The sequence below is a fragment of the Solwaraspora sp. WMMD791 genome (assembly GCF_029581195.1).
In the GTDB taxonomy this organism is placed as follows: Bacteria; Actinomycetota; Actinomycetes; order Mycobacteriales; family Micromonosporaceae; genus Micromonospora_E.
Map to the genome: position 1 here is coordinate 634,179 of NZ_CP120737.1, position 115,343 is coordinate 749,521.

General features: G+C 71.2%; 96 protein-coding genes and 1 pseudogene (2 of these 97 cut by a window edge). 62 read left to right on the forward strand and 35 right to left on the reverse strand.

What is annotated here, in order from left to right; translation table 11 throughout:
• The 3 genes from O7623_RS02730 to O7623_RS02740 all read left to right on the forward strand — a co-directional run.
• Nucleotides 1–367, forward strand: the 3' portion of a protein-coding gene (locus O7623_RS02730) for a 3-deoxy-7-phosphoheptulonate synthase class II (protein ID WP_282226992.1). Its footprint begins 1,034 nt before the window's first position; only the last 367 of its 1,401 coding nucleotides appear in the window; its start codon lies off the left edge, out of view; it ends in the stop codon at nt 365–367.
• A 65-nt stretch (nt 368–432) separates the two neighbouring features.
• Nucleotides 433–1,170 (forward strand): class I SAM-dependent methyltransferase, encoded by a 738-nt coding sequence (locus tag O7623_RS02735; protein WP_282226993.1) that lies wholly within the window; start codon nt 433–435, stop codon nt 1,168–1,170.
• A 64-nt stretch (nt 1,171–1,234) separates the two neighbouring features.
• Nucleotides 1,235–2,149, forward strand: coding sequence for a prephenate dehydrogenase (locus O7623_RS02740; RefSeq protein WP_282226994.1), 915 nt, complete (start codon nt 1,235–1,237; stop codon nt 2,147–2,149).
• On the opposite strand, the gene O7623_RS02745 is transcribed toward O7623_RS02740, so the two are convergent.
• The 3 genes from O7623_RS02745 to O7623_RS02755 are packed head-to-tail and all read right to left on the reverse strand — an operon-like array spanning nt 2,122 to nt 6,121.
• Nucleotides 2,122–4,239 (reverse strand): iron ABC transporter permease, encoded by a 2,118-nt coding sequence (locus O7623_RS02745; RefSeq protein ID WP_282226995.1) that lies wholly within the window; start codon nt 4,237–4,239, stop codon nt 2,122–2,124. The two genes, O7623_RS02740 and O7623_RS02745, sit on opposite strands and share 28 nt — an antisense overlap.
• A gap of 5 nt (nt 4,240–4,244) precedes the next feature.
• Nucleotides 4,245–5,276, reverse strand: a complete 1,032-nt coding sequence (locus O7623_RS02750) for an iron-siderophore ABC transporter substrate-binding protein (RefSeq protein ID WP_282226996.1) — start codon at nt 5,274–5,276, stop codon at nt 4,245–4,247.
• A gap of 26 nt (nt 5,277–5,302) precedes the next feature.
• A complete protein-coding gene (locus tag O7623_RS02755) occupies nt 5,303–6,121 on the reverse strand; it encodes an ABC transporter ATP-binding protein (protein WP_282226997.1) in 819 nt (272 codons plus the stop codon).
• A 220-nt stretch (nt 6,122–6,341) separates the two neighbouring features.
• Between O7623_RS02755 and wecB the strand changes: the two genes are divergently transcribed.
• From wecB to O7623_RS02770, 3 genes are all read left to right on the forward strand, one after another.
• Nucleotides 6,342–7,466 (forward strand): UDP-N-acetylglucosamine 2-epimerase (non-hydrolyzing), encoded by a 1,125-nt coding sequence (gene wecB, locus O7623_RS02760; protein WP_282226998.1) that lies wholly within the window; start codon nt 6,342–6,344, stop codon nt 7,464–7,466.
• A gap of 55 nt (nt 7,467–7,521) precedes the next feature.
• On the forward strand, nt 7,522–8,748 hold the full coding sequence (locus O7623_RS02765; protein ID WP_282226999.1) for a glycosyltransferase: 1,227 nt from the start codon (nt 7,522–7,524) through the stop codon (nt 8,746–8,748).
• A 126-nt stretch (nt 8,749–8,874) separates the two neighbouring features.
• Complete coding sequence (locus tag O7623_RS02770; protein ID WP_282227000.1) at nt 8,875–9,414, forward strand: acyltransferase; 540 nt, start codon at nt 8,875–8,877, stop codon at nt 9,412–9,414.
• Nucleotides 9,415–9,500: 86 nt separating this feature from the next.
• Here the strand turns inward: O7623_RS02770 and O7623_RS02775 are convergent, their stop codons facing one another.
• Nucleotides 9,501–11,531, reverse strand: coding sequence for a hypothetical protein (locus O7623_RS02775; protein ID WP_282227001.1), 2,031 nt, complete (start codon nt 11,529–11,531; stop codon nt 9,501–9,503).
• 303 nt (nt 11,532–11,834) lie between these two features.
• Between O7623_RS02775 and O7623_RS02780 the strand changes: the two genes are divergently transcribed.
• The 4 genes from O7623_RS02780 to O7623_RS02795 are packed head-to-tail and all read left to right on the forward strand — an operon-like array spanning nt 11,835 to nt 16,726.
• Nucleotides 11,835–12,791, forward strand: a complete 957-nt coding sequence (locus O7623_RS02780) for an NAD-dependent epimerase/dehydratase family protein (protein WP_282227002.1) — start codon at nt 11,835–11,837, stop codon at nt 12,789–12,791.
• Nucleotides 12,788–14,224, forward strand: coding sequence for an oligosaccharide flippase family protein (locus O7623_RS02785; RefSeq protein ID WP_282227003.1), 1,437 nt, complete (start codon nt 12,788–12,790; stop codon nt 14,222–14,224). The genes O7623_RS02780 and O7623_RS02785 overlap by 4 nt, the downstream gene beginning before the upstream one ends.
• Complete coding sequence (locus tag O7623_RS02790; protein ID WP_282227004.1) at nt 14,205–15,446, forward strand: glycosyltransferase; 1,242 nt, start codon at nt 14,205–14,207, stop codon at nt 15,444–15,446. Before O7623_RS02785 ends, O7623_RS02790 begins: the two co-directional genes overlap by 20 nt.
• A 5-nt stretch (nt 15,447–15,451) precedes the next feature.
• A complete protein-coding gene (locus O7623_RS02795; RefSeq protein WP_282227005.1) occupies nt 15,452–16,726 on the forward strand; it encodes a glycosyltransferase in 1,275 nt (424 codons plus the stop codon).
• Nucleotides 16,727–16,788: 62 nt separating this feature from the next.
• On the opposite strand, the gene O7623_RS02800 is transcribed toward O7623_RS02795, so the two are convergent.
• From O7623_RS02800 to O7623_RS02810, 3 genes are read right to left on the reverse strand one after another with little or no spacing between them, the layout of a single operon-like run.
• Nucleotides 16,789–18,285 (reverse strand): O-antigen ligase family protein, encoded by a 1,497-nt coding sequence (locus tag O7623_RS02800; protein WP_282227006.1) that lies wholly within the window; start codon nt 18,283–18,285, stop codon nt 16,789–16,791.
• A 58-nt stretch (nt 18,286–18,343) separates the two neighbouring features.
• The gene (locus O7623_RS02805) at nt 18,344–19,336 is read right to left on the reverse strand and encodes an SDR family oxidoreductase (protein WP_282227007.1); all 993 of its coding nucleotides are present in this window, start codon (nt 19,334–19,336) and stop codon (nt 18,344–18,346) included.
• Nucleotides 19,333–20,376 carry a polysaccharide biosynthesis protein gene (locus tag O7623_RS02810; protein ID WP_282227008.1) on the reverse strand — a complete coding sequence of 348 codons (1,044 nt, stop codon included), beginning with the start codon at nt 20,374–20,376 and terminating at the stop codon, nt 19,333–19,335. Before O7623_RS02810 ends, O7623_RS02805 begins: the two co-directional genes overlap by 4 nt.
• Nucleotides 20,377–20,648: 272 nt before the next feature.
• On the opposite strand from O7623_RS02810, the gene O7623_RS02815 reads away from it, so the two are divergent.
• The 4 genes and pseudogenes from O7623_RS02815 to O7623_RS02830 all read left to right on the forward strand — a co-directional run bounded on the left by O7623_RS02815 (nt 20,649) and on the right by O7623_RS02830 (nt 24,111).
• A complete protein-coding gene (locus tag O7623_RS02815) occupies nt 20,649–21,902 on the forward strand; it encodes a glycosyltransferase family 4 protein (RefSeq protein WP_282227009.1) in 1,254 nt (417 codons plus the stop codon).
• Nucleotides 21,877–22,461 carry a sugar O-acetyltransferase gene (locus tag O7623_RS02820; RefSeq protein ID WP_282227010.1) on the forward strand — a complete coding sequence of 195 codons (585 nt, stop codon included), beginning with the start codon at nt 21,877–21,879 and terminating at the stop codon, nt 22,459–22,461. The genes O7623_RS02815 and O7623_RS02820 overlap by 26 nt, the downstream gene beginning before the upstream one ends.
• Before the next feature lie 109 nt (nt 22,462–22,570).
• Nucleotides 22,571–23,248 (forward strand): annotated as a pseudogene (locus tag O7623_RS02825) (MarR family transcriptional regulator); the annotation flags it as partial.
• 101 nt (nt 23,249–23,349) lie between these two features.
• On the forward strand, nt 23,350–24,111 hold the full coding sequence (locus tag O7623_RS02830; RefSeq protein ID WP_282227011.1) for a YwiC-like family protein: 762 nt from the start codon (nt 23,350–23,352) through the stop codon (nt 24,109–24,111).
• Nucleotides 24,112–24,263: 152 nt separating this feature from the next.
• Here O7623_RS02830 and O7623_RS02835 read toward each other — a convergent pair whose 3' ends face one another.
• Nucleotides 24,264–25,478, reverse strand: a complete 1,215-nt coding sequence (locus O7623_RS02835; RefSeq protein ID WP_282227012.1) for a globin domain-containing protein — start codon at nt 25,476–25,478, stop codon at nt 24,264–24,266.
• A 585-nt stretch (nt 25,479–26,063) separates the two neighbouring features.
• On the opposite strand from O7623_RS02835, the gene O7623_RS02840 reads away from it, so the two are divergent.
• The 6 genes from O7623_RS02840 (at nt 26,064) to O7623_RS02865 (ending at nt 33,704) form a co-directional block, all read left to right on the forward strand.
• Entirely contained in the window at nt 26,064–29,057 is a 2,994-nt protein-coding gene (locus O7623_RS02840) for a family 16 glycoside hydrolase (RefSeq protein WP_282227013.1), read from the forward strand.
• 260 nt (nt 29,058–29,317) lie between these two features.
• Complete coding sequence (locus O7623_RS02845) at nt 29,318–30,289, forward strand: ABC transporter substrate-binding protein (RefSeq protein ID WP_282227014.1); 972 nt, start codon at nt 29,318–29,320, stop codon at nt 30,287–30,289.
• 67 nt (nt 30,290–30,356) lie between these two features.
• Complete coding sequence (locus O7623_RS02850; RefSeq protein WP_282227015.1) at nt 30,357–31,157, forward strand: ABC transporter permease; 801 nt, start codon at nt 30,357–30,359, stop codon at nt 31,155–31,157.
• Nucleotides 31,154–31,987, forward strand: coding sequence for an ABC transporter permease (locus tag O7623_RS02855; RefSeq protein WP_282227016.1), 834 nt, complete (start codon nt 31,154–31,156; stop codon nt 31,985–31,987). Before O7623_RS02850 ends, O7623_RS02855 begins: the two co-directional genes overlap by 4 nt.
• Nucleotides 31,980–32,780, forward strand: coding sequence for an ABC transporter ATP-binding protein (locus tag O7623_RS02860; protein WP_282227017.1), 801 nt, complete (start codon nt 31,980–31,982; stop codon nt 32,778–32,780). Before O7623_RS02855 ends, O7623_RS02860 begins: the two co-directional genes overlap by 8 nt.
• Nucleotides 32,781–32,816: 36 nt before the next feature.
• Complete coding sequence (locus O7623_RS02865) at nt 32,817–33,704, forward strand: PaaX family transcriptional regulator C-terminal domain-containing protein (protein WP_282227018.1); 888 nt, start codon at nt 32,817–32,819, stop codon at nt 33,702–33,704.
• On the opposite strand, the gene O7623_RS02870 is transcribed toward O7623_RS02865, so the two are convergent.
• From O7623_RS02870 to O7623_RS02885, 4 genes are read right to left on the reverse strand one after another with little or no spacing between them, the layout of a single operon-like run.
• Complete coding sequence (locus O7623_RS02870; protein ID WP_282227019.1) at nt 33,628–35,163, reverse strand: long-chain fatty acid--CoA ligase; 1,536 nt, start codon at nt 35,161–35,163, stop codon at nt 33,628–33,630. The two genes, O7623_RS02865 and O7623_RS02870, sit on opposite strands and share 77 nt — an antisense overlap.
• A gap of 37 nt (nt 35,164–35,200) precedes the next feature.
• A complete protein-coding gene (locus O7623_RS02875) occupies nt 35,201–35,653 on the reverse strand; it encodes a MaoC family dehydratase (protein ID WP_282227020.1) in 453 nt (150 codons plus the stop codon).
• A 31-nt stretch (nt 35,654–35,684) separates the two neighbouring features.
• The gene (locus tag O7623_RS02880) at nt 35,685–36,566 is read right to left on the reverse strand and encodes an amidohydrolase family protein (protein ID WP_282227021.1); all 882 of its coding nucleotides are present in this window, start codon (nt 36,564–36,566) and stop codon (nt 35,685–35,687) included.
• Between the two features lie 39 nt (nt 36,567–36,605).
• Nucleotides 36,606–37,532 (reverse strand): SDR family NAD(P)-dependent oxidoreductase, encoded by a 927-nt coding sequence (locus tag O7623_RS02885; RefSeq protein WP_282227022.1) that lies wholly within the window; start codon nt 37,530–37,532, stop codon nt 36,606–36,608.
• Between the two features lie 84 nt (nt 37,533–37,616).
• On the opposite strand from O7623_RS02885, the gene O7623_RS02890 reads away from it, so the two are divergent.
• Nucleotides 37,617–38,084, forward strand: coding sequence for a MarR family winged helix-turn-helix transcriptional regulator (locus O7623_RS02890; protein WP_282227023.1), 468 nt, complete (start codon nt 37,617–37,619; stop codon nt 38,082–38,084).
• A gap of 54 nt (nt 38,085–38,138) precedes the next feature.
• Here the strand turns inward: O7623_RS02890 and O7623_RS02895 are convergent, their stop codons facing one another.
• The 8 genes from O7623_RS02895 to O7623_RS02930 form a co-directional block, all read right to left on the reverse strand.
• Nucleotides 38,139–38,891 carry an IclR family transcriptional regulator gene (locus O7623_RS02895; RefSeq protein ID WP_282227024.1) on the reverse strand — a complete coding sequence of 251 codons (753 nt, stop codon included), beginning with the start codon at nt 38,889–38,891 and terminating at the stop codon, nt 38,139–38,141.
• Nucleotides 38,892–38,935: 44 nt separating this feature from the next.
• Nucleotides 38,936–39,940: a PDR/VanB family oxidoreductase gene (locus O7623_RS02900; protein ID WP_282227025.1), complete on the reverse strand. Its 1,005-nt coding sequence runs from the start codon at nt 39,938–39,940 to the stop codon at nt 38,936–38,938.
• Complete coding sequence (locus tag O7623_RS02905; protein WP_282227026.1) at nt 39,937–40,173, reverse strand: hypothetical protein; 237 nt, start codon at nt 40,171–40,173, stop codon at nt 39,937–39,939. The genes O7623_RS02900 and O7623_RS02905 overlap by 4 nt, the downstream gene beginning before the upstream one ends.
• A complete protein-coding gene (locus O7623_RS02910; RefSeq protein ID WP_282227027.1) occupies nt 40,170–41,210 on the reverse strand; it encodes an aromatic ring-hydroxylating dioxygenase subunit alpha in 1,041 nt (346 codons plus the stop codon). The genes O7623_RS02905 and O7623_RS02910 overlap by 4 nt, the downstream gene beginning before the upstream one ends.
• A gap of 113 nt (nt 41,211–41,323) precedes the next feature.
• Nucleotides 41,324–43,666, reverse strand: coding sequence for a glycoside hydrolase family 3 N-terminal domain-containing protein (locus O7623_RS02915; RefSeq protein WP_282227028.1), 2,343 nt, complete (start codon nt 43,664–43,666; stop codon nt 41,324–41,326).
• A 72-nt stretch (nt 43,667–43,738) separates the two neighbouring features.
• On the reverse strand, nt 43,739–44,536 hold the full coding sequence (locus O7623_RS02920; protein ID WP_282229294.1) for a carbohydrate ABC transporter permease: 798 nt from the start codon (nt 44,534–44,536) through the stop codon (nt 43,739–43,741).
• Nucleotides 44,537–44,618: 82 nt separating this feature from the next.
• On the reverse strand, nt 44,619–45,617 hold the full coding sequence (locus O7623_RS02925; protein ID WP_282227029.1) for a sugar ABC transporter permease: 999 nt from the start codon (nt 45,615–45,617) through the stop codon (nt 44,619–44,621).
• Nucleotides 45,614–46,921: an extracellular solute-binding protein gene (locus O7623_RS02930; protein ID WP_282227030.1), complete on the reverse strand. Its 1,308-nt coding sequence runs from the start codon at nt 46,919–46,921 to the stop codon at nt 45,614–45,616. Before O7623_RS02930 ends, O7623_RS02925 begins: the two co-directional genes overlap by 4 nt.
• 163 nt (nt 46,922–47,084) lie before the next feature.
• On the opposite strand from O7623_RS02930, the gene O7623_RS02935 reads away from it, so the two are divergent.
• The 6 genes from O7623_RS02935 to O7623_RS02960 all read left to right on the forward strand — a co-directional run bounded on the left by O7623_RS02935 (nt 47,085) and on the right by O7623_RS02960 (nt 58,913).
• Complete coding sequence (locus tag O7623_RS02935) at nt 47,085–48,173, forward strand: LacI family DNA-binding transcriptional regulator (RefSeq protein ID WP_282227031.1); 1,089 nt, start codon at nt 47,085–47,087, stop codon at nt 48,171–48,173.
• Between the two features lie 88 nt (nt 48,174–48,261).
• Nucleotides 48,262–50,295, forward strand: coding sequence for a bifunctional aldolase/short-chain dehydrogenase (locus O7623_RS02940; protein ID WP_282227032.1), 2,034 nt, complete (start codon nt 48,262–48,264; stop codon nt 50,293–50,295).
• Nucleotides 50,292–51,722 (forward strand): rhamnulokinase family protein, encoded by a 1,431-nt coding sequence (locus tag O7623_RS02945; RefSeq protein WP_282227033.1) that lies wholly within the window; start codon nt 50,292–50,294, stop codon nt 51,720–51,722. The genes O7623_RS02940 and O7623_RS02945 overlap by 4 nt, the downstream gene beginning before the upstream one ends.
• A 191-nt stretch (nt 51,723–51,913) precedes the next feature.
• Entirely contained in the window at nt 51,914–52,639 is a 726-nt protein-coding gene (locus O7623_RS02950) for a hypothetical protein (RefSeq protein ID WP_282227034.1), read from the forward strand.
• Between the two features lie 118 nt (nt 52,640–52,757).
• Nucleotides 52,758–58,220 (forward strand): carboxyl transferase domain-containing protein, encoded by a 5,463-nt coding sequence (locus O7623_RS02955; RefSeq protein ID WP_282227035.1) that lies wholly within the window; start codon nt 52,758–52,760, stop codon nt 58,218–58,220.
• 183 nt (nt 58,221–58,403) lie between these two features.
• On the forward strand, nt 58,404–58,913 hold the full coding sequence (locus O7623_RS02960) for a dual specificity protein phosphatase family protein (protein WP_282227036.1): 510 nt from the start codon (nt 58,404–58,406) through the stop codon (nt 58,911–58,913).
• On the opposite strand, the gene O7623_RS02965 is transcribed toward O7623_RS02960, so the two are convergent.
• Nucleotides 58,898–59,842, reverse strand: a complete 945-nt coding sequence (locus O7623_RS02965) for an acyltransferase domain-containing protein (RefSeq protein WP_282227037.1) — start codon at nt 59,840–59,842, stop codon at nt 58,898–58,900. The two genes, O7623_RS02960 and O7623_RS02965, sit on opposite strands and share 16 nt — an antisense overlap.
• 189 nt (nt 59,843–60,031) lie before the next feature.
• On the opposite strand from O7623_RS02965, the gene O7623_RS02970 reads away from it, so the two are divergent.
• On the forward strand, nt 60,032–60,667 hold the full coding sequence (locus tag O7623_RS02970) for a TetR/AcrR family transcriptional regulator (RefSeq protein ID WP_282227038.1): 636 nt from the start codon (nt 60,032–60,034) through the stop codon (nt 60,665–60,667).
• A 15-nt stretch (nt 60,668–60,682) separates the two neighbouring features.
• Here the strand turns inward: O7623_RS02970 and O7623_RS02975 are convergent, their stop codons facing one another.
• Nucleotides 60,683–61,831: an acyl-CoA dehydrogenase family protein gene (locus O7623_RS02975; RefSeq protein ID WP_282227039.1), complete on the reverse strand. Its 1,149-nt coding sequence runs from the start codon at nt 61,829–61,831 to the stop codon at nt 60,683–60,685.
• A gap of 150 nt (nt 61,832–61,981) precedes the next feature.
• Between O7623_RS02975 and O7623_RS02980 the strand changes: the two genes are divergently transcribed.
• Nucleotides 61,982–62,467: a MaoC family dehydratase gene (locus O7623_RS02980; RefSeq protein WP_282227040.1), complete on the forward strand. Its 486-nt coding sequence runs from the start codon at nt 61,982–61,984 to the stop codon at nt 62,465–62,467.
• Nucleotides 62,468–62,510: 43 nt separating this feature from the next.
• Here the strand turns inward: O7623_RS02980 and O7623_RS02985 are convergent, their stop codons facing one another.
• The 3 genes from O7623_RS02985 to O7623_RS02995 are packed head-to-tail and all read right to left on the reverse strand — an operon-like array spanning nt 62,511 to nt 64,574.
• Entirely contained in the window at nt 62,511–63,026 is a 516-nt protein-coding gene (locus O7623_RS02985; protein ID WP_282227041.1) for a flavin reductase family protein, read from the reverse strand.
• Nucleotides 63,027–63,030: 4 nt separating this feature from the next.
• Nucleotides 63,031–63,840: a VOC family protein gene (locus O7623_RS02990; protein WP_282227042.1), complete on the reverse strand. Its 810-nt coding sequence runs from the start codon at nt 63,838–63,840 to the stop codon at nt 63,031–63,033.
• Nucleotides 63,837–64,574, reverse strand: a complete 738-nt coding sequence (locus O7623_RS02995) for an enoyl-CoA hydratase/isomerase family protein (protein WP_282227043.1) — start codon at nt 64,572–64,574, stop codon at nt 63,837–63,839. The genes O7623_RS02990 and O7623_RS02995 overlap by 4 nt, the downstream gene beginning before the upstream one ends.
• A 198-nt stretch (nt 64,575–64,772) precedes the next feature.
• On the opposite strand from O7623_RS02995, the gene O7623_RS03000 reads away from it, so the two are divergent.
• The 11 genes from O7623_RS03000 (at nt 64,773) to O7623_RS03050 (ending at nt 76,953) form a co-directional block, all read left to right on the forward strand.
• Complete coding sequence (locus O7623_RS03000) at nt 64,773–66,290, forward strand: ABC transporter substrate-binding protein (RefSeq protein WP_282227044.1); 1,518 nt, start codon at nt 64,773–64,775, stop codon at nt 66,288–66,290.
• A 2-nt stretch (nt 66,291–66,292) separates the two neighbouring features.
• Nucleotides 66,293–67,132, forward strand: a complete 840-nt coding sequence (locus tag O7623_RS03005; protein WP_282227045.1) for an ABC transporter ATP-binding protein — start codon at nt 66,293–66,295, stop codon at nt 67,130–67,132.
• Nucleotides 67,129–68,052: an ABC transporter permease gene (locus O7623_RS03010; protein ID WP_282227046.1), complete on the forward strand. Its 924-nt coding sequence runs from the start codon at nt 67,129–67,131 to the stop codon at nt 68,050–68,052. The genes O7623_RS03005 and O7623_RS03010 overlap by 4 nt, the downstream gene beginning before the upstream one ends.
• Nucleotides 68,053–68,057: 5 nt before the next feature.
• Nucleotides 68,058–68,945 carry an ABC transporter permease gene (locus O7623_RS03015; RefSeq protein ID WP_282227047.1) on the forward strand — a complete coding sequence of 296 codons (888 nt, stop codon included), beginning with the start codon at nt 68,058–68,060 and terminating at the stop codon, nt 68,943–68,945.
• Nucleotides 68,942–69,733 carry an ABC transporter ATP-binding protein gene (locus O7623_RS03020; RefSeq protein ID WP_282227048.1) on the forward strand — a complete coding sequence of 264 codons (792 nt, stop codon included), beginning with the start codon at nt 68,942–68,944 and terminating at the stop codon, nt 69,731–69,733. The genes O7623_RS03015 and O7623_RS03020 overlap by 4 nt, the downstream gene beginning before the upstream one ends.
• A gap of 14 nt (nt 69,734–69,747) precedes the next feature.
• Complete coding sequence (locus tag O7623_RS03025; protein WP_282227049.1) at nt 69,748–71,160, forward strand: hypothetical protein; 1,413 nt, start codon at nt 69,748–69,750, stop codon at nt 71,158–71,160.
• Nucleotides 71,160–72,344, forward strand: a complete 1,185-nt coding sequence (locus tag O7623_RS03030; protein ID WP_282227050.1) for an acetyl-CoA acetyltransferase — start codon at nt 71,160–71,162, stop codon at nt 72,342–72,344. The genes O7623_RS03025 and O7623_RS03030 overlap by 1 nt, the downstream gene beginning before the upstream one ends.
• Nucleotides 72,341–73,261, forward strand: a complete 921-nt coding sequence (locus tag O7623_RS03035; RefSeq protein WP_282227051.1) for an SDR family NAD(P)-dependent oxidoreductase — start codon at nt 72,341–72,343, stop codon at nt 73,259–73,261. Before O7623_RS03030 ends, O7623_RS03035 begins: the two co-directional genes overlap by 4 nt.
• A gap of 94 nt (nt 73,262–73,355) precedes the next feature.
• Nucleotides 73,356–73,850: a VOC family protein gene (locus tag O7623_RS03040; protein ID WP_282227052.1), complete on the forward strand. Its 495-nt coding sequence runs from the start codon at nt 73,356–73,358 to the stop codon at nt 73,848–73,850.
• Entirely contained in the window at nt 73,850–75,373 is a 1,524-nt protein-coding gene (locus O7623_RS03045; protein WP_282227053.1) for an AMP-binding protein, read from the forward strand. Before O7623_RS03040 ends, O7623_RS03045 begins: the two co-directional genes overlap by 1 nt.
• On the forward strand, nt 75,370–76,953 hold the full coding sequence (locus O7623_RS03050; protein ID WP_282227054.1) for an AMP-binding protein: 1,584 nt from the start codon (nt 75,370–75,372) through the stop codon (nt 76,951–76,953). The genes O7623_RS03045 and O7623_RS03050 overlap by 4 nt, the downstream gene beginning before the upstream one ends.
• Before the next feature lie 3 nt (nt 76,954–76,956).
• Here O7623_RS03050 and O7623_RS03055 read toward each other — a convergent pair whose 3' ends face one another.
• The gene (locus O7623_RS03055) at nt 76,957–77,946 is read right to left on the reverse strand and encodes an MBL fold metallo-hydrolase (protein WP_282227055.1); all 990 of its coding nucleotides are present in this window, start codon (nt 77,944–77,946) and stop codon (nt 76,957–76,959) included.
• Between the two features lie 69 nt (nt 77,947–78,015).
• Here O7623_RS03055 and O7623_RS03060 point away from each other — a divergent pair, with 69 nt between their 5' ends.
• The 10 genes from O7623_RS03060 to O7623_RS03105 all read left to right on the forward strand — a co-directional run bounded on the left by O7623_RS03060 (nt 78,016) and on the right by O7623_RS03105 (nt 88,948).
• Nucleotides 78,016–79,563: an AMP-binding protein gene (locus tag O7623_RS03060; RefSeq protein WP_282227056.1), complete on the forward strand. Its 1,548-nt coding sequence runs from the start codon at nt 78,016–78,018 to the stop codon at nt 79,561–79,563.
• A 39-nt stretch (nt 79,564–79,602) separates the two neighbouring features.
• Nucleotides 79,603–80,754 (forward strand): acyl-CoA dehydrogenase family protein, encoded by a 1,152-nt coding sequence (locus O7623_RS03065; RefSeq protein WP_282227057.1) that lies wholly within the window; start codon nt 79,603–79,605, stop codon nt 80,752–80,754.
• Nucleotides 80,755–80,767: 13 nt separating this feature from the next.
• Nucleotides 80,768–81,829 carry an acyl-CoA dehydrogenase family protein gene (locus O7623_RS03070; RefSeq protein ID WP_282227058.1) on the forward strand — a complete coding sequence of 354 codons (1,062 nt, stop codon included), beginning with the start codon at nt 80,768–80,770 and terminating at the stop codon, nt 81,827–81,829.
• An 80-nt stretch (nt 81,830–81,909) separates the two neighbouring features.
• Nucleotides 81,910–83,037: an LLM class flavin-dependent oxidoreductase gene (locus O7623_RS03075; RefSeq protein ID WP_282227059.1), complete on the forward strand. Its 1,128-nt coding sequence runs from the start codon at nt 81,910–81,912 to the stop codon at nt 83,035–83,037.
• A complete protein-coding gene (locus O7623_RS03080; RefSeq protein WP_282227060.1) occupies nt 83,034–84,041 on the forward strand; it encodes an LLM class flavin-dependent oxidoreductase in 1,008 nt (335 codons plus the stop codon). Before O7623_RS03075 ends, O7623_RS03080 begins: the two co-directional genes overlap by 4 nt.
• A complete protein-coding gene (locus tag O7623_RS03085; RefSeq protein ID WP_282227061.1) occupies nt 84,038–85,648 on the forward strand; it encodes a class I adenylate-forming enzyme family protein in 1,611 nt (536 codons plus the stop codon). Before O7623_RS03080 ends, O7623_RS03085 begins: the two co-directional genes overlap by 4 nt.
• Nucleotides 85,645–86,637, forward strand: a complete 993-nt coding sequence (locus O7623_RS03090; RefSeq protein WP_282227062.1) for an LLM class flavin-dependent oxidoreductase — start codon at nt 85,645–85,647, stop codon at nt 86,635–86,637. The genes O7623_RS03085 and O7623_RS03090 overlap by 4 nt, the downstream gene beginning before the upstream one ends.
• 14 nt (nt 86,638–86,651) lie before the next feature.
• Nucleotides 86,652–87,623: an enoyl-CoA hydratase/isomerase family protein gene (locus O7623_RS03095; RefSeq protein ID WP_282227063.1), complete on the forward strand. Its 972-nt coding sequence runs from the start codon at nt 86,652–86,654 to the stop codon at nt 87,621–87,623.
• A 9-nt stretch (nt 87,624–87,632) separates the two neighbouring features.
• On the forward strand, nt 87,633–88,616 hold the full coding sequence (locus O7623_RS03100) for an LLM class flavin-dependent oxidoreductase (RefSeq protein WP_282227064.1): 984 nt from the start codon (nt 87,633–87,635) through the stop codon (nt 88,614–88,616).
• Complete coding sequence (locus O7623_RS03105; protein ID WP_282227065.1) at nt 88,613–88,948, forward strand: VOC family protein; 336 nt, start codon at nt 88,613–88,615, stop codon at nt 88,946–88,948. The genes O7623_RS03100 and O7623_RS03105 overlap by 4 nt, the downstream gene beginning before the upstream one ends.
• A gap of 5 nt (nt 88,949–88,953) precedes the next feature.
• Here the strand turns inward: O7623_RS03105 and O7623_RS03110 are convergent, their stop codons facing one another.
• A complete protein-coding gene (locus O7623_RS03110; protein WP_282227066.1) occupies nt 88,954–89,556 on the reverse strand; it encodes a prolyl oligopeptidase family serine peptidase in 603 nt (200 codons plus the stop codon).
• Between the two features lie 296 nt (nt 89,557–89,852).
• Here O7623_RS03110 and O7623_RS03115 point away from each other — a divergent pair, with 296 nt between their 5' ends.
• The 5 genes from O7623_RS03115 (at nt 89,853) to O7623_RS03135 (ending at nt 94,729) form a co-directional block, all read left to right on the forward strand.
• Nucleotides 89,853–90,677 carry a helix-turn-helix transcriptional regulator gene (locus O7623_RS03115; RefSeq protein WP_282227067.1) on the forward strand — a complete coding sequence of 275 codons (825 nt, stop codon included), beginning with the start codon at nt 89,853–89,855 and terminating at the stop codon, nt 90,675–90,677.
• Nucleotides 90,678–90,761: 84 nt separating this feature from the next.
• Complete coding sequence (locus O7623_RS03120; RefSeq protein ID WP_282227068.1) at nt 90,762–91,733, forward strand: PaaX family transcriptional regulator C-terminal domain-containing protein; 972 nt, start codon at nt 90,762–90,764, stop codon at nt 91,731–91,733.
• Between the two features lie 144 nt (nt 91,734–91,877).
• The gene (locus O7623_RS03125) at nt 91,878–93,098 is read left to right on the forward strand and encodes a cellulose binding domain-containing protein (RefSeq protein ID WP_282227069.1); all 1,221 of its coding nucleotides are present in this window, start codon (nt 91,878–91,880) and stop codon (nt 93,096–93,098) included.
• Nucleotides 93,099–93,341: 243 nt separating this feature from the next.
• On the forward strand, nt 93,342–94,112 hold the full coding sequence (locus O7623_RS03130) for a thioredoxin domain-containing protein (RefSeq protein WP_282227070.1): 771 nt from the start codon (nt 93,342–93,344) through the stop codon (nt 94,110–94,112).
• Nucleotides 94,109–94,729, forward strand: a complete 621-nt coding sequence (locus tag O7623_RS03135) for a vitamin K epoxide reductase family protein (RefSeq protein WP_282227071.1) — start codon at nt 94,109–94,111, stop codon at nt 94,727–94,729. The genes O7623_RS03130 and O7623_RS03135 overlap by 4 nt, the downstream gene beginning before the upstream one ends.
• A gap of 6 nt (nt 94,730–94,735) precedes the next feature.
• Here the strand turns inward: O7623_RS03135 and O7623_RS03140 are convergent, their stop codons facing one another.
• Both O7623_RS03140 and O7623_RS03145 read right to left on the reverse strand, forming a co-directional pair.
• Nucleotides 94,736–95,521, reverse strand: a complete 786-nt coding sequence (locus tag O7623_RS03140; protein WP_282227072.1) for a fused MFS/spermidine synthase — start codon at nt 95,519–95,521, stop codon at nt 94,736–94,738.
• A gap of 50 nt (nt 95,522–95,571) precedes the next feature.
• Nucleotides 95,572–95,706 (reverse strand): hypothetical protein, encoded by a 135-nt coding sequence (locus O7623_RS03145; RefSeq protein WP_282227073.1) that lies wholly within the window; start codon nt 95,704–95,706, stop codon nt 95,572–95,574.
• Nucleotides 95,707–96,181: 475 nt separating this feature from the next.
• Between O7623_RS03145 and O7623_RS03150 the strand changes: the two genes are divergently transcribed.
• The 5 genes from O7623_RS03150 to O7623_RS03170 all read left to right on the forward strand — a co-directional run bounded on the left by O7623_RS03150 (nt 96,182) and on the right by O7623_RS03170 (nt 100,122).
• Complete coding sequence (locus O7623_RS03150) at nt 96,182–97,291, forward strand: glycosyltransferase (RefSeq protein ID WP_282227074.1); 1,110 nt, start codon at nt 96,182–96,184, stop codon at nt 97,289–97,291.
• Entirely contained in the window at nt 97,288–98,598 is a 1,311-nt protein-coding gene (locus O7623_RS03155; protein WP_282227075.1) for an aromatic ring-hydroxylating dioxygenase subunit alpha, read from the forward strand. The genes O7623_RS03150 and O7623_RS03155 overlap by 4 nt, the downstream gene beginning before the upstream one ends.
• The gene (locus O7623_RS03160) at nt 98,595–99,116 is read left to right on the forward strand and encodes an aromatic-ring-hydroxylating dioxygenase subunit beta (RefSeq protein WP_282227076.1); all 522 of its coding nucleotides are present in this window, start codon (nt 98,595–98,597) and stop codon (nt 99,114–99,116) included. Before O7623_RS03155 ends, O7623_RS03160 begins: the two co-directional genes overlap by 4 nt.
• A 78-nt stretch (nt 99,117–99,194) precedes the next feature.
• Nucleotides 99,195–99,587, forward strand: coding sequence for a carboxymuconolactone decarboxylase family protein (locus tag O7623_RS03165; RefSeq protein ID WP_282227077.1), 393 nt, complete (start codon nt 99,195–99,197; stop codon nt 99,585–99,587).
• Nucleotides 99,577–100,122, forward strand: a complete 546-nt coding sequence (locus O7623_RS03170; RefSeq protein ID WP_282227078.1) for a hypothetical protein — start codon at nt 99,577–99,579, stop codon at nt 100,120–100,122. Before O7623_RS03165 ends, O7623_RS03170 begins: the two co-directional genes overlap by 11 nt.
• On the opposite strand, the gene O7623_RS03175 is transcribed toward O7623_RS03170, so the two are convergent.
• The 5 genes from O7623_RS03175 to O7623_RS03195 form a co-directional block, all read right to left on the reverse strand.
• On the reverse strand, nt 100,068–100,721 hold the full coding sequence (locus tag O7623_RS03175) for an NAD(P)H-dependent oxidoreductase (protein WP_282227079.1): 654 nt from the start codon (nt 100,719–100,721) through the stop codon (nt 100,068–100,070). The genes O7623_RS03170 and O7623_RS03175 overlap by 55 nt on opposite strands.
• The gene (locus tag O7623_RS03180) at nt 100,718–102,223 is read right to left on the reverse strand and encodes a condensation domain-containing protein (RefSeq protein ID WP_282227080.1); all 1,506 of its coding nucleotides are present in this window, start codon (nt 102,221–102,223) and stop codon (nt 100,718–100,720) included. Before O7623_RS03180 ends, O7623_RS03175 begins: the two co-directional genes overlap by 4 nt.
• On the reverse strand, nt 102,220–111,225 hold the full coding sequence (locus O7623_RS03185) for a MupA/Atu3671 family FMN-dependent luciferase-like monooxygenase (RefSeq protein ID WP_282227081.1): 9,006 nt from the start codon (nt 111,223–111,225) through the stop codon (nt 102,220–102,222). Before O7623_RS03185 ends, O7623_RS03180 begins: the two co-directional genes overlap by 4 nt.
• A complete protein-coding gene (locus tag O7623_RS03190; RefSeq protein ID WP_282227082.1) occupies nt 111,222–112,472 on the reverse strand; it encodes an MFS transporter in 1,251 nt (416 codons plus the stop codon). The genes O7623_RS03185 and O7623_RS03190 overlap by 4 nt, the downstream gene beginning before the upstream one ends.
• Nucleotides 112,473–112,776: 304 nt before the next feature.
• Entirely contained in the window at nt 112,777–113,709 is a 933-nt protein-coding gene (locus O7623_RS03195; protein WP_282227083.1) for an alpha/beta hydrolase, read from the reverse strand.
• 63 nt (nt 113,710–113,772) lie between these two features.
• Here O7623_RS03195 and O7623_RS03200 point away from each other — a divergent pair, with 63 nt between their 5' ends.
• Together O7623_RS03200 and O7623_RS03205 are read left to right on the forward strand one after the other, a co-directional pair.
• A complete protein-coding gene (locus O7623_RS03200; protein ID WP_282227084.1) occupies nt 113,773–114,765 on the forward strand; it encodes a WYL domain-containing protein in 993 nt (330 codons plus the stop codon).
• Nucleotides 114,766–114,841: 76 nt separating this feature from the next.
• Entirely contained in the window at nt 114,842–114,988 is a 147-nt protein-coding gene (locus O7623_RS03205; RefSeq protein WP_282227085.1) for a hypothetical protein, read from the forward strand.
• Here O7623_RS03205 and O7623_RS03210 read toward each other — a convergent pair.
• A protein-coding gene (locus O7623_RS03210) for a tetratricopeptide repeat protein (protein WP_282227086.1) crosses the window boundary here: on the reverse strand, nt 114,960–115,343 show its end. Its footprint extends 981 nt past the window's final position; 384 of the gene's 1,365 nt are visible here — the last part of the coding sequence; the start codon falls outside the window, past its right edge; it ends in the stop codon at nt 114,960–114,962. The two genes, O7623_RS03205 and O7623_RS03210, sit on opposite strands and share 29 nt — an antisense overlap.

The window sequence follows — 115,343 nt, forward strand, 5'->3', positions numbered from 1 at the left end:
ACGGGTGCAGGACGTGCTGCCGCCCATCGTGGAGAAGGTGACGGGTGTCGGTGCCCGGGTGGTCTGGCAGTGCGATCCGATGCACGGCAACACCTACTCGACCAGCAACGGCTACAAGACCCGGCACTTCGACCGGATCGTCGACGAGGTACTCGGCTACTTCAAGGTCCATCGGGACCTGGGCACCCATCCGGGCGGAATTCACATCGAGTTGACCGGCGAGGACGTCACCGAGTGCGTCGGTGGCGCGCAGGCGATCGAGGACCTGCACCTGCCGGAACGCTACGAGACGGCCTGCGATCCGCGCCTGAACCCCCAGCAGTCCCTCGAGCTGGCGTTTCTCGTCGCCGAGGCCCTGCGGGGCTGATGACCACCGTGCCCGCCAGCCGCAGTGGACCGACCCGTAGACCATCAACAGAGGAGAGGAAGCTCGTGGACAGCTTCGAGTTCCCCGGCGCCTGCTACGAGGTGATCCGCCGGGACATGCGCGACGTCGCCGCAGAGGCCGATTTCGTGGCCTCGTACCTGCCGCCGGGAGGTCGGGTCCTGGACCTGCTCTGCGGCACGGGTACGACGTTGCGGGCGTTGGCCGCGCGCGGTCACCGCGGCACCGGCGTCGACCGTAGCGCCTCGTTCGTCGACTTCGCCAGCGGCAGCGCGACGCCGGGGGTCGAGTACGTGTGCCAGGACGTCGTGACCTTCCGCCGTGCGGCGACGTACGACGTCGTGACCTGCCTGTTCGGGTCCCTCAACCTGGTGCCGTACGCGGAGTTGCCGGCGTTGCTGACCCGCGTCGCGGACTGGCTGCGCCCGGGCGGACACCTCGTGCTCGACGCGGCGCACCTGCTCAGCTTCGTCGACGTGTACCAGCCGGTCGTGGTGGCCCACCATCGTGGCGACGACATGCTCGTCACCCGACTCGCCCGGCAGGCCCTGCGGCCGCACGACGGCAGTTGGGTCAACGACGAGACGCTGCTGGTCCGCAACCCGGATGGCACGGTGAGCATGTACGAGAACACCTTCGTCCAGTCGGTCCTGACCGCGCCGCAGATCCGGCAGTTGCTCGGGTCGGCCGGGTTCACCGTGGTGGACGAGTTCGGTGGATTCGGCAAGGAACCGCCACCACGGTTCGGGCGCGGCCCGCTGGTGACGGTCGCCCGGGTCGATTGAGCGGCGCCGGTCACCGGGCGGGACCCGTCCCCGCCGAGGTCCGCACGGAAGAAAGGATGGTCGGTTGACCGAGCTTGTCGCGGTGCCGGCGACGCGTCCGGCCTCCCTGCTCGTCGTGGGCACTGGCCTGATCGGTACGTCCATCGCGTTGGCGGCCAGGTCGGGCGGACTTCGGGTGGCGTTGGCGGACACCGAGCCTGCCGCGCTCGCCGCAGCCGTTGCCCGGGGCGCCGGCCGCGCCGCCGCCGACACGGATCCGCCAGCGGATCTCGCGGTGCTGGCGGTTCCGCCGGATCGGGTGCCCGGCGTGCTGCGCGACGCACAGCACCGGCGGCTGGCCACGGTCTGGACCGACGTGGCGAGTGTGAAGGCGCCGGTCCTGGCCGGCGCCGAAGCCGCAGGTTGTGACCTGGCGTCGTTCGTGCCCGGGCACCCGATGGCGGGCAGCGAGCGGGCCGGGCCGGCCGCCGCCGACGGACGTCTGTTCGCTGGACGGACCTGGGCGTTGTGTCCGGTGAAGGGGACCGACCCCGGGGCGGTCGACGCCGTACGTGGCCTGGTACGGCTGTGCGGCGCGACACCGGTGACGCTCAGTCCGCAGGCCCACGACCGGGCGGTGGCCGCTGTCTCGCACACGCCGCACCTGGTGGCCGCCGTGCTCGCGGCGGTGCTGGCGCGGGTCCCGGCCGAGGATCTGCGGCTGGCCGGTACCGGGGTACGCGACACCACCCGGATCGCCGCCGGTGATCCGGAGCTCTGGACGCAGATCCTCGCCCTCAACGCGACGGAGGTCGGCGCGGTCGCCGAGGCGGTCGCCGCGGACCTGTGCCGGGCCGCCGCCGCGTTGCGGGCAGGGCCACCGGATCTCGCGGTCCTCGCCGAACTGCTCGCGGCGGGTCGCGCCGGTCGGGCCGCCCTGACCCGGACGACGCCCGCCGGTCCACAGCCGGCTCAGGCGCGGGACCTGGCCAGCAGGTAGATGAAGTACGGCGCGCCGATCAGCGCCACCACCAGTCCGGCCGGCAGCTGGGCCGGTGCCAGGACCGTGCGCCCGACGGTGTCGGCCAGCCCGAGTCCGACCGCGCCCAGCCCGACCGCCACCGGGATGATCCGGGCGTGCCTGCCGCCCACCAGGGCCCGGGCGGCGTGCGGCGCGACCAGGCCGACGAAGCCGACCACTCCGATCGCCGTGACGCTCATCGCGGCGAGCACGGCGGCGACGGTCAACACCAGCAGACGCAGGCGTTCCAGACCGACCCCGACGAGCCGGGGGGTGTCCTCGTCGAGGGCGAGCAGATCGAGTTCGCGACGGGCGGCGAGCGCGACCGGCAGGGCGACCAGCAGGGCGATCGTCGCCGGCACTACCTGCTCCCAACTGCGGCCGTAGGTGGTACCCGACAACCAGGTGTAGATCTTCGGGGTGTCCCACGGATTCGACCGCACCAGCAGGTACGTCGTCAGGGCGGTCGTCGCGTACCAGACACCGATTCCGACCAGGACCAGCCGGTCGGTGTGCAGCCCGCCACGCCAGGCGATCGCGTAGACCAGGCCGAAGGCGGCCACCGCGCCGACGGTCGCGGCCACGGCCAGCGCCGTGTTCCCGCCGCCGCCGGCAGCGGTCACGACGATCACCGCGGCCAGCCCCGCGCCGCCGGTGATCCCGAGAATCCCCGGCTCGGCGAGCGGGTTGCGGCAGGTGGCCTGGACCATGCAGCCGGACAGCGCCAGCGCGCCACCGGCGACGAGGGCGGCCGCCACCCGGGGGGCCCGTTCGTCGAGGGCGAACCGGACCATCGGAGGGCCCTCGCCGGACGCCCACAGCGCGATGTCCCCGGTGAGCAGCCAGGTGTTGCCGGCGAGCAACCCGAGCAGGGCGGTTCCGCCGGTGGCGGCACCGACGACGACCAGTACGGCCCAGAACCGACGCCGGCCGCGCGGTCCCATCCCACTGCCTGGCGGCTGCCGGGTCGGCCCGGAGTCGCGCACCCGGCGGGCGAGCAGGACGAGCACGATGGCCCCGACGAGGGTGGTGGTGACACCGGTCGGCACCTGACCCGCCCGGTCGGCACCGAGCAGGGCCCGGACGGCCAGGTCCGCGCCGATCACGGTCAGCGCGCCGACGAGGCCGGCAGCCGGGACACCGACGGAGTGTCGGTGCAGCGCCGGCACGACCCGGGCCAGCAGCCGGGTGATCGCCGGTGCGCAGAGTCCGACGAAGCCGATCGGTCCGGCCAGGGTCACCGCCGCTGCGGTCAGCAGGACCGCGAGGACGATGCCGGCCGCGCGGGTCGTCCGCACCGGTACGCCGAGCGCGGCGGCGGTGTCGTCGCCGACGCCGAGCACGTCGAGTCGCCGGGCCAGCAGCAATGCGCCGACGGTGGCCGCCGCCACGACCGGCGCGGCGTACTGGAACGTGGTGAGTCCGAGCTGGCTCAGTGAGCCACTGCCCCAGGCGAACAGCCCGGTGGTCTCCTGCTGGAAGCCGATGAGCAGCGCGGCCGTGGCCGCCTGCAGCGCCATCGCCACCACGGAGCCGGCCAGGACGAGCCGGGTCGTCGAGCTGCCCGCGCCGCCAGCGAGGCCGAGCACCACGGCGGCCGCCAGCAGTCCACCGACGAAGGCGACGGTGCCCGAGGCCCACAGCGGAACCGCCAGCCCGAAGGCCGCGACGGCGCTGACCGCGAAGTAGGCGCCGGCGGTCACCGCGAGGGTGTCCGGTGCGGCGAGCGTGTTGCGGGCCAGGGACTGGAACATCGCCCCGGCGACGCCGAGGGCGAAGCCGACCGCGATCCCGGCGGCCAGCCGGGGCAGCCGGGAGCCGAGGAGAATCTCCCGGGCCGGGCCGCCGTCGTCGCCGAGCGCGCTGAGCACGTCGCCGAGGCCGAGGCCGGCGGTGCCCTGGGTGAGGTGCCAGCCGGCCGCGACGATCAGGGCGACGGCGAGTGACAGCAGGGCGCCGACCCCGCCGAGTAGGGCCCGGCCGGTCCGATCGGGTGCCGCCACCGGGGAACTGGTGGCGGCACCCGGCGCCGGCCGGTTCCCGGCCGGCGGCGCGGCGTCGGTGCGCACGGGACTCAGCTGGTCAGCAGGTCGACGTACGCGTCGAGCACCTGCTGCGACGAGCGTGGCCCGCCGAAGGTCCAGATGCCCGGTGGGAACGCGTGGGCCCGACCCTGCGCGACGGCGGGCAGTGACGCCCAGACCTCGTTCTTCTGCAGCTCGGTGATGACGCTGCCGGCCGGATCGGTGGTGCCGGTGTGGAAGAAGGTGGCGTCGCCGACGGTGCTGATCCCCTCGATGTCGGTCTGCCCGAGGCCGTACGACGGGTCCACCTCGCCGGTCCAGGCGTTGGTCAGGCCGATCGCCTCGCCGAGTTCGCCGACCAGGGAACCCTGGCCGAACGGCCGCAGTGCGACGTTGCCGCCCTGGATCCAGCCGTCGAAGTAGATGAACTCGGTGGTCGACGGCGCGTCGGCGGCGACGTCCTGCTTCGCCTGCTCGAGTCCCGCCTGGAACTGCTCGACGACGACCTCGGCCCGGTCGGTGCGTCCGACGGCCTCGGCGATCAGGGTGAAGGTGTCCAGCATGTTCTGGATCGGGTCGGCGGTGTCCGCGCCCCGGGTGGCGAGCACCGGGACGTCGTACTCGGCCAGCTGGGTGATGATCGGGTCGTCGGCGGTGGTGGCCTCGACGATGACCAGGTCGGGGTTGGCGGCGAACAGGGCGTCCAGGTTGGGTTCGCCCCGTCCGCCGACGTCGGCGACACCGTCGGGCAGTTCCTCGGCGGTCACCCAGGTGCGGTAGCCCTCGGGGTCGGCGACCGCGACCGGAGTCAGGCAGAGGGTGAGGACGTCCTCGATCTGCTGCCATTCCAGCACGGCGACCCGCTCGGCCGGGGCGTCCAGGCTGACGGTGCGTCCGAGCACGTCGGTGATCTCGACCGGCCCGGTCGAGGTCGTCGTGGTGTCGTCGGCGCATTCACCGGAGGCGTTGGCCGGCGGCGTACTGTCCGTGGTGGCCTGCGGGTCGCTGGTGCCGCAGCCGGCCAGGAGGGTGGGAACCAGCGCGGCGGCCGCGAGGGCAGCCGTGATCGATCGGGTTTTCATCGAATCCTCACTGTGGGTGGTGGCGCTCATCGGCGCCGGTGGTGGTGCCTACCCCGGGGCTCGACCCGTACCAGGCCGGTGTCGGGGTCCATCGTGGTGTCGATCGGCAGCCCGTAGACCTCGCTGAGATGGTCCGCGGTCAGCACCTCGGCGGCGGTGCCGACGGCCCGGACCCGGCCCTGGTGCAGCAGGACGATCTGGTCGGCGACGCTCGCCGCCTGGTTCAGGTCGTGCAGGACGACGCCGAGCGCCGTGGTGTGCTGGTCCGCCAGATCGCGGACCAGGTCGAGGATCTCGACCTGGTATCGCAGATCGAGATGGTTGGTCGGTTCGTCGAGCAGCAGGACGCTGGTGTCCTGGGCCAGGCAGGTGGCGAGCCAGACCCGCTGCAACTCGCCACCGGAGAGCTGGTCGATCGCCCGTGTCGCCATCGCGGTGATCCCGGTCAGCCGCATCGCGTGGTCGATCATGGACTGGTCGGCCTCGGTGAGGGCGCTGAACCGGCGTCGGTGCGGGTGTCGGCCGAACGCCACGACGTCGCGGATCCGCAGGCCGGACGGGTGTGGCCGGGACTGCGACAGCAGGGTGACCCGGCGGGCGAACTCCCGGGCGGTCAGCGGCGCGGTGTCCTGTTCGACGCCGTCGTCGCGGCGTAGCAGGACCCGGCCGGACTCGGCCTTGTGCAGTCGGGCGAGCGACCGCAGCACGGTGGACTTGCCGCTGCCGTTCGGGCCGATCAGGGCGGTCACCGAGCCGGGCCGGATGGCGACCGACACCCCGTGGACGACGGTGGTGCGGTGGTAGCCGAGCACCAGGTCGTCGCCGTGCAACGCGGTCGCGATCATGTTAGGTGAGGCTACCCTAAAGCGTTCCGATGACAAGATCCGGGTGACCGGGACCTCGCGATGCGCGGGTACGGACAGCTGGTGGTGTCGACAGCGCTTGACTGGAGAACCGTAACTTTTTGGGCAAAAGCGTGTTTATCAGGCGGGTATCACCGTGGAGTCGACGATGTGGTGCTTGCCCGCACCTGTTCTTCCGACGGACGGCAGCGAGAGGAGCGCGATGACCCGCGTGATGACGGTGGTCGGCACCCGGCCGGAGATCATCCGGCTGTCCCGGGTGATGGACCGGTTGGACCGTACGGTCGAGCACGTGCTGGTGCACACCGGCCAGAACTGGGATCCGTTCCTGTCCGAGGTCTTCTTCACCGAGTTGCGGCTACGCCCGCCGGACCGGTCGCTCGGCGTCGACACCACCTCGCTGGGCCGGGTGCTCGGTGGGGTGCTGGTCGGTGTCGAGGAGGCGATCGCCGACCACCGGCCGGACGCCCTGCTGGTGCTGGGCGACACCAACAGCGCCATCGCCGCCCTGATGGCCCGCCGGATGCGGGTGCCCGTCTACCACATGGAAGCGGGCAACCGCTGTTTCGACCTCAACGTGCCCGAGGAGACCAACCGGCGGCTGGTCGACCATGTCAGCGACTTCAACCTGGTCTACAGCGAGCACGCCCGACGCAATCTGATCGCCGAGGGCCTGCACCCGCGCCGGATCCTGCACACCGGCTCGCCGATGCGCGAGGTCCTGGACCACTACCGGGCCGACATCGCCGCCTCGACCGTGCTCGATCAGCTCGGCCTGACCCCCGGTGGGTACGTGGTGGTCAGCGCGCACCGCGAGGAGAACGTGGACCGGCCGGACCGGCTGCACCGGCTGCTCGACTGCCTGCGGGCGGTCCGCGACGAGTGGGCGTTGCCGGTGCTGGTCAGCACCCATCCGCGTACCCGTAAGCGGTTGGAGGCGCTGGCGAGCGACCCGACCAGCCTCGACCGGATCACCTTCCACGAGCCGTTCGGCCTGTTCGACTACGTGAGCCTGCAGCGTGCCGCCCACTGCACGTTGTCCGACAGCGGCACGATCAGCGAGGAGGCCGCGATCCTCGGGTTCCCGGCGGTGACCCTGCGCGAGTCGATCGAGCGGCCGGAGGCGTTGGACGCCGGCGGCATCGTCATGACCGGGCTGGAACCTGCCGGGGTGGTCGAAGCGGTCCGTGCCACCGTCGAGCAGGTCGCCGCCGACGGCGTGCCCTGCCCGGCGGACTACCAGGTGCCGGACACCTCCCGACGGGTGGTCGACTTCATCCTGTCGACCGTCCGGCGGCACCACGAGTGGGCCGGTCTGCGGCGCTGACCGGCGCCGGCGCGACCGCGTACCCGATCGAGGACGATCGAAAGGTGAGTCGACCGTGCACGACGTGACGACCGCCCGGGCCGCCGACGGCACCGGGGCGGCCCACCCGGAACCGCCCGGACCGCCCGCACCCGTCACCACCTACCGGATCCTCGCCACCGCCGGGGTGTTCGAACCCGGCTACCGGGGCGGCGGGCCCATCCGTTCGCTGCGGTTCATCCTGGACACCCTCCCGACCGACATCGACGTCACGCTGATCACCCGGGACCGGGACCTGGGGGCCGCCGCGCCGTACCCGGGTCTGTCCGGTCGCCTGATCCGCCGCGACCCCCGGTCGTCGGTGTTCTACCTGGATCCGACCAGCCCGCGCCAGTGGGTCAGGCTGCTGTGTCACCTGCGGTCCCACCCGGCCGATCTGCTCTACGTCAACAGCCTCTGGTCGATGTTCTCGGTGCTGGCGATCACGGCGGCGGCGCTGCGGTTGCTGCGCGTACCGGCGATCCTGCTCGCCCCCCGCGGCGAGCTCGCCCCGGCGGCGCTGGCGATCAGACGACGCAAGAAGCGGCTGTTCCTGGCGGTCTGGGCACCGGTGCTGCGCCGCCTCGACGTGCGGTGGCAGGCGTGCAGCTGGCGGGAACAGCGACAGATCCTGGCCGCGTTTCCGTGGGCACGGGTGATGGTCAACGGCAACGAGTGCCCCGTCCCGGACCGCGCCCCGCCGCCGGTGACCCCGCACGACGGGCCGCTGAGGCTGGTCTTCGTCGGTCGGATCTCGCCGATGAAGAACCTCGTCACGGCGTTGGCTGCCCTTGCCCGGGTGAGCCGGCCGGTCCACTTCGACATCCACGGCCCCCGGGAGGACGAGGCGTACTGGGCGCGGTGCCGCGACCTGATCGCCGCGATGCCGGCCCACGTCCAGGTCCGTTACCTGGGCGAGCTCGCCGCCGACGAGGTGCTGACGACCTTCAGTGGCTACGACGCCTTCCTGTTCCCGACCCTGGGTGAGAACTACGGTCACGTGATCCTGGAGAGCCTCGCCGCCGGCTGCCCGGTCGTCTGTTCCGACGAGACCCCGTTCAGCGATCTGATCGCCAGCGCCGGTGGGGTGGTGGTCGACCCGGCGACGGTACCCGCCGTCGCGGCCGTGCTGGACTCGCTCGCCGACCGGTCGGCGAGCGAGCGGGCGGCGGCCAAGGAGGCGGCGGGCCGGCGGTACCGGCTCTGGCGCCAGCAGACCCGGGAACTGCACGTCCTCGACCACGCCCGCCGGTTCTGCCGCTGAGCGACCCGGCGGTGGTGACCGTGACCGGCGGCGGGAGCGGATCGTTGGGTGTCGTGACCGGACCGGATCGGGGCCGGCCACCCGACCGCCGGCCGCGGCCACACCTGCCGGGAGTGAGGACAGCACGTGCCCAGTCGCATCCGTCCGCTCGTCCAACGGGTCCGGGACCACCTGGCGGCGTCCCGGGACCCGGCGGCGTTCGCCAGGTCGCTCGGGGTCAACCTCACCGGCCGGGTCCGGTTCTACGGCGTCAACCGTGCGATGTTCGGCTCGGAACCCTGGCTGATCACCATCGGCGACAACGTGTACGTCACCTCCGAGGTGCAGTTCGTCACCCACGACGGCGGCACGTTGATCCTGCGCAAGGAACACCCGGACCTCGACTGGACGGCACCGATCACCATCGGCGACGACGTCTACATCGGGATGCGGGCGATGATCCTGGCCGGCGTCACCATCGGCAACCGGTGCGTCATCGGCGCGGGCGCGGTCGTCACCCGGGACATCCCGGACAACACGGTGGCGGCCGGGGTGCCGGCCCGGCCGATCCGCACCACCGACGAGTACCTGGAACGGCTGCGCGCCAAGTCGCTGGGCATCGGGCATCTGCCGGTGCCGGCCAAGCACGAGGCGATGAAACGGATCTACCGGGTCGGCGCCGGCTGAGCCGGGGCGACGGTGCTGCGCCTGGACACGGCACACGGTCGGCGGCAGCGCGACCGCGGCGCACGGCCGTTGGTACGGGCGGGCGACTAGGCCCGGCGGTAGGCGAGCCGGGGCGGCGGGTACTGGTGCACGCCGGCGAGGGTGACCGGCCCGAGCGGGCCGCTCACTCCGGCCATGTCGTAGCCGTACCGGTCACCGGACATGGCCGCCGCGACCGGCCCCAGGGCCAGGGGCGTCGCGCTGCCGGCGTCACTGGTGCGCAGCGCGGGTGGCGTGGCCCCGCTGACCTGCCACACGACCGCGTACCAGTGCCAGCCCGCCGGTAGCGTCACCGGAGTGCCGAGAACTGATTCCCTGAGCCCGACGGGGGCGACGGCGACGGTGCCGAAGTCGGCGATCGGGCCGCGTAGCGCGGGTCGGCCGGTCATCGGATCATGGGCGTACACCCCGTGCCGCAGCACCCCGCTGCCGGCGGCGGTCACCTCGATGCACACCCGGTCGACCGGGGTCGCCTCGGCCAGGTGGACCGGCCAGAGCAGCAGCCGGTGGAAGGCACCGGTCCAGCCGGTACTGCGCGACGCCCCGGCCAGCAGCAGAAAATAGCTGCCGACGGTGCCCGTCGCTCCGGGCAGCGGCTGCCGTTGCTCCGGCTGCCCGGCCGCCGCCTGCCACATGCCGTACCCAGGGGAGACCGGCACGCTGTAGGTGACTCCGTCGGCGGCGACCCGGTCGGCCACGGCGAGGTTCGTCGGTCCGGCCGGCACCAGCAGCCGGTGGTACAGCTGTGGCGCCGCCATCCGGGCCTGCGCGACGGTGCCGACCCGCTCGATCATGACGAAGTCGCGGCCGCCGGCGGAGACGACGATCTCGGTGGCCGCCGAGTACGGGGCCAGGTAACGGCGGTACGCCGTACCGGTCACCGACTCGCCCGCCGCCATGGTGCGCCCCCAGACCAGCTGCGGGTAGTTCTTCTTCAGGCTGGAGCTGATGAACCAGCCCTTCGCGGTGGTGTACCGCGACCGGACAGCGGGATGCCCGTCGTCGACCGGCAGCAGGCCGACGGCGAGCCCCCACAGCTGGATGCTGCCGCTGCTCACCGCCCACTGGGTCATGCTGGCCGCCGGCGTCGCCGGCTCGCGCAGGGTCGCCGGGGTGAAGTCGGTGAGCGCGGTGAGCGTGTCGATGGGGGCCCAGGCCGACCAGTTCAGGCCACCGGTGTAGCCGACGTTCGGCATGAACTGCCGACGGCTGCCACCGGCCGGTACGGTCAACGGCGCGCACTGGGTCACTCCGGCGTTGAGCGTGAACCGGCTCAGCGCGGTCACCGTCTGGCTGACCACCAGGCCGCCGGTCACCCAGCGGTAGACGTTGTGGACGCGGCACAGCGAGGGGATCCGGTTCATGATCGTGGCGATCGGGGTGCCGATGTTCGCCTGCGCGGTGTCGATCATTCCCTGGTAGCTGGGGATGACGTACGACTCCCGGATCTGCAGTTCCTGGCCGGTGGAGCGGCCGTCGGGCACCGGCCGGCCGTCGAGTTCGACGGCGACGGTGTGCGAGTGGGTCGCCGGCCGGATCTGGACGTCGGGGGTGACGGCGGTGACCGGGACGGTGGTCCGGTTGGTGGCGCCGGCGACGTGGGTCAGTGGTGCCGCCGGTCTGACCCGGACGCCCTGGGCGATGCCGTCGACGACCGTGTACGGGTTGCCGAACAGCAGGCTGCTGGGGCTGGTGACGGCGAGCAGGGTGAAGGTTCGTACGCCGTCGGTCCACCGTGACCCCACGTCGGCGGTGGTCTTGCCGTGGTTGGTCACGGCGATCTGGGTGCCGACGTTGTAACCGTGGTTGCCGCCGACGTACGACCAGCCGGTGTTGATCGGGCAGTTGTCGTCGGAGGTGTCGTGGATCCGGGTGCCGACCGCGGACATGACCGGCCACACCTGGGCGTCGGTCGCGGTCGACGCGACGATGCTGACCTGGGGGAGCCCGGAGTGCCACATGCCGACCATGGCCTCGGCGTACGCAAGGTTCGCCGGCATCACCAGGTCCCTGGTGGCGTCGAACCTCGAGCGGATGGACATCAGGGCGTTGGACCGGTAGACGATCAGTTCCGGCATGGTGACCACCTCCACGCGAATGTCGCGACGCTGCTGTCAGCGTGCGCCTGTGCGCAGGTCACAGCGGTTCTTGGTCGCCTGGGTGACAGAGGGACGAACCGTTCGGCCGCGCCCGGAGCCGGATGATCGGCCGCAGGCGCGCCACATGATCGGCCGCGCGTGGACCGCACGATCGGCCGGCTGGCCCGGCCGGTCGGGCGACCGCCGGTACGACGTACTGGACAATTAACACTATTGCCCCGTAACGGATGGTGGTCGCCGCTCGATGAACAGGTGATCGGGCCACACACCGAGGGGTTGACCATGCGCATACTGATCACCGGAGGCGCCGGTTTCATCGGCAGCCACCTGGCCCGCGCCGCCCTGGGCGAACCCGCCGTCAAGGAGGTCACCGTCCTGGACGACCTGTCGGTCGGACTGCGCGGCAACCTCGACGGCCTCGACGTCGAATTCGTCGAGGGGTCGATACTGGACCCGGCGGCACTGGCCACCGCGATGGTCGGCCGCGAGGCGGTGGTCCACCTGGCCGCGCTGCCCAGCGTGCCCCGGTCGCTGCGCGACCCGGTCGCCTCCCACCACGCGAACGCCACCGGCACGCTGCTGGTGCTCGAAGCGGCCCGACGCCACGACGTCGAGCACGTGCTGGTCGCCTCGTCGTCGTCGGTGTACGGGCTGAACCCGGCCCTGCCGAAACCAGAGCTGACCTGGACCCGACCGATGAGTCCGTACGCGGCGAGCAAGCTCGCCACCGAGGCGTACGCCCTGGCCCACCAGGCGTCGTTCGGGCTGCCCACGCTGGCCCTGCGGTTCTTCAACGTGTTCGGCCCCGGGCAGCGCCACGACCATGCCTACGCCGCAGTCATTCCCCGGTTCGTGCACGCGGCGCTGCGCGGTGAACCAGCTGTGGTGCACGGCGACGGTACCCAGTCGCGCGACTTCACGTACGTGGGCACCGTCTGCGACGTCATCCTCGACGCGCTGCGCCGCCGGGTGCACCACCCGCACCCGGTGAACCTCGCCTTCGGTGCCCGGGCGAACCTGCTGCAGGTGCTCGACGAGATCGGCACGCTGCTCGGCCACGAAGTGACCCGCGAACACCAGGCACCGCGTACCGGTGACGTACCGCACTCGTTGGCCGACAACAGCACCCTGCGGCAACTGTTCCCCGACGTGGTGCCGGTGGCCCGGATCGACGGCCTGCGCGCGACCATCGACTGGATGGCCCGACGGCGCGACGCCGGCACCGCCACCATCCGGTGACGACGACAGCGCCCGGCCGCCCCACCGCCGGGCCGGTCGCCGCACCCGACCGTCCACCGGGCCCCGCAGGTCCCGGTCGTGACCGCGCGGTCGGCATCGGCATCGTCACCGCGATGGCGGCCCGCGGGGTCGGGATGGCCGCGCCGTTGGTGATCACCCCGATCTGCTTCCGCTACCTCGGCGATCAGCGGTACGGACTGTGGATGGCAGTCACCGCGTTGACCGGGATGGCCTGGTTCGCCGATCTGGGCCTGGGCAACGGCCTGCTCACCCGGCTCAGCCACCTCGGTGCCGACGTACGACAGCAGGCCCGGGAGATCTCCAGCGCCTTCGCCACCGTCGGTGCGCTGGCCCTGGCTCTGCTCGGTGGCCTGGCCGTGGTCGTCGGGCTGGTGCCGTGGGACCGGCTGTTCGGGGTCACCGACCCGGCTGTCGCCGCCGAGGCCGCCGCCGTCGTCCTGCTCTGCTTCGCTGCGTTCGCGATCAACATCCCGTTCGCCCTCGTCCAGCGTGTCCAGTACGCCGCCGGCCAGGTCGCCCAGAGCAGTGCCTGGCAGTCGGCCGGCTCCCTGGCCAGCATGGTGGCGGTGCTCGTCGCCGTCGCCGCCGGTTGGCCGCCGGTGACGGTCATCGCCTGCGCCGTGTTCGCGGTCCCTGCGGTCAACCTGCTCAACACGATGGTCTACTTCGGTGTCCAGCGGCCGGCGACGCGACCCGCACCACGGCTGGTGCACCGGACGACCGCCGCCGGGCTGCTCCGGCTCGGCCTGAGGTTCTTCGTCCTCACCACGATTTCGTCGATCGCGCTCAACGTGGACAGTCCGCTGGTCGCCAACGTCCTGGGGCTGACGGTGGCGGCACACTACGCCGTCGTCGCCAAGCTGTTCGGCGTCCTGTCGGTGTTCGTCGGAATCGTCGGGATGACGGTCTGGCCGGTCAACGGCGCGGCACTGAGCAACGGCGAGGTGGCCTGGGTGCGCCGGCACACCCGCCGGATGGTGCTGCTCTACGGCACGGTCGTGGGTGGGGCCGGACTGGCGCTGGTCGGCTGGGGTCACCGGGTGGCCGACCTGTGGGTCGGTGGCGTCGACCGCACCATCGTCCCGGTGACCGTGCTCGCCGCTCTGGCCTGCTGGTCGTTCGTGGTGGCGGTGACCTCTCCGCTGATGCTCGTGCAGAACAGCGTCGGTCTGCTCCGGCCGCAGTTCGCCGGTTGGGCGGCGTTCCTGCTGCTGGCCACCGGACTGAAGGTGTGGGGCGTGCACCGCTTCGGTTTGGTCGCCGTGCCGATGGCCGCCTGCGTGGCCTATCTGGTGACGCTCTGTCCGGCCGCGGTGGTCGGCTACCGGCGCGCCCTGACCGCCGCCGTCGGCGTCGGTTGCCGTACCACCGCCGTCGACGAGGAGGAACCCGATGTCCGGGTCCGTGGCTGACCGCACGACCATCGGTTCCGGTGTCGGGGAGACCGGCCCCGCCAGTGCCCGCCGGGTGCTGCGGGTGGTCGGCGAACTGAACTTCGGCGGCACCGAGATGCGCACCGCCGAGCTGCTGCCGTACCTGGCCGCCGCCGGCATCGAGGTGCACCTGGTGACGCTGGCCGACCGGGTCGGTCCCGGTCCACTGTCCGGGGCGATCACCCGGTACGGCGGTTCGGTCACCGCCGTACCGCTCGACGCCCGGTTCCCGGCCCGGTTCCATCGGCTGCTGCGCCAGCTACGGCCGGACGCCGTACACGTCGACTGCGCCAACTTCTCCGGTGTCCCGCTCGCCCTGGCCGGGCTCGCCGGGGTGCCGGTGCGCGTCGGACACTTCCGGGGCGACGACGACCAGCACCGCGGCCTGCCCCGCCGGGTGTCCCGGTGGCTCTGCGGCCAGCTGCTACGTGGCTGCGCCACCGACATCCTCGGCGTCTCACCCGGATCGCTCGGGGTCGGCTACCGCCGCGACTGGCACACCGACCCTCGCTGCCAGGTGGTGCTCAACGGACTCGACGTCGAGCGGCTGCGCCGGCCGAGTCCGCTGGACCTGCGGGCGGCGATCGGTGCCCGCCCGGGGGAGCTGGTCTGTGTGAGTGTGGGGCGGGCCTCGGCCGAGAAACGGCGATGGCTGCTCCCGCCGATCCTCGCGGCGCTGCGGACCCGGGGGGTGTCGGCGCACGCCGTACTGGTCGGCCCGGGTGACGCCGCCGACGACGCCCGGGTCGCCGATGCGGCGTCCGCCGCTGGCGTCGCCGAACGGGTGCACCTGCTGGGTGCCCGCGACGACGTCGGTGGCCTGCTGCGCCAGGCCGACGTGGTGATCCATCCGTCCTGTCTGGAAGGGCTGCCCGGCGGGGTGTTGGAACCGGTCGCGCTCGGGATCGGCACGGTGGCTGCGGATCTGCCGGGCGTCCGGTTCATCAGCGGGCACCTGCCCGGTGTCACCGTTGTCGACACCGACGCGCCGCCGTCGGAGTGGGCGGCGGCGGCACAGGCCGCGGCGGCGTACACGGCGGCGACCGACACCGCGACGGCCGTCGCACGCTTCGCTGACAGCGTCTTCGCCATCGACACGGCGGCCGCCACCCACCTGGCGATCTACCGTCGGCGGCCGGCCCGCCGGCACACTGCGTCCCCCGGCGGCCGGGTGCGGCCGCCGGCCGATCCGAAACGGTGAGACAGATGCACGACCAGACCATCGCGCCCGGCCGACCGGTGCCGGTGTCGGCACCCGAGGCCGACACCGGCGCCGGGACCGCCGGTGCGGGCCGGCCGCGTCCGCTGCTGATCGGTGCGTACGCCTTCCCGCACGGCGACGCCACCTCGAACCGCCTGTTGCAGTTGGCCCGCTGCGCGGCCCCGGCCGGGGCGCGCACCCTGGTCGTCAACGACTGGCCCTGTGAGCTGCCCTTCCCTGCCGCGTCCGGTGAGGTGGCCGGCATCGAGCTGATCACCCTGCGGGTGCGGGGGAGGAACCATCTCAGCCGGATGTCGGCCCGACTGGCCCGCCCGGTGCGGGTGCTGCGGGTCCTGCGGGCCCGCCAGGTGCGGCGCGGCGACGTCTCGGTGGTGCTGCTGCCGATGGCGATGCTGACCCTGGGCAACTGGGCCGTGCTGCGGCTGGCGTTGGGCGCCCCGGTGGTGGTCGACGCCAGCGAACGCCACGACCGCCGTCAGTTCCAGCGTGGCTGGCGGGACCCGTACTTCGTCCGCCACCGCTGGTCGACGTTCTTGGCGACGCGGCTCATCCACCGGGCCACCGTGGTCTCCACCACCCTCGGCGGCTACCTTCGGCGGCACGGCCTGCAGGTGCTGGTGGTGCCGCCGCAGGTCGACTGCGCGGAGTTCGCGCCACCACGGCCGCCGTCGCTGGCCGCCGGGCTCCGCCTACTGTACGCCGGCACACCGGGCCGCAAGGACATGCTTCACGTCATCCTCTGTGGGATCAGTCGGCTCACACCGGAGCAGCAGCGTCGGGTGCACCTGACCATCGCCGGGATCACCCGCTCCGACGCCGCCCGATTGTCCGACCTGAATCCGGCGGTGCTGGACGGACTCTCCGCCGAGGTGACCTTCCTCGGCCGGGTACCCCGGCAGTCGGTGCTGGACCTGCTGGCCGGGTCGCACTTCTCGATGCTCGTCCGCCCGACCGGCGGCTACGCGGCCAACGGGTTTCCGTCGAAGGTGCCGGAGAGCCTCGCCGCCGGTTGTCCGGTGCTGCTCAACCACACCAGCGACCTGGCCGACTACATCCAGGACGGGGTCGAAGGGCTGGTGCTGGCAGGCAACGGCCCGGACGACGTACGCCGGGCGGTCGAGCGGGCCCTGGGACTGGACGACGCCGACTGGGCGACGATGAGCCGGGCCGCCCGGTCCAGGGCCCGTCGCTCCTTCGACCACCGTGCCTGGCGGGACCGGGTCTCGACGTTCGTGGCCGGCGGCGACGCGCGGCACTGAGGCACTGACCCGGCGGCCACGTCGGTGCGGTCACCGGGGCGCGTCGCCCGCCGGGCCGGCGGTCAGCGCAGGGCGGGCAGGCGGCGTCGGGATGGTCCGTCGGGAGCGTCCCCGCCACTGCGGGCCGGGCGCGGCCGGTGACCGACCGGCCCGGCGCCGACCCGGACGTCCGCCGGCCGCCGTCGCGGTGTCGGCTGCCCGGTGGCGTCGCCGGTCCGCCGGTCGGTCGGCAGGTGCAGCAGCACCGCCGCGACGGCGAGCCAGAACACGTACGGATAGGTCTGCCCGGTGCCGAACATGGCCGATTCGGTGATCTGGATCAGCAGTCCGGTGACGATGAGCCAGATCAGGCCCGAGTTGATCCGGGTGACCGGGGCCCGTACGGCGGCGCGGAACACGGCCAGCAGCAGCATCAGCAGCGGTACGACCGCGACCAGACCCAGCTCCAACAGCAGCTGCAGGTAACTGTTGTGCACGACGCCGATGTCCAGTCCGAGGAACCTCTCGTAGCTGGTCAGCTGGGTCAGGTGGTCGCGGGAGGCGTACCCGAACCCCAGCGCCGGCCGGTTCTGCCACCACAGGTCGACGGTCGCCTGCCACATGGCGACCCGGCCGTTGGACAGGTCCTCCTGGGCGGTGAACCGCGCGACGATCTGCTGCATCCACGGCGCGGCGGCCACGGCGGGCAGCAGGTTGAACAGGTAGGCGGTGAGCAGCCCGGCGGCTGCGGCGGTGACCAGTCGCGCCACCGGGCCGATACCGTGGCGCAGCACCACCCAGAGGGCCCCGACGGCGACGGCGACCAGCGCGGTGCGGGACTGGGACAGCACGAGCGCGCCTGCGGCCGGCACCATGCCGAGCATCTCGATTGGGCGGCGGGTCTGCCGGTAGACCGCCCAGCCGAGGGGGATCGTCAACGCGCAGACCATGCCGAGCATGTTGGGGTTGTTGTACAGCCCCTGGAACCGTTGGCTGCCGGACAGCGCGGCCGCCAGCGTGGCGTCGGTGAGCCCGTAGCCCAGACTGACCACGGCGGACAGGCTCAGCACCAGGTAGATGACGCGCAGGTCGGCCAGCATGACCGTGCGGTCGGGCCAGCGGCGACGGATCAGCAGGTGCACGAGCGCGGCCAGCAGCAGTAGCGCGACGCCGCGCTGGAAGGTTTCCAGCGCGACGATCGACCAGGTCGCGCTCACCGTGGCGAGCCCGGCGACCAGCCACAGGGCACCGACGAACGTCCCGGTCCACGGGGTGAACCGGGACGACGGCGGGCGCCGCACACACAGCAGCCACACGACCAGCATGCCGACCGCGGCGTACCGGGGGTAGAAGCTGGCGTCGACGAGTGCCTGCACGTCCGAGGAGGCGGCGACCAACAGGCCCATCGTCAGGGCCAGCATCGCCCGCCAGCCGTCCATCCGGCAGGCACAGCCGACCAGCAGCAGCAGTGCCGCCACGGCGCACGCGATCAACAGGTCGTGCATGGCGAGAATGATCGTGACCACCACGAGGCACGCCGCGCCGACGAGACTCGCCAGTTGGCTCACACGGTCTACCACTTGTCGTCCTTCGGCTTGCGGCCGGCCGGCTCACTGCCAGCGGTCTGTCGGTGCGTGGTCAGGCCGGGATCTGCTGCCGGCGCGTCGGCAGCGGTTCACCGGACCAGCGGGCGCGGGCGGCGTACAGCGTCCGGATCATGTCCGGCCAGTCCGGCGGGCGGTACCCGGTCGCCTCGGCCAGCGCGTCGGCCCGCATCGACCGGTCGCAGACGAACTCGTTCTCCGCCACCAGGTCGCCCTGCCATCCGTAGACTTCGGCGACCAGTCGCAACAGGTCGTACTTGGTGATCGGCGTGGCGGCCACGTGGTAGAGCCCGGTCAGGTCAGGGCGGGGCAGCACGACGGTACGCAGCAGCCGGGCGAACTCGACGGTCGTCACACCGCTGTAGACCGCCCGGGTGTAGCCGCGCACCTGACCGGACTGGCCGAGGAACCAGTCCACCAGCGACCGCCGGGTGGTCAGTTCATGACCGACGATCGAGGTACGCAGCGTGAGCGCACTGCCGGTGGTCACCTCGCCGAGCAGCTTCGACCGGCCGTACAGGTCCGGCGGGTCCGGCAGGTCGTGCTCGACGTAGCCGCCCCGGCTGCCGGAGAAGACGCAGTCGGTGCTGACGTGGATCAGCCGGCCGCCGTGTCGGGCAGTGGCGTCGGCGAGCAGGTGCGGCAGTAGCGCGTTGAGGGTCACGGTGGGGACGGCGTCCTGCACGTCCGGCCGTTGTTTGATCACGCCGACGCAGTTGACCACGACGTCGGGTCGGAGCCCGTCGATGACGGTGCGGACCTGGTCGAACCGGGTGGCGTCGACGCCGCTGGTGATCCGGCGCAGCAGCCCGGCGGGATAGTGACGCTCCCGGCCGTCGAGGCTCCTGGCGACCCCGTGCACCTCCAGTTCGGGTGCGTCGGCGAGTTCACGCAGCAGCGCGTGGCCGAGCATCCCGGTGGCGCCGACGATCAGCACCCGACGTACGGCCGGTGCGGTGGCGGTCGCCACGGTGCGTCGCCGGGGGACCATGTCGGGCCGGGGCCGGTCGCCGGCCGCCGCGCTCATGCGGGCACCGCTGTCAGAGCGAGGGCGTCGACCTGCGCCCGGACCTCCGGCAGGGTCAGCAGCAGCGCCTCGATCTCCGGTACGGTCAACCGCCGGGCGTTGTGTGAGTTGTAGTCGGCCAGGCCGCCGCTGTCGAGGTCGCCCTCGTCGACGTACAGGGCGTAGTTGAGGTCGCGGCTGTCGACCGGTACCCGCAGGAAATCGCCCAGGTCCTCGGCGTGGGACAGCTCCTCGCGACTGGCGAGCGTCTCGTAGAGCTTCTCGCCGTGCCGGATCCCGAGAACGTGGAACTTCGCCGGAACGCCGAACAGGTTGCAGACCGCCTCGGCCAGGTCGCCGATCGTGCAGGCGTCCGCCTTGCGGATGAAGACGTCGCCTGACTGGCCGTACCGGAACGCGTGTTCGACCAGCTCCACCGACTGCGGCAGGGACATCAGGAACCGGGTCATTGTCGGCTCGGTCACCGTCGGTAGCCCGCCCCGGCGGATCTGGTCGATGAACAGTGGGATGACGGACCCGCGGGAGTACATGACGTTGCCGTAGCGCACGCAGCAGACCCGGGTCCGAGCGGCCGGGTTGTTGCGGCTGTGTGCCTGGGCGACCTTTTCCATGATCGCTTTGGTCATGCCCATCGCGTTGACCGGGTAGACCGCCTTGTCCGTGCTCAGCAGCACCAACGCCTCGACACCGACCCGCTCGCAGGCGTCGACGACGTGGGCGCTGCCCAGGATGTTGGTCCGTACCGCCTCGAGGGGAAAGAACTCGCAGGACGGCACCTGTTTGAGCGCGGCGGCGTGGAAGACGAACTCGGTGCCCCGGGCCGCCTTGAGCACGCTGTCGTAGTCCCGGACGTCACCGACGTAGTAACGGATCCGTTCGTCGCCGAGCCGGTGACGCATGGCGTCCTGCTTGGACTCGTCCCGGCTGAGCACCCGGATCTCGGCGGCGCCCGCGTCGAGCAGCCGGGAGACCATCGTCTGCCCGAACGATCCGGTACCTCCAGTGATCAGGAAGCGTCTGTCCGATAGTGAGGGAAGCACCACTGCCCCTTAGTCCTGTCACTCCCGTCGGACCAGCCGCAGGGAACCTGGGATCACGTCGAACGCGACCATATCGCCTGAAAGGTGGCGTAGCGGGTTTTTCGCCAAAGCGAATCCGAGTCATGTCCTGCGGTCGTTAGAGCAGCTTTTGTCCACTTCAACCCATATGACACATCTATTGGTACTAGCAGTGATATGCGTACTACATGCAAAAAACTGTGGGGGTCCGGACGGGCCTTCGGCCGAGCGAGCCGGCCGCCGGGTCCGCCCGGATGCGCATCGGCCTGCTCACCCAGTGGTTCGACCCCGAACCGGGCCCGGCCGCCCTACCCGGCATGCTCGCCCGCGCCCTGGCCCGTCGCGGCCACGAGGTCCGGGTGCTCACCGGATTCCCCAACTATCCGACCGGCCAGCTGGCACCTGGCTTCCGGATGAGCCGCCGGCACGACGAGCACGACGGCGAGGTCCACGTCCGCCGGGTCGCGCTCTACCCCAGCCACGACCACCGTGCGGTACGTCGGCTCGCGAACTACGGATCGTTCGCCGCCTCCGCGCTGCTGTCCGGCACCGACGCGCTGCGCGGCCTCGACGTCCTCTGGGTCGGCAACTCGCCGATCACCGTCGCGCTGCCGATGTGGTTCACCCGGTACGTTCACCGGGTGCCGGTCCTGCTCCACGTCCTGGACATGTGGCCGGACAGCGCTGTGGCCAGCGGCTTCGTCGGCACCGATCCGGGCTCGCGGCTGGTCGAGCGGGGCATGGCCCGCTGGTGCGCCGCGATGTACCGCAGCGCCGCCCGAATCGGGTACGTCTCACCCAGCGCCGGCGAACTGCTTGCCCGCAGGGGAGTCCCGAGGGACAAACTCGTGCACCTGCCGATGTGGGCGGACGAGACCGCCCGGGCCCGCCCCGCGGACCTGCGCGCCGAGCTCGGGCTCCGCACCGACCAGGTGGTCTGCGTGTACGCGGGAGCACTCGGCGAGGCGCAGGGCCTCGACTCGCTGATCGAGGCCTGCGCCCGGGTCGACGATCCCCGCTTCGTCTGCCTGATCGCCGGCTCCGGCACCACCGAGCGTCGGCTGCGCGAACTCGCCGTCACCACCGGCGCCCGCAACGTCCGCTTCCTCGGCCAGCTGCCCCGGCACCGGATGCCCGCGCTCATGGCGACCGGGGACGTGCACTACGTCAGCCTGCGGCCGGGCGGCATGTCGGCGTACACCATGCCGAGCAAGGTGCCGGCCATCCTCGCCGCCGGGCGGGCGATGCTGGTCGCGGTCGATGGTGACGCCGCGCGGGTGGCCCACGACAGCGGCGCGGGGATCACCGCGCGGCCCGGTGATCCGGAGTCGATCGCCGCCGCCCTGCACGAGGCCTGCGAACTCGGCCGGGACAAGCTCGATCTGCTCGGCCAGGCGGCCCGCGGCTACTACGACCGGGTCTTCTCGCTGGTCGCCGGGGCCGAGCGGATCGAACGGGCACTCGGTGAGGCGGTGGCGGCCCATGGCGGCCGGGTACTTCGCCGGTGACCCGCGGACCAGCCGGGAGCGGATGCTCGCCGGCGACCTGTACGTCGCCGACGATCCGCAGAGCGCCCGGATCGCGGCCCGTGCCGTCGCGCTGACGCACGCCTACCATCGGGCGAGCGTCGACGGTCCGCCGGCGGCGGCCCGGGCCATCCTGGCCCGGTTGCTCGGCAGCCTCGGCGAGGACGCGGTCGTACGGCCGCCACTGTACGTCGACTACGGTGAACACCTGCACATCGGTGCCCGTACCTTCGTCAACTACCACCTGACGGCACTGGACGTGGCACCGATCCACATCGGTGCCGACTGTCAACTCGGGCCGAACGTGCAACTACTCACCGCGACACACCCGATCGAGCCGCAGCAGCGGCGCGACAAGCTGGAATCGGCCCGGCCCATCACCATCGCCGACAACGTCTGGCTCGCCGGGGGCGTGATCGTCTGCCCGGGGGTGACCATCGGCGAGAACAGCGTCGTCGGCGCCGGTGCGGTCGTCACCCGCGACATCCCGCCGGACGTCCTGGCCGTCGGCAACCCCGCCCGGGTGCTGCGGCAGATCTGAGGCGACATTCTGCTACGCGAAACGGACCGTGACCGGGGGCGAAAGTCCCGCGTACCGGGTCCGGGACGCCCCGGTTTTCACGGCGATCGGCGTTGTAACGTCGGTCAGTGTGAGAGACCACCACGGGCCCGGTCCGGCCGGCGAGATCGTCGACACCACCCGGCACCGGGCGTTGGGCACCGCGAGCCGGGTGTCGATGCTGGAGCTGGTCCGGGCCGCGGGCGGTGGTGTCACCATCGCCGAGGTCGGCGCCCGTACCGGCCTGCACCCCTCCACCGTGCGCGGCCATCTCGACCGACTCGTCGCCGCCGGCCTGCTGGTCAAGGCGCGGGCCACGGGCGGTCAGCCCGGTCGGCCCGCCTGGCGGTACCGGACAGCGGCGGCGCCGGCACCGGCGCCGGCGCCGTACCGGGAGCTTGCCGCCGCGCTGCTGGATCAGCTGGGCCGACGCCGCCGCGCGGACACCCGCACCGAGGCCGGCCGCGTCGGCCAGGACTGGGGACGCCGGCTCGCCGCGGCGGCACCGCCGGGGACCGGTCCGCTCGACACGCTGCTCGCGGTCCTGCACCGGCTGGGTTTCGCCCCTGTCGCACGCCCCACCGGCGCCGACCACACCGAGATCCACTTGACGGTCTGCCCGTTCCTCGAACTTGTCCACCGCAACCCCGACGCGATCTGCGGGCTGCACCTCGGTGTCGTACGCGGTGCCCTGGAGCAGGCCGGCGTGGCACCTGGCGACGCGGTGCTGGAACCGTTCGGCGCGCCCACCGCCTGCGTGGTCCGGCTCCGTCCGGCACCGCCTGCCACCGTCGAACCGACCGTCACGGCGACCGGGCCGCCCGCGTCCGCTATGGCCGACACGGGCACGGCGGCCCGGGGGAGACAACCATGACCGCCGCCGTCGCCGCCCACAGCGGTCCGGCTCCCGCATACCGCCGGGTGCTGCGGCAGTACGTGCCGCCGCAGCACGGTGCCTGGGCGATGCTGCTCCTGCCGTACCTCGCCGGGGTCGCCCTGGTCGGACCGCGCTGGCCGCACCTTCCGCTGCTCGGTGCCTGGCTGGCCGGCTACCTGACCTCCTACTACGTCCTGCAGGCCGTCAAGAGCCGCCGGCCACGTCGGTTCGCCGCCCAGATCCGGCTGTACGCCCTGATCACCGTGCCACTGGCGGCGACGGTGCTGGTCGTCCGGCCAGCGGTGCTCTGGTACGCCCCGGTCTTCGCCGCCCTGCTGCTGGTCAACGGTGCCTACGCCGGCCGTCGCGACGAACGCGCTCTGGCCAACGATCTCGCCTCGGTGCTGCAGAGCTGCCTGCTGGTCTTCGTGGTGGCCACCGTCGCCGCCGTACCACCGGTCCAGGTCCTGCCCGCCTTCGTGGTCCTGCTGTTGTACCTGACCGGGACGGTCCTGTTCGTCAAGACGATGATCCGCAACCGGGACGACGCCCGGTACCGACGACTGTCTGTCGGCTACCACCTGGCCGCGCTCGTCGTGGCCGGGTGGATCGCCGTGCTGCTCGTCCCGGTGTTCCTGGTCCTGCTGATCCGCGCCTGGCTGCTGCCGTACCGGCGGCTGCGGCCTCCGCAGGTCGGCGTCGTCGAGATCGTCTGCTCGGTGCTGATTCTCGTCGTCGTACCGGTCGTGTCGTGACCGGACCGGGGCAGTTCCTCGCTGAACAGGACAGCCCGGGCGACGCGACGCTGCAGGTCCTGCGGGCCAGGTTCGGCTGACCGTCGGCGACGAGCCGACCAGCGGTAGCCAGGGCGACGGCGACGACCGTCAGCCCCGTACCGCGGACCGCGTCAGCCGCGCAGCATCCCCGGGCCGAACACCTCGTAGGCGATCCGGTCGCTGGACACGCCCCGACGCAGCAGGCCGCTGCGAACCTGGTTCATGAAGGGCAGCGGTCCGCACAGGTGCACGTACGCCCCGGCGGGTAGCGGAATCCGGGCCGGGTCCACCCGGCCGGCGGCGACCTCGGCGGCAAGCCCGGCCGCCGCGCCGCCGGCCGGATCCTCGTACCACAGACGCACCGACAGGTTCGGCAACTGCTGCCGCAGACGGGCAAGCTCGCCACGCCGGGCATGGGCGGCGGCCCGCCGGTCGGCGTGCACCAGCACCACCTCCCGCTTGGGGTCGGCCACCGCCAGGTGCTCCAGCGCCGACATCGCCGGGGTGACCCCGATGCCGGCGCTGACCAGCAGCAGCGGATCCCCGTCGGCACCGACCGCGCTGACCTCGCCGAACGGCGGACTCAACCGCAGCGTGTCGCCGACGTGCACCCGGTCGTGCAGGTACGTCGAGACCATCCCGCCGGGTGCGTCACCGGTCGCCCGGATCCGTTTCACGGTGATCCGCCAGTCGGCGGCGCCGGGGCGGCCGGAGAGGCTGTACTGGCGGATCTGCTGCCCCCGGTCGCCGTCGAGGTCGACGGCGACCGACACGTACTGTCCGGGAACGAAGGCGGGCACCGGGCCGTCGTCGGCCGGCACGAGCCGCAACGACACCACGTCGGCGGTCTCGGGCACCACCTGCGCGACCCGCCAGTCGCGCCACACCGGGCTGTCCTCGGCGATGCCCGCCACCGTGTACAGCCGGGCTTCGCGGGCGATCAGTTCGCAGGCCAGCAGCCAGTACACCTCGTTCCAGGCGGTGGCGACCTCGGGCGTGACGGCGTCGCCGAGGACCTCGCCGACCGCCGCGAGCAGATGCCGCCCGACGATCGTGTACTGGGTGGCGGTGATGCCCAGTGAGGCGTGCTTGTGGGCGATCCGGTCCAGCACCGGCCCCCAGGGTACGGCGCCGTCGCCGGTGAGGTGCCCGGCATAGGCGGCCACCGCGGCGGCGAGCGCGGCCTGCTGCGCGCCGGTCGCCTGGTTGCCCCGGTTGAACAGCTGCAACAGTTCCGGGTGGGCACCGAACATCCGCTGGTAGAACCGGGTGGTGATGGCCGTACCGTTGGTCTGGACGGCGGGCAGCGTCGCGGCGACCACCGCCGCTGAGGACTCCGACAGCACACCTGCTCCTTGTCGCTACGTCGACGGGACTGCTCACCACGCAACAGACGCGCAACGTCGCACGTCAGGGCCGAAGGTCCCACGTCGACGGTGATGCGGTCAGGGTGACATCGCGGCGGGCGTGACGGGTGAACGCCACGCGGGCGACGAGACGGGAGACGGTGCACCGGGCGAAAGCGGTCGTTGGAGATGGCCGGCGACCGGGTGGAGCGTGGTCGGCGTACTCGTGGCGGTGCCGCGCGTCGGCGGGTCCGGGGGGACTCGACATGTTCACCAGGCGGGCATCGGCGCGGGTCGCCGGGTGGCCGCTGGCGCCGTTCATGGTGGGGCGCGCCACCACTCGAACACGATCGTCCAGGACCGTGCATCAGCGAACAGGGCCCTGACCCGGCCTTCAGTCGCAACTGGCGGATCTTTTTGGCCTGGCGGTCAAAAGTTCGAGTATTTCGATCGGAAGATCTTGCTACCCGAGCGAATGTAGCTCATGATGTGCCGCAGTCGTGATCGAGATCATCGCGTCCGCCGAGCAGCACCCCTCGGTGATGGTTCCGACCGGCACCCACCCGCACCGCCGAAGGGGGAGGAATGTCTCCACACCCACCACGATTCCGTCGACCAGTCACGTTCGCCGCCGCCGCGGTCATGCTCGGCTCGCTGGCCGCCGTCGGCGCGTCGCCGGCCGCCGCCCAGAACGCCGACCTGCCACCGCAGGAACCAGGCGTGACGTTGCGTACCTATGACGTGCGGGTACCGCTGTCGGAGATCTGCACCCTCAAGCCCGGCCAGACCCCCAACGTCGACAAACTGATGCCGGTCGTCGACTGGTCCACCGCCGCCGACTTCGGCTTCGAGGACAACTTCGTCACCCACGCGCTCGCCAACCTGCACATCGCCACCGCCGGGACCTACACCTTCCGGCTGACCAGCGACGACGGCTCCCGGCTCTACATCGACGACGCGGTCGTGGTCGACCACGACGGGCTGCACGGTGCCACCTCCATGGACGGTGCCGTCACCCTGACCGAGGGACACCACGCGCTGCGGGTCGAGTACTTCGAGGCCGGCGGCGGTCAGCAGCTCACCCTGGCGTGGCAGCCGCCGGGCGCGGCGGACTTCGTCGTCGTGCCCAACTCGGTGCTGAGCACCGACGCTGGCGTGGTCCGGGTGACCGCGCCCGGTCGTAAGGAGTGCCAGGGGGTCACCGACACCCCCGGCGACGGACTTCCACTGGACGGGGTGCACCCCGACTACACGCTGACCGACCTGCGTCCGGACGGCTTCCAACCGCAGGTCTCCGGGATGGACTGGACCGCCGACGGTCGGCTGGTCATCGCCACCTGGGGCGGCAGCGAGCAGTTCAGCGGCGAGGTCTACATCGTCGAGAACGTGGCCGCCGCGAGCGGTCCCGACGAGGTGACCTACAAGCGGATCGCCAGCGGCCTCAACGAGCCGATGGGCGTGGCGGTGGTCGACGACATCGTCTACGTCTCGCAGAAACACGAGCTCACCGAGCTGCGCGACACCAATGGTGACGAGGTCGCCGACGAGCTGCGGACGGTCGCCAGCTGGCCGTACGGCGGCAACTTCCACGAGTTCGCCTTCGGGCTGCTCTACAAGGGCGGCAACTTCTACCTGAACCTGTCGGTGGCGATCGACTACGGCGGCGCGACCACCGACCCGCAGCCGGTGGGCAACCGGGGGACCAGCGTCGTGGTGAACCGACGTACCGGCGAGGTCAGCTACGTCGCCGGTGGGTTGCGTACCCCCAACGGCATCGCCTGGGGGCCGGACAACGAGCTGTTCGTCACCGACAACCAGGGCGGCTACCTGCCGGCCAGCAAGCTGGTGCACATCCAGCCCGACCAGTTCTTCAACCACTACACCAACCCGGCCGGGCCGTACGACGCCAACCCGGTGACCCAGCCCGCGCTCTGGCTGCCGCAGAACGAGATCGCCAACTCGCCCAGCACTCCGGTGCTGCTCAAGAAGGGCCCGTACCGGGGGCAGTTCCTGATCGGCGACGTCACCTACGGCGGGCTGCAGCGGGCGTACCTGGAGAAGGTGAAGGACCAGTACCAGGGGGCGGTGTTCCGGCACACCCAGGGCCTGGAGGCCGGCGTCAACCGGGTCACCCTCGGCCCGGACGGCGCCATCTACGTGGGTGGGCTCGGCGCCGACGGCAACTGGGGTCAGCCCGGCAAGCTGCGGTACGGCCTGCAGAAGCTCACCCCGAACGACAACCGTACGTTCGACATGAAGTCGATGAGCGCCACGCCGAACGGCTTCAAGATCGAGTACACCCGGCCGCTGTCCACGGCGACGATCCAGGACATCGCCGGGCGCTACCAGGTCGAGCAGTGGCGCTACGCGCCGACCCCGACCTACGGCGGCCCGAAGGTCGACGAGGAGACGCTGCGGGTCAGCGAGGTCAAGGTCTCCAACGACCGTCGGACGGTCTGGCTGACCATCGACGGCCTTCAGCAGGGTCGCGTGGTGCACCTGCGCTCGCCCCGGTCGTTCACAGCGTCCAACGGCGAGCAGCTGTGGAGCACCGAGGCCTGGTACACCCTCAACGCCATTCCCGGCGTCCAGCCCGACCGGGTCTTCTACGAGGCCGAGGAGGGCCACCGCCAGGGCAGCGCCCGGGTCGACACCGAGCACGCCGGCTTCTCCGGGGTCGGCTTCGTCGCCGGGTTCGGGGACCTCAACGCCGCGACGACCGTGCACGTCGACGTGAAGCGCAACGGCGAGTACGAGGTGGGGCTGCGCTACAGCAACGGTCCCAACCCGTTCTCCGGCGACAAGACCGTCAGCATCTACGTCAACGGCGAGAAGGTACGCCAGACGGTCCTGCCGTCCACCGTCACCTGGAAGGAGTGGGCCACCAAGACCGAGTTGCTGACGTTGCGTAAGGGTGTCAACGCCATCCAGTACCGGGTGGAGACCGGCGACACCGGACACGTCAACCTGGACCTTGTGACCGTGCGTCAGCCCGGCGAACGGATCGTGCTGTTCGACGGTGGCGACCTGGCGGAGTGGCAGCACACCGACGGGCGTTCGGCGAGCTGGCCGCGACTGGCCGACGGGGTGATGGAGGTCTGCTGCGGCGATCTGCGTACCCGGCAGGCGTTCGGTGACTTCCGGTTGCACGTCGAGTTCAAGGTGCCGCAGTTGCCGGCGGACGTGACCGGGCAGAACCGCGGCAACAGCGGCGTCTACCTGCAGGAACGCTACGAGATCCAGATCCTCGACTCGTACGGTGACCCGACCCTGGACACCAACGAGGCCGGCGCGATCTACCTGCAGAAGGCGCCGGACGTCAACGCCGCGCGACCGGCGGACACCTGGCAGACGTACGACATCACCTACCGGGCGGCCCGCTACGACAGCTCGGGCACCAAGACCGAGGACGCCCGGGTGACGCTGGTCTGGAACGGTGTGACCGTCCACGACGACGTCGCCATCACCGGTCCGACCGGCGGCAACATCCCCGAGGGTCCGGCCACCGGATCGATCCGGCTGCAGGACCACCAGAACGCCGTCCAGTACCGCAACATCTGGATCGAGCCGTTGAGCTGATCCGGCTACCCGGCGGCGCCGGACCGGTGACCCGGTCCGGCGCCGCCGGCTGTCGCCGCCCCCGTCGCCGTCGCTCGCACCGCAGCGATATTCAATCGTTTCGTGACGGGCGACGAGAAATTGTTGACATTGGGTGCGCCGGTGGTTGACCATGGCCGGACGGCGGGGTGACCACGCTCACACCGAGCCGCACCTGCGCCCCGGGTGCACCCGCCAGGATTGACGCACCCCACGACCTTCGTCCCGGAAGGGCCTCGTCAATGAAGAAGACCCTCACCCTCGGGTTGATCGCCACCGTCGCGTTCGCCCTTACCGCCTGCACCGATTCTGACGCGACCCCGACCGACCAGGCCGACGACGACCTGCGTCAGGTCCGCGTCGCGGCGCTACCGATCACGGAGACCGCCGCACTGTGGGGCGGTATCGAGGCCGGCATCTTCGCCGAGCACGGGCTCGCGGTCGAGGTGCTGCCCGCGCAGGGCGGCGCACAGGCGATTCCGGCCCTGATCAACGGGGACATCGACTTCGCCATCGGCCAGCCGTTCGGCCCGTTCCGCGCCGACCTGCAGGATCTCGGTGTCGTGATGATCGGCAACTACGCCTCCTCCTACGCCGACGGCGACGACATCAACGCGGTCGTGGCGTCGGCAAAGTCCGGCATCACCCGGCCCGCCGAACTCGCTGGCCGCCGGGTGGCGGTCAACAGCCTCGGCGCCGCCGGCGATGTGACGATCATGGCAGCGGTGGAGCAGGACGGTGGTGACCCGAGCACGATCCAGTTCGTCGAGGTCGCCTTCCCTGACGTCCCCGCCCAGTTGGAGGCGGACAACATCGACGCCGCCTGGGTGCCGGAGCCGTTCGTCACCCAGCTGCGCAGCCGGGGCGACGTCCTGGTCGTGGAGCCCTACCAGGCGGTCATTCCCGGACTCGCGACCCTGACGACGATCACCACCGCCGAGCGCCTCGAGTCCGACGCCGACCTCATCGCCGACTTCTCCGCCGCGATGGAGCAGACGCTGCAATGGGCGCAGGACTCCGCCAACGAGGCGGCCGTGCGCCAGGCGATCAAGGACAACCTGGAGCTGCCCGAGGCGGTCGCCGACTCGGTGCGGCTGCCGGAGTTCGGTTGGGAGCTCGACCGGGCGAGCCTGGAGTCGCTCGCGACGCTCGCCGGCGAGTACGGCGTCCTGGAGCAGCAGCCGGACTTCGACCGCCTCATCCAGCAGCAGTAGCGGTGCGGTCCCGCCCGCCCGCGGCCACCGGCACGCCGCGGGCGGGACCCCCGACCCCGGGAGCGACATGCACGTTCTGCCCATCCGACGTCCCCGTTCGCTGCGCAAGGCGGTGCTGGGTGCCGTCGGACTGACCGGGTTCCTCGTCGTCTGGCAGCTGATCCCGACGCTCGGCCTGGTGAATTCGCAGTACCTGCCGTACGTCACGGACGTACTCGCACGACTCGCCGACGAGTTTCGTGACCTCGCCTTCTGGCGTCGGCTCGGGTCCACGATGACCGCCTGGGCGATCGGGCTGGGGGTGGCGACCGCGGCCGCCATCGCCCTGGGCACGCTCGTCGGTCTGGTGCCGGTCCTGCGCCGGGCCACCCACACGATGGTCGAGTTCCTGCGCCCGATCCCGTCGGTCGCGCTCATCCCGCTGGCCGTGCTGCTGTTCGGCATCCAGTTGCAGGCGGCCCTCGTGATCATCATCTACGCGTCGTTCTGGCAGGTGTTCGTGCAGGTGATCTACGGCGTCGCCGACGTCGACACGGTCGCTCGCGACACCGCGCGCAGCTTCGACCTGACCCACCGCGAGCGGCTGTTCTACCTGGTGCTGCCGACCGCCCTGCCGTATCTGATGACCGGTGTCCGGCTGGCCGCCGCGGTCGCGCTCATCCTGGCCATCACTGCCGAGATGGTGATCGGCAACCCCGGCCTCGGCCGCATGATCGAGTTGTCCCGCTCCGCCGGCGACGCCGTCGGGCTCTACGCCTTCGTCGTGGTGACCGGGCTGCTCGGGCTCGGCGTCAACCTGGTCTTCCGGTTCATCGAGCGGCGCTCGCTCTCCTGGCACCAGTCGGTACGCGGAGAGGAGGTCCAGTGACCGCGTCAGCCGTACCCGCCGACGGGCCCGCCCGCCGACCGCGTCGGCACTCCGCCGGCCGACGGATCGTCGAGAATCTGCTCTACTCCTTCGGCCTGCCCTTCCTGCTGCTGGTCGTCTGGGCAGCGGCGTCGACGTCGTCGTCGAACCGGTTCTTCCCCGGGCCGGTGCCGATCCTCGACGCGTTCGTCGCCACCTGGGTCGGTCCCGCGTTCGTCTCCGACGTGCTGCCGAGCCTGTACCGGCTGGCCCTGGGAATCGTCGCCTCGATCGTGCTCGGCATCGCCGCCGGCACGCTCATCGGCCTGTTCCGGTGGCTACGCGAGCTGCTCGAACCACTGCTGGAGTTCTTCCGGGCGATTCCGCCGCCGGTGCTGATCCCGGTCGTGATGCTGCTGCTGGGCATCACCGACACGATGCGGGTGGTGGTGATCGTCTCCGGGGCGCTCTGGCCGATCCTGCTCAACACGATCGACGGCGTCCGCGCGACCGACTCGGTCATGTCCGAGACCGCGGACTCGTTCCAGATCACCTGGTGGGAGCGGCTGTGGTTCCTGGTGCTGCCGGCGGCCAGCCCGCGCATCATGGCCGGCGTCCGCCAAGGGCTGTCGGTCGCGCTCATCCTGATGGTGATCTCGGAGATGTTCGCGTCCTCCGCCGGACTCGGATACCGGATCGCCTACTTCCAACGCAACTACCTCATCGCCGAGATGTGGAGCGGCATCCTGCTGCTCGGTCTCGTCGGTGTCCTGCTCGCGGTGACCTTCGGTGTCGTCGAGCGGCGCGTGCTGCGCTGGTACCACGGAGCAAGGGAGATCAATCGTGCCTGAGCGGAGCGTTTTGCTGCGGGTGGAGCACCTGCGCAAGGTCTACGAGTCGGCGAACGGCGACGTCGAGGCGATCGGCGACATCAGCTTCACGATGCACGCCGGCGAACTCGTCTGCATCGTGGGGCCGTCGGGCTGCGGCAAGACGACCCTGCTGAAGTGCCTGGCCGGTCTGCTGCGTCCCACCAGCGGGCGCATCGAGATGGACGGGGCTCCGGTCACCGGCCCGAGCCCCGCGATGGCCGTCGTCTTCCAGGAGTACGGTCGCAGCCTCTACCCGTGGCTGACGGTCCGGGGCAACGTCGAGCTGCCGCTGCGGCACAAGCGGCTCTCCCGCAGCCAACGGGGCAAGCTCGTCACCGACGCCCTCGAGGCGGTGGGTCTGGGCCACGCGGCCCGCAGCCACCCCTGGCAACTGTCCGGCGGCATGCAGCAGCGGGTGGCGATCGCCCGGGCCGTCGCGTACCACCCGGAAGTGCTGATCATGGACGAGCCGTTCGCCGCGGTCGACGCCCAGACCCGCGCGGACCTGGAGGATCTGGTACGGCAGTTGCACACCGACCGCAAGATCTCGATCGTCTTCGTCACCCACGACATCGACGAGTCGGTCTATCTGGGCGAGCGGGTGCTCGTGTTGTCCAAGTCGCCGACCTGGGTGCAGGAGGACCTCGCGATCGACCTTCCGGTCGAGCGCGATCAGATCACCACCCGGGCGCTACCGCGTTTCACCCAACTACGGACGCAGATCTACGGGCAGATCCAGCGGGCCAAGCGGGGGGAGACGGCGACCGCCTGACCGTGCCGTCGGACCAGTTCCGCCCGAGGGGGAGCCGTGCGTAGTCGACAACCCAAGCAGCTGCTGCTCGCCTTCTTCGGTGAGCACGTCGTCGACGACGACCCGGGTCCGATCCGTGCCAGTGTCCTGATCGGCGTCCTCGAAGGTGCCGGCGTCGCCGCCCCGGCGACCCGGGCCACCCTCGACCGGCTCGTGCAGACCGGCGTCCTCGCTCGCAGCCGGCAGGGCAGGGAGATCCGCTTCTCGCTCACCGGGCACGGGGCGGCGGTGCTGCGCGAGGCGACCGACCGGGTCCGTGGCCCCCGGCCGTTCGATCCGCAGGGCCCTGGATGGACGCTGGTCACCTTCTCCATCCCGGAGGGGCAGCGGACCCTGCGTCATCGACTACGGTCGACGTTGACCTGGGAAGGCTTCGCGCCGCTGCGCGACGGGCTGTGGCTGGCACCCGGCGAGGTCGACCTGGCCGGTTCGCTGGAGCCGCTGCGGCGGGATCTGCCGGCCGGCACCGTCGTCGCCTTCCACGCCCGGGAACTCGGCGAGTTTCCGATCGCAGAAAGCGTCCGGGCCGCCTGGGACATCGAATCGATCCGCCGGGAGCACCTCGCGTTCATCGACGTCTGGGACGACCCGGCGGCGGCGACGCAGGCGGCCAGTGCGTTGTCCGTACGGACGATGCTCGTGGCGGACTGGCTCGCGTTGCTGCGGGCCGACCCACGGCTGCCCCGGCAGTTCATGGACGCGCAGTGGCCCGCCGCACGGTCGACACAGGTCTACCGTCGGATGCACGGACAGTTGGCCGCTCCGTCGGCCGCGGAGTTCGCCGCGCTCGTCGGCGCGGCCGACGGAGTCAGCCGGCGAACCGGGCCCGCAGTTCGGCCTTCCGCACCTTCCCCGAGGCGGTCCTCGGCAGTTCGTCCACGATGACCAGGTTCTTCGGCATCTTGTAGCGGGCGATCCGGCCGTCGAGGAAGCCGCGAACCAGGTCGAGGTCGACGCGGGCACCTTCGCGGACCGTCACGATCGCCCAGGGCACCTCGCCCCACCGGGGGTCGGGTACGCCGATCACCGCGGCCCCGGTCACGCCGTCGATCTCGCTGAGCAGCAGTTCGAGCTCCGGCGGGTAGATGTTCTCGCCGCCTGAGATGATCATGTCCTTGAGCCGGCCCGCGATGTACAGGTAGCCGTCGTCGTCCAGATAGCCGAGGTCCCCGGAGCGCAACCAACCGTCCGGGGTGAACGCCGCCGCCGTCGCCTCGGGCAACCGATGGTAGCCGGGGAACACGTTCGGCCCGGCGATCTCGATCTCGCCAATGGTGCCGGCCGGCACCGGCGTACCGTCGCCGCCGGCGATCCGCACGTCGGTGAAGAAGTGCGGCAGGCCGACGCTGCCCTGCTTCGCACGGGTCATCGCCGGAGGCAGCGCCGTGGCCCCCGGTGAGGCCTCGGTCATGCCGTAGCCCTGCGAGAACGACAACCCCCGCTGCTCGTACGCGTCGAGGATCCGCACCGGCACCGCCGATCCACCGCAGGTGAGCTTCGTCAACGACGACAGGTCGGTCGACGACCAGTTCGGATGCTCGGCCATCATCTGGTACGTGGTCGGCACCCCGCTGAGCATCGTCACGCCGTAGCGCTCGATCTGGGCGAGCGCCCGGCCCGGTTCGAAGCCCTTCTCCAGCACGAGGGTCCCGCCCTTGAGGATCACCGGTAACGCCCCCATGCCCAGGGAAGCGACGTGGAACAGCGGCGAGATCATCAGCGCGACGTCAGCGGAGACCACGTCGTAGTCGACGATGCAGTTGAGCGCGACCCAGGTCAGGTTGCCGTGGGTCAGCACCGCGCCCTTGGCCCGACCGGTCGTACCCGAGGTGTAGATGATCGCGGCCGGGTCGTCCACGCTCACCTGACTCGCCGCGGCCCCGCCCGCCTCGTCGGCATCGACGTCCTCCATCAGCCGGGCCAGCCCGGGCCCCTGTGTGCTGCCGAGACCGGTGACGACGATCCGTGACGCCGCCGAGCCACCGGTGGCGGCAGCGACCCGGGACGCGAAGTCGGGATCGTGGATCAGCACCCGGGCGCCGCTGTCGGTGAGCACGTGTGTGATCTCCGGCGGCGCGAGCCGGGTGTTGACCGGGACGAAGGCCGCGCCCAGCCGTGCCGTACCGAACATGACCTGGAGGAAGTCCGGGCTGTTCTCTCCGAGGTAGGCGACGGTGTCGCCGGTGCCGACGCCGAGGCGGCGCAGCGCCGCCGCGACCCGGTCCGCGCCGTCGGCGAACTGCCGGTACGTCATCGCCGACCCCTCGCCGTGGACGAGGGCGGTCCGGTCGGGTGAGACGCGGCGGCGCTTGGCCAACCAGGCGCCGATCCCGTGCTGGTGCATCAGATCCTCCCGGTCGTGCAGGAACCCGATCTCCTGGTCACGCGTGGAAGCGGTACAGTCCCCGCGCCGCGACCGCCGGCTTGGTGCCGCCGTCGATCTCGATGGTCTGGTCGACGACCAGTTGGTAGCCGCCCCGGACCTCGGTGACCTCGACGACCACGGCGCGCATGCGGATCCGGGAGCCGACGGCGACCGGGGCGGGGAAACGCACCTTGTCGAGGCCGTAGTTGACCTTCGTCGACACCCCCTGGACGTCGAGCAGCTCCGTCCAGAACGGCACGGTCAGCGACAGGCTGAGGAATCCGTGCGCGATCGGCGTACCGAACGGCCCGTCCTTGGCCCGCTGCGGGTCGACGTGGATCCACTGGTGGTCGTCGGTGGCGTCGGCGAACAGGTTGATCTGTTCCTGGGTGACCGTCCGGTACTCGGTGTACCCCAGGTCGGTGCCGGCCAGCCCGGGCAGCTGGTCGTAGGTGATGGTCGTTGTCATGGCGTCCTTCCTTCCCCACCCGGTCCTGTCCTCATCCGGCCAGGCGCAGGAGGCGGGCGGCGTTGTGCTTGACGATGCCGGGGAGCACGTCGGGTTTGAGGTCGGTGGTCTCGACGTCCCGCAGCCAGCGGTCCGGGGTGAGCAACGGGTAGTCGGTGCCGAACAGCACCCGGTGTTTGAGGATCGAGTTGGCGTAACGCACCAGCTCGGCGGGGAAGTACTTCGGGCTCCAGCCGGACAGGTCGATCCAGGTGTTGGGCTTGTGCGTCGCCACCGACAGCGCCTCGTCCTGCCAGGGCACCGACGGGTGGGCCATGATGATCTGCAGATCCGGGAAGTCGGCGGCGATCGGATCGAGTCGCATCGGATTGGACAACCCGAGCCGCAGTCCGTAACCGCCGGGCAGTCCGGCCCCGATGCCGGTCTGCCCGGTGTGGAACAGGGCCGGCACACCGGCCTTGGCGATCAGGGCCCACAGCGGCGCGTACTGCTCGTCGCTGGGGTCGAAGCCCTGCACCGTCGGATGGAACTTGAATCCGCGTACCCCCTCGTCCTCGACGAGACGGGCGGCGGCCTCCAGGGCCGCCTCGCCGGTGCGTGGATCGACCGAGCCGAACGGGACGAGCACGTCGGCGTGGTCGGCGGCGGCCCGGGCGATCTCGGTGCTGGACAACGGAGGATGCCGCAGCTGGGTACGCGCGTCCACGGTGAACACGACGGCCGCCATCCGACGTTCGCGGTAGTACCGCGCCACGGCCTCGATCGCCGGCCGGGGACCGTCGGTGCGGAAGTACTTCGACGCGGCGGCCTCGAGTGGAGCCGGCAACGACGAATGGCCGTGGCCGTCGACCTCGATGTGCACGTGGACGTCGATGGCGGTGATCGTGTCGATGTCGATCGCTGGCTGGTACATGGCGCTGACCTCCGGCCGATGGTTCAGGACGCGGCGGGCTCAGGAACCGGCGGGGCGGAACTCCTCGGGCAGCTCCGGGAACCGCTCACCGACACTCTGCAGCGCGCCGGCGAACTCGGTCGACCAGTCGGCGAGCAGCGCCTCGTAGGTCCAGCCGCCCTCGCGGTACGCGGTCGCCACGGCCTCCGGGTGGGTCCAGATCTGAATCCGGTCGCCGCCCACACCGATCACCTGACCGGTCACCCCGGCGGCGGCGTCGGAGCCGAGGAAGGCCACGAGACCGGCGACGTCGTCGGCGGTGCCGAAGCCGAGATCGTGCCGGAAGAACGCCGGCACCGGCTCACCCTTCGCCTCGGCCTGGACCGCCGCGGCGAAGTAGGGCACGGTCGCCGTCATCGCGGTCGCCGCGACCGGCACCACGGTGTTGGCGGTGATCCCGGCCCGCTTCAACTCCAGCGCCCAGGTCCGTACCATGCCGACGATGCCCGCCTTGGCGGCGGCGTAGTTGGTCTGCCCGAAGTTGCCCCGCTGCCCGGTGGGCGAGCCGACGCAGATGATCCGGCCACCCTCGCCAGCCTGCCGCATGTGCCGTACCGCCTCGCGCACCGTGGTGAAGGTGCCGCGCAGGTGAACGTTGACGACGGTGTCGAAATCCTCGTCGCTCATCTTCCAGAGCACCGTGTCCCGGAGCACGCCGGCGTTGGTCACCACGATGTCGAGCCGGCCGAAGCTGTCGAGTGCGCTGGCGACGAGGGCCTGCGCGGTCTCGGTGGGACCGACCGGTGCGACCAGCGCGACGGCGCGTCCGCCGGCCGATCGGATCGCCGCGACCGCCTCGTCGGCGGCCCCGGCGTCGACGTCGTTGACCACGACGCTGGCGCCCTGACGGGCCAACTGCCGGGCGTAGGCCAGGCCGAGACCCCGCCCGGAGCCGGTGACGATGGCGACTTTGCCGTCCAGAGACATCGGGAACTCCTTCGCGTCGAAGCCGATCGGACCATGAACCGTTGAGAATGTCAATTATTGGCGTTGCTTGCTACCATCGTCGCCATGCCTGCGAGCGGGAAGCCCCGGCACGCCGGCGCCGACGGCCTGCGGGGCAGCGTGCTCGGCGCTGACCTGGTGTTTCTTCTCGCCCGCGCCAACGCGATCACGCTCGCGGCGGCGAACGCGGCGCTCGCCGAGCACGGGCTCAAGCCACGGTCCTACTCGGTGCTCGCGTTGGCCGCCGACGACGCCCGCCCCACCCAACGGGAGCTGGCCGAGTTTCTCCGACTGGATCCCAGCCAGGTGGTAGCCGTGATCGACGACCTGGAACGCCGTCACCTGGTGGCCCGCCACACCGACCCCGCCGACCGGCGCGCCAACGTACTGGTCGCCACCGACGCCGGTCGCGACCTGTTCGCCCGCGCCCGGGAGTCGGCCCGCGCCGTGGAACACGGCCTGCTGGCCGCCGTGACCCCTCAGGAGCACCAACGGCTGGCCGAGTTCCTGCGGCTGCTGGCCTTCCCGAGCTGAGCAGCGCCCCGGTCCGCACCGCTGGATGCCCTACCGTCCGCACCGCCGGACGCCCTACTGTCGGGGTCCGGTCAGCGCCCGGGAGATCGCCCGGCCGGCCGCCTGCACCAGCGGTGCGAGAGCCAGCGGATCGGCCCGGTCGTACGCGACCACCAATGAGACCGCCGCCGTCACACCGGTCGGACCCCAGATCGGCGCGGCGACCGAGAGCGCGTCCATCGTCACCTGGCGGTCGCTCACCGCGTACCCGACGCGCCGCGCCTCGGCGAGATGCCGGCGCAGCCGCGCCGGATCGGTGATGGTCAGCCGGGTGTAGCGCTCCAGTGGCGCGGCCAGCACCCGTTCCCGGACCTCGTCCGGCGCATGGGCCAGCAGCACCAGACCCACCCCGGTGGCGTGCAGCGCGAACCGGCCGCCGACGCGGGTCAGCACCGGCACCGCGTGCCGTCCGGCGATCCGTTCGATGAAGACGAGTTCCAGGTCCTGGCGCACCGCGAGCTGTACGTTCTCGTGCGTCACCTCGTACAGGTCCTCCAGCACCGGCAGCGCCAGCTCGCGCAGCCCCAGCCCACGCGGCGCGAGCGAACCCAGCTCCCACAGCCGCAGGCCGATGCGGAAACGCCCGTCCGCGCCGCGCTCCAGCGCCCCCCAGGCGACCAGCTCCGCCACCCGCCGGTGCGCGGTGGGCAACGGCAGGCCGGCGCGCCGGGCCAGCTCACTGAGGGTCAACGCCGGCTCGGCCGGGCTGAACGCGTCGAGCAGCGCCAGCACCTTGCTGGTGACCGACCGGCCCGGTGGCGTACCCATCCCGCCATCATCGCCGCCCGACGGTATCCGGCACGACCCGACGCTCACAGCTCCAGTACGAGTCGGGGGGTGCGGGATCGGGAGACACAGATCATCATCGTGTCACCGGCGGCCCGTTCCTCCTCGGTGAGCAGGCTGTCGCGGTGGTCGGGAACGCCAGCGCGGACCGTCGTCTCACAGGTGCCGCAGGTGCCTTCACGGCACGAGGAGAGCACTGCGACACCGGCCTGCTCCACCGCTTCCAGGATCGACGTGCCGGGCGGCACGGTCACCGTACGGCCGGTCAGTGCCAGCTCGACCTCGACGGTGGTCGCGCCGGCGCCGCCGCGGTCGCCGTCACCGCTGTCGTCGTCTCGCGGCGTGAAGCGTTCGACGTGCAGGTCACCCGTCGGCCACGTCCGGCAGCGCTGCTGCACCGCCCCGACCAGCGACTCCGGTCCGCAGCAGTAGACGACGGCACCACTCGGCCGGTCCAGCAGTTCGGCCAGGTCGAGCAGGCCCACCTCGTCCTGCGGCCGCAGCAGCACCCGGTCACCGTACCGCTGCCGCAGTTGCCCGGAGAACGCCATCGTGGCCCGGCTGCGGCCGCCGTACACCAGCCGCCAGTCGGCTCCGGCGGCGTCGACGGCGGCGATCATCGGACGGATCGGGGTGATGCCGATGCCCCCGGCGATGAACAGGTACCGGCGTGCCGCGACCAGCGGAAAGTTGTTCCTGGGCCCACGCACCGTGATCCGCGCGCCGTCGACGAGCCGGTCGTGGACCTGTCGGGAGCCGCCCCGGCCGGCGGGTTCGAGCTGTACCGCGATCTGCAGACCGCGCCGGTCGGCCGGGTCGCCGCAGAGCGAGTACGGGCGGACCAGACCCGGACCCAGCATCAGGTCGACGTGCGCGCCGGCCGACCAGCCGGGCACCTCACCACCGTCGGGCCGGCACAGGGTCAGCACCACCACCCCCGTCGCCACCTGCTCCCGGCGGGCGACCACCAGCTCCATCGTGGGCAGGTCGGCCGTGGTCGTCCGCCCACCGTGCGGTCCGACGGCGGTCATCCGACCACCAGGCCCCGGTCGGCGGCACCGGCCGGTTGCCGGTGCACCGTCGGCACCGACCGGGCCGGCCAGTGGCCACGCGGATGGTCGAGCAGCCACTGCCACAGCTCGACCGGATCGTCGCCGACCCGCTCGGCGCCGCAGTGACAGGTGCCCCGCAGGGTGTCGGTGCCCGGCAGCCAGTGGATCCGGTAGAGCCGGTCGCCGCGGGGCAACCCGTCGGGGAGGGTCACCGCGTCGCTCCCACCGACCCCGACGCGATCATCCGTGCGATCAGGCGTCGGGCGGCGAGCCCGCCGGTGTCGATGTTGATGCTCAGCTCCTGGTACCGCTCCGGTTCGGCGGCGATCACCTGCTCCAGGGTGTTCAGCGCGGTGACGTCCTGCATGACCACCGTGTGGTTGCTCTGGTAGAGGTACTCGCTGACCGATTCGTCGTCGAGGGCGAAGTCGCGCGCCACCGCCCAGAAGTCGTACGTGGTGTGCTCGGTCGACGGCGTGATGGCGTAGACGATCTCGGCGTGGAAGGCCGCACTGTCCGGACCCTCCGCCGGCGGGTAGACCCCTTGCGGGGCGATGCGGCTGTGCAGCAGGTACAGGCACGGTGGGTGGTACTCGATGTCCTGCCACCGGGTGATCCGGCCCTGGATGCCGGTGGATCGGGCATAGAACGGCGGGCATTCGGCGTCGTCCATGTGCCGGCTGACGTAGACGATGCCCTTGTCGTCGTCGACGGTGGTGGTGATGGGGGTGTTCGCCACTTCGGGGGTGCCGATGTAGCCACCGTGCAGATACGTCTCGTGGGACAGGTCCATCAGGTTGTCGACCAGCAGGCTGTAGCGCGCGTTCAGCGGTGCCATGCCACGGACCACCGTGTAGCCGGGGTCGGCCAGCCACGGCGCGCGGGGAATCGTGGCCGGGTCGGGGTCGTCGTCGCCGATCCAGACCCAGACCAGGGTGTCCTGCTCCACCACCGGGTACGCGGCGACCCGCGCGGTGCGCGGGATGCGCTGCTGACCCGGGACGAACACACAGCTGCCGGCGGGGTCGTAGGTGAAGCCGTGGTAGCCGCAGACGATCGTGTCGCCGTCGAGCCGGCTCTGCGACAGTGGGAACCGTCGGTGCACGCACCGGTCGGCCAGGGCCACCGCGGTCCCGGCCTCGGTGCGGTACAGCACGAGCGGCTCACCCAGCACGGTACGGGCGAGCAGTTCCCGGCCGACCTCGTTGCTGTACGCGGCCACGTACCACTGGTTGCGCGCGAACGGCATGTGACGGACCTCCCTGGCGGCGATGGTGGTGGGGTGGTCGTATGGTCCCGTGCGGCCCACCCGCCCGGGACCCCTACTTTCACTCAGTGAAAGCCCACCTCACCGTCGGGCCGTCAGCCCACCGTGCTGGTCGTCCACCGGCGCGACGCGGTGGTGACCGGCACGGTCGGACCGACCACCGTGGTCCGTCCCTGCACCGCCCGGTGTGCGCTGGTGCCCACCCAGATCTCGACGTCACCGGGCTCGACCACCCGGGTCGACGTACGGTCGGTGAAGGCCAACCGGGTCGTCGGCACCGTCAACTCGACAGTGACCGCCTGACCCGGTGCGAGGTGGATCCGGCGGTAGCCGAGCAACTGCGCCACCGGCCGGGTCACCGAGGCGACCACGTCACGGCCGTAGAGCTGGACCACCTCGTCGCCGGCGACCGTCCCGGTGTTGGCCACCCGTACCCGCACCACCAGCTCCCCGTCACTGGGCACCGTCGCCGGCACGGTCAGCTCCGAGTAGCCGAAGGTGGTGTAGGACAGGCCGTGGCCGAACGGCGCCGGCGGGGTCACCGCCAGGTTGGTCACCTCGTCGCCCTCACCGAGCGCCGGGTGCAGATAGGAGTACGGCTGCGCCCCGGCCGACCGGGGCAGGCTGACCGGCAGCCGTCCGGAGGGGTTGATCCGTCCGGAGAGCACGCCCGCGATCGCGGCGGCGCCCTCCTCGCCGGGGAAGAACGCCTGCACCACGGCGGCGCAGCGGTCGAGCGCCCAGCCGATCGCGTACGGCCGTCCGGTGAGCAGCACCAGGACCACCGGGGTCCCGGTGGCCAGCACGGCCTCGACGAGGTCGCGCTGCACCCCGGGCAGCTCCAGGTCGTCTGTGTCGCAACCTTCGCCGACGGTGCCGCGACCGAACAGGCCGGCGCGGTCACCGACGACGAGTACGGCGACGCTGGCGGCTGTGGCCGTGGCGACAGCCGGCGCGATGCCGGACCGGTCGTCGTCGTCGACCCCGCAGCCGTGAGCCCAGCTCACCTGGTCGGCACCGAACTCCGCCCGGACCGCGTCGAGAACCGTCGGCACCTCGATGCCGGCGTCCACACCGGGGTGCTGGGGGAGCACGTGGTTGACGAAGGAGTAGCAGCCGAACATGGCGCTGACCAGGTCGGAGTTGGGTCCGATCACGGCCACCGAGCGCCCCGGTGCCAGCGGGAGCGTGCCCTGGTTGCTGACCAGCACGATGGACCGCTCGGCGAGCCGGCGGGCGATCGCCCGGTGCTCGGCCGAGTCGAGGTCGATGTCCCGGGGCGGCTCGTCGGTGAACGTGGCGTCGAGCAGTCCGAGTTCGTGCTTCTGCCGCAGGACCCGCAGTACGGCCTGGTCGAGCAGCGCCTCGTCGACCTTGCCCGCCCGTATCGCCTCGGGCAGCCGCAGGTAGGCGTCGCCGGTGGGCAGTTCGACGTCGACCCCGGCGGTCAGCGCCTGGACCGCCGCCTCGGTGTGGTCGCCCGCGACGTGGTGCAGGAGGTTGAGGAAGGCGACTCCGAAGTAGTCGGCGACGATCACGCCGTCGAAGCCCCACTGGTCCCGGAGCAGTCCGGTGAGCAGGGTCGGGTCGGCGGCGACGGGCACCCCGTCGATCTCGGCGTAGGAGTGCATGACCGAGCGGGCGTCGCCGTCGAGTACGGCCATCTCGAACGGCGGCAGCAGGACGTCGGCGACCTCCCGTGGGCCTGCGTGCACCGGCGCGAAGTTACGGCCGGCACGGGAGGCGGAGTATCCGACGAAGTGCTTCAGCGTGGCGTGTACCCCCTGCGACTGCAGGCCGCGCACGTACGCGGTGCCGATCGTGCCGACCAGGTACGGGTCCTCGGCGATGCACTCCTCGACCCGCCCCCATCGCGGGTCGCGGATCACATCGAGCACCGGGGCGAGGCCCTGGTGCACGCCGAGGGCCCGCATCGACGCACCGATCGCCGAGGCCATCTCCGCGACGAGTTCGGGGTCGAAGGCCGCTCCCCACGCCAGCGGGGTCGGGAAGGTGGCCGCCTTCCAGGCCGACAGGCCGGTCAGGCATTCCTCGTGGACGATCGCCGGAATGCCCAGCCGGGTCCCGGTGACCAGATCGGACTGGAACTTCCACAACCAGGCCGCGCGTGCCGCCGGGTCGACGGGCCGGGTGCCGTACGCCCGGGTGAGGTGCCCCAGGCCGTGCCGGGAGAAGTCCTCCAGGCGGACGGCGTCGGCGAACTCACCCTGCAGCGGCGCGACCGACTCGCCGTCCTCCTTCTCCCAGAAGCCCACCAGCTGGGCGAGCTTCTCGTCGAGCGTCATCCGGCCGAGCAGCTCGCGGACGCGGGTCTCGCCGTCCGGAGCCGCCCGCCGGTCGCGTGCCTGCGGCAGGTCGAGGTACGACCCGGCCGGTCCCGGTGCCACCCCGTCCACCGTCGCGCGGACCTCAGTCATTGGCTGCCTTTCCTTGTCGTGCGCGGGCCACGGTTCGCCACGCGCACCGTTCGTTGTGCGGTTGCGGGTGCCTCAGCCCTTGACGGCACCCTGCAGGCCACCGACGATCTGCTTCTCGGCGATCGTGAAGAAGACCAGCGCCGGCAACATCGCCATCGAGGTGAAGGCGAGGATTCCGGCGGTGTCGGAGGTGTACTGGCTGGAGAAGTTTTGCACGCCCAGCGGAAGGGTGTGCAGGTCGGCGTCACCGAGGACGAGCAACGGCAGGAGGAACGCGTTCCAGCTCGTCACGAACGCGAGGATCCCGACCGTGACGAGCGCGGGCCGGGACAGCGGCAGCATGATGCGCCAGAGGAAGCCGAGCCGTCCGGTGCCGTCGATCGCCGCTGCGTCCTCCAACTCCTTGGGTACGGCGGTCAGGAAGGGACGCAGGATCACGATCGTCAGCGGTAGCGCGAAGGCGATCTGCGGCAGAATGACCGCGAAGTAGGAGTTGATCAGCGCCATGTCCCGCAGCATCAGATAGAGCGGCAGGATCGCCGCCCCGGCGGGAAAGAGCAGGCCGAGGGTGAAGAAGGTGTAGAGCAGCTCCCGCCCACGGAACGTGTACCGGGCGAGAACGAACGCGGCACAGAGCCCAAGTGTCACGACCCCGAGGGTCGTGCCGAAGGCGACCACGGCGCTGTTGAACGCCTGTTGCCAGAAGCCGCTCTGGGACAGCACCCGTACGTAGTTGTCGGTCACCCAGGGGTCGGGCAGCGCGGCCGGGTCGGCGACGATCTGTGGCGTGGTCCGGAAGCCGCCGATGATCACATAGATCACCGGTGCGATCGACGCACCGACGACCACGAGGGCCAGTGCGTAGGTCAAGGGGCTGCCCCACGCCGAGTCCCGGCGGCGGACGTCCCGGCGGCGCCTGGTGGGCGGCGCGGCGACAGCGGTCGCGGTCACGTCAGCCCCTCCTTCCGGTCACTGCGCCCTCGATGTCCCGGCGGAGGAGGAACCGCTGGAACAGCAGCGCGGCGATGAACGAGATCACGAACAGAATCACGGCGATCGCGTTGCCGTAGCCCCACAGTCGCGCGAAGAAGCCGTTGTCCACCATGTAGGTCGCCATCGTGGCCGAGGCGCCCAGCGATCGCACGGCGGGCACCGAGGTCACCCAGATCACGTCGAAGACCTGCAACGAGCCGATCATCGACAGGAACATCCAGATCCGGATCGTCGGCCCGAGCAGTGGCAGGGTGATGTGCCGTTGGATCTGCCACCAGCTGGCACCGTCGATCTCGGCCGCTTCGGTCAGCTCCGGCGGCACGTTGGACAGTCCGGCGAGCAGCAGAATGATCGCGAAGCCGACGTACTTCCAGGTGAGGACGAACAGCAGGGTCCAGATGACGATGTCGAGGTCGGCCAGCCATGGCCGCACCAGACCGCCCAGCCCGATCGACCGCAGCAGCGCGTCCGCCGTACCCCCGTCGGTCAGCAGCAGTTTCCACATGATGCCCGCGGTGACCTCGGCGAGCACGTAGGGGACGAAGACCAGCAGGCGGAACATCCGTCGGCCGCGGAACGGCCGGTTGAGCAGCAGGGCGATGCCCAGGGCGATGGGACCCTGGATGATCAGCGAACCGACCACGATGAACGCGTTGTTGCGCAACGCGTCGATGAAGATCGGATCCTGGAAGGCGAGGATGTAGTTGTTCAGGCCCACGAAGTCCGTCGGGGGGCCGACTCCCCGCCAACGGAAGAGGCTGTAGTAGAACGCGAAGCCCATCGGGACCAGCACGAACATCACGTAGACGACGACCGCCGGGGTGGTGAGCCCGATGATCTCGTACCACTTGCGTCGGGTCTCGGCCGCGCGGGAGGATCGGCGCTGCGCAGGCCGGACCCCCGCCGGCGGCGTGGTGACGCCGCCGGCGGGGCTCTGGTTCTGACTGATCGTGGTCACTTGCTTGCGGCCGACTTCATTGCCGCGACGACGTCCTCGGGCGAGCCGTTGCCGGCGAAGATCGCGACGATCGCGTCGTTCATCGCGTTGCCGACCGTGCTGCCGAAGGCCGTGTCCAGCCAGAGCTGGACGTAGGACGCGTCGGTGGTCGCCGCCAGGATCGACTGCAGCGCCGGGTCGGTGACGGACTCGGCCGCCTCCGGGGCCACCGGAAGACCGGTGCCGGTCTCGGCGTAACCCTGCTGCACCTCGGGGCTGACGATGTACTTCAGGAACTCGACGCACTCCGCCGGAGCGTTCTTGGCACAGGCGAACCCGTCGCCGCCGCCGAGCGCCGCGGTCGGGTCACCGGCAGAGCCGGAGATGGCCGGTACGGGGAACCAGCCGATGAACTCGGCGAGCGCCTCCGGGTCGGAGGCGACGGTGTCCAGCGTGCCCCGGTTCCAGTCACCCATCAGCTCCATGGCTGCCTGACCGTTGGCGAGCAGCCCGTTGGCGCTGGTCGGGTCGTTCTGGCCCGGCGTGGCGATGAAGTTGGGCTGGAACGGCTCGGTCTCGATGAACGCCTGCAGGTCCTCGCCGGCCTTGACGAAGCACGGGTCGTCGAAGTTCAGCTCGGTGGAGGCCGTCCGCAGGGTGTCCACGGAGCAGGCACGCAGGGCGAAGTTGTACCACCAGTGCGCGGCGGGCCACTTGTCGCCGGCACCGAGGGCGATCGGGACGACGTTGATCGCCTTCAGCTTGGTGACCGCGTCGTTGAGCTCGTCGAACGTGGTCGGGGGAGTGGTGATACCGGCCTGGGCGAACAGGTCCTTGTTGTACCAGATGCCTTCGATGCCCATCCGGTACGGCAGACCGTACTGCCGGCCGTCGGCCTGCCAGATCTCCACCGACGAGCCGATCCGTTCGACCTCGTCCTGGACCTGGTCGGTGATGTCCTTCAGGTAGTCGGCTTCCGCCTGCTCCTGCAGCTCACCGCCGCCCCAGGCCTGGAAGATGTCCGGCGGGTCGTTGCTCAGCAGCGCGGCGGGCAGCCGGGTGCGCTGGAGCTGATTGGTCTCGATCCCCTCGATCTCGATCGTGACCGTGGGGTGCAGCGCGGAGAAGTCCTTGGCGACCTTCTCCCAGTAGTCCTTGCCGGGGCCGTCCTGCGAGGCGTTGTGCCACCAGGTCAGGGTCACCGGGTTCTCGTACAGTTCACCGGCAGCCTCGCTGCTGTCGTCGCCGCTGCTGCAGCCGGTGGCTAGAAGGGTGCTGGTCAGAAAGAGCGCTAGGACGGCGCCTGCGCGGCGCGATATCGCCATTGGGGGTCTCCTCGACTGGTCAGTCGGGTGCTTGGCCTGACGGGGAGTTTTACAGCCATGTAACGCGGTGTCAATCGGTATCGATAACGTTTTCGACTCGGCGGTGACGGGCCGCCGCCGGCCCCCTATCATCGTCGACGTGGAGTTCCCGCAGCGTGTGAAGATGTCGGACGTAGCCCAGGCGGCCGGCGTCTCGGTGGCGACCGTGTCGAAGGTCGTCAACGGCCGGTACGGCGTCGCGCAGGCGACCGTGGAGCGGGTGCGGCGGGTCATCCATCAACTCGGCTACGAGGCGAGCCTGGGCGCCCAGAGCCTGCGCAGCCACCGGACGAACGTGCTGGGCATCCTGGTCGCCGAGTTCGAACCGTTCTCCACCGAGCTGCTCAAGGGGGCCTCCAAGGAGGTAGCCGGTACCGGCTACCAGCTGCTGGCGTACTCCGGCGGCGACGGCGACGGCGCGGCCATCGGCTGGGAGCGTCGCTCGTTGGCCCGGCTCTCCGGCACCCTCATCGACGGTGCCGTGGTCGTCACCCCGACCGTGGTGGAGACGAAGCAGGGCTTCCACGTCGTGGCGGTCGACCCGCACACGGGCCCCTCCGGCCTGCCCACCGTCGACTCGGACAACTTCGCCGGTGCCATCCTCGCGACCAACTACCTGCTCGCTCTCGGGCACCGTCGGATCGGGCACATCAGTGGCCGGACCGATCTGGAGTCGGCGCGGTTGCGGGAGGCGGGCTTCCGTCAGGCCATGGCCGACGCGGGCGTGCCGGTGGACGACGCCCTCGTACGGGTCGGTGGCTTCCGGATCGAGAGTGCCGCCGGCACCGTCGCCGAACTGCTCGCGCTGCCGGATCCGCCGACGGCGATCTTCGCCGGTAACGACCTGTCCGCGATCTCCACGCTGAACGTCGCCCGCGAGATGGGGCTGAGCGTCCCCGACGACCTGTCGGTCATCGGGTTCGACAACATCCCGGAGTCCGCGCTGGTCAATCCGCCGCTGACCACGATCATGCAGCCGCTGCAGCGGATGGGCGCCGAAGCGTTGCGGCTGCTGGTGGACCTGATCGCCGGGGTGGAGCGCGACACCCACATCCGGCTGCCCACCGAGCTCGTGGTGCGCGCCTCGTGCCGCCCCTACCGTCCGCCGGTCAGCGAGGGCTCCCCGGCCGCGCCGGCGGTGCCGGCCCCTGCGGTGTCCGCGCCGGCGGTGCCGGCCCCGGCGGTGCCCGCGCCGGCGGTGCCCGCCTCTTGACCGCGCCGACGCCGCACTCGTAGCCTCGCGGGGTCAATGAAACGTTTCACAGATCGCCGTTGGCTGGAGCATCCGCGGAAGGAATCTGATGACCGATCCCCTGGTGCGGGACCTGCTGGCCCGCAGCAACCGGCTCGGTGCCGACCCGTCCGTCACCAACTACGCCGGCGGCAACACGTCGGCCAAAGGCGCCCAGACCGATCCGGTGACCGGCGAGCCGACCGACCTGCTCTGGGTCAAGGGCTCCGGCGGCGACCTCGGGACCCTCACCGAGCAGGGACTGTCCGTGCTGCGCCTCGACCGGCTGCGGTCCCTGATGGACGTCTACCCGGGAGTCGACCGGGAGGACGAGATGGTCGCCGCGTTGACGTACTGTCTGCACGGGCCGGGCGGCGCGGCGCCGTCGATCGACACCGCGATGCACGGCCTGGTCGACGCGGCTCACGTCGACCACCTGCATCCGGACGCGGCGATCGCGATCGCCACCGCCGCCGACGGACCGGCGCTGACCGAGACGATCTTCGGCGGCCGGGTCGTCTGGGTGCCGTGGCGGCGGCCGGGCTTCCAACTCGGTCTCGACATCGCCACGGTACGGCGGACCCAGCCGCAGGCGATCGGCGTCATCCTCGGTGGACACGGCATCACCGCCTGGGGCGACACCAGCGACGAATGCGAGGCGCGCTCGCGGGAGATCATCTCCACCGCGGCCAGATACCTCGCCCGGCACGGCCGGCCCGAACCGTTCGGTGCCCTGCTCCACCCGCCGCTGCCGCTGGAGCAGCGTCGGACCCGGGCCGCCGCGCTCTTTCCCGTCCTGCGTCGGCTCGCCAGCACCGACCGGCGGCAGGTGGGTCACTACCTCGACGACGACGTGGTGCTGGACTTCGTCGGCCGGGAACGGATGCCGCACCTCGCGGCCCTGGGCACCTCCTGCCCGGACCACTTCCTGCGGACGAAGATCCGGCCGATGGTGCTCGACCTGGCACCGACGGCCGGGCTGGCGGAGACGACGGAGCGTTTGGCGCAGCTGCACGCCGACTACCGGGCGGACTACCAGGCCTACTACGAGCGGTACGCCGGCCCGGACAGCCCCGCGATGCGCGGCGCCGACCCGGCCGTCGTCCTGGTACCGGGCGTGGGCATGTTCAGCTTCGGCGCGGACAAGCAGACCGCCCGCGTCGCCGGCGAGTTCTACGTCAACGCCATCGCCGTGATGCGCGGCGCCGAGGCGGTGTCGACGTACGCGCCGATCGACGAGGCGGAGAAGTTCGGCATCGAGTACTGGGCGCTGGAGGAGGCCAAGCTGCGGCGCAGGCCGAAACCCCGGCCGCTGGCGACCCGGGTCGCGCTGGTCACCGGTGGCGGGTCGGGCATCGGCCGGGCGATCGCCCATCGGCTCGCCGCCGAGGGTGCCTGCGTCGCGGTCACCGACCGCGACGCCGCCGCCGCGCAGGCGGTGGCGGACGAGATCGGCGGCGGCCCGGACGTCGCTGTCGCCGTACCGCTGGACGTCACCGACGAGGCGCAGGTCGACGATGCGGTGCGGGCCACCGTACTGGCCTTCGGCGGCATCGACCTGGTGGTCAACAACGCCGGACTGTCACTGTCGAAGCCGCTGATGGAGACCACCGCCGAGGACTGGGACGTCCAGCACGACGTGATGGCCAAGGGCTCCTTCCTGGTGTCCAGGGAGACCGCCCGGGTGCTCGTCGCCCAGCGGATGGGCGGCGACATCGTCTACATCGCCAGCAAGAACGCGGTCTTCGCCGGCCCGAACAACATCGCCTACGGCGCGGCAAAAGCCGACCAGGCCCATCAGGTCCGGCTGCTCGCGGCGGAACTCGGCGCGCACGGCATCCGGGTCAACGGCGTCAACCCCGACGGCGTCGTGCGCGGTTCCGGGATCTTCGCCGGCGGCTGGGGTGCCGACCGGGCGGCGGTGTACGGCGTACCGCTGGAGCGGCTCGGCGAGTTCTACGCCCAGCGCACCCTGCTCAAACGGGAGGTCGGGCCGGAGCACGTGGCCAACGCCGTCGTCGCGCTCACCGCTGGTGACTTGTCGCACACCACCGGCCTGCTCGTGCCGGTCGACGCCGGCGTCACCGCCGCCTTCCTGCGATGACCCCGCGCGCGACGCGTCCGGTCAGCGTCGCCGCCGCCGACCTGGGTGCCTCCAGCGGCCGGGTGCTGCGCGGCGAGATCGGCCCTGACCAGCTGCGGCTGACCGTGGCGCACCGGTTCGCCAACGAGCCGGTACGCGTCGCGGGAACCCTGCACTGGGACATCCTGGCGCTGTTCCGTGACGTGCTGGTCGGGCTGCGGGCCGCCGGCCCGGTCACCAGCATCGGCGTCGACTCCTGGGCGGTGGACTACGCTCTGCTCGACGCAGACGGCGCGTTGCTCGGCAATCCGGTGCACTACCGAGACGGGCGCACCGACGGCGTACCGCAGCGGCTGGCCCGCCGGCTCGGGGCCCGTCGCCTCTACACCACCACCGGGCTGGCCCAGCAGCCCTTCAACACCCTCTGCCAGCTCGTGGCGGCCGCCGACGCACCACAGCTCGCCGCCGCCCACCGACTGCTGATGATCCCGGACCTGATCACCTACTGGCTGACCGGGCGGGTCGGCGTCGAGGCCACCAACGCCTCGACCACCCAGCTGTACGACCTGCGTACCGGCACCTGGGCGGTCGAGCTGATGGCCGAGGCCGGCATTCCGGCACGCCTGTTCCCGCCGCTGTGGCGGCCCGGCGCCCGGATCGGTCCCACCCTGGCGGAGCTGGACCTGCCCGGTGCGCCGCACGTGGTGGCGGTCGGCTCCCACGACACGGCGTCCGCAGTCGTCGCGGTGCCCGCCACCAGCGAAAACTACGCCTACATCTCCTGCGGCACCTGGTCGCTCGTGGGGGTCGAGCTGGACCAGCCGGTGCTGACCGAGGCCAGCCGCCGGGCGAAGTTCAGCAACGAGGGCGGTGTCGACGGCACCATCCGCTATCTGCGCAACGTGACGGGCCTGTGGCCGCTGCAGGAGTGCCTGCGCGGCTGGGACAACCCCGAGCTGCCCGCGCTGCTCGCCGCAGCCGCCGCCGAGCCCGCCTTCCGTAGCGTGGTCGACATCGACGATCCGGTGTTCCTGCCACCAGGGGACATGCCGGCGCGGGTCGCCGAGGCGTGCCGTCGGTCCGAGCAGCCGGTGCCGCGGTCACCGGCTGCTGTCGTCCGCTGCGTCCTGGACAGTCTGGCGCTGGCGCACCGCCGCGCGGTCCACCAGGCGCAGGAGCTGTCCGGCCGGCGTGTGGACGTCGTACACATCGTCGGCGGTGGTGCGCGCAACGCGCTGTTGTGCCAGCTCACCGCCGACGCCTGCGGGCTACCGGTGCTGGCCGGCCCGGTGGAGGCCACCGCGATCGGCAACCTGCTGGTCCAGGCCCGCGCCGCCGGGGCGGTCGCCGGCGACCTGGCCGCGTTGCGCCGGCTGGTCCGCGACACCCAGCGGATCACGCGGTACCGGCCCCGGGACGGATCTGTACCGAGTCGGCTGATTCGATAGACTGACCGGCGATCGTGGTGTCGGCCTCGGCGGGCCGGTGCCGGTGTCGACCCCCTGCGGCTGCGTTCCGGTCCTCGGCGAGCCGGGTGCGCGCCGTCACCGCCAGCAAGGAGCCCCTTCGTGCCAGCAATCCGCCGATCCCGCGACCGCCGCGACCGTGCCGACGGTCACCTGCCGGGAGGTGCCGCGCGATGAGCAACCGGACCCGACCCCGGCGCCCCGCCGCGTCCCGCACCGCCGGCGCATCGAAGTCCCGACCGGTCACGGCATCGACGTCCCGCCAACTCGCCGTGCCGGCCCGGCGCATCGCTCCCGTGGTGATCGCGTTCGCGCTCGGCGCCCTGCTGGCCGGACCGATCGCCGCCGTGACCGCCGACAGCGGGCCGCCGACCGACGATCCGGTCGCGGTGCTGAGGGCGCAGGAGGCCGAACGCAACGCGGCGCAGATCGTCGAGCTGACCTCGTTGGCCCGGCAGATCCAGGGGAGTCTCGTTCCGGTGCTCGACGGGCTGGCCGAGGCGGTGCCCCCGGGGGCACCGCCAGGTCCGACCGCTACTCGGTCCGATGTGGAAGCATGGCAGGTGGTCACCGGCGACACGGTCGCGGTGTTCGCCAACCCGCCGTCCGGCGGCACCGGGGTCAACATCGCCCGCTCCGGCCTGGCCGCCTCGGTGCGCGCCCTCGACGCCGCCGTCGACACCTACGCGGCCGCGCTGGCCGGGCCACCGGACACCCGGGGGACCCTGCTGGAGCTCGCCGGCCGCCAGCGCGACATCGCCGTCGCCACCTGGTCGAGCGCGGCCACCCAGCTCGACGTACTCAACGTCGACGCCGGCAACGGCCACGTGCACATCTTCCTGCCGTCGGCGCCCGGGCAGGGCGCGTTGACCGCCGACGGCGCACCCGAGGGAGAGTGACGTGGCCAGGACATCGCGCTTGCCCCTATGGTGTTTCCGGCCGGCAGGCGCGATGGTGGTCCTGTCGGGAGTCGCATCCGCGACGCGTGGATCGTAGGCCTACCGGAGGGTCGATCGGGTGTTCAGCCGTATTGCCATCGTCAACCGTGGAGAAGCCGCGATGCGACTCATCCACGCTGTCCGGGAGTTGGCCGCCGAGACCGGGGCGAGAATCGAGACAGTCGCTCTGTACACCGATGTCGACCGTACCGCGACCTTCGTCCGCGAAGCGGACATCGCCTATGATCTCGGGCCGGCGTCCGCCCGTCCGTACCTCGATCTGACGGTCCTGGAGCGCGCCCTCGTGGCGACCGGGGCCGACGCCGCGTGGGTCGGCTGGGGGTTCGTCGCCGAGTCCCCGGCGTTCGCAGAGCTGTGCGAGAAGACCGGTGTCACCTTCATCGGGCCGAGCGCCCACGCCATGCGCCAGCTCGGCGACAAGATCGGTGCGAAGCTGATCGCCGAGGAGGTCGGCGTGCCGGTCGCGCCGTGGAGCCGGGGTGCGGTCGAGACCCTGGAGGCCGCGCTGACGGCGGCGAGTGACATCGGCTACCCGTTGATGCTGAAGGCGACCGCCGGCGGCGGCGGTCGCGGCATCCGGGTGGTCACCAACGAGGCCGAACTCGCCGACGCCTTCGAACGCACCAGCCAGGAGGCGGCCCGGGCGTTCGGCAGCGGTGTCGTGTTCCTGGAACGACTGGTCACCGGTGCCCGACACGTGGAGGTCCAGGTGATCGCCGACGGCCAGGGCACCGCCTGGGCGCTCGGGGTCCGCGACTGCTCGGTACAGCGGCGCAACCAGAAGGTCATCGAGGAGTCGGCGTCGCCGGTGCTCGACCCGGCGCAGGCCGCCGACCTCAAGGCGTCGGCCGAACGGCTGGCCGTCGCGGTCGGTTACCGGGGTGCGGCGACCGTGGAGTTCCTCTACCACCCGGGTGACCGCATGTTCGCGTTCCTCGAGGTCAACACCCGGCTGCAGGTCGAGCACCCGATCACCGAGGCGACCACCGGGTTCGACCTGGTCAAGGCGCAGCTGCACGTGGCGTCTGGCGGACGTCTCGAAGGTGAGCCGCCGCCCGAGCGCGGGCACGCCGTCGAGGCCCGGCTCAACGCCGAGGACCCCGACCGCGACTTCGCGCCGTCACCCGGCCGGATAGCCCGGCTGGACCTGCCCTCCGGGCCGGGTATCCGGGTCGACACCGGGGTCAGTGAGGGCGACACCATCCCCGCAGCCTTCGACTCCATGATCGCCAAGATCATCGCGTACGGACGGGACCGCGACGAGGCACTCGGCCGGCTGCGTCGCGCGATGGCGAACACCACCGTGATCATCGAAGGTGGTGCGACGAACAAGAGCTTCGTGCTCGACCTGCTCGACCAGCCCGAGGTGATCGACGCCAGCGCCGACACCGGCTGGATCGACCGGGTCCGCGGCGCGGGCCGGCTCGTCTCGCACCGGCACGTCGCCGTCGCGCTCGCCGCCGCTGCGATCGAGGGCTACGAGGCCGACGAACGGGTCGAACGGCAGCGCCTGCTGTCCACCGCGTCCGGCGGCCGCCCCCAGGTGCAGCACGCCAGCGGTCGACCGGTCGACCTCAAACTACGGGGCGTCGGCTACCGGGTGCGGGTGGCCCGCACCGGCGCGTACCGGTTCCGCGTCGGTATCGAAGCCGGCGACGCCGTGCACAGCGCCGACGTCGAGCTGGACCGCTTCGACCGGCACACCGGGCAGATCGTGGTCAACGGCAGCCGCCACCGCCTGGCCACCGGCACCCACGGGCCGATTCACCTGGTCGAGGTCGACGGGGTCACCCACCGGGTCAGCCGCGACGAGGGTGGGGTCCTGCGCGCACCGATGCCCGCGCTGGTCGTCGCCACCCCGGTGCAGGTCGGTGCCGAGATCGAGCCAGGTGCGCCGGTGCTGGTCCTGGAAGCCATGAAGATGGAGACGGTCCTGCGGGCGCCGTTCAAGGCCGTACTGAAGGAACTGGCCGTCTCGGTAGGCAACCAGGTCGAGGCCGGCGCGCCGCTGCTGCGCCTGGAACCGGTGGCCGACGACGACGCCACGGCGGCCGGCCCGGCCGCCGCCCCCGTCGAACTGGACATGCCCGTCGCGCCCGAGGCGACCCCGGCGCAGGAGCGTGCCCGGCGCGGCCAGGAGGACCTGCGTGGTCTGCTGCTCGGCTTCGACGTCGACCCGCACGACGACCGCCGGGTGCTCGAGGACTACCTCGTGGCGCGCCAGGTCGCCGCCGACGAGGGTGAACGGCCGCTGGCCGCCGAGATCGACCTGATCGAGGTCTTCGCCGACCTCGCCGAGTTGAGCCGTAACCGGCCGACCGACGGCGACGGTGCCGACGGCCACGTGCACAGCGACCGTGAGTACTTCCACACCTACCTGCAGAGCCTCGACGTCGAACGGGCCGGTCTGCCGGACGCCTTCCAGACCAAGCTGGCCAAGGCCCTGGGCCACTACGGTGTCACCGACCTGGAGCGCTCCGCCGATCTCGAAGCCGCCGTCTTCCGGATCTTCCTCGCACTGCAGCGGGCCGCTGCCGATGCCGGGGTCGTCGCCACCCTGCTGCGGGCGTGGCTGCGGGAGCCACCGCCCGGCCAACTGCTGCACGAGCCCGCCGGTCTCGCGCTGGAGCGGCTGGTGGCCGCCACCCAGGTCCGCTTTCCCGTCATCGCCGACCTTGCCCGTGGGGTGGTGTTCGCCTGGTTCGCTCAGCCCCTGCTGCGGCGCAACCGGGCCCGCGTCTATGCCAAGGTCCGCGCGCACCTGCGTCACCTGGACGCCCACCCGGACGCCCCGGACCGCGCCGCGCGCATCGCCGAGATGGTACGCAGTACGGAACCGCTGGTCCGGCTGCTCGGTCAACGGATCGTCCGGGACCACCTCGACAACGCGGTCATGCTGGAGGTGCTGACCCGGCGCTACTACGGCAACAAGGGCGTCGCCGCGATCCACGCGCACCAGGTCGCCGGGTGCACGTTCGTGGTCGCCGAACGTGCCGACTCGAGTGTGGTCACCGCCGCCGTGGGCATCGACACGCTCGGCGCCGCGCTCAGTGGGCTCGCCCAGTTGGCCACCGGGCAGGAATCCATCGACGCCGACATCTATCTCGCCTGGGAGAACCAGCCTGAGGACTTCGACGCCATGGCGGCGGCGCTGCTCGATGTCGTCGCGGCGCAGCCGTTGCCGCCCCAGATCCGTCGAGTGACCACCACCATCGCCGGTCGCGCCGGCGCGGTCATGCACCACCACTTCACGTTCCGCCCGTCGAGCCGGGGCATGGTCGAGGAACGGCTGATCCGTGGCCTGCACCCGTACATCGCCCAGCGGATGCAGCTGGAGCGGCTGCGCAAGTTCGACCTGACCCGGCTTCCGTCGTCGGACGAGGAGGTCTACCTCTTCCGGTGCGTCGCCCGGGAGAACTCCTCCGACGAGCGTCTCGTCGCGTTCGCCCAGGTGCGTGACCTGACCCAGCTGCGTGACCACGATGGACGTCTGGTCTCGCTGCCGACCACCGAGGACACCGTCGCGGCCTGCCTCGACTCGATCCGCCGGGTCCAGTCGCGGCGACCGTCGAAGACCCGCTTCACCACCAACCGGATCGTCATCTACGTCTGGCCGCCAAACGACCTGACCCGTGAGGAGATGGAGATGATCGCCGGGCGGGTACGCCCGACGACCACCGGGGCGGGGCTGGAGGAGATCCTGTTCATCGGGCGCCAGCGTGACCGGGCGACCGGCGAGCTGGTGAAGATCGCGGTACGGATCTCCTTCGACGCCACCGGCGGCGGCGCCGAACTGACCGTCGGTGAGCCGCCGGTCGAGCCGGTCGAGCCGCTGGACGACTACCGGTTGAAGGTGCTGCGGGCGAGCAGCCGCAACACGGTCTACCCGTACGAGCTGACCGGTCGTCTCGGTGACTTCGTCGAGTACGACCTCGACGATGCTCACACGCTGGTGCCGGTCGACCGGCCGAAGGGGCGCAACCGCGCGGCGATCGTCGCCGGGGTGGTCACCACCGTGACTTCCCGGCACCCGCAGGGCATCACCCGGGTCGTGCTGCTCGGTGATCCCACCAAGTCGCTCGGTGCCCTGTCGGAGCCGGAGTGCCGTCGGATCATCGCGGCCCTGGACCTGGCCGAGCGGATGCAGGTGCCGCTGGAGTGGTACGCGCTGTCCGCCGGGGCCCGCATCTCGATGGAGTCGGGCACCGAGAACATGGACTGGGTCGCCGCCGCGCTCAAGCGGATCGTCGAGTTCACCCAGGCCGGCGGCGAGATCAACATCGTGGTCGCGGGTATCAACGTCGGAGCCCAGCCGTACTGGAACGCCGAGGCGACGATGCTCATGCACACCAAGGGCATCCTGGTGATGACGCCGGACTCGGCGATGGTGCTCACCGGCAAGCAGTCGCTGGACTTCTCTGGTGGCGTCTCCGCCGAGGACAACTTCGGCATCGGCGGCTACGACCGGGTGATGGGCCCGAACGGGCAGGCACAGTACTGGGCGCCTAACCTGACCGCCGCGCGGGACGTGCTGCTGGCCCATTACGACCACACGTACGTCGTGCCGGGGGAGTCGCGACCCCGGCGCGCGGCCACCACCGACCCCGTCGACCGGGACATCTCCACCTTCCCGCACACGGTGGCCGGCAGTGACTTCACCACAGTCGGCGAGATCTTCTCCGCCGCCGCCAACCCCGATCGCAAGAAGCCGTTCGACATCCGGACCGTGATGCGGGCACTGGCCGACCAGGACCACCCGGTGCTGGAACGCTGGGCGGGGATGGCCGACGCCGACACCGCCGTGGTGCAGGACGTCCATCTCGGTGGCGTACCGGTATGTCTGCTCGGCATCGAGTCACGTACGGTGCCCCGGCGTGGTTTCCCGCCCACCGACGGTCCGGACACCTACACCGCCGGCACGCTGTTCCCGCAGTCGTCGAAGAAGGCCGCGCGGGCGATCAACGCGGCCAGTGGCAACCGACCACTGGTGGTGCTGGCCAACCTGTCCGGCTTCGACGGCTCGCCCGAGTCGATGCGCAAGCTGCAACTCGAGTACGGTGCCGAGATCGGCCGGGCGATCGTCAACTTCCGAGGGCCGATCGTGTTCTGCGTGATCTCGCGGTACCACGGTGGCGCCTTCGTGGTCTTCTCGAAGGCGTTGAACCCCAACATGACGGTGCTCGCGCTGGAAGGTTCGTTCGCCTCGGTCCTCGGTGGTGCCCCCGCCGCCGCCGTCGTGTTCTCCGGCGAGGTGGACGCCCGAACGGCCCGCGACCCCCGGGTGCGTGACCTGGAGGCCCGGGTGGCCGCCGCGTCCGGCACCGACCGCGCCGCGCTGACCGCCGAGCTCGACGAGTTCCGTTCGTCGGTACGGGCGGAGAAGCTGGGCGAGGTGGCCACGGAGTTCGACCGGATCCACAACATCGCCCGCGCCGTCGAGGTCGGCTCGGTGGACGCCGTCATCAGCGCCGCCGAGCTGCGTCCGCGCATCATCGCCACCATCGAGGCCCACCTGGGCTGAGTGCGGTGGCCCGCCGGGTCGCGGGTCGACCGGCGCGCCGGCCGACCACGGCCGTCCGGTTCCGACAGCCACGTTGCTGCCGGAACCGGACGGCCGCGCCGACCAGATGCAGCCGGACGGCCGCGCTGCGGACCGTCGCCTACCTGTTCATCGCTGCGCCGCCTACAGCGGAAGGACCAGTTCTTGCCGGCACCGAACCGGTACCCGATACCGGCGCCGCCCCCCGCGCGGCTGAGCATCCTGGCGCGCCCGCGCGGCGGCGACTGGCTCGACGACGAGCTGAGCGCCGCCCGGACCGCCGGCGTCGACGTACTGGTCAGCCTGCTCACCTCGGCCGAGCGTGACGAACTCGACCTGGCCGACGAGCCCGCTGCGGCGATCCGGGCCGGACTCGAGTTCCACGCGTTCGAGATCGCCGACCTCGGCGTGCCGGACCCCCACGCCATCCGGCCGCTGCTCGACCTGCTCGCGACCGAGCTTCGTGCCGGCCGGCACGTCGCGGTGCACTGCCGCGCCGGCATCGGCCGGTCCTCGTTGATCACCGTCGCCCTGCTGACCCGGCTCGGCGTCGATACCGAGCAGGCCTGGAACGTGATCGCCCACGCCCGGGGAGTGCCCGTGCCCGAGACCGCGCAGCAGCGACGCTGGCCGTCGGCCGACCGGCACGCTGGTCGCGGTCAGATCGGGAACTGACCGCGACGCCAGTGCCAGTGCCGGCCGGCGGTGAGATGGTCGAGCACCGCGCGTTGCAGCACGGTGCGGCGCGGCAGCGCGTCCAGCGGCGTGGTCAGCGTACGGAACACGAACCGCAGCACCTCGACGTCGGCGTCCGGCCCATCGGACTCCGCGTAGGGCTCCAGCTCGAACCGGCGCTGGAATCTGACGATGTTCGAATCCGCCGGCAGGTACTCCCGCAGTTGCGGGTCGAGCAGCCACGACCCGCAGGCGAACGCGGTGTACCGCTCGTCGGGGAAGTGGCGGGGAAAGAACACCCGCGCCGCGTCGAGCGACGTGTCGACGGCCGCCGGAGTCAACGGCCCCGCGTCGGGGACGTGCAGGTCGATGACAGTGTCGCCCCGCTGGTGCTGCAGCCGGCCCAGCTCGTAGAGGCCGCCGCGGGCGTGCAACGTCAGCCAGGCCTGCATGACCGGCCAGCCCTCGCCGTGCATCCGCCGGTCGATCGTCAGGTTGCGGCCCAGGTCCGCCAGGGTCACCCAGGACACGTCATCGGCGATGCCGTGGTCGCGGTGGTACGCCCGGACCACGTCGACCATCGCCAGGTACGCGTAGACGTAGAGATGCCGCCAGGCGGGTCCCCGCTCGCGCGGCAGCTCCGGCCCGGGTGGCAGCCAGCCGTAGCCACCGAGGTCGGCCCGGACCAGGGCGGTCGACCGGTCGAGCAGCCAGCGCAGCTCGGGGGTCCACAGTGCGGAGTCAGGATCGGGCCAACCGGCCACGATCTCGGCGGCGTCGTCCGGCCGTACCGTGAGCCGGTCGAGGACCACGGCCGCGTCGGCTCTGGCCGGCAGGGGCACCGACGGCCGGTCGCCGGCGAGCCGGTGTACGCGGTCGACCTCCGCGACGGGCACCCCGAGCCGATTGGCGATATCGTCCAGATCCACGGTGCCGACGCTACCGGTGAACGGGTCGTCGGTGACAGGTCGGGTGACTGGCCCGGCCCCGTTCGACGCCGTACTCTGACGCCCGGAGATCCCGGGACGTCCGATCGGGTAGGGTCTCCGCAACAAACCTTCCGACTGGGCGGTAGGATTTCCTGGGCGCTGAGCAGAAGCGGGAAGCGGAGGCGACAGATGGCTCGTGCGATATCCAACCGCCCGGGGGCGGCCCGACGCCGGCAACGCTGGGCTGACGGCTACGACCCGGAGAACACCCGCAAGTCGTTGATCACCAGCGCGTTGGAGCTGTTCGAGCGTCGTGGGTTCGACCGGACGTCGGTGCAGGAGATCGCCGACCAGGCTGGGCTCACGAAAGGTGCTTTCTACCATCACTTCGAGAGCAAGGACGACCTGCTGCGGCACATCCAGGAGGAGTACCTGGAGGCGCAGCTGTCCGCGATCCAGCGGATCGAGTCGGACAACGACGACCCGAAGGCGCGGGTAGCGGAGCTCATCCGGTTCAGTCTGACCAGCGTGGCCGAGTACCGCGCCCACGTGACGATCTTCTATCAGGAGCGGCGGTATCTCGCCGGTGACATGTTCGCCGAGGTCAGCCGCAAGCGTGACCTGGTGGAAACGGCCTTCGCCGCAATGATCCAGGACGGCATCGCCCGTGGGGTCTTCCGTACGGACGTGGACGCGCGGATCGTCACCTTCGGCCTCGTGGGCATGTGCGCCTGGGCGTACCAGTGGCTCAACGTCGACGGTCCGCTCAGCATCGACGAAGTCGCGCGCCAGTTCAGCGTGATGGTGCTCGACGGTCTCTGCTGAGCCGGTCGAAAGCGGTCACCCGGCCAGCAGCGCGCGGGCCATCACGATCCGTTGCACCTGGTTGGTGCCCTCGTAGATCTGGGTGATCTTCGCGTCGCGCATCATGCGTTCCACCGGGAAGTCACGGGTGTAGCCGTAGCCCCCGAGCAGCTGAACGGCATCGGTGGTGATCTTCATGGCCGCGTCGGAGGCGAAGCACTTCGCGGCCGCGCCGAAGTAGGTGAGATCCGGCTCGTCGCGTTCGGACTTGCCGGCTGCCGCGTACGTCAGCTGCCGCGCGGCCTCCAGTGTCATACCCATGTCGGCGAGGATGAACTGGACGCCCTGGAAGTCGGCGATCGATCGGCCGAACTGCTGTCGCTGCCGGACGTAACCGAGTGCGAAGTCGAGAGCGCCCTGGGCGATACCCAGTGCCTGGGCGGCGATGGTGACGCGGGTGTGGTCCAGGGTCCGCATCGCCGTCGCGAAGCCCGTTCCCGGTGCGCCGATGATCCGGTCGTCCGGGATGCGGACGTTGTCGAGATACACCTCGCGGGTCGGGGAGCCCTTGATGCCGAGCTTCCTCTCCGGTACGCCGAAGCTGACGCCCGGGTCGGATCTCTCCACGACGAACGCGGAGATCCCGCGTGCGCGTGCCGTCGGGTCGGTGACGGCGAAGACCGTGTAGTACTCGCTCAGTCCGGCGTTGGTGATCCAGCGCTTGACCCCGTTGAGCACCCAGGTGTCGCCGTCGCGCTCGGCGCGGGTCCGCATGCCTGCCGCGTCGCTGCCGGCGTCCGGCTCGGACAGACAATAGGAGAACATCGCCTCGCCACGGGCCACCGGCGGAAGGTACCGCTGTTTGAGGTGCTCGTCGGCGGCGAGCAGTAGCGGCATGGTGCCGAGCTTGTTGCCGGCCGGGATCAGCGAGGAGGTGGCGCAGGCCCGGGCGACCTCTTCGATGACGATCGCGGTGGCGAGTGCGTCCGCACCGGCCCCGCCGTACTGGACCGGGATGTGCGGGGCGTGGAAGTCGGCCGCCCGCAACGCGTCGTAGGAGGCCCCGGGGAATTCGGCCGTCTCGTCGGCGGCGGCTGCGTGCGGGGCGACCTTGTCGTCGCACACCGCGCGTACGGCGTCCCGTACGGCCCTGTGCTCCTCGGGCAGCTGGTAGGCCTCGAACACCTGTGACCTCCTCGTCCGGCATCGGCACGGTCACAATACCATCCGGTCGGAATGTTGGTATCCTCATGCTGGCCCGGTCGCCCACGGCGGGTGCGGTGTGTCGGCGTGGGTCCGTGGCCCCCGTCCGACGACCCGAGGAGTGACCTGACCATGCGAACCGCGTCGCGTACGACCGTAGGTGTCCCGAGTGATCTGCTCGACCTGGTCGGCGAAGAGCTGGGGGTCAGTGAAGCGCAGGTGGTGACCCAACGGCAGATCGACCAGTTCGCTGAGGTGACCGGGGACCACCAGTGGATCCATGTCGATGTCGAGCGGGCGCGGTCCGGGCCGTTCGGGACGACGATCGTGCACGGTTTCCTGACCCTGGCGCTCGTGCCGCGCCTGCTCGCGGACATCCTCGAGGTGCGGAGCTTCTCGATGGGGGTCAACTACGGCCTGGACCGCGTCCGGTTCGTCGCACCGTTGCCACCCGACGTGCCGGTCCAGGGGGTCGCGACACTGGTGTCCGCGCGGGCGATCGACGCCGTACCCGGTGCCGGTGCCGGCGTGCAGGCCAAGGCCTCGGTGGCGGTCGAGTTCGTGGACGGCTCGACACCCTGCTGCGTGGCGGAGATCCTGTTCCGGTACTACTCCTGAGCGGGTACCACGCGCGCGCCGCGCCGACGGCTGTTCCCGGCGGTCAATCGGGCGCAGCGCTCGACGGGTTGACGAACTGGCCCCGGTAGAACGACAACGCCGGGACGTTCGTAGGCTTCAGGTGCACGTGGTCGACATCGAGCAGGATGATCACGTGGTCGCCGCTGGTGATCACGTGATCGCGGCGTCCGGCGAGGATCGCCGGTGTGCCGGTCAGCACCGGGACGCCGTCCGGACCGGGTGCCCAGGAGACCCCCGCGAGTTTCTCGGTGCCGGTCAGTCCCGAGGTGGCGAACCGGCGCGCCACGTCCTCCTGGTCACGGCTGAGAATGTGGATGGCGATCCGCTCGGCGGCCACCAGGGTCGCGAAGCTCGACGAGGAGCTGGTCACACAGAACAGCACCTTCGCCGGCCGGAGCGAGACCGAGGTGAACGAATTGACGGTCAGCGCGGCCACGTTGCCCTGCGCGGTGACGGCGGTGACGGCGGTGACGCCAGTGGGGAAGTGACCGCACACCTGGCGGAACTGGGTGGAGTCGAACAAGGGCTCGGCCGTCATCGGGTCACCGCCTGGGGGAGGAGTCGTGCCCGGGGCGAAGGCCGCCGTCGAGCTGGATGAGGCAGAGCGTGTGACCGCCGGGATCCTTCACCAGGTGCAGCGGTCCGTACGGGCTCTCGACCGGGCCGACGGTCGGCGTCCCGCCGAGCGCGCAGACCTGGGACAGCGCCTGAGGAAGGCAGGCCACGGCGAAGTAGGTGATCCATTTCGCCGGGATCAGGTTCGGCCATTCGTTGTCGAGGGCGAGGACGCCGGCGACCGCGACGTCGTCGAGCATCAGCAGGGTGTACGGGCGGGCGGTGGGCGTGTCGCCGGTGCGGCGGGTGGCGTAGCCGAACAGGGACCGGTAGTAGGTCACCGACTCGGCTGGCTCCCCCGTGTCCAGCTCGTTCCAGCACAGTGCGCCGACCGAGTTGAGCATCTGGACTCCGGAGCGTGACTCGCCCTGGTAGAGGCCGAACGCGGCACCGAACGGATCGATGACCACGGCACCCGTACCGGCGGCCGGCAGGTAGCGCGGCCGGGTGACGAGCTCGCCGCCGAGCGCGACCGCCCGAGCGGCGGAGCGGCTCACGTCGTCGACCGCGAAGTAGACGATCCAGCCCCGGGGCCGACCGCCGTGCAGGGCGGCGGCGTTCGAGATGCCGGCCACGTCGCGCCCGTCGATGCCGCACATCCGGTACGTGGTGGCCCCGAGCCGTTCGGAGCGGACCGTCCAGCCCAGCAGCGCGCGGTAGAAGGGTTCGACCCTGTCCGGATCGGGGGTGGACAACTCCACCCAGACGGCCTCGCCAGGCCGGAACCGTCGGTTCATCCGGACGCTCCTCGGGTGGCGACTCCGGCGACGATGGTGTGGGCCGAGACGTCGTAGGCATGATCGGGACCGCCGGTGGCCAGGCTGGACTCGACGACCTCGACCACCGCCCGTAGCGTGCGGCCGGGTACGGCGAGCAACGACTCGACCAGGGCCTCGACCGCACGGTCGAGGTCGTCGTCGGCGACGACTCCGGCGACCAGTCCCCAGGCGAGCAGCTGGTCGGCCGTCGCCGTGGCGACTCCGGTCAGCAGGTGGTAGGCCAGTGAACGAGGGAGCGCCTGGGCGATGGTGTGGCCGACGCCAGCGGGGGCGAAACCGTAGCGGGCCTCAGGCAGCGACAGGCTGGCGCTGGCGGCGGCGATCGGCAGGTGCACGGCGTCGAGCAGGCCGGCGCCGAAGCCGATCACGCGTCCCCGTACCGGGGCGACGACCGGCACCGGAAGCCGCCGGATCCGCCGTAGCGCGGCGTCGCTGGCGCGCAGGCCGGCGGCGACCGCCTCGGGTGACCTGTCGGCCAGCCCGGCGAACGCCGAGGTGTCCCAGCCGCCGCAGAAGTGCCGTCCGGCCATCTCGAGATGGACGACCGCGCAGGTATCGTCGCCCGCGGCGGCTTCCAGCGCGCGGACGAGTTCGCCCAACGTCGTGTCGTCGAGGCAGTTGCCGCGGGCCGCGTTGTCGTAGCGCACCTGGATGAGGCGTCCGTTGTGCCGTGGCGTGAGGGTGAGGTCCACCCGACGAATCATACATACCGGTCGGTATGAAAACAACGTCCCTGGTCGGCTGGGCTTTGTCACGCGAATGTCATAGTCGAGATACCCGGTGGAACCGTTGACTTGATACCGGCTGGTCGGTACTTTGTGGCGAACGTCACCGGCACGTCACGCGGTGGCATGAACGGGTCCATCGCTGTGAAGGACACCCCGATGATCATGAAATCCCCGCTCCTCCGGCGGTCCCTCGTGGCGGCCGCCACCATCACCGTCGCGAGCGTCAGCCTCACCGCCTGCGGTGGCACTGATTCCACCGAGACCGGATCCTCCGGCCCGACTGTCATCCGCGCGCTGCTCGCGGCCCAGCCAGCCACCCTCGACCCGATCGTCGGGGCACGCTCCGCCCAGATCGTCTGGGCCACGATGCTCGAACCGTTGATCGACACCGACTCCGCCCTCGCCCCGACCGACACCGGCCTCATCACCGACTGGGCCCGTACCGATGCGACGACCTGGACGTTCACGGTCCGCCCCGACATCAGCTTCAGCAACGGCGAGAAGGCCGACGCCGCCGCGGTCGCGAACACCATCACCCTCACCCGTGACACCGAGGCGTCACCGCTGAAGTCCTACTTCAGCAACGTCACCTCGATCGAGGCCACCGACGACACGACCGTCGTGCTCACCACCGGCACGCCGCAGTACAACATCCCCGATCTGCTCACCACGGTCTACCTGGTGCCGCCGGCCTACTACCAGGAGCAGGGATCCGAGGGCTTCGCTGCCGCACCGGTCGGCACCGGGCCGTACGTGTGGGCCGGCGCCAACGCGGGCCGCGACATCTCGGTCACCGCGAACTCCGACTACTGGGGCGAGGCGCCGGTGAACGGCGGCATCACCTTCACCTGGGCCAACGAGGCCGCGCAACGTCTTGCGTTGATCCAGAGCAACAGTGTCGACATCGCCTTCGACCTCCCACCGGCCCAGGCGCAGACAGCCGAGGCGGCCGGCGTCGAGGTGGTCAGCACCGAGACCGCGATGAAGATCATCGCCTTCCTCGACTCGACCAAGGAACCGTTCGACGACCCACAGCTGCGCGAGGCCGCCGCCCTGGCCATCGACCGCGACGCGATCGTCAGCGGCATCTTCGACGGCCAGGCCGCCGCCGACGCGGGCCTGCTCAACGTCCGGCCCGGCCAGCAACCGCAGGACAGTGTCACCGCCGATCCGGCGAGGGCCGAACAACTCGTCGGGGACGCGGCCCCGGCCGTGCAGATCACCTACCCGGCGGCGCAGTACACCAACATCGAAGAGGTCGCCCAGGCCGTCGGCGGCAGCCTCGAACAGGCAGGCTTCACCGTCACCTACGAACCGCTGGACTACGGAACATTGGTCCAACGGATCATCGGACGGCAGGTTCCCGGTATCGCCATCTTCGCCGGGGTTCCCAACGTCGCGGTGCCGGACTACTTCGTCAGCGGTTTCATGAAGACCGCGTCGCTGACCGGCAACTGTCCCGACCCACAGATCGACCAACTCGCCCAGCAGGCCCTCGAACAGGACAGCGCCGAACAGGCCGCTCCCATCTACGAGCAGCTCAACACCATCGGTGTGGTCGAGAAGCACTGCTACGTCCCGCTCTACCGGCAGATCTTCAACTACGCGACCGGTCCCGGTGTCACCGGCGTCGAGTTCGGTCCGCTGAACACCGTGGACTTCACGAAGACGACCCGCTGACGATGGCCGAGGTAGTGCAGGCGGGGGTGCCGGGTGACCGGCACCCCCGCACCCCGGACACCGACACCGCCGTACTGGTGGTCGACGACCTGGTGGTCGAACACCGCGACCGCCGCACGGGGACGGTCCTGCGCGCCGTCGACGGTGTGTCGTTGCGGATCGGCGCGGGCGAGAGCGTCGCCGTCGTCGGCGAGTCGGGATCCGGCAAGACGACCCTCGCGATGGCGGCGACCGGGCTGGGCGCCCGTGGTGTCGGGGCCATCCGGCTGCTCGGGCACGAACTCTCCTCGACCGGTCGGGCGCAGCTGCGGCGGCTGCGACCGGAGGTGCAGGTGGTGTTCCAGGATCCGCACGGATCGCTCGACCCCCGGCAGTCGGTCCGCTCCGGGCTACGGGAACTCCGCAGGCTGCAACCCGAGCGCACCTCCTGGATCACCGACACCGACCTGCTCGACCGGGTCCGGCTCGCGCCGCAGATCCTGGACCGCTTCCCGCACCAGCTCTCCGGTGGCCAGGCCCAGCGGGTCTGCATCGCCCGGGCGCTGCTCATGCGGCCACGGCTGATCGTCGCCGACGAGCCGACCTCCGGACTCGACGTCTCGGTGCAGGCCGACGTGCTGGCGCTGCTGACCGAGATCCGCCGCAGCACCGGCGCGGCCCTGTTGATGATCAGTCATGATCTCGCCGTCGTCCGGTCCGTCTGCGATCTTGTGCACGTCATGTGCCACGGCCGCGTCGTCGAGTCCGGGCCCTGCGAGAAGGTCTTCGTCGCCCCCGAGCACGACTACACGCGCGAACTGCTCGCCGCGATGCCCGGCGCGCGCTGGAGGTCCCGCCGATGAAGACCACCACCGTACGGCGCGTCGGCAGCCGGCTCGCGTCACTGCTCGCCTCGCTGCTCATCGCGCTCAGCCTGGCCTTCGCACTCGGCCGGCTCTCCGGCGATCCGACCGTTGCCATTCTCGGCCCGATGGCCACCCCGGAGCAGCGTGACGCGCTGCGCCACGAACTCGGGCTCGACCTGCCGCTGGTCGTGCAGTACCTCGACTACCTCAAGGGCATTCTCACCGGTGACCTCGGTCAGTCGCTGCAGTTCTATCAGGCCAACACCGCGCTGATCGCCGACCGGCTGCCGTTCACCCTGCAACTGGTCGCCGCCGGCATGGCGCTCGCCGTACTCGTCGGCGTGCCGCTCGGAGTGCTGGCCGCGACCCGGGAGGGCACCTGGTGGGACCGCGCCGCGTCCACTCTCGCCCTGCTCGGCCAGTCGGTGCCCGTCTTCTGGTTCGGCATGATGCTGGTGGCGCTGTTCGCCGTGAACCTCGGTTGGCTGCCCGCCGGCCAGTCCGGCACCGTGCGACATCTGGTCCTGCCCGCCGTCACCATGTCGGTGTACCCGATGGCGCAGATCGCCCGGCTCACCAGGGCGTCGATGGCTGAGGCGCTGGCCGAGCCGTACATCGACTCCGCCCGTGCCCGAGGACTACGCGGGCGGCAGGTCGTCTGGCGGCACGCGTTCAAGAACGCCATGATGCCGATCCTGACCATCGTCGTACTGCAGACCGGCATCCTGCTCTCCGGCGCGGTCGCGATCGAGTACGTCTACTCCTGGCCCGGTCTCGGTCAGCTCGCGCTGCAGGCCATCCAGTTCCGTGACTTTCCGCTCGTCCAGGCGATCGTCGTCTTCGGCGCCCTGACGTTCGTCCTGCTGAACCTGGTCGTCGACGTGATCCACTCCGCCGTCGACCCGAGGGTGAGGTGACGGCCGTGAGCAGATCGGATCTCCAACCGGTGCCGACGACGCAAGCGCCCCGACGCCCGGTACGGCGCGCCCGGACCTCGGTCTTCTGGCTCGCCCTGCCGCTCGTGGTGGTCGCCGGTCTGGTCCTGGTGCTGCCACTGACCGGGCTGCTGCCGGAGGCCGGGCAGGATCTGGCCGCGACCCGACGGCCGCCCGCCTTCCTCGACGGCGGTTCCTGGGCACATCCGCTGGGCACCGACAAGCTCGGCCAGGACGTACTCACCCAGTTCGTCTCCGCAGGCCGGCTGACCATCCTGATCGGCCTGGTCGGCGCCCTGGTCGCGATCGGCCCCGGCACCCTGCTCGGCATGTTGGCCGGCTACTTCCGTGGCGGGGTCGACCGGGTCATCTCGGTGCTCATCGACGCCCAGCTGGCGCTGCCGTTCATCCTGGTCGCGCTCGCGATCATCTCGAACCGGGGCAGCTCCCTGCCGGTGCTGTTCCTGGTGCTGGCGCTGACCGGCTGGGCGGTCTGTGCCCGGGTCACCCGCTCAGCGACCCTGGCGATCCGGGAGCGTCAGTTCGTGACCGGTCTGCGCGCGGCCGGCGCGTCGGAGACGCTGATCGTCCTGCGGCACGTCCTGCCCAACCTCGCCGGTACGGTCGTCGCGCTCGGCACCCTTCAGGTCGGTACGGCGATCCTGGTCGAGAGCGCGTTGAGCTTCCTCGGTCTCGGCGTACCACCGCCGAGTGTCAGCTGGGGCTCCATGCTCGCCTCCGGTCAGGACGAGCTCAGCCAGGCCTGGTGGATCGCGCTGTTCCCCGGGCTCGCCATCACCCTGCTGGTGCTGCTGGTCAACCTGTTGGGCGACGCGCTGCTCACCCACCACGACCCACGGAAGAGGCACCGATGACCGCGCTGCTGACCGTCGCGGGCCTGACCGTCGCCGCCCGTCTGACCGGGGACGACCTGCTGCTGCTCGACGACGTGCACCTCGACGTCGGTCGCGGTCAGATCGTCGGCGTCGTCGGCGAGTCCGGCAGCGGCAAGACCACCCTCGCCCGCACCGTCGTCGGGCTGCTCGAGCGCAACGTCCAAGTGACGGGGGGCGCTGTCACGCTCGCCGGTGAGGTGGTCGTGGCGTCCGGGATCGACCGGACCGACCGGGTGCGGGGCCGTGCCATCGGCATGGTCTTCCAGGACGCGTCACGTTCGCTGAACCCGCTGATGAAGATCCGCACCCAGCTCGCGGAGGTGCTGCGCCGGCACGTGGCGGGCATCAGCCGGGCGGAGGTCGAGCGGCGTTCGGTGGAGGTCCTGGGACAGATGCGCATCGGTGACCCGGCCCGGGTGCTGAACAGTTACCCGCACCAGCTCTCCGGCGGGCTGCGCCAACGGGTCGCGATCGGGCTGGCCGTCGTCACCCGTCCCTCGTTGGTGATCGCCGACGAATGCACCACCGCCCTCGACGTCACGACCCAGACCAAAGTGGTCAGCCTGTTCCGCACCCTGGTCGACGAACTCGGCATCGGGCTGCTCTTCGTCACCCACGACCTGATGCTCGCCAGTGACATCTGTGACCGGATCGCGGTGATGAGCGGCGGACGGGTCGTCGAACAGGGCGCCGCCCTGCAGGTGCTGGAGCAGCCGCAACAGGAGTACACGCGGCGACTGCTCGCCGCCATCCCCTCGTGGAGCTGAAGGAGAACCGCGACATGCCTGACCAGCCCGGTGTCGACGCGTACGCGGTACACCTGCCGGCGTTCACCCTGCACGACAACAGACTCGACGCGGTCGACCCGCCGCGACCGGGCGGCCCGGTGCGCGGTGTCGCCGCCTTCGACGAGGACACCGTCACCATGGCCGTCGAGGCGTTGCGCCCCGTAGCCGCCGACCATCCGATCCGTGATCAGTTGCTGTTCGGGACCACCAGCGCACCGTACGAGGCGAAGACCTCGGCGGGGGTGGTGCACGCCGCGCTCGGACTCGATCCGGCCGTCAGCGCGGTCGACCTGCGCGGCCACCGGTGCGGCGCGAGCGCTCTCGACCTCGTCGTCCGGTCCGGCGCGGCGGCGGTGACGGCCGACCTGCGGACCACCCGTCCCGGGGCACCCGACGAGCTGGCCCAAGGCGACGCCGCCGCGGCGTTCGTCGGGGGCGGTAACCGCGCCGCCACGCTGCTCGCCCGTACCGGACACACCGCCGAGGTCCTGGAGCGGTGGCGGCTGCCCGGGGAGCGCCACGACCGGGTCTGGGACGAACGGTTCACCGCCGACGTCCTCGTCACCGCGGGCCTCGACACCGCCCGGCAGGCCATGGCCGCCGCGTCCCTGGACACCGTCGACGAGGTCGTCGTCTCCTCGTCCAACGCCCGGGCCGCCGCGGCGCTGCGGCGGGCACTGCGCGGCTCCGGGGTCGACCTGCGGACCGAACGGGCCACCGGGTTCACCGGTGCCGCCCACCCCGCCCTGCTCCTTGCCGCCGCACTCGACGAGTCGTGGCCGGGCCGGACGATCCTGCTGCTGTCAGCCACCGAAGGCGCCGACGCGTTCGTCTGGCAGGCTGGTGCCGGGGTGCGGTCGGCGCGGGCCGGGCGCTCCGTCCGCGACCAGTTGGCCGCCCGCCGGCCCGTCGGCTACGGCCGTTACCTGCGCTGGCGGGGGCTGCTGGACGTGCAGGGCCCCGCGCGGCCGGCGTCTCCGGCACCGGCCTCCCCGGCGATGTTCCGCCGTGCCGGCTGGAAGTACCGGCTCGAGGCCAGCCAGTGCGACGCCTGCGGAAACCTCACCAGCCCACCGGGGAGGGTCTGCGCGTCCTGCGGCATCGCGTCGACGGGGCAGCCCACCGTGAAGGTCTCGCTGCGGGACAAGGTCGCCCGGGTCGTCTCCGCCACCAGGGACCACCTGACCACCATGCCGGAGCCGGAGGTCGTGATCGTCGTCGCCGACGTCGACGGCGGCGGCCGGTTGACCACGTACGCGACCGACGTCGTGCCGGGCGACGTGACGGTGGGCATGCCGATGACGCCCACGTTCCGGCGGCTCTGGACCACCGACTCGATCCACAACTACTTCTGGAAACTCCGGCCGATTCCGGTGCCGGACCCGCCCGTGGAAGGACAGCACTGATGGCCAGCAGGCGTATGGCCCACGACGTCGCGATCGTGGCGATGGGCTGCACCCCGTTCCGCGACCACTGGCACCGTTCCGCCGACGACCTGCTGGTCGACGCGGTGCAGGAGTGCGTCGGCGCGCTGCCCGGCACCACCCTCGACGACGTCGACGCCTTCTGGGTCGGCACCCAGGGTTCCGGCATGTCCGGGCAGACGCTGGCCCGGCCGTTGCGGCTGGTCGGCAAACCGGTCACCCGCGTGGAGAACTACTGCGCCACCGGCTCGGAGTCGCTGCGCAACGCGGCGTTCGCGGTCGCCTCCGGCGCGTACGACATGGTGATGGCCACCGGCGTCGAGAAGCTGAAGGACTCGTCGTACTCCGGCCTGGCCGCCGTCTACCCACCCGCCGACGGCACCGACGTCGACTGGACCGCGCCCGCCGGCTTCTCCCTGCTCGCGCCCGCCTACCAGCAGGCGTACGGGGTGGGCGCGCGGGACATGCGCGACGCCATGACGAAGGTCGCGACGAAGAACCACGCGAACGGCGCGTTGAACGAGCGTGCCCAGTTCCGTAAGGCGGTCTCCGCCGAGGCCGTCGAGAACGCGCCACGTATCGCCGGTCAGCTCGGCGTCATGGACTGCTCGGGCGTCTCCGACGGGGCCGCCGCAGCGATCCTGGTCCGCGCCGAGGACGCCCACCGGTACACCGACAAGCCGGTGTTCCTACGGGGGATGGGCTTCGTCGCCGGCTCGGGCGCGGGCCTGGCCACCGACGGCTACGACTTCACCACCTTTCCCGAGGTGGTGCAGGCGGCACGACAGGCCTACGACCAGGCGGGTGTCACCGACCCGGCGACGGAGATCTCGCTGGCCGAGGTGCACGACTGCTTCACCCCGACCGAGGTGGTCCTGATGGAGGATCTGGGCTTCTCCGAACGCGGCAAGGCCTGGCGGGACATCCTCGACGGCCGGTACGACCTCGGCGGCGCGTTGCCGGTCAACACCGACGGCGGTCTCAAGTCGTTCGGCCACCCGATCGGCGCCACCGGGCTGCGGATGATGTTCGAGTGTTTCACCCAGCTGCGGGGTGAGGCCGGCGCCCGCCAGGTGCCCGACGCCCGGTTGGCCCTCGCGCAGAACCTCGGCGGGCAGCCCGGTTCCTGCGTGGCGTTCGTCGCGGTGCTGGGGAGCCAGCGGTGAGCGCCGAGGTGCGCCTCGACGGGCAGGTCGTCGTCGTCACCGGTGCCGGCAACGGGATCGGCCGGGCGCACGCCCTGCTGCTGGCCGAACGCGGTGCCCGCGTCGTCGTCAACGACCTCGGCGGGGCGGTGGACGGTTCGGGCTCCTCGGGTGCGGCGCAGCGGGTGGTCGAGGAGATCCGCGCCGCCGGCGGTGTCGCGGTCGCGTCGACCGACTCGGTCGCCACCGCCGCCGGCGGCGCCGACCTCGTGGCCCGGGCCGTCGACGAGTACGGGCGGATCGACGCGGTGATCCACAACGCCGGCATCCTGCGGGACGGCACGCTGGCCAAGATGCGTGAGGAGGACGTCACCGCGGTCCTCGACGTGCACCTCGCCGGTGCGTTCCACGTGCTGCGGCCCGCGTGGGGGCAGATGGCCGAGCGGGGGTACGGGCGGATCGTGTTGACCAGTTCGTCGTCCGGGCTGTTCGGCAACTTCGGCCAGGCCAACTACGGGGCCGCCAAGGCCGGCCTGATCGGGCTGATGAACGTCCTCGCGCTGGAAGGGGCCCGCCGGGGCATCCTGGTGAACGCGATCGCACCGACCGCCGCGACCCGGATGACCGAGAACCTTCTCGGCGAGTTGACCGACCGGTTCGACCCCCGGCACGTCGCCGCAGTGGCGACCTACCTCGCTTCCGGGCAGTGCCAGCTCAACCGGCACATCCTCACCGTCGGCGGCGGCCGGGTCGGGCGGATCTTCCTCGGCGTCACCCCCGGTTGGTACGGCGGGGCCGAGCCGGTCTCGCCCGACGACATCAGCGCGTCGATCGACGAGATCTGCCGGCTCGACGATTTCATCGTCCCGGACAGCGGCGCCGACGAGGTCACGCTGATCCAGCGGGCCCTGTCCGGACCAGCCGGTCCAACCGCCTGAGCCCGCGTCAAGCAAGCCTGAGCCCGCGTCAAGCAAGCCTGAGCCCGCGTCAAGCAAGCCCGAGCCCGAGCCCGCGTCAAGGAAGGGAGCCACCATGCCGGTGAGCGAAGTGCACCATGTGGCCGTGACCGTATCCGACGTCGACCGCGCCGCGGACTTCTACGAGAAGGCGCTGGGCTACCGCCGGACACTGCGGGCCGACGTCGCCGGTCCCGGTATCGAGGTGTCGCTGGGCCTGCCCGCCGGCACCACCGGCCGGGTCCAGTACCTGCAGGGGCCGAGCCAGATCGGGCAGCTGGAGCTGATCGAGTGGAACGGCACCGCGACCCGGACGGCGACCGGTGGACATCTGGAACTGGGTACCTTCCTGCTCAGCTTCGCGGTGCCGCTGGCGGAGATGGACGAGCTGTACGCCCGGCTGGTCGAGCTGGGCGCGCAGTGCCTGAGCCCACCGAACCAGGTCCTGCTCGACAACTACGGGCCGATCACCGCGTTCGCGGCCCGTGACCTCGACGGCAACCTGCTGGAGTTCGTGGCGCTGCCGTCGCGGGAGGAGATCCTGGCCCGGCGGCGGGAGGGCGGCAGCTGATGGCGACCAGCAACTTCACTGAGACGCTGCGCCGGCAGGCGCTGCGCCGCGCCGACCGGGAGGCGCTGGTCGACTCCGACGCCCGCTGGACGTACGCCGAACTGGACGCCGACGTCGACCGGCACGCGGCGGCACTGCGCGACGCCGGCATCGCCGACGGTGACCTGGTCGGGGTGCTCGGCCGTAACAGCGCCACGTACGTCATCGAGCTGCTGGCGCTGAGCCGCCTCGGTGCGATCTCGGTTCCGCTGAACTGGCGGCTGCACCCCCACGAGCAGGCGTACGTCCTCGATCAGGCCGGCGTCACCGGCCTGATCTACGACGACGACTTCGCCGACGCCGCCGCCACCCTGCTGGCCACGACCGGCCTGCGGACCGCTGTGGCCAACGGCGCCCGGGTCGTCGCCGACGCCCGTCGACTGGTCGACCTGCTCGCCGCGCAACCGCCCGGCGTGCGGGTACCGGACGCCGAGAAGACCGCCGCCGACGTGCACCGGCTGCTCTACACCTCCGGCACCACCGCACGGCCCAAGGGCGTGATTCACACCTGCGGCAACCTGACGGCGAACCACCTGGCGCAGGTGCTCGAACTGGAGCTCACCGCAGCCGACCGGATTCTCGTCTCGGCGCCGCTGTTCCACGTCAGCGGCCTGGAGGCACCGGGCCTGGCGACCTTCGTGGCGGGCGCGACGATGGTGCTGACCCCGACGTTCAAGGCCGCTGACATCGCCCGGACCGTGGCCCGGGAGCGGATCACCGGCATGGTCCTGGCGGCGCAGATCCTCTTCGGGCTGCTCGACCGCGAGGACCAGTCGGACCTCGGGTCGCTGCGCTACCTGCTCTTCGCCGGGGTCGCGCCCAGCGTGCGGCGCGAGGTGAAACGCCGGCTGCCGCACGTCCGGCTGGTGGACACCTTCGGCATGACCGAGCTGTGCAACGGCGTCTGCTACCTGGACGCCGCCCACGAACAGAGCAAGGTCGGCGCGCTCGGCGCGCCGTTTCCCGGGGTGCACATCCGGATCGTCGACGAGCACTTCCAGCCGGTGCCACCCGGTGTCGAGGGGGAGATCATCGTCCGGGGCGAGAAGATCTCGCCCGGCTACTGGAACGACGACGAGGCGAACCGGCGTACCCGCCGGGACGGTTGGTTCCTGACCGGTGACGTCGGGCGGATCGACGCCGACGGCTACCTGTGGTTCGTCGACCGCCGCGCCGATCTGATCAAGTCCGGTGGGGAGAACATCGCCAGCGCCGAGGTCGAACGGGTCATCGCCGGGCATCCCGACGTCAGCGAGGTCGCCGTCGTCGGGGTGCCGGACCCGACCTGGGACGAGGTTCCGAAGGCGTACGTGATCCTGCGCGCCGACGCGACCACCACGGCGGAGGGGATCCGCGAGCACTGCCGGGCCGAGCTGGCCCGGTACAAGGTGCCCAAGTACGTCCAGATCGTGACGTCGCTGCCGCGCAACGACTCCGGCAAGGTGCTCAAGAAGCAGCTGCGGGAGACGGCGGTGACCGGATGAGTACGGCGAACGTCGCCGCGATGCTGACCGGCAACGCCCGGCGCTTCGCCGACGCCGACGCGCTGGTCTTCGAGGGCCGGCGGTGGACCCACCGCCAGCTCGCCGCCGACGTCGAGGCCCTGGCTGCGGGGCTGGCCGCCGAAGGGATCCGCCGCGACGCCCGGGTGGCGATCATCTCGAACAACGTGCCCGAGTTCCTGCTGCTGTCGCTGGCGTTGTCGAAGCTCGGTGCGGTCTTCGTGCCTTTGAACTACCGGCTCACCGCGGGGGAGCTGGCCCACCTGCTGCGGCACGCGCGGGTCCGGGCGGTCGCGACGGTCCCGGAGTTCGCCGCGCTGACCGACGCCGCCGTGACGGAGGCCGCGCTGACCGGGGCGGGCGCGGGTCCGGCGGCCGCCGTACGCCGGTTCGCGTTGGAACCGATCGACGACGGCTGGCTCGACCTGCGGGCGGTGATCGAGTCCCACCGGGGTGCCCGGGTCGCCGACGTCGATCTCGACGATGCGGCCCTGCACCGGATCGTCTACACCTCCGGCACGACCGGGCTGCCCAAGGGGGTGCTGCTCACCCACGGCAACGTGAACATGAACATGCACGCCCAGATCGTCGAGCTCGGGCTGCGGCCGGGTGACCGGATCCTCAACTTCGCGCCGCTGTACCACGTCGGCGGCACCGACCTGCCGGGCTTCGGCATCTGGCATGTGGGCGGCACGATGGTGCTGCAACGGCGGTTCGACCCGGCGGCGGTGCTGCGGACGATCGAGACCGAGCGGATCACCGGAATGGTGATGGCGGCGACGATGCTCGACATGGTCCGGCGTGCGGCCGACGTCGTCGCCGCTGACCTGACGTCGGTGCGGTGGGTCATCTATTCGCAGGTCACGTCGGCGCTGTTCGCCGTGGCGCGGGAGCTCTTTCCGGACGCCCGGCTGATCGAGGGCTACGGACTCACCGAGACGTGCAGCGCTCTGACGTACCTCGACGAGGCGCACATGCGGTCCAAGCAGGGGTCGGTCGGCCTGCCCGTGCCGTGGGTCCAGGTACGGGTGGTCGACGCGGACGGCAACGACGTGCTGGTCGGTGACGACGGCGAGGTGATCGCGCGCGGCCCGAAGGTGAGCCCCGGCTACCTCGACGATCCGCAGGCGACCAGGGCCGCGTGGCGCGACGGCTGGTTCCACACCGGCGACGTCGGTCGGTTCGACGCCGACGGCTACCTGTACATCCGGGACCGGCTCAAGGACATGATCCGCAGCGGTGGGGAGAACATGTCCAGCGCCGAGATCGAGAACGTGCTGGCCGACCACCCGCTGGTGCTGGCCGCGTCGGTGGTGGCGGCGCCGCATCCGGTGTGGCTGGAGGTGCCGGTGGCGTTCGTGATCGGCCGACCCGGCCTGGAACCCGAGTCGCTTGTCGCACACGCGCGGCAGCGTCTCGGCGGCTTCAAGGTCCCGAAGGAGATCTACGTCGTGGACGAGTTTCCGACGAATCCGTCCGGCAAGGTGTTGAAGCGGAGTCTGCGGGAGTTGCGGTCGTCGGCGCGCCCGGACTGGACGTACGACCGGCCGCGACGCGACTGACGACTACCGGTGGACGCCCGCCGTGTGCCGCAGCAGGGCATGGGTATGGACGAGGGAGAACCGTCGGGTGCCCCGGCCGAGTTCGTCCCAGGGCCTGCGCCATCGCATCCGCCGGGCAATGTCCCAGGCGGTGACCTGCCCGTCGGTCCCGGCCAGGGCGTTCACGGTGGCGACCTCGGCACGGTGGAAGGCGGTCAGCTCGTCGGCGCGGGCCGCGACGTCGCGGTACGGGAACTGGTGGGCCGGGCAGGCGATCGTCGCGCCGAGATCGCGGATGCGTGCCAGGGTCCGGAACAGGTCGGCCGCCGGGTCGTCGTCGGCGCGGCTGACGATCGCGAGCTGGGTGGGGCCTTCGGGCATCATCGTGTCGCCGGTGAAGACCAGGCCGCGGGTGTCGACGTAGACCAGGTGCCCGTAGGTGTGGCCCGGGGCCGGTACGGCGCGGATGGTCACGTCACCGAACCGGAACTCGGTCTCGTCGGCCACGGCCAGGTCGATCCGCAGGTCCTCGTGGTGCGCGGTGACCGCCACCGCGTCGGCGTACATCGCCTCGACGACGTCGGGCGGGGCGCCGGTCGTCGTGAGGGCGGTGCGCAGCTGGGTGAGGAAGCCGCCCCTGCTGCGGCGCATGGTGGCGAAGTCGTCGGCCTGCCCCATGACCAGCCGGGCGCCGGACCGGGCGCGGACCCGGGCGGCGAAGCCGATGTGGTCCGGGTGGTTGTGGGTGAGCAGGACGGTGGAGATCGTCTCGACCCGGCGGCCGATCGCGGCGACCGATCCGGTGAACGACTCCCAGCAGCTCGGGTGGTCGTAGCCGGCGTCGATGAGGACCGGGCCGTCGCTGGTGTCGACCAGGAAGACGGTGACGTAACGCAGTGCGCTGCCGCGCAGCGGGACCGGGATCGCCCAGACCCCGTCGGTGACCTCGGTCGGGGCCGGGATCTGACGGGCGTGATAGCTGGCGGCGTGCGCGTCGTTCACGGGTCTGGACATCGTCAGACGCCTCCCTTACTGTGGAAACAACAACATACCGGATGGTCGGAATTTAACTCAAGGAGTCCGATGAGCGACGAGCGGACCGGCTTCCGGCTCTGGGCGGCCGCCGAGCCGGACCTGTGCGCGATCGTGACTGCCGACGATCGGCAGATCTCCTACGGCGAGCTGTACGCCGAGGTGAACCGGATCTCGCACGGCCTACGCACCCGTGCGGGCCTGCGTGCCGGTGACACGGTCGCGGCGGTGATGACCAACAGCGCCGGCATGGTCGCGCTCTACCTGGCGGCGATGCAGTCGGGGCTCTACCTGGTGACGCTCAACTATCACCTGACCGAGCCCGAGATCGCCTACATCCTCGCCGACAGCGGCGCCAAGGTCGTCGTCTGCTCCGCGCGGGTCGAGCCGGTCGTCGCCGCCGCGGCCGCTGACGTACCCGGGATCCAGGTGTTCGTCGACGGGTCCCCGACCACCGGCCGCGTCCGTCCATTGTCGCAGCTTACCGACGGCATGCCGACGGTGAGCCCGGAGCAGACCCCGGCCGGTTCGCTGATGATGTACACCTCGGGCACCACCGGCCGCCCGAAGGGGGTGAAGCGGCCGCTGGCCGGCGTTGACGCCGACACCGGTGCGTCGACCTACCGGTGGCTGTTCCAGGAGTTCGGGATGGAACGCCCCGCGTTCGGGTCCTGGCTCGTGTCGGCTCCGCTGTACCACTCCGCGAACATCACCCCCGCGATGGGTGCCCTGCACGCCGGCGGCACGATGGTGCTGATGGACGGCTGGACGCCGGAGGGTTTCCTGCGTCGGGTCCACGACCGGCGGGTCACCGGCACCAGCATGGTGCCGACCCACTTCTACCGGCTGCTGCAACTGCCCCAACCGGTTCGCGACAGCTACGACATCTCCTCGCTGCGCTACGTCCTGCACGGCGCCGCGCCGTGCCCGCGCGACGTCAAACAGCGCATCCTCGACTGGTTCGGCCCGGTCGTCTACGAGTACTACGGTTCGACCGAGGTCGGCACCACCATCGCGCGCCCGCACGAGTGGCTCGCCCACCCGGGCACGGTCGGTCGCCCGGCCTCCATCTCGACGCTGCGGATCCTCGACGAACTCGGCAACGAGGTGCCGGTCGGCCAGACCGGCATCGTGTACATGCGCCAGGGCTCCGACCAGGTCGAGTACCACAACGACCCCGACAAGACCGACGGCGCGCGCCGCGATGGCCTGATGACCGTCTGGGACGTCGGCCACGTCGACGCCGACGGCTTCCTGTACATCACCGGCCGGGCCGCCGAACTGATCCTGGTCGGTGGGGTCAACGTCTACCCGGCCGAGATCGAGGCCGCGTTGCTCGGACACGACTGGATCGCCGACGCCGGAGTCGTCGGCGTACCCGATCCGGAGTTCGGCGAGGTGCCGCAGGCGCACGTCGTGCTGACCGAGACCGCGCCCGACGCCGAAACGGCGGTCGCGCAGATCCGTACCTATCTCGCCGGACGGCTGGCGAAGCCGAAACGTCCGCGATCGTACGTCGTCCGCGAGGCGTTGCCCCGCGACCCCAACGGCAAGCTCTACAAGGCGCGGCTCACCCGTGCCCCGGAGGTGTCGGCGTGACCGCGAGGTGTGAGGTACCCGACGACAGGGGAGCCCGGCGTGGACTTCGATGACAGCGACAGCGACCTCGCGTTCCGGCGTGAGGCCGGCGACTGGCTCGACCGGGCGTTGCGCGACGTGCCCGATCAGGAGGAGCTGTCCCAGACCGAGCGTGAGCACTGGTCACGGGTGTGGCAGGAGCGGCTCTGCGCCGGCAACTGGGCCGGGTTGTCCTGGCCGGTCGAGCACGGCGGCCGGGGAATGGACTCGTTGGCGCAGGCGATCTTCAACGAGGAGGCTGCGGTCCGGGGCGCGCCGTACCCGCTCAACGGGGTCGGCATGATGCTGGCCGGTCCGACGATCATCACGCACGGCAGCGACGAGCAGCAGGGCCGGTACCTGCCGGGCATCCTGCGCGGCGAGGAGTACTGGTGCCAGGGCTTCAGCGAGCCCGGCTCCGGTTCCGACCTGGCGAGTCTGCGTACGGCCGCGACCCGGGTCGACGGCGGCTGGCTGATCAACGGCACCAAGGTCTGGACCTCCAACGCGCACAACGCCTCCCGGTGTCTGTTGCTGGCGCGGACCGATCCTGAGGCGGCCCGGCACCGGGGCATCACCTACTTCCTGGCCCCGATGGACCGGTTCACCGTCCGACCACTGGTGATGATCAACGGGGACACCGAGTTCAACGAGATGTTCCTCGACGACGTGTTCGTCCCCGATTCCGACGTGCTCGGCGGGGTCGGCAACGGCTGGAAGGTCGCCCTCACCACGCTTGCCTTCGAACGCGGCAGCATGGCGCTGAACCTGTGGGTGTGGGCCCGCCAGGCGGTGGACCGGGTCGTCGATCTGGCGATCGCGCGGGGACTGGCCGACGACAGCGCCTTCGTCGACACGGTCGGCGCCCTGCAGTGCGACGCGGAGGCGGTCCGGATCGGGTCGATGCGGATGCTGGCGGAGAGTCGTGCCGGCGGCGTCCCCGGACCGGAGACGTCGGCGTTGAAGAGCTTGTGGGCCGGCGTGGTCCAGAACGCGAACCGGCTCGCGGTGCAGCTCGACGAGGCCGGCGGGGTACTTCTCGACGGTGCCGGGGCCGCCGCCCGGATGCACCGCTATCTGCGTGCCCGCGCACACACGATCGAGGGCGGCACGGAGGAAGTCCAGAAGTCGATTCTCGCGGAGCGGGTGCTGAACCTGCCCCGCTCACGTTGAGCGGAGTGGCCACGTGCACGCGACATTCACCCAGGAGCAGCAGGAGATCGGCGAGGCCGTCGCGGCCCTCGCCAAGGCGCAGGCCGGCACGGCGCGCGCGGCGCTGTCGACCGGTTGGCGGCCCTGCGCCGCCGATGGGCCGCTGCTGCGCGACTTCGGGCTGCTCGGCGTGCCCGAGTCCGCCGGTGGTGTCGGGTCGGCTCTGATCGATCTGCTCGTCGCCGTCGAGGTGCTCGGTGAGCACCTGGTCCCGAGCCGGTTCGCGGCCCACGCGGGCGCCGTACAGCTGCTCTGCGGCGCCGACCGGCCCACGGCGCCGCTGCCCGACGGGATCCTCGACGGCAGCCGGGTGCTCACCCCGGCGGTCGACGTGCCGTCCATGGCTGGCTGGCCGGACCGGTCGGTGACGGATCCGCTGGTGCGGACCCTGGTGCCGTACGCCGCCCAGGCGGACGGGTTCGTCGTCGCAGGTCCCGACGGGATCTGGGTCGCGGACGCTGCCGCGTTCACCGAGGAGGCCTGGGTCACCGAACGGCGGTCGTTCGACCCGTCGGTGCCGCTGTCGGACGTGTCGCTGTCCACACCACAGCGGGTCGATCCGGTCGGCACCGGGTTGTGGCGGGCGACGCTGGTGGTCGCCGCCGAGTTGTGCGGCGTCGCGCAGGGCGCGATCGAGCTGGCCGCCGAGCAGGCCCGTACCCGGGTGCAGTTCGGCCGGGTGATCGGATCGTTCCAGGGGGTCGCGTTCCAGCTGGCCGAGGCCGCCACCGCGCGCAAGGCGGCGTGGGACCTGACGCTCTACGCCGCCTGGGCCGTCGACAACCGCCGCCCGGACGCCGGGATCCAGGTGCACGCCGCCAAGGCCGCCGCGGGGAAGGCCGCGGTCTTCGCCGCCGAGCGGGCCATCCAGGTGTACGGCGGGATGGGCATCACCATGGAAGCGGATCCGCATCTGTTCCTGCGTCGGGCGTTGGTGCTCGACGCCCGGGCCGGCCGTGGCCGGTGGCACCGTCACCGGGCCGGCGCGCTACGGATCGAAGCGCGCCGGGCGGGCCCGGGACAATCCACGGACTAACGCGCTGACCTGCGCAGACCTTGCAGTGCCAGTAACGCAGCGGTAACATACCGGCTGGTCGGAATAAACGAGGAGTGGTCGTGAAGTTCGGAATCATGAACCTGTTCCCGGTGGCCGACGGGGCATCGGACCATCAGGTGCTACGAGAGACTCTCGACGAGATCCAGCTGGCCGACGAACTCGGCTTCGACTCGATCTGGCTGGCCGAGCACCACTTCTCGAAGTACGGCATCCTCGGCAGCCCGGTCAACTTCGGCATGGCCGTCGCCGAGCGGACCAAACGAATCACGATCGGCACGGCCGTGCTGGTGCTTCCACTGCACCACCCGCTGCGGCTGGCCGAGGACATCGCCGCGCTCGACGTGCTCAGCGGCGGTCGGGTGACCATCGGGGTCGGCCGCGGCTACCAGCCGGCCGAGTTCGCCGGCTTCGGGATCGCCCTGGCCGAGTCGAAGCAGCGCTACCAGGAGACTCTGGACGTGCTGCGGTTGGCGCTGACCCAGGAGAAGTTCTCCTACCACGGCGAGATCTACCACTTCGACGACGTCACGACCTACCCCCGGCCGTTCACCCCCGGCGGTCCGCCGATCCTGCAGGGGACGGTCTCCCCGGACAGCTTCCGGGAGCGCGGTGCGGTCGGCGAGTCGATCATCACCTCACCGAACTTCACGCCGTTGGGCATCATGCAGAAGAACTTCAGCCTCTACCGGCAGAGCATGCAGGCCAACGGGTTCGACATCGCCGCCTACGAACTGCCCTTCATGCAACAGGTGTGGTGCGGCGACGGCGAGGACGGCCTGCGTGAAGCCGCCTCGGCCGCGATGAACTACTACAAGTCAGTCGGAAAGGTGATCCCGGGTTCGGAGGAGGCCATCGAGCAGGAACGGTCCTACTACGCGGCGGTCGCCAAGAACATCGAACTGCTGACCCTGGAGCAGACCCTGACCCACGGCGGCAACTTCGGCTCGGCGCAGCGCGTCATCGAGACCATCGAGATGCTGCGCGAGCAGCTCGGCATCAACCACTACATCAGCTGGCTGCGGATCCCGTCGCTCGACCGGCGGAGCGCGCTGAAGTCCATGGAGGAGTTCGCCACCAAGGTGATCCCGCACTTCCGCGCGGCGGACCAGGCGGTCCGCCGGACCGACGGCCACGACCGGGCCGACGACGTGCTGACGACCACCGCCCCCCAGGCGGTCGTCGGATGAGGGTCAGCTGTTTCCTCAGCGCCCAGTTCGATCCGTCGACCAACGCCTCCGACGGCATCGATCAGGTGCTGGACCAGGCCGCCGCCGCCGAGGCGGCCGGCTTCCACGCCGTCTACCTCGGCCACCACTTCCTCGCCAGGTCGGCGTTCGTCCAGCCGGTGCCGCTGGCCGGCTACCTCGCCCGGGCGACCACCCGGGTACGCATCGGCTTCGGCGTACTGCTGGCACCGTTGCTGAACCCGGTCGCGCTCGCCGAGGACCTCGCCTCCCTCGACGTGCTCTGCCGGGGACGGTTGACCGTGGGCATCGGCGCCGGCTACCGCAAACGGGAGACCGCCGCGTTCGGCGTGGAGTGGACCGACCGGCTGCGTCGACTGCGTGAGTACGTCCCGATCCTGCGGTCGCTGTGGAACGGCGAGACGATCGACATCTCCGGCAGCTGGGGCGAGGCCCCCGGCGCGTCGCTGGCGCTGCGCCCGGTGCAGCCCGGCGGCCCGCCGCTGTGGATCGGCGCGTTCGCCGAGTCGGCGGTCCGCCGCGCCGCCCGACTGGACGCGCCGTGGCTCATTGGGCCCAAGGGCACCGACGCGGAGCTGGCCCGGCTGCTCGGCGTCTACCGGGGCGAGCTCGCCGACCGTGGCTTCACCCTCGATCGTGAGTACCCGATGAGCCGGGAGGCGTTCATCGGCGACAGCTACGCCGCCGCGGTCAAGGCCGTCCGACCGCACCTGCAGCGTCAGTACGCCGGTTACCGGTCCTGGGACGACGCCCAGTCCCTGGACATCGACCGGTACCTGGCGCAGGACTGCCTGGTCGGCTCGGCTGACGAGATCGTCGACAAGCTCCGGCGCTGGGAGGCCGAACTCGGCATCACCGAGGTCTCGCTGCGGCACCAGTTCGTCGGCGCCAGCCAGGCCGAGGCGATGGAGCAGCTCGCCCGCTTCGGCGCGGAGGTCATTCCCCGGCTCGCCACCTCGACGACGACCCCTGAGGCGGTCCGATGAGCGACAGCGCCACGAGCACCCCGTCGAACGCCGACAATCTGGCCCGCGTTCTGCAACGCCGCCGCGCCGACCGTGCCGACGTCGTCGGGCTGTACGGCGAGGACGGTCGGTCGTGGACGTTCGACGAGATCGACCTGCTCGCCGGCGGGGTGGCCGTCGCGTTGCGTGACGAAGGCGTGGGTGCGGGCGACCGGGTCGCCTGCTACCTGACCAACGGCCCGGACATCGTCTTCTTCCTCTTCGGTTGCTGGAAGATCGGCGCGGTCCCGGTCACCGTCAGCAGTCTGTACAACGCCACCGAGCTCGCCGAGTCGCTGGCCAAGACCAGCCCTCGGCTGCTGCTCGTCGACGGACGCAGCCCGGACGTGGTCGCCGAACTCGTCGGCACCGGGGCCGGCACGAGGGTCCCGGTCCGCCGCGTCGGGGAACTGCCCTCCGCGCCCGACGACGTCGCGGGGCCGGACGTCCCGCCGCTGACGTGGTATCGGCAGGTCCGGGTACCTGCGGTCGACGTCGACCCGCAGGCCGAAGCCTGTGTGCTGTTCACCGGCGGGACCACCGGCCGGCCGAAGGCGGTCAGCGTCACCCACGGCGGGACCCGCGACTCGCTCATGCGGCTGGCCCGCGTCGCCACCGGCACCGACGCCGAAGGCACCGCCGCGCGGGACGCCAGGCCGAACCTCATCGCCCTACCGCTGTTCCACAGCGGCGGCCAGCACTCGCTGCTGTTCGCGTTCTTCGTCGGGCGTCCGGCGGTGGTCTGGGAGAGGTTCGGCGTCGACCGGCTCGCCGACCTGATGGACCGGTTCCGGTTCGACAACTTCTTCTTCCTGCCCACGATGGTCTACGACATCGTGCACGCCGAACGGGACCTGCCGTTCGACGGGGTCAAGTCCGTCCTGGTGGCCGGTCAGGCCATCTCGTGGTCGTTGCGCCGCGCCTTCGAGGAGCGGTACCAGGTGCCGATCCTGGTCAACTACGGATCGACCGAAGCCGGGCACATCGCCGGCTGGACCGGCCGGGACATGAGGGCCGGCCGCTGGAAGCCCGGCTCCGCCGGGCGGGTCTACCCGGGGGTGGAGCTGGAGATCCGGGACGAGACCGGTGCCGCACTGCCGGGCGGGCGACCGGGCGAGGTGGTGGTCCGCTCCGCGTTGACCAGGGGCTACGTCGACGACGACGCCGCCTCCCGCGAGCTGGTCCGGGACGGCTGGGTGCACACCGGCGACATCGGCTACGTCGACGACGATGGGGTGCTGTTCCTGGTCGGCCGGAAGCGGGACATGATCAAATGCGGCGGCTTCCAGGTCTGGCCCGAGGAGATCGAGGACGAGCTGCGCCGGCATCCGCTGGTCGACGACGTACGGGTGCTCGGCCGGCCGGACGACCGGCTCGGCGAGATACCGGTCGCCCTCGTGGTGCGCAGGCCCGACGACACGGTGACCGACAGCGAACTCTCCCAGCGTCTCGTCGCGCACGCCCGGGACCGGCTCGCCCACTTCAAGACGCCCCGGCGGATCGAGTTCGTCGCCGCACTGGAACGCAGCGCCACCGGCAAGATCAGCCGGGCTGCGCCGGCCACGACGCGGGCGGGTGCGTCCGGATGAAGTTCGGCATCATGGCCTCGCACCAGTACCCGCACGGCGACGACCTCGGCGCGCACCTCGCCGAGCTGTTCGGCACCGTCGAACTCGCCGCGGAACTGGGCTACGACTCGGTGTGGACGATCAACCACTTCCAGTCGAACCTGGCCACCCCGCAGCCGATCTCCATGCTCGCCAGCCTCATTCCGCGCTCCGGCGACATGCTGCTCGGCACCGGCATCCTGCTGCTGCCGATGTTCCACCCCGTACACGTCGCGGAGGAGTTCGCGACCCTCGACCACCTCTCCGGCGGACGGGTGGTCCTCGGCGTCGGCGCCGGCTACCGGGAGAACGAGCTCGCCGCGTTCGGGATCGACCCGCAGACCCGGTTCCGGCGCTTCGACGAGAGTATCCGGCTGATCCGCGCGCTGTGGACCGGACGACCGGTCACCCAGGACGGCGAGTTCTACCCGCAGACCGACGCCACGATCGGCGTCGCGCCGCTGACCCCGGGCGGTCCGCCGATCTGGATCGGCGCCGGTGGCAGGAGAGCGGTACGCCGGGCCGCCCGTCTCGGCGACGCCTGGTACGCGCCGGGCAACTCGCCGAGCCGGCGCTTCCTGCCCGAGCATCGGGCCGTCTACGAGGAGGCGCTGGCCGAGTACGGCCGGGATCCGACGACGGTGCAGCGTCCGGTCGGGGTCGAGCTGTACTGCGCGCCGAGCACCGAGCAGGCCGTCGCCGAGGCGCTGCCGCACGCCCGGCGGGAGTACGCCACCTACGCCGAGTACCCGGCGCTGCGCTGGCAGCGGGACCGCTTCGACGAACTGGTCCGCAACACGCTGCTGCTGGGTTCGCCGGAGCTGCTCATCGAACGGATCTCCGCCCTGCGTGACCTGGGGTTCGACCACGTCATCTTCCGCCCCGGGTGGCTCGGCATGCCGACCGGGAAACTGCGCGCCTCGCTGCGGCTGTTCGCCGCCGAGGTGATGCCCGCCTTCCGTACCAGCTGACCTAAGGAACCGCCATGAAGAAGACCGAAGCCGAACTTCTGGAACACCAGTGGGACGTCGAGAACATGGAGGTCGACCCCGAGGTCCTGGCGAAGTACGTCCGGTACGACGTCGACGAGCAGCGATCGGTCGCCACCATCACCTTCGACCGTCCCGAGCGGCTCAACGCCATTCCGGTGGCCGCCTTCGAGCGCGTCGGCGACCTGGTCCGCGAGGCCGAGACCGACGACCGGGTCAAGGTCATCGTGTTCAAGGGCGAAGGCGAACACTTCGGCACCGGCGCCGACGCCGCCGAACTCGGGCACTACATCGGCTACCGAACCGGTACGGACTCCGCGTCACGACGGCGGCCGGCGCAGCGGCAGCGCATCCTGCCCGACCGCAACGTGCTCAGCTCCGGATTCACCCGCCCGATCATCGAGTCGCTCAAGGCGACCATCTGCCAGGTGCAGGGGTACTGCTACGGCGGCCACTTCCAGATCGCGCTGTCGGCGGACATCGTCATCGCCAGCCCCGACGCCCGGTTCACCCATCCGGCGTTCCGCTACCTCGGTCCCGCCCCGCAGGACATGTACCACTGGATCGAGAAGGTCGGCCTGACCACGATGAAGGACGTCATGCTGACCATGCGGGCCATCGGCGCCGAGGAGGGTGAACGCAAAGGCCTGGTCACCAAGGTGGTCGAACGTGACGAGCTGCAGCGTTGGGTCGACGACTACGCCGACGCGATCGCGGTCATGCCGCTGGACTCGCTGATGATGGGCAAGTCGATGATGCAGCTGGTCATGGAGGCCCGGGGCAAGGGCCTCGGCGCGATGACCGGCTGGGTCGGGCATGGCTGGGCGACCAACGTCAGCTTCGACGAAGGGGACTGGAACTTCCTCAAGGAGCGCCGGGAGAAGGGCATCGGCCAGGCGCTGGCCGACCGCGACCGGCTGGTCGCACCGTACTTCCGGCTCAGCGGCACCCGGTCACGCGAGAAGTAGGGCGCGGTCGTGAAGTTCGGCATCCTCCTCGATCACCAGTACGAGCTCGGCGACGATCTGCAGCGGCGGATCGGGGAGACGATCGAGTACGTCCAGCACATCCGCGACCTCGGCTACGACTCGGTGTTCGGCATCCACCACTATCTGTCGTCGCTGGCCACACCGCAGCCGATGCCGCTGCTGAGCCGGCTCGTCGAACATTCCGGCAGTATGCAGATCGGTACCGGCATCCTCATCCTGCCCCTCGGACATCCGGTGCACTGGGCCGAGGAGATCGCCACGATCGACCAGATGTCCGGCGGCCGGTTCGTCCTGGGCATCGGCTCCGGCTACCGCGACGCCGAGTTCTCCTCCTTCGGTGTCGACCGGCGTACCCGGGTGTCACGGATGAACGAGGCGTTGGCGGTGATGCAGCAGTTGTGGACCGGTGAGCCCGTCCACCACGAGGGACGGCACTTCACCCTGGACGGGGTGCGGTGCAGCGTACTGCCGCGACAGCGGCCGCACCCGCCGGTCTGGGTCGGCGCCAACGGCCCGACCGGCATCGCCCGGATCGCCCGTCAGGGCCTGCCGTGGCTCGCCCCGTCCAACGTGCGTCGCAACTGGGCCGTCGGAAACCTGACCGAATACCGGCAGCTGCGCACGGCGGCCGGCTTCAGCGAGCAGGACGCGGTGTTCCCGATCCACCGGGACCTGTGCGTCGCGGACTCCGCCGACGCCGCGCACGCGATCGCCGGCGACGCGGTCCGCCGGTCCTACGGCGAGTACGTCCAGTACGGCATGGACTTCTTCGAGTCCCAGTGGGAGGCGATCAAGGAGAAGGCGCTCTTCTTCGGCTCTCCCGACGACATCGCCGCGAAGATCTCCGATTTCGCCGCCGCCGGCTTCAACCACTTCGTCTTCCGCGCCCAGTGGCTCGGCTTGCCGATCGAGCGGTCCGTCGAGATCGTCGAACGGTTCGCCCGCGAGGTCATGCCGAGGTTCCGGCGATGAGGATCGGCCACGTGATCGTTCCGGCCGGGGAGCTGGCCGCCCAGGTCGATTTCTACACCCGGCTCGGGCTGACGGTGCGGTTCCGCGACGGCGACCGGTACGTCGCGCTCACCGACGGGACGGTGACCATCGGCCTGGCCGACGGATCACAGCAGCCCGTCGCCGGCCGCACCCTGCTCAGCATCGAAGTCGACGACCTCGACCGCTGCGTCGCCGAGTTGGCTGCGGCCGGCGCGTCCGTCGGGGAGCCTGTGCCGGGCCCGCATGAGCGGCGGTCGGTGGTCGTCGACCCGGGCGGCGTCCCGGTCGTCGTCTACGAACGACGGGCCTGACCCGACTACCGCGACCGGGGGCCGGGGCGACACCCCACACCGTCGAGGAAGTCCAGCAGGGTGTCCGCGACCACGGATGCCTGGAAGGTGGCCAGATGATCGGCGCCGGGCACGCTCTCCAACCGGACCGGGTAGCCGCGCTCGTGCAGCAGGGCCGCGAAGTCCGTCGCGATGAACGGCGGCACCAGGGCGTCGGCGTCGCCGTGCACGATCAGGGTGTCGATCCGCTTGCCACGACCGCCGAGGTACGTCTCGGTGGCCGCCCGGGCGTACAGCTCGGGGTTCTCCTCGGCGGTGGCACCCATTATCGTCCAGGCATACTCACCAACCAGCGTCAGGTCGTAGATTCCGGACAGGCCGACCCACCCGTCGACCCGGGCCCGCGGGTGCCGGCACTGCGGTGTGCGGAACTCGGCGGCACCGAACGCGGCGAGTGAGCTGAGGTGGGCCCCCGCCGAGTGTCCGACCAGGACCACCGGTCCGGGGCGGTACCCGGCGCGGCGGACCGCCGCGACCGAGGCGTCCACCGCGCAGGTGATGTCCTGGGCCGGCACCGGGAACCGGGCAGCCTCGGTGCCCACCCGGTAGGTGATGTTGCTGACCGCCATGCCGTCGGCGGGTCTGCTTCCACCCCGGGCAGGTACTCCCAGGTCGTGGCGTCGGCGCTGGTCGTCGCTGTGGGCCAGATGTCGGCCCGCGCTGGCGCGGCGGGCAGCATCGGCATGGCCAGCGCGAGGACGAGCCCGACGGCGGCGCGGGTACGCCGAGATCGAAGGCGAAGTGACACTGTCGACTCCTCACGGTAGGAAGAGGTCCACCCTCGCGTCCGCGGGCCGGTCGAGGAAGACGGTGTGGATACTGGTGCTGCGAGTACCACGCTGAGCCCGGTGGACAGGAGGGATCCGTGCCCGAGTCGCAGGGCCGTACCAGCGCGAGCCAGCGCCGGGCGCTGGCGGAGTTCCTTCGCGCACGTCGGGCCGGGCTCAGCCCCGCCGATCTGGGCCTGGCCGAAGGCGGCCCCCGACGTGCCGCAGGACTCCGCCGCGAGGAGGTCGCCGTCGTCGCGGGGGTCAGCGTCACCTGGTACACCTGGTTGGAACAGGCCCGCCCGATCAACCCGTCGGAGGACGTACTGCGGGCGCTGGCCCGGACGCTGCGGCTGGGTCCGGACGAGACCGCGCACCTGCTCGCCCTCGCCGGCCCGACACCGCGCGCGCCGGCTCCCGCCGAGCCCTCACCGGCGCTGCAGGATCTCGTCGACGGACAGCATCCCGCTCCCGCCATCCTGACCGACCGCAGATGGGACCTGATCGCCTGGAACCACGCGGCCGAGGCACTCTGGCGGTACTCCACCGTCCCGGCGGACGAACCCAACGTCGCGGTGTTGACGTTCCACCCGGTCATCCGGGCCCGGCTGGTCAACTGGTCCGCCCACGCGAGGCGGGTGGTCGCCGAGGTCCGCGCCGACAGCGCCGGGCTCACCGACGATCCACGCTTCGCCCTGGTCCTCGACCGGCTGCGCGCCCACCCCGAGGTGGACCGGTGGTGGTCCGCCGCTGAGGTGCGTAGCCGGGTGGGCGCCAGCAAAGTGTTCGACCATCCTCAGGCCGGGCTCCTGCGCCTCGAGGAGGTGGTGCTGCGGCCGGCCGGCGCACCCGACCTCCAACTGACGGTCCTCGTCCCGGTCCGTGGCAGCGACACCGCGCAACGGATCGGTACGCTGCTGTGACCGCCCTCCGTCGGCTGGTCCGCGCCGAGTCCGGGCCCGCTGGCCCCGGCGGCGAGGCAGTGCCGACCGGTGCAATCTGGTGAGGTGAACGCCGAGGAACCCGCCGACGACCTTCGACCTCCCCGTGCCCAGGTCGGCTCCAGCCCGCAGCATCTGCTGGCGACCCTGCTCGGTGAGTATCTCGACTCCGCGGACGCCGACCTGCCGTCGACGGCGGTCATCGCGATCCTGGGCGAGTTCGGAGTCAGCGAACCAAGTGCCCGTGCGGCGCTGTCCCGGCTGGTCAAGCGCGGTCTGATCGCGACCCGGGGGCGCGGTCGGCCGCCGGTCTACCACCTCACGCCCGCCGCGATCGCCCGGCACCGCCAGCGGATGCGGCACTTCCTGAACTTCGGTGCCCAGCCACCGCGGTGGACCGGTGAGTGGGTGCTGGTGTCGTACTCGATCCCGAGTTCCGGGCAGGCCGCGCGGCACGCGGTCCGCCGATCGTTGAGCGCGCTGCGCTTCGTAGGTCTGTACGACAGCGCCTGGATCCGGCCGGGAACCGACGTGGCGCCGGTGCGGCAGGTGCTGAACGAGCTGCTGCACCAGGTGGCGGGTGCCCGCTGGTCGGTCATGCACGTTCGGTTCGACGAGGAGGCCGGACCGCACGGCCCGGCCAGCGCCTACGACCTGACCGGACTTTCCGCCGCGTACGCCCGCTTCATCGCGCGGTACGGGCCGTTGCGGACCGCCGTACGCAACGGGGAGGTGGACGCTGCCGGGGCGCTGGTGGCCCGGACCTCGGCCATGGATTCCTGGCGGTGGTTCCCGGACACCGACCCGGACCTGCCGGCTCACCTGTTACCACAGCCCTGGCCCCGGCAGCAGGCCAGGGACATCTTCCTGGACATCCACTGCGCGCTCGGTGCGCTTGCGCAGGCCCGCCTCGTCGAGGTGGCGACACCGTACTGGCCGGACGCCGCCGCGTGGATCACCCACTTCCAGGCGTCGCCTGATCCCACATGCCCCGAACCGACCGGTGGCGCACGGGCCGCCCCGCCTTCGTCAGGTTGACCGCGACCGTGGCCGGTCAGGGCAGACAATCCATTGACACATTTCGTTGCGACGGTAATAGTAACTGCACAGCTCCCATCGGAGCGCTGTGGGGACCGAGGCCGGGCGGTCCACGCGCCCGTCGCGACACCCGCTGGAGGGCACATGCGAAGAAGATCGATGATCTGCGCCGGCCTGGTCGCCGTCGTGGTCCCGGCCACCGCGGTGATCGTGGCGCTCGGCGCGCCACCGGCCAGCGCCGCGATCGGTGGCTCCGGTCCCTATCCCGCCGACTACGAGACCGCGGCCAGCCTGGCCAACCACACCATCTTCCGACCTCAGACCCTGCCGGCCGAGCGCCTTCCGATCCTTGCCTGGGGCAACGGCGGCTGCTCGGCCAACGGCCTGTCGCAGGGCAACTTCCTCCGCGAGATCGCCTCCCACGGCTTCCTCGCCATCGCCAACGGCGCGCCGAACGGGTCCGGCTCCACCACTTCGCAGATGCTCACCCAGTCCATCGACTGGGCCGTAGCGGAGAACTCCCGACCGGGCAGCAAGTACTACAACAAGCTCGACACGACCAGGGTCGCCGTGGCCGGCTTCTCCTGCGGTGGCCTGGAGGCCTACGCCGTCTCGAACGACCCGCGCGTCACCACGACCGGCATCTTCAGCAGCGGACTGTTGAACGACGCCGACGACTACCAGCTCAGGAGACTGACCAAGCCGATCGCCTACTTCATCGGTGGGCCCAGCGACATCGCGTACCCGAACGCCATCGACGACTGGGGCAAACTGCCGGCCGGGCTGCCCGCCTTCATGGGCAACCTGAACGTCGGGCACGGCGGCACCTACGACCAGCCCAACGGCGGCGAGTTCGGTCGGGTGGCGGTGCTCTACCTCAAGTGGCGGCTGAAGGGCGACACCGCCGCCGGTGCCAACTTCGTCGGCACCGACTGCGGGCTGTGCCGCAGCCAGTGGAGCGTTCAGCAGAAGAACCTGACGCTCGACGGCGACCCGCCGCCGACCACCCCGCCGCCGACCAGCCCGCCGCCGACCACCCCGCCACCGACCACCCCGCCACCCGGCGGGACGCCGGCGTGCACCGCCGCCTACACGGTGCAGGACCAGTGGAACAGCGGGTTCGTCGCGACGGTCACCGTGACCGCCGCCAGCACCCCGCTGACCAGTTGGCGGGTCACGCTCAACCTGCCGAGTGGAGCGTCGGTCAGTTCGATGTGGAACGGCGTCGCCAGCGGCACCAGCGGCACGGTCACCGTCACGAACCAGAGCTACAACGGTCGGCTGGCCGCCGGCCAGAGCACCAGTTTCGGATTCCAGGGCACCGGAAACGGCAGCGGCGCCACCGCCACCTGCACCGGAAACTGACTCCCGGCAACCTGAGTGTCCCACCGTCGCGTCGCGTCGGGCCGGTGTCGGGGCACCGGCCCGACACGGCTGCGCCGCTCATGGTGCAGCCCGGTCGTAGGACCAATGGCCCGGCCCGGCTGTGACCTTCGCCAGCGGCGGCCGGCGCAATCCTGTCGGAGAGTAGCCCTGTCAGTGACAGTACGGTGGCGCCGGCGATGACCAGCCGCGCCACCGTCGGGTGGCGACCACGGGAGTTCGACAGTGGGCAAGCAGAGCCGGGACAGGGCGCGCGCGCTGCGCGAGGCGCAGGCCGCGATCGCCGCACAGCGCGGTCGCAGGCGGCGGTGGGCGTACTCGGTCGGCGGTGTCGTGATCGCCGCGCTGGTCGTCGCGATCGCGGTGGCGGTCGTCGACGCGATGGGCCGGGAGCCGGGCCGCGTCGCGGCGGGTGCAGATGCCTCGCAGCGGCCGTCGTCGGCCACCGCGGCCGGTTCGCTGACCATCGGAGACCCGATGGCCGAGGTGGAACTCGAGGTCTTCCTCGACTACATGTGCCCCTTCTGCGGTCGGTTCGAACGGGCCAACGGCGACGACGTCGCCCGGCTGGTCGCCCAGGGCACCGTTCGCCTGCAGTTGTACCCGCTGTCGTTCCTCGACGAGGCGTCCGCCGGCGGCGAATACTCCACCCGGGCCGCGAACGCGGTGGCGACCGTCGCGGACCGGGCACCCGACCAACTGCTCGCGTTCCACCAGGCGCTGTTCGAGCAGCAGCCCGCCGAGGGCACCGAAGGACTGTCCGACGACGCCATCGCCACGCTGGCCCGGGACGCCGGCGTCCCGGATGCCGTCGTGGCCACCTTCGACGACCGACGGTTCGAATCGTGGATCGCCGCGGCCACCGAGCAGGCTTTCGCCAGCGGTATCTCCGGCACTCCGACCGTGCGCATCGACGGCACCACGTTCACCGGCGACCTGTACACCGCCGGACCGCTGACCCGGGCCCTCACCGCGGCCGCGGCGGGGCCGCAGTGACCGCGACGCTGACCCGGCTGCGTGCGGTACGGCACTCCAACGGCTGGATCTACGGCACGATGCTGTTCTCGGCGTGCCTGAGCCTGCTCGCCTCGTTCGTGCTGTCGGTCGACGCGGTGCGCCTGGCCGCCGACCCGGCCGCGAACCTCACCTGCAACATCAACGCGGTGTTGAGCTGCGGCACGGTGGGCGGCTCCTGGCAGGCACAACTGTTCGGCTTCCCGAACGCCTTTCTCGGGCTGGTCGCGGAACCGGTGGTGATCACCATCTCGGTCGCCGCGCTGGGCGGGGTCCGGTTCCCCCGGTGGTTCATGTTCGCGGCACAGGTCGTCTACACCCTGGGAGTGATCTTCGCCTACTGGCTGTTCTACCAGTCGATGTTCGTCATTGGCGCGCTCTGCCCGTGGTGCCTGCTGGTGACCGTCTCCACCACCCTGGTGTTCGCCACCCTGACCCACGTCAACATCCGCGACGGCAATCTCTTCCTGCCACCGCGCCCGCACCGCTCGGCCCGGCAGTTCGTCGACGCCGACCTGGACGTCATCGTGGTGACGATCTGGATGCTGGTGCTGATCCTGGCCGTGGTGTCGAAGTACGGTGCCGCGCTGCTGTCCTGACCACGTTCACCGCTGCGGGTCGTCGGCGCGGGGCCGGGCACCGGCGACGAACCGGTCCAGCGCCGGCCCGTGCAGCACACGGCCCGGTACGGGGTCCCGTGACGTCCGGGCCGCCAGGAGCGCCACCGGCAGCCGGTCCGGGCGCCGCGTCGCGGCGAGCACCACGTTGCCGTACCGCCGACCGCGCAGCATCCGCCGGTCGGCGACGACGCAGACGTCGGCGAAGACCGTCCGCAGGGTGGCCACCTGCACCCGGGTGCCGACCAGCGGCGGCAGGTCGGTGACGTTGACCAGGTAGATTCCGTCCTGTCGTAGCACCCGGGCCACCTCGGTGGCGAAACCGATCGTGGCGACGTGCGGTGGCATCCGCGCTGCCTGGTAGATGTCGGCGAGCACCAGGTCGTAGCAGTCGGCGGGCGCGGCGGTGACCGCCGCCCGTGCGTCGGCCACGTGGACCTCGACGCCGGCCGGTCGGGGCGGCAGGTCCCGGTCCACCAGCGCGACCACCGCCGGATCCCGTTCCACCACCACCTGCGTCGATCCCGGCCGGGTCGCGGCGAGGTAGCGGGGCAGCGTCAGCGCGCCGCCGCCGAGGTGCAGTACGTCCAGCCGGGTGCCGGCGGGCGCGGCGAGATCGGCTACGGCGGCCATCCGACGGACGTACTCGAAGTGCAGGTACGTGGGGTCGGCGACATCCACGTACGACTGGTCTACTCCGCCGGCGAGCAGCGTACGCCCGGTGGGCCGGGCCGGGTCGGCGGCCAGCTCGAGCTGGTCGTCCGGTGTCCGCATGACCAGCAGGCTAGCTTTCCCGGCCGGACTCAGGTGGTCGTCCATGCGCGTTACTGTGCCAGCGCCAGCCGTCGTGTCGACTGCGGGGCGGTGCCGGTGACCGTCGGGTACTCGTCGGTGAAGCTGGGGCAGTCCGGCTCGGCGTGCCGCTGGGTCAGCATGCTGTGTCCGACCAGGGTGAGCATCGGCTGCGAGGCGTACGTTCCTCGATCGAGTACGATATGGACGGACTTTCGGCCCGAGCGTGGTGGCGAACGTCGACAACAGCTCGGCCTGGGACGCGTAGGGGCGAGGCTGGACGTCGATGCCACCCGTGGCATCGGAGCCGCACCTCACTGGATGGCCAGAATTGAGGCCGAGCCGCAGTTACGCCCCCAGTTGAGTGGAAAACCAGACCGGCCACTCCAACTACTCCGACTCGCCTGAAACGGCCAAATGGCAACCTTTCCGGAGATGGTCGAACCGCCTGCGGCAAAGTAGTGGTAGTCGATTCTTCCCAGGCATTGACATCGATTGTTCGTCCCGGCAGGCTTTGTGAAGCTGATCATGTGGCACCTTGTCGCCCCCCGTCGCTCCCGTTGCCCCCGTCGAATCGGAGATTTGATGCGCGTCGCCCTTGTCACCACGACTCAGCATGGTCACCTGAACCCCTATGTTCCGGTGGTCAATGCGCTCCGAGCTGCCGGCGGTGAGGTGACGCTGCTGCTGTTGTCGGCGGACGGCGGCGAGCTCGACCAGCAGCGTCGCCGCGCTGTCGGCACAGCGCACGTCCAGCTGATCGGGCAGGTCGAGATGGCACCGTGGAGTGGTGATCCGGCGAAGATCGGCCCGATGCTGCAGGCGTCGCCGGTGGCCGGTCAGACGGCTGACGCGATCGAAACGACCGCCCCGGACTTCGTGCTCCTCGATTCGCTGCCGGTCACGGCGTCGGCCATGGTCGGCGCGCAGCGCTCCGGTGTGCCGTACGGGATGATCTGGGCCAACCTGGGCGGGGTGTGCCCGCGCGAGCACCGACGGGGTCGCTGGCCGTACGACGAGCAGGTCGGCGACTATCTGACCCGGCACGGGGTGGCGTGGTCGACCCGGACCCATTCGGCGCGGTCGCCGATTCTCAATCTGATGCCGACGATTCCCGCGCTCGTCGGCGACGACGCGGTCACCGACGACGGCGTACAGCTCGTCGGCCTGCCCGGTGCGGCCGGGATCCGTGGCGACGAGGTCACCTTCGCGGAGCTGGACCGGCTCGACCCGGACCGTCCCGTGGTGTACGTCTCCTTCGGCACGATCTTCTACCGGCGGCCGGACCTGCTGCGCACGGTGATCACCGGAGCGGCGGCGACCGGTGCGCAGGTGATCGCTGCCGTCGGGGACCTGGCCGCTGAGCTCGCCCTGCCGGACGACGTGCTCACCGCCCCGTACCTGCCGCAACGTGAGGTGCTCGAGCGCGCCGACGTGTTCGTCACCCACGGTGGGTACAACTCCGTGGCGGAGTCGATCCGGGCGGCGACGCCGATGCTGGTGATCCCGCTGGCGGTGGATCAGCCGATCCAGGCGTACTTCGTGGCCAGCGCGGGCTTCGGGACGGCGCTGGAGCCGGCCGACGTGACCGCGCGGGCGGTCGCGGACGCGGTCGGCGATCTGCTTGATCCCGCCCGGCACTACCGGGCCCGGCTGCGCGCCGCGCAGCCGCAGTGCGGCGATTCCGCCGTACGCACGGCGGAGTTGGTCCTCGGCACGGTCGAAGCGCTACAGCGAAGGGAGGAGCAGTGACGATCGAACTGCAGCGGCCGGTGGTCGACCCGATCGTCGTCGACGACCGCGAGCGTATGTCGTTCCGGGTGGATCGTCGTGCCTACACCGACGACGACCTGGCCGCGCTCGAAACGGCCAGGATCTTCGATCGCTGTTGGCTGTACGTCGGGCACGAATCGGAGGTTCCGGGTCCGGGCTCCTACGTGGCTCGCGATGTCGGCGGGCGTCCGGTGGTGATGGCGCGCGGTTCCGACGGACTGATCCGGGTGTTCGCCAACAGCTGCACCCACCGGGGGGCACTGATCTGTTCGCAGTCGGCGGGGCAGACAAGATCGTTCCGGTGCCCGTATCACGACTGGACTTTTTCCAACGAGGGTGACCTGGTCGGGGTCCCGATCCCGGACGGGTACGGGCCCGGTTTCCGCAAAGCGGACTTCGGTCTGGCACAGCATCGCAGTGACAGTTACCGCGGTTTCGTGTTCGTCACCTTCGATCAGCGGCAGCCGCTCACCTTGACCGAATACCTGGCGGGTGCGGCCGAGTACCTCGACCTTCTCGACGACCAGTCCGAGGTCGGAATGGAGGTGATCCAAGGTGCGCAACTGCACGGGGCGCGGGCCAACTGGAAGCTCATGATGGAGAACAGCGTCGACATCTACCATTTCCGGGCCCTGCACAAGCGGTACGTCGGCTACATGGAGTCGCTCGGGTCGGTGCCACCACGACGACGAGGCGGTTTCGGCCGCGCCCTCGGCCTTGGACATGGCGCCAACGAGCTGCCGCCGGCGGCAGCCCGCCCGCTCGCGTACTGGACGCCGATGTTCAGTCCCGAGGTCCGGCCACGGATCGAGGCGACGGCCGCCCGGTTCGTCGACCGGTTCGGCGCCCAACGCGCCGAACGCATCACCAGCACCAACCGGGCGGTGCTGATCTTTCCCAACCTGATGATCATCGACGCGATCGCCATCACGATCCGCAAGATCGATCCGGTCGGCGCCGGCCGGATGGCCATCACCTCGGTCGCCCTGGCCCCGAAGGACGAGGATCCGCAGATCAGGGAACTCCGTAAGAGCCACTACCTGACGTTCCTCGGCCCTGCCGGCTTCGCCACCCCCGACGACATCGAGATCATCGAATCCTGCCAGCGAGGCTATCTCAACCGTACGGTCCGCTACTCGGACCTGTCCCGAGGCATGAACAAGGCGGTCCCGGAGACGACCGACGAGCTCCCCGCCCGCGAGTTCTGGCGGCAGTGGGACCGGCTGATGCACGGCGACGCCGGGCACCTCGAGATCGCTCACCCGGCCGAGACGCAAGGGGCGTGACCACAGTGACCACCGAGCTGACGGTCGACGACACGGTCCAGATGCGGATGTGGCATCGGGTGAGCCAGTTCCTCTTCCGCGAGGCGCGGCTGCTCGACGAGTGGCGCCTGCGCGAGTGGTACGACGAGATGCTCACCGACGACGTCCGCTACCGCGTGCCGGCCACCGACGTACGGGGCGGGCCGGTCGACGCGCTCGCGCTCGTCGACGACGACGCCGCCCGACTGCGCCAGCGGATCGAACAACTCCTCAACGGTGAGGTGTGGTGCGAGAATCCCCGGTCCCGCACGAACCGGATCATCAGCAACGTGGAGATCCTGACCGACCAGGGCAGCCACCTCGAGGTGACGGCGAACCTCGTCGTGTACCGGTTCGGGCACGGGCGATCGGACGCCTACGTCGGAAAGTACCGGTCCGAACTCGTCGTCGAGGAGGAGTCCTTCCGGATCCGCCGACGGCTCGTGGTGCTCGACCACGAGACGTTGTACGACCACGGCAAGCTCAGCATCATCCTGTGACCGTCCGGTGACGACGGTCGGGGCCGGCGGTACCCGGCCCGGCCGCCGTCGTCCGGGCCTACACCGAGGAGCTGATCGATGAACCAGCCGTCCGCCCGACGCGAGCGGGGCGAGGCCATGTTCCATCAGGTATTCGGCCGCGAACCGCGCCCAGGTTCCTATCCGGAGTTCCTGCAGATCACCGTCGACCACTTGTTCGGCGAGATCTGGACCCGCCCGCACCTGAGCGTCGAGGAGCGTGAACTGGTCGCGCTGACCGCGGTCACCCTGGCACGGACCGACTGGGAGTTGCGTGGACACATCGGCGCTGCCCTGCACCTCGGGATGACGCGGGAGAAGATCGTCGAAGTCATCATCCAACTCGCCTACTACGGCGGCTGGCCGGTCGCCAACAACGGCCTGCGCGTCGCCCAGGAGGTCTTCGCCGAGTTGGACGGCGCCACCGACAGGGACGCCGACCATGACCAATGAACCGTCCCCCCTCGACCCGGCGGAGAAGGTCGACCTGTGGCGCCAGCGGTTCTTCGAAGCCCAGGCCGCCGCCGAGGAGTTCATCCTGGCCGAGTACGGCGACGACGGGTTGGCGGCGTGGATCCAGGCGAACTCCCGCATCACCGCCGACCTGCTGCAATCGCAACGGCCCGCCGGGGTGTCCGCCACCGATCACTTCATGATCCGGCTGCATCGTCAGCTGCAGCTGTACGACTCGGCGGTGACCAGCGAGCCCGAGCCCTCGGGCATCGTTCTGCGCAACGCCGACTGTGGAATCCTGCGCTACCGCAAGCGGGCCGCCCGCGCCGGCGTCGTCCTGACGTTCTCGTCACCGTGCCCGTACTGCCAGCAGCTCAACACCGCGATCGCCGCCCGGTACGTGGAACCGGAGGTGACGGTGTCGTGCGAACAGGCCGGTGACGGATGCACCTGGCGGGCGGAGTCCCCGAACTCCCCGGGTCAGGGGGAGGACGGCCCGGCCGGGTCACCGCACCGGGGCCGGACCGGTGCCTGAACCACCGGCAGCACGGTGCGGCCGGCCGCCGGTGACCGGCGTGCGTCGAGCGTCATGCCGACCTGCCGGCCCACGGCCACACACAGGTCGACCGCGGCGGTGCGGGTCAGGTCCGCATGCTCGTTCTGGGTGAAGCACGCCGACGCCACGTTCCTGTTCCGCAGCCGTAGGTACCACGGGAACAACGAGCCCAGTGCCGGCTCGGTCAGCATCGTGCGCGAGTGCACGATCGTCCCCACCAGCAGGTTGCCGAACGGGCGGTGCTCGGCGTTCATGAAGCTCTTCAACCGCTCCTGGAAGATCTTCAGCACCGCCGGCACGTTCCCCGCGTACACCGGCATGGCGAGCAGCATCGCCTGCGCACCTGCGGCGAGCTCCACGACCTGCTCGAAGTCGTCGTCGAGCGTGCACCGGCCCACCTCGGGATCCAGGCAGGTGTCCTCGCCCTCGCACATGGCGATGCGGTGGTCGATCAACCGGATGCGCTGGATCCGCGCGTCGCGCACCTCCCGGACGACGCCGGTGACCGCCGCCTCGAGCAGCGCGTCGGTCAGCGACGGAAGCCGCTTCTGTGTGCAGGACAAGGCGACGATCTTCACACCAGTGACCTCCTCAGCTCGGCGAGCGGACGGTGCGCGCCGCCGCACGCCGTGGCCAGCAGGTCGACGTACCCGGTCATCCAGCGGCGGGCGGTGCCGTCGGCGAGCCGGTCCACCGGGTACTCCAGATAGCCGTCGATCCCGCCCGGGCCGGGCACCAGGGCGATCACCAGCACCGACCGGGCCGCACCGGTCGGCAGGTCGTGGACCCGTACGGTCAGCCCGGGCAGTGCGACGTCCGTGTCGAGAGTGTTCTGGAACGCGAAGCTCACCCCCATCGCGCTCGGCGCGGAGCCGGCTGCCGGCACGGGAACCTGCCGGTAGATCCAGGCCGTGGGCAGCAGGTTGTCGATGCCGGCGAACAGGCCGTCGGCGGCCTGACCGACCAGTTGGGCGAACGTCACGGCGGCGGCCGTACGGATCCGCACCGGCAACGCCGTCGCCAGCACCGTGACGGTGTCCTCGTACGCCTGTGGTGACCGGTTGGCGTACGGCATCGACAGGGTGACGTCGGGCTGCCCGCTGAGCCGGGCGAGCAGGAGCGCCAACGCTGCCGCGGTCACCGCGGTCACCGTGACGCCCCGCTCGCGGGCGAGCGCCTCGACGGCGAGTCGCACCGGCCGGGGGATCTCGAACCGGCAGGTGGCGGCCTGCCCACTCGGCTGTCGCGGTGCGGGGCGGTCGAACGGCAGCTCCAGCGCCAGCGGCCCGTCGCCGAGGTGCTCGGCCCAGTAGGCGAGCCGTCGACGCCGGGTCGACTCGTCCCACTGGCCCTGCTGCCAACGTGCGTAGTCGGTGCACTGGGCGGTGGCGGGTGGGCCGAAGTCCGGCGAGCCGTGGTCGCGCGCGGTGCGGTACCCGACCGCCAGCTCGCGCAGCAGCACGGTGACCGCCCGGCCGTCGCAGGCGACGTGGTGCAGGACCAGGACCAGCCAGGACTCGCCCGGCGCGAGCCGGATCAGGGTGTACCGTACCGGTGCCTCGTGCGCCAACGTGAACGCCGACGCCACCAACTCCTGGCAGACCGCCCCGGCCCGGCACCGCGCCGTGTCCGGCGCCAGCGCGGTCAGCTCCACGACGGGCAGCGGAACCGACCGGTGGGCGAGGATCCGCTGGGTCCAGATACCGCCGTCGCAGGTCAGCCGGGTGCGTAGCGCGTGGTGCCGGGCGACGAGGCCGTCGAGTGCGGCGTCCAGCGCGGCGACATCGAGGTCACCGAGCAACTCCACCCGCAGCCCGACGTTCCAGCTGGCGGGGTGCGCGCTGCGCCCGGCGACCTCCATCACCCGCTCCTGCTGGGCCGACAGCGGCGCCCGCGTCACCTCGCGTTCGTCCGCCGGTGCGGCGAGCCAGCGCAACAGCTCGCCTTTGTACGACCGCAGCGCGGTGACCAGCTCCGCACCCATCGCGGCGGCCGGGGCGTCGTAGTGCAGGACGTCGCCGGTGCCGGTGAGCCGCACGTCGTGTACGGCGAGGTACTCCAGCAGTTCGTCGAAGGTCACAGCGCGCCCCGTACCCGGTGGGTGGAGTCGTCGTCGACGGCGGCACGTACGAGGGCCGGCAGCGCGGCCGTGACGGTGCCGCGAAGTCGGCCGACCATCGCGGCGATGGTCGGCGCGCGGAAGAACTCCAACGCCGGATAGTCCACCGCCATGGCCTCGCGTACCCGGTTGAGCAGGCGCATCGCGTTGATCGAGTGTCCGCCGAGGGTGAAGAAGGACACCTCGTGGTCGATGCGGCGGGGATCCTGGTCGAGCTCGGCGGCCCACAGCGCCCGTACCGTCTCGGCCAGCGCGTCACCGGCCGGTTCGCCTGCGGCTGCCGGCGGGGCTGGCGGCGGTGGTGTCGGCTGCGGCGTCAGTGGCGCGGGCATGCCGGTGCGGATCGTCGGTTCCGGCAGCCCGGCGTGGTCGACCTTGTTGTTGCCGGTCTGCGGCAGCGCGGACAGTACCGCCCATGTCCGGGGAATCAGCACGTCGGGCAGTTGGCGGGCCAGCGCGGCGACGAGCCGGTCGGCCAACCCGTCGTGAGCCACGCCCGGCGCGGGCACGACGTACCCGGCGAGGTATGCCTCGTCGTGCCGGTCCCGCCGGGCCACCACGACGCCGTCGGCCACCAGGTCCAGCCCGCGCAGCACCGCCGACGTCTCGCCTGGTTCGACCCGGTTCCCCCTGATCTTGACCTGGTCGTCGGTGCGTCCGAGGAACACCAGCGCTCCATCGGCGGTCCACCGCACCAGGTCACCGGTGCGGTAGCAGCGGGAACCGGGGCCGCCAGCCGGGTCGTCGACGAACCGCTGCGCGGTCAGTTCGGGCCGGTTCAGGTAGCCGCGACCCACCCCGGCGCCGCCGATGAACAGCTCACCGACGGCACCGACCGGGGCCAGGTTGCCCCACTCGTCGCGGACCTCGACGCGGACGTTGTCCAATGGCCGGCCGATCGGAATCGGTCCGTCGGCCCCGGCCGACGCCTGCGCCACCACCTCGGACGTGGCGATGACCGTCGTCTCGGTCGGTCCGTACACGTTGCGCACGACGTACGGCACCCCGGGCTGTGGGCGTACCCGCAGCTGCTGGCCGCCGACGGTGAGGTGGCGCAGCCGGGGCTGGGCCGCGACGGGCAGCGAGAGCAGGCCTTCCCCGATCGGCGTGGGCAGCATCGCGACGCTGACCCCGGCGGTACGTAGCCAGCGCGCCAGCGCCATCGAGTCCAGCCGTACGGCGTCGTCGGCGATCGTCAGGCTCGCGCCGACCTGCAGCATCGGCCAGATCTCCAGCATCGAGGCGTCGAAGCTCTGCCCACACACCACGGCGCCACGGTCGTCGGCGGTCAGCGCCAGCTCGTCGCGGTACCACCGGCACAGGTTCGACACGCCGCGGTGAGTGATCACCACCCCCTTGGGCCGGCCGGTCGAGCCGGAGGTGTACATGAGATAGCAGGCCGCGTCCGGATCGTCCGCCACGCGGCCAGGGTCGCCGTACCCGTCGCCGGATTCGTCGACCCGCAGCAGGTGCACCCCGTCGGGCAGGTCCGGTGCCGCGTCAGCTCCGGTGGCCAGCACCACCCGGACGGCGCTGTCCGAGACCATGAAGCGCACCTGCCGGCCGTCGAGGGACGGATCCAACGGCAGGTACGCGGCACCGGCGCGCAGCACCGCCAGGGCGGCCACGATGAACTCCGGCGACCGGGGCAGCCACAGCGCCACGATGTCGCCCACGGCGACGCCGTGCCGGGCCAGCCGGTGCGCCAGCACGCTGGCCTGCTCGTCGAGTTGCCGGTAGGTCAGCACTGTGCCGCCGCCGATCACCGCGACCGCCTGTGGGGTGCGGACCGCCCACTGCCGCACCGCGTCGTGCACGCCGCCGGGCGGCAGGTCGCGGTGCCGTCCTACGCTCCGGGTAGCCAGGAAGTCCCGGTCGGTGTCGAGGACGCCGGCCAGCACCGAGATCCGCGCGTCGGGCTGCTCGACGGCGGCGGCCAGGGTCGCGACCAGGTACGACAGCAGTCGTTCGGCGCTGTCCGCCGCGAACACGTCGGTGCTGTACTCCAGCCGGCAGTCGATGCCGTCGGGGTGGTTGGTGACGTAGAGCGCCAGGTCGGTCACCGCCCGTTCGGCCCGGTGTGCCAGGGTGCGGGCGGTCACCTGGGGCAGGTCGAGCGGGAGCGGGTCGCCGCTGTTGTCGAACTCCACGATGGTCTGGAAGACCGGGGTCCGGCTGGGGTCACGGTCCGGGCTCACCGCACCGACGACGGCGTCGAACGGTACGTGGGCGTGGCTGTACGCGTCCAGGGCGGTGTCGCGGACCTGCGTGAGCAGGTCGGCGAAGGTCGGATCGCCGGACAGGTCCAGTCGCAGGGCGACCGTGTTGAGGAAGAACCCGACCACGTTCTCGGCACCGGAGGGCCGGACCGACACCGGCGTCCCCACGATCAGCTGGTCGCTGCGGGTGAACCGGCGCAGGGTGGCCGCGTACCCGGCGAGCATCGTCATGAACAGGGTGCTCCGGTGTGCGCCGCTGAGCCGGCTCAGCAGCCCGGACAGGCGCGGGTCGAGCCGGCGGCGGACCGACGCGCCGGCGCCGGACCGTACCGGCGGTCGCGGCCGGTCGGTCGGCAGGTCCAGCACCGGCAGCTCCCCGGCCAGCCGCTCCCGCCAGTAGGCCAGGCCGGCCTGCTCGTCGCGTGGACCGCCGTCGGCGTCCGCTTCCCGACGGGCCAGGTCCAGGCAGTCCACGGTGAGTTCCGGCAGCTCGGCGGGTCGGCCGTCGAGCGCGGCCCGGTACGACGCGGACAGGTCCCGGGCAAGCACCGTCATCGAGGCCGCGTCGACCACGATGTGGTGCAGCGACAGCACGAGCACGTGCCGCTCGGGCGACCAGCGCAGCAACCGGGTCACCAGCAGCGGGCCACGGGCGAGGTCGAACACCCGGCGGACCTCGTCGGCCAGCACCTGACGGACGGCCTCGTCCTCGTCACGGCCGTTGTGTTCCTCGACGGTGAGCTCCACCACGCCCGAGCCACGCACGACCTGGACCGGTTCGCCGTCGCGTTGCGGGAACACGGTACGCAGCGCCGGATGCCGGGCCACCAGCTGGTCCAGTGCGGCCCGCAGCGCCGGCACGTCCAGTGGCCCGTCGAGCCGTACGGCGATGGGCTCGTTGTAGGTGCCCTGGCCCGGATGCAACCGTTCGAGGAACCACATCCGCGCCTGCCCGCGTGACACCGGCCCGGACCGGTCCGGGAGGACATCGCGGGCGGCCGGGGCGGCACGGGCCGCCGCCTGGCCGACCGAGATCTGGTAGCTGGCGCGTAGCCGGTCCAGATACGGCAGGCCCGCCCGTACCTGTTCGGGGGAGGCACCGAAGTCGACCAACGCGGCCACCTCGTCGACCCCGGCGGCGGTCAGCGCCTCGATCAGCCGGGCGCCGTCGTCCGGCGAACCGATCAGCGCCCGCGCCTCGCAGTACCGGTCGTAGGCGCGCCGGAACACGTAGTCCAGGTCGTCGGCGTCGGCGTTGTCGAGGTCCACCCGGAGTCCGAGGCTGTTGGTCAGCTGCCCGAACAGCGACAACGAGGACCGCAGGTACGCCTGCAACGGCGCGAACGCCTCGGCCCGCGCTCGGGCCGAGTCCGCACCGAGGTAGGTGTGCACGAGGACGACCACCCGGCCACCGTCCGGGTCGAGCCCGTGCGCGGCGCGGGTCTTACGGTAGCGCCGGATGTTGTCGGCCAGCTGCTCCACCGACTGGCTCATCAGGTTGGTGACCACGCCGAGGTCGTGTTCGGCGGCCCGCTGGTACGACTCCGGGTTGCCCACCACGGCGACGAACATCGGCGGCGTCGCCTGCACGGGGCGGGGCAGGGTGCGGACCTCGACCGGTTCGCCGGTGCCGCTGCGGCGTTCGACCGCCTCCCCGCGCCACAGTCGGCGTACCTGGTCGAGGTGGCGGTACATCACGTCGCGGTGGGTGCCGAAGTGCTCGGGCGCGAGGACGAAGTCGCCCGCGTGCCAGCCGGGCGCGCAGCCGATACCGACCCGGCCACCGGAGAGCCGGTCGACCATCGCCCATTCCTCGGTGACCCGGATCGGATCGTGCAGCGGCAGGACCACCGATCCGGCGTGCAACCGGATCCGACTCGTCTCGCGGGCCAGCGCCGCGGCCAGCACCACCGGGTTGGGGAACACCCCACCGAAGGAGTGGAAGTGACGCTCGGGTATCCACAGCGCGTGGAATCCGTGCTGGTCGGCGAAGCGGGCCGTGTCGACGATCAGCTCGTACGGGTCGGCGGCCTCCGAGCCCGGCGGATAGTCCCCGAAGAAGTACACACTGAAGTCCGGTGCCCGGAGCGCGGTACCACTCGCCGATTCGGGGCCGCCCGCCGCGACGACACTCGTCGTCGGTTCGGTTCGCGCCGTCGGCCCGGGTAGGGAGGTGCCTGCCGATCTCGGCGCGGGTACGGCGGCACCGGGCGGGCGGGGGAGCAGCCCGTCGGCGCGCATCTGACGCAGCGAGTCGCGCACCGCCTCGATCACCGTGTCGACGTCGTCGTCGGTGTGCGCGGTGGAGAGGAAGAAGTTGCGCCACTCCCAGACGTACACGCCCTTGAGCAGCAGGTGGTGGTAGAGAAGCTCGAGGTCGGCGTGGTGTTCGAAGCGGAACTGCGAGCCGACGTGGCCGAGCCGCAGCGGGTACTCCTCCTCGGTGAAGAAGGAGTTCAGTGTGTTGACGAGCCGGTCGGTCCGGGCGTTGAGCTCCTGCTGCAGTCGTGGGCTGTGCGCGGTCAACCGGGTCAGCACCGCGCGGGCGGCGGCCATGGACACCGGGTGCTGGATGTAGGTGCCGCCGAAGAAGGTCGTCTCCCGCTGCGGTCGGCTGTCGTCGCCGTAGCGCCAGAAGCCGCCGTCGACGCCGTCCATGATGTCGGCGCGTCCGGCGATCGCCCCGATCGGGAAGCCGCCACCGAGCAGCTTGCCGTACGTGGCGAGGTCCGGCGTCACGCCGAACAGGCCCTGGGCGCCACGCGGATGGGGTCGGAACCCGGTCAGCATCTCGTCGAACATCAGCACGATGCCGTACCGCTGGGTGATGTCGCGGAGTCGGCGCAGGAACTCCGTCGGCTGCAGCGACGGGTGCCGGCTCTGCACCGGCTCGACCACGACGGCGGCGAGCCGTTCGCCGAGCGCCTCGATCACCTGCAGGCTCTCCGGTACGCCGTAGTCGAGCACGACCAGGTCCGCGACGGCACTGGCCGGGATGCCGGTGCTGACCGCGACAGTGCTCCGGTCCGCTCCGGTCCCGACCGAGCGGCCGAGCACGTTGTCGGCATGCCCGTGGTACGACCCGTGGAACGTGACGATCGTGTCGCGTCCGGTGGCGGCCCTGGCGAGTCGGATCGCGGCCGAGTTGGCCTCGGTGCCGGAGTTGGCGAACGCCACGCGCGGCATCCCGGTCAGCTCGCTCAACAGCCGCGCGGCCTCACCCGTGTCGACGCTGCGGGGTCCGAGCTGGATCCCCCGGGACAGGTGTTCGCGGACCGCGTCGGCGACGAAGTCCGGCTCGTGGCCGAACAGGAGTACCCCGAAGCCCATCGTGATGTCGATGTACCGGTTGCCGTCCACGTCCTCCAGCCACGCGCCCTTGGCGCGCTGGCCGGCGATCGGGTACAGCATCTCCTTCGTGGCGCTGCGGAAGCCGACCACCGCCCGGCTGTCGGCCAGCACACCGCGGTAGCGCTGGGCGATCTCCTTGGACCGCCGGGTCTTTGCCACGAACCGTTGCCGCAGGTCGTCGAGGTGGGCCTGAGCGCGGTCGCCGGCGAGGGCCCCGACCTGACCGGCGTCGTGCGCCACGACCACCCTGGGCCCGTGCACGTCGACGCTGGGCGCCGCCGCCTGTCGCGGTGGTGGTGCCGGTGGCGACGTCGGTGCCGGTGGGTCAGCCGCAGCTGGTTCGGCGGCCGGGGCCCGACGGGACAGGATCAGGCGGGACAGCTTGCCCGCGGTGTCGGCTTCCTCGAACAGTTCGCGCATGGCGAGCCGGATACCGAACTCGCCCTCGAACTCCCGCAGCGCGTTGATCATGGCGAGTGAGTCGGCACCCATCTCGACGAACGGGCGGTCGACGACGATGTCGTCCGACGCGCAGCCGAGGTGCCGGGCAATGATCTCGCGTACCCGCTCGACCACCGGCGCGAGGTCCGGCGCGGTCGGTCCGTCGGAGATCGCGGAGCCAGCGTCGCGGGCGGTGTCAGTGTCGACCATCGACCCTCCAGGTTCGGTTCGTGCCAGCGGCGGTCCGGTCCAGTGGATCCGTCGCTGGAACGGGTAGGCGGGCAGCGGTATCCTGCGTGCGCGCCCGGCGCCGAGCAGCGCTTCCCAGTCCAGGTCGACCCCGTGTGCGTACAGCTGGGCGCAGCTGTCGAGGTGCTGGTCGAGCTCCGCGCCCCGGCGCTGCGCGGCGAGCACCGGCGATCCGGGCAGGGCGCGGCGCAGCAACCCGACCAGGCCCGGATGCGGCCCGACCTCCAGCACCGGCACACCGGTCGGTGCCCCAGGGTCCGACCCGTCGGCTGCCGCGGCGGCGACCGCGGCCGTGACCAGGTCGAACCGGACCGGTAGCCGGGTCTGCCGCACCAGGTACGCCGGATCCGGCCGGTGCCCCACCGGCAGCACGGCTCCGTCCACGCTGCTGACCAGCGGCGTCTGCAAGGGTCGCCACCCGACCGCCTCAGCCGCCTCACCCAGCCGGTGCAGGATCGGGTCGAGCAGCGCCGAGTGGAAGGCGCGGTCGACGGCGAGTCGCTGCCAGCGCCACCCGAGGCGGTCCAGCAGCGTGCACGCGGCGTCGATCGCCTCGACCGGCCCGGCGACGACCTGCTGCTCGGGCGCGTTGGTCGCGGCCAGGTCGAGCCGTCCATCGGTGGCGAGCAGTTCGTCGACCGCGGCACGGCTGGCGAAGACCGCGACCATCCCCCCGGGCGCGGTGTGCTCGCGCATCAACCGTCCGCGCAACCCGGTCAGCCGCAGGCCGTCCTCGACCGACAGCGCACCGGCCGCCGCCAGGGCAGCGTACTCGCCGATGCTGTGGCCGGCGACGAGCCGCGGCGCCACCCCGAGCGTGTGCCACAGCCGGGTCAGCGCGGCCTGGAACGCGAACAGCGCCGGCTGCGCCACGTCGGCCGGCCAGATCCGGTCGTCGCCGTCGGCGGCGGTGGCGAGCAGTGGCGTCAGCACCGACGGCCCGCCGGTGCGGCGCTGGTACGCCTCGCAGGCGTCGAGCACCTCCCGTACCTGCGGGTACTTCCGGTAGAGCGGAGCTGCCATGCCGGCGTACGAGGTGCCCTGCCCGCCGTAGACCAGGACCGGGGCCACCGGGCCCGGTGCCGACCCGGCCGCCACCCGCGCCGGACGGTGCCGCTGCGGTGCGGCGAGGTGGTCGTCCAGCGCCTGTGCGAGCGCCGTCGGCGTCGCGCCGGTCACGACGAGCCGGTGCGGCAGGTGCGGCCGGCCGAGCGCGGCGGTGGTGGCGAGGTCGGCCGGATCGAGCTCGGGATCGGCCAGCAGGTGGTCGCGCAGCCGCCGGGCGAGTGTGTGCAGGCTGTCCGGGTGGTGCGCCGACAGCGGCACCGCCACCGGTTCTGCCGGTGGCGGTGGCGGTGTCCCTGCCGGTGGTGGTGCCTCCAGGATAAGGTGGACGTTGGTGCCGCCGACCGCCAGCGCGGTCACCCCCGCCCGACGCGGGCCTGGCAGGTCGGGCCAGTCACGCACTGCGGTCGGGATGACGAAGGGGCTGGCCGCCAGGTCCAACGCCGGGTTGGGGCGCTCGAACCCGACCAACGGCGGAATCTGCCCGTGCTGCAGCACCAGCACCGCCTTGATCAGGCCGGCCAGACCGGCGCAGGCGTCCAGGTGCCCGATGGCCGGCTTCGCCGAACCGATCGCGCAGTAGCCGGTCCGGTCGGTGTGCCGGCGGTAGGCCGAGGTCATGGCGTCGAACTCGATCGGGTCACCCTTGTAGGTGCCGGTGCCGTGGGCCTCCAGGTAGCCGATCGTCTCGGGGGAGACCCCGGCGACGTCGAACGCGCGCAGGATGGCGTCGCGCTGCCCGGCGGCGCTCGGTGCGGCGTAGCTGGTCTTCGTGGCACCGTCGTTGTTGACGCCGCCGCCCAGGATCACCGCGTGGATGGTGTCGCCGTCGGCGACCGCCCGGTCGTACCGCTTGAGCAGCACCGCCGCGACCCCGTTGCCGCCGACGGTGCCGTCGGACGACGCGTCGAACGCCCGACACCGGCCGGACCGCGACAGGATGGTGCCCTTTACGTGGCGGTAGCCCAGGATCTGCGGGGTGTGCACCGCCGAGGCGCCGGCCAGGGCCAGGTCGGCGTCGCCGGCGAGCAACGCCTGTCCGGCCAGGTGCACCGCCACCAGGGCCGTCGAGCAGCCACTCTGTACGGTGACCGCCGGACCGGTCAGGCCGAGCCGGTACGCGACCCGGGTGGCGGCGAAGTCGTTGAAGTTGCCCAGGGCCACCTGGAACGCCGGGCCGAAGTCACCGTCCCAGCGGGCGGTCGGCAGGTTGTTGCGCAGGTACGTGTTCAGCGGATACAGGTGGTATCCGACCCCGGCGAAGATGCCCACCCTCGCGTCGGGTCGCGCGCCCGCGTATCCGCCGTTCTCCAGCGCGTGGTAGCAGGTCTGCAGGAACAGCCGGTGCTGCGGATCGACGGTGCGCGCCTCCTGCGCGCTCATCCCGAAGAACTCCGCGTCGAACGAGTCGATGTCGTCGAGCACGCCGCTGACGGCGACGAAGTCCGGTGACTCACGCAGCTCGGCCGGCACCCCGGCGCTGGCCAGCTCGGTCGGGCTGAACCGCCGTACGCTGGTCACGCCGTCGCGGATGTTGCGCCAGTACGCCTGCGGCGTGTCCGCGCCAGGTAGCCGTAACGCCATACCGATGATGGCGATCCGTCGGTCGTCGGCGCCCCCGCGCGTCGGCATGCTCATGCCGGTGCCCGCCGGCGGGTCCACAGCACGGCCAGGAACGCCGTTGCCAACAGCACCGCCACTCCGTGGAACACGGTGACCACGGTCAACGGGCTGAGCCGCTCCAGCAGAAAGGAGCAGGCGACCATGCCGACGCCGAAGCCGAGGTTCTCCGCGGTGGCCGAGAACCCGAAGACGTACCCGCGCTGATCGTCCGGTGCGGCCTGGAGCCGGGTGGTGTAGGCGATCTCGGTGAAGCCGTCGGCGATGCCGGCGGCCAGGGCGGCCAGGGCGGCCAGCGGGAGCGGCGGCGCGGTGAAGGCGAGGATGAACGCCACCGACATGATCGCCGCGCCGGCGGCGAACGCGCGCTCGTTGATGGTCCGACCGGTGCGCCTGGCCCAGCGGGCGACCGCGCGTTGCGCGATGATGTTGCCGATCGCCCAGATGGCCCAGAACTGCGACATGAACGCGGCTGGATGCTGTGGGTCGAGCAGAGTGGACAGCACCGGTAGGCCGACGTTGTGCGAGGCCGAGCCGAACGCGTCGACGGCGCGCAGGCTGACCAGTGCGAGCAGGATCGGGGTCAGCCGAAGGTAGCGCAGGGCCGTCAGCTGCTCCGCGAGAAGCCCGGGCCGCTGCGGCGCGTCGGCCGGCCCGGACGCCGGTACGGATGGCTGGGGCGCGCCGGTGGTGGCCGCCGCCGGACGTACGCTGCGGGTGGTGATCGGCAGCCGCGCCAGGACCGCGGCCGAGAAGAGGAACGCCCCGGCGTCGATGAGGAACGCGCCGGTGTAGCCGACCGTGGAGACCAGTACGCCAGCCGAGGCGAACCCGGCGACCATCGCCAGCGACCGGCCGGTGGCGAGCAGCGCGTTGGCCCGCACCCGCTGGTCGTGGCCGACGATCTCGGGGATGCTGCTGCGCAGCGCGACGCTGGTGACGGTGGCGCCGGCACCGGTGACGACCGCGACGGCGTACAGCAGGCCGACCTGCGCGGTGGCCGGCGCGACGACCAGGACGACCAGGGCGACCGCCTGGGTGACGTCGGACGTCACCATGAGCCGTTTGCGGTCGAACCGGGAAGCCAGGCTACCGGCACCGAATCCGCTGAGGACACTGGTGCCCAGGCGTAGTGCAAGGAACAGGCCGGTCTGCAGCGCGCTGCCGGTCAGCGAGTACGCGAACAGACTGAGCGCGATCATGTCCAGGTAGGTGCCGTACGCCGAGACCGCGTTGCCGACCACCAGGAACCGGAAGTACCGCATCCCGGTGTCCGTCCGGACCGGATCGTGCTCCGTGACCGTCACGGGCGCCCGGCAGGTACGTCAGGTGCCGCCGACCTGTGTCGTGGGGGCCGGCCTGCAGAGCGGAGTGGGTGCGGCAAGCTGTGCCCCCCAAGGACGGTGGTCGCCGTTGGCGTGCGGTCACATGATGACTACCGCCCGTCAGGGTATGGGACGGCGTCGATCTGATCAAGAACCACTGTGGATGACGGCGGGACGGGCGGTGTCGTGGGTGGTCGTCGGCACCGTCGACCCCGCGAACAAGGGGGCCAACGGTGCCGAGACCTTACCTGGCTTCCAGCCGCTCCAGCCAGGTCAGGATCGCTCGGGTGGTCTCCTCCGGCTTCTCCTGCTGAATCCAGTGGCCGCAGTCCAGGGTGGCAACGTCCACGTTGGGCACGAACTCCGCCAGTCGGTCGGACTTCGCGATCGTGTCCCGGTCGCCGTAGATCATCAGTGTGGGCTGTCGGATGATCGGGTCGACGTCCGCCAGCAGGTGCCAGTTGCGGTCAAGGTTGCGGTACCAGTTGATGCTGCCGGTGAACCCGGACGACTCGAAGGCGGCGACGAAGACGGCCAGTTCGCTGTCGCTCATCACCGGCTCACCGAGTGGCGCTTCCGCCCTGGCCAGGTCGATGAACGCCATGCCGGGCTGAGGTTCCATCAGCGGCACGTTCTTCCGGTACAGGTTGCGGAGGAACTGGAAGGTGTTCTCGTCGAACACGGCGTCCGCGACGCCCGGCTGTCGGTTGAAGTGGACGAAGTAGAAGTCGGCGCCGCGGATGGCCTCCATCAGCTCGATCCAGGGGGTTTCGCCGCGCTCCTGGTACGGCAGGCTCAGGTTGATCACCTTGTTCACCCGGTCCGGATGCAGCAGGGTCAGCCCCCAGACGACCATCGCACCCCAGTCGTGACCGACGAAGGTGGCATCGTCGTACCCGTAGTGATCGAGAAGTGCGACGAGGTCGCCCGACAGGTGGGCGATGTCGTAGTCGGTCACCTCGGTCGGGCGCGACGAATTGCCGTAGCCGCGCTGGTTCGGGACGATGACGTGGTAGCCCGCCGCTGCCAGGGCCGGCATCTGATGGCGCCAGGAGTAGGCATGCTCCGGCCAGCCGTGACAGAGCACGATCGGCTTTCCGGCGTTGCGCCGGCCGGCTTCGAAGACTTCGAGCTTGACGCCGTTGACGGGGACAAGACTGGGTTCGGGGAAGTTCATGCCGCCATCTTGCGCACCGAAACCGGTCACCTCATGACCGGTTTATCTGACAATCTTGGGCGCATGCGCACCGACCGGCTGGTGGCCGTACTCCTGCTGTTGCAGCAGCGCGAGCAGGTCACGGCGGCGGAGGTCGCCCGGGAGTTGGAGGTCTCCGAACGCACCGCCCGCCGCGACCTCGACGCCCTGGCCATGGCCGGGGTGCCCGTGTACGCCACGCAGGGCCGAGGCGGTGGCTGGCGCCTCGTGGGCGGGGCCCGTACCGACCTGTCCGGGTTGACCGCGAGCGAGGCCCGCGCGCTGTTCCTGGTCGCCGGCCCGGCCTCGGCCACGACCCCGGCCGTGCGATCAGCGCTGCGCAAACTCGTCCGCGCCCTGCCGGAGCCCTTCCGGGCGCAGGCCGAGGCGGCGGCGTCGTCGATCGCCGTCGACCCGCGACGATGGGGGGCGAGCCGGGTCGACCGCCCACCGCCTCGCTTCCTCGACGAACTCCAGGACGCGGTGATCCGGGGCGTCCAGGTGCGGCTCGGCTACGTCGACAGCACCGGCACCGTGACCGAGCGGACCGTCCACCCGCTGGGCGTCGTCGCCAAGCGCCCGTGGTGGTACCTCGTCGCCACCACCGGGGCCGGCCGGCGGACCTTCCGGATCGACCGGGTGTCGTCCGTCGACCCGACCGACGATCCGGTGCACCGGCCGGCGGACTTCGACCTCGCCGGGAGCTGGCGGGAGATCGCCGACGAGGTCGACCGCCGGCGGATGCCCGTCGAGATCCGGGCGGTCTGCGCACCCGACGGGATCGGCACGCTCCGGATGGCGCTCGGCGACCGGCTCGAGGTGGGCGGCCCCACGGCCGACGGCCGCATCGAGGTCGTGATCCGGGGCTACAGCGAGTCCTCGCTCGCCGGCGAGCTCGCCTGGCAGGTCGAATGGCTGGAGGTTACCGGCCCCGCCGGTGTGCGGGACCAGTTGGCCGCGATCGGCACCGCACTCGTCGAGCGATACGGCGGAACCGCTCGAAGTCCGAGGCTGCCCCGCCTGATAGGCGGAAGATAGGTTCCCTGTATGCCTTCCCCTGTTTCCTGATGACAGCGGCGCCGAGGGTCGGACGTCGGAAGGGAAGGAACCTCCAATGACGGTCAACAAGGTAGTAGTCGCCGCTGTCGCGGCCATGCTCGCGCTCACCGCCGTCGTGACCGGGCCGGAGGCCGGGAAGACCACCGCCGGCCCGCCCGCTCTGGCCGCCCCGCTCACGTCGGGTGACACGCCGTGGGACTGACCGGCTCCGTGAGCTGTCGTCGCAGGTCGTTCACCCGCTCCAGCCACCGCTGCGCGCCGATCTCGGCGAACGCCTCCTCGGCGTCCACCAACCGCCGCCGCACAGTCGGCTGATCGCCGTGCCGCAGCGCCAGCTCCGCCAGCATCAGAATCGCCCGCCCTTCGACCAGACGATTTCCGGTACGACGGGTCTGTCCGAGCACTTCGGTGAGTGCGTCCCGGGCCTGATCGAGCTGCCCGCGCTGGATTCGTACCGCGCCGATCCCCAGCCAGGCGTAGACCTTGCCAACCGGATCGTCGGTCGTCGTGGTGGTCTCCAGCACCTCGGTGAACTGCGCCTCCGCCTGCTCGTACTC

Bases quoted from the DNA above. Each gene is read 5' to 3' on its own strand.
- O7623_RS03060 (WP_282227056.1), top strand. From the start codon at position 78,016: ATGAGCGACGAGCGGACCGGCTTCCGGCTCTGGGCGGCCGCCGAGCCG.
- O7623_RS02780 (WP_282227002.1), top strand. From the start codon at position 11,835: ATGCGCATACTGATCACCGGAGGCGCCGGTTTCATCGGCAGCCACCTG.
- O7623_RS02830 (WP_282227011.1), top strand. From the start codon at position 23,350: ATGACCGCCGCCGTCGCCGCCCACAGCGGTCCGGCTCCCGCATACCGC.
- O7623_RS02945 (WP_282227033.1), top strand. From the start codon at position 50,292: ATGACCCCGCGCGCGACGCGTCCGGTCAGCGTCGCCGCCGCCGACCTG.
- O7623_RS03165 (WP_282227077.1), top strand. From the start codon at position 99,195: ATGAACCAGCCGTCCGCCCGACGCGAGCGGGGCGAGGCCATGTTCCAT.
- O7623_RS02915 (WP_282227028.1), bottom strand. From the start codon at position 43,666: ATGACTGAGGTCCGCGCGACGGTGGACGGGGTGGCACCGGGACCGGCC.
- O7623_RS02795 (WP_282227005.1), top strand. From the start codon at position 15,452: ATGCACGACCAGACCATCGCGCCCGGCCGACCGGTGCCGGTGTCGGCA.
- O7623_RS02790 (WP_282227004.1), top strand. From the start codon at position 14,205: ATGTCCGGGTCCGTGGCTGACCGCACGACCATCGGTTCCGGTGTCGGG.
- O7623_RS03095 (WP_282227063.1), top strand. From the start codon at position 86,652: ATGAAGAAGACCGAAGCCGAACTTCTGGAACACCAGTGGGACGTCGAG.
- O7623_RS02845 (WP_282227014.1), top strand. From the start codon at position 29,318: ATGAAGAAGACCCTCACCCTCGGGTTGATCGCCACCGTCGCGTTCGCC.
- O7623_RS03050 (WP_282227054.1), top strand. From the start codon at position 75,370: ATGAGTACGGCGAACGTCGCCGCGATGCTGACCGGCAACGCCCGGCGC.
- O7623_RS03055 (WP_282227055.1), bottom strand. From the start codon at position 77,946: ATGTCCAGACCCGTGAACGACGCGCACGCCGCCAGCTATCACGCCCGT.
- O7623_RS02900 (WP_282227025.1), bottom strand. From the start codon at position 39,940: ATGACCGCCGTCGGACCGCACGGTGGGCGGACGACCACGGCCGACCTG.
- O7623_RS03205 (WP_282227085.1), top strand. From the start codon at position 114,842: ATGACGGTCAACAAGGTAGTAGTCGCCGCTGTCGCGGCCATGCTCGCG.
- O7623_RS02755 (WP_282226997.1), bottom strand. From the start codon at position 6,121: ATGATCGCGACCGCGTTGCACGGCGACGACCTGGTGCTCGGCTACCAC.
- O7623_RS03005 (WP_282227045.1), top strand. From the start codon at position 66,293: ATGGCCGAGGTAGTGCAGGCGGGGGTGCCGGGTGACCGGCACCCCCGC.
- O7623_RS02895 (WP_282227024.1), bottom strand. From the start codon at position 38,891: ATGGGTACGCCACCGGGCCGGTCGGTCACCAGCAAGGTGCTGGCGCTG.
- O7623_RS02985 (WP_282227041.1), bottom strand. From the start codon at position 63,026: ATGACGGCCGAGCCCTTGTTCGACTCCACCCAGTTCCGCCAGGTGTGC.
- O7623_RS02820 (WP_282227010.1), top strand. From the start codon at position 21,877: ATGGCGGCCGGGTACTTCGCCGGTGACCCGCGGACCAGCCGGGAGCGG.
- O7623_RS02840 (WP_282227013.1), top strand. From the start codon at position 26,064: ATGTCTCCACACCCACCACGATTCCGTCGACCAGTCACGTTCGCCGCC.
- O7623_RS02950 (WP_282227034.1), top strand. From the start codon at position 51,914: ATGAGCAACCGGACCCGACCCCGGCGCCCCGCCGCGTCCCGCACCGCC.
- O7623_RS02805 (WP_282227007.1), bottom strand. From the start codon at position 19,336: ATGAGCGCGGCGGCCGGCGACCGGCCCCGGCCCGACATGGTCCCCCGG.
- O7623_RS02875 (WP_282227020.1), bottom strand. From the start codon at position 35,653: ATGACAACGACCATCACCTACGACCAGCTGCCCGGGCTGGCCGGCACC.
- O7623_RS02885 (WP_282227022.1), bottom strand. From the start codon at position 37,532: ATGTCTCTGGACGGCAAAGTCGCCATCGTCACCGGCTCCGGGCGGGGT.
- O7623_RS02890 (WP_282227023.1), top strand. From the start codon at position 37,617: ATGCCTGCGAGCGGGAAGCCCCGGCACGCCGGCGCCGACGGCCTGCGG.
- wecB (WP_282226998.1), top strand. From the start codon at position 6,342: ATGACCCGCGTGATGACGGTGGTCGGCACCCGGCCGGAGATCATCCGG.
- O7623_RS03085 (WP_282227061.1), top strand. From the start codon at position 84,038: ATGAGCGACAGCGCCACGAGCACCCCGTCGAACGCCGACAATCTGGCC.
- O7623_RS02930 (WP_282227030.1), bottom strand. From the start codon at position 46,921: ATGGCGATATCGCGCCGCGCAGGCGCCGTCCTAGCGCTCTTTCTGACC.
- O7623_RS02850 (WP_282227015.1), top strand. From the start codon at position 30,357: ATGCACGTTCTGCCCATCCGACGTCCCCGTTCGCTGCGCAAGGCGGTG.
- O7623_RS03010 (WP_282227046.1), top strand. From the start codon at position 67,129: ATGAAGACCACCACCGTACGGCGCGTCGGCAGCCGGCTCGCGTCACTG.
- O7623_RS02970 (WP_282227038.1), top strand. From the start codon at position 60,032: ATGGCTCGTGCGATATCCAACCGCCCGGGGGCGGCCCGACGCCGGCAA.
- O7623_RS03110 (WP_282227066.1), bottom strand. From the start codon at position 89,556: ATGGCGGTCAGCAACATCACCTACCGGGTGGGCACCGAGGCTGCCCGG.
- O7623_RS02815 (WP_282227009.1), top strand. From the start codon at position 20,649: ATGCGCATCGGCCTGCTCACCCAGTGGTTCGACCCCGAACCGGGCCCG.
- O7623_RS03170 (WP_282227078.1), top strand. From the start codon at position 99,577: ATGACCAATGAACCGTCCCCCCTCGACCCGGCGGAGAAGGTCGACCTG.
- O7623_RS02990 (WP_282227042.1), bottom strand. From the start codon at position 63,840: ATGAACCGACGGTTCCGGCCTGGCGAGGCCGTCTGGGTGGAGTTGTCC.
- O7623_RS03190 (WP_282227082.1), bottom strand. From the start codon at position 112,472: ATGCGGTACTTCCGGTTCCTGGTGGTCGGCAACGCGGTCTCGGCGTAC.
- O7623_RS03040 (WP_282227052.1), top strand. From the start codon at position 73,356: ATGCCGGTGAGCGAAGTGCACCATGTGGCCGTGACCGTATCCGACGTC.
- O7623_RS03200 (WP_282227084.1), top strand. From the start codon at position 113,773: ATGCGCACCGACCGGCTGGTGGCCGTACTCCTGCTGTTGCAGCAGCGC.
- O7623_RS03080 (WP_282227060.1), top strand. From the start codon at position 83,034: ATGAGGGTCAGCTGTTTCCTCAGCGCCCAGTTCGATCCGTCGACCAAC.
- O7623_RS02750 (WP_282226996.1), bottom strand. From the start codon at position 5,276: ATGAAAACCCGATCGATCACGGCTGCCCTCGCGGCCGCCGCGCTGGTT.
- O7623_RS02870 (WP_282227019.1), bottom strand. From the start codon at position 35,163: ATGCACCAGCACGGGATCGGCGCCTGGTTGGCCAAGCGCCGCCGCGTC.
- O7623_RS03025 (WP_282227049.1), top strand. From the start codon at position 69,748: ATGCCTGACCAGCCCGGTGTCGACGCGTACGCGGTACACCTGCCGGCG.
- O7623_RS03125 (WP_282227069.1), top strand. From the start codon at position 91,878: ATGCGAAGAAGATCGATGATCTGCGCCGGCCTGGTCGCCGTCGTGGTC.
- O7623_RS02775 (WP_282227001.1), bottom strand. From the start codon at position 11,531: ATGCCGGAACTGATCGTCTACCGGTCCAACGCCCTGATGTCCATCCGC.
- O7623_RS03185 (WP_282227081.1), bottom strand. From the start codon at position 111,225: ATGAGCATGCCGACGCGCGGGGGCGCCGACGACCGACGGATCGCCATC.
- O7623_RS03140 (WP_282227072.1), bottom strand. From the start codon at position 95,521: ATGCGGACACCGGACGACCAGCTCGAGCTGGCCGCCGACCCGGCCCGG.
- O7623_RS02980 (WP_282227040.1), top strand. From the start codon at position 61,982: ATGCGAACCGCGTCGCGTACGACCGTAGGTGTCCCGAGTGATCTGCTC.
- O7623_RS03145 (WP_282227073.1), bottom strand. From the start codon at position 95,706: ATGCTCACCCTGGTCGGACACAGCATGCTGACCCAGCGGCACGCCGAG.
- O7623_RS02940 (WP_282227032.1), top strand. From the start codon at position 48,262: ATGACCGATCCCCTGGTGCGGGACCTGCTGGCCCGCAGCAACCGGCTC.
- O7623_RS03105 (WP_282227065.1), top strand. From the start codon at position 88,613: ATGAGGATCGGCCACGTGATCGTTCCGGCCGGGGAGCTGGCCGCCCAG.
- O7623_RS03090 (WP_282227062.1), top strand. From the start codon at position 85,645: ATGAAGTTCGGCATCATGGCCTCGCACCAGTACCCGCACGGCGACGAC.
- O7623_RS02880 (WP_282227021.1), bottom strand. From the start codon at position 36,566: ATGTACCAGCCAGCGATCGACATCGACACGATCACCGCCATCGACGTC.
- O7623_RS03030 (WP_282227050.1), top strand. From the start codon at position 71,160: ATGGCCAGCAGGCGTATGGCCCACGACGTCGCGATCGTGGCGATGGGC.
- O7623_RS03045 (WP_282227053.1), top strand. From the start codon at position 73,850: ATGGCGACCAGCAACTTCACTGAGACGCTGCGCCGGCAGGCGCTGCGC.
- O7623_RS03195 (WP_282227083.1), bottom strand. From the start codon at position 113,709: ATGAACTTCCCCGAACCCAGTCTTGTCCCCGTCAACGGCGTCAAGCTC.
- O7623_RS03020 (WP_282227048.1), top strand. From the start codon at position 68,942: ATGACCGCGCTGCTGACCGTCGCGGGCCTGACCGTCGCCGCCCGTCTG.
- O7623_RS02910 (WP_282227027.1), bottom strand. From the start codon at position 41,210: ATGCCGTTCGCGCGCAACCAGTGGTACGTGGCCGCGTACAGCAACGAG.
- O7623_RS02935 (WP_282227031.1), top strand. From the start codon at position 47,085: ATGTCGGACGTAGCCCAGGCGGCCGGCGTCTCGGTGGCGACCGTGTCG.
- O7623_RS03000 (WP_282227044.1), top strand. From the start codon at position 64,773: ATGAAATCCCCGCTCCTCCGGCGGTCCCTCGTGGCGGCCGCCACCATC.